Here is a 111,278-nt window from a genome sequence, read left to right on the forward strand (position 1 = left end):
GCACGATGGCCACGATCGGCAAGTCGTCGGCGGTCGCGGAGATCACGCACGCGCCGAAGCTCACCGGCTTCCTCGCCTGGATCATCTGGGTGGCGCTGCACATCGCGACGCTGCTCGGCAACCGCAACCGGTTCGCGACGCTCATCAACCTGTCGAGCAAGTACCTGTTCTCCGGCAGCCACAACGCGATCGTGGGCGAGACGCCGTACGTCGTGTCCAAGCACAAGCTCGAGATCACGCCGCTGGAGAAGCAGAAGGCCGAGCGTCGTGTCCTCGAACGCAAGGCCGCCGCGCACGAGCAGGAGCGCGAGCACCAGTCCTGACCAGGACGGGTCGGCTCACAGGGCGCCCAGCACCTCGCGGGCCTCGACGAGCGACGGTCCGTACCAGGTGAGCAGCCGGCCCGACACGAGCCGTGTCGGCACCGACGTGAACGCCTCCGGCCCGTCGTCGGGGCCGAAGACGTAGGGCTCGTCGGGCAGCAGCACGAGGTCGACGGCGGACGTGTCGAGGTCCGCGACGTCCACGTGGGGGTAGCGCTCGTGCGGGTCGCCCGCGGCACCCGTCGTCACCTCCCACCCGAGCCGGCGCAGCAGGTCGGCCGTGAACGTGCGCGGACCGACGACCATCCACGGGTCGCGCCAGATCGGGACGGCCACCCGTCCGCGTGGTGCCGGGGCGGGCGCCGACCAGAGCCGCCGCGCGTCCGCCAGCCAGGCGGGCTCGCCCCAGCCGAGCGCGTCGGTGAAGAGCCGTCCGAGGGAGGCGAAGGCGTCGTCGACGGTCTCGATCCGCGTCACCCACACGGGGACGCCGGCGTCGCGCAGTCGCTGCACGTCGAGCTCGCGGTTCTCCTCCTGGTTCGCGACCACGAGGTCGGGCCGGGCGGCCTCGACGGCGGCGCGGTCGGGGTTCTTGGTGCCGCGCACGCGCACGACCTCGAGGTCGTGCGGGTGCGTGCACCAGTCGGTCGCCCCGACGACGGCGCCGGGTCTCGCGGCGGCCAGTCCCTCGGTGATCGAGGGGACCAGGCTGACCACGCGTCGCGCCTCGGTCGGCACGGCGACGTCGTGGCCGAGGTCGTCGAGGGTCACGCCCCGTCCGACCGCGCCTCCCGGCGGGCCTGCGCCCGCTGGCGCGCCTCCGCCATCGCACTGCGCCGCTCCGCGCCGTCACGGCCCGACGCGGCTGCGATCCCGAGGCCGGCCACGACCAGCACGACCACGACGGCCACCATGATGAAACCCCACGCCAGCACCGGCACTCCTCTCGTCTATCTCCTTCGTACCCGACGAGCGCGGCCGGCGCCTCCCGAGCGGGTCAGCGTCGGACGCCCAGCCCCCCGCTGAGCGGCAGCTCCCAGGCCGGCCGGTCGTCCGCGATCGCCGCGTCGAGCAGGTCGGTGACGTCGTCGGGGAAGGGCACCGGCCGGCGCGTGCCGAAGTCGACGTGCACGGTGACCGCCTCCATCACGCACGACAGCTCGCGCCGCGTGTGGTTGGTGAGCAGTGCGGCCACGTGCAGCACCTTGTCGCTGCGGTCGACGACCACGACGCTCACGCCGATGCGGTCGCCCTCGACCGACTCGCCCAGGTAGCGCAGGTGCTGCTCGGCGGTGAACGTCGTCAGGCCCCGCTCGGTGATGTACGCGTCGGCCATGCCGAGGTCGCGCTGGTGGCGGGCCCAGATCGCCGCGCCGCCGAACGTGAAGTAGTGCGCGATGTTCATGTGCCGGTTCTCGTCGAGGTGCTCCGGGCCGACCACGTGCTCGTGGACGACGGGGAGGCTCGCGGCCTGCTCGTACGTGGGGAGGGTCGTCACGCCCCGACGCTACCGCCGCGGATCGGTGGGGTCGGCGCGGTGCCCACCGTCGTGGGACGCCCGGCCTCCCTCGGGAGCGTCGGGGTCGAGCCGGTCCGCCTCGGCCAGGCGGTCGTCGGCGTGGCCCTGCGCCTCGGCGGCCTCGTTCTCCAGGTCGACGGCGTGCCGCTCGAGGCGGTCGGCCTCCAGCCGCGCCTCGTCCGCGTCGGCGCGGGCGACGGCAGCGCCCGCCTCGGTACGTCCGGCGGCGACGTGCGCCTCGGCAGCCTCCTCGCGCAGCGTCACGGCCCGGTCACGGTCGCGGACGCGGCGTGCCTCGCTCGACCTGCGAGCCGCGGCGAGGGCGACGGCGAGCACGACCAGTGCGACGACGACGGCGATGACGATCCAGACCCAGGTGTCCATGTGCTCTCCTCATGTCCGCGCTGCGCCGGCGGCGCCGTCCGTCGCGGACCTCGACGTTCTCCGTACCCCGTTCGGGCGCTCTCGTGCACCGGGACGCTCCTGGACGCACCGCACCCCACGGTCGCGGGGAACCGTGGGGTGCAGGGTGGGACCGGTCGGTGCTGCGTCAGCGACCGAGACCGGCCTTGTCGACCTTGCGGTGGAAGTGCATGCCGGCCAGGCCGCCGAGCGCAGCGCCCACGAGGGCCGTGGCGACGACGCCGACGAGGGCGACGACGCCCTGCAGGGTCAGGTCGGACAGGCTGTCCGGGATGCGCGGGAACGCGTTCAGGTTGTCGAACACGTTGTACTGCGAGCCGGCGACGGCGCCGAGGATCGCGATGACGATGGCCGCGACGACGGCCCAGCCGAAGACCGCGAGGCCCTGGCGGATGCCGTCGAAGCGGGCCATGCGGCCGGCGACGTAGCCGCCGCTGTAGTACGACACGAACACGACGACGAGGAGCAGGATGACGCCGGCCCAGCCGATCTCGCCGGCGGAGATCCCCTGGTCTTGGGCCGCGTTCGCGAGGTCGGTGGTGTCGGACGCCAGGCCGATGCCGGCACCGGCTGCGGCGACGAGCGCGGCGAGCAGCACGCTCATGCCGGTCGCGGTGATCCAGCCGAAGAAGGCGCAGACGATCTTGACGCCGCCGAAGCGCTCCTTCTCGCGGTCGACGACGTCGCGCCGGTCGAGCGTCGGGTCGGTGCGGTCGCCCACCGGCTCGCGGTGGGCGGCAGGGGCGTCGCGGTGGGCCGGGGTGGCCTCGGGGCGGGGGTCGTGGGTGGTCATGGTGGGGCTCCTGTCGCTGAGCTCGATCGATCGGCGATCGGGTCTTGACTTTCACGGTAGGACGTGGTCGTGATACCGGCGACTCGAGCGAGTCGTCGGCGCCGCCACCGGTCCGCACTCAGACGTTGCGCCGGTACTGCCCCCCGACCTCGAAGAACGCCTCCGTCACCTGCTGCAGCGAGCACACGCGCGCGGCGTCCATGAGGACCGCGAACACGTTCTGGCCCGACGTCGCCGCGTCCTTCAGCCGGGCGATCGCCTCCTCCGCATCCGAGCGGTGCGCCTGCTGGAACGCGTGCACCCGGTCGAGCTGCGACTGCTTCTCCGACTCCGTCGCACGCGCCAGCTCGACCACGTGCTCCTGACCCTCGGCATCGGGTCGGCGGAACGTGTTGACACCGATGATCGGCAGCGACCCGTCGTGCTTGCGGTGCTCGTAGAGCATCGACTCGTCCTGGATGCGGCCGCGCTGGTAGCCGGTCTCCATCGCGCCCAGCACACCGCCGCGCTCGTTGATCGCGTCGAACTCGGCCAGCACGGCAGCCTCGACGAGATCGGTGAGCTCGTCGATGACGTAGGAGCCCTGCAGCGGGTTCTCGTTCATCGCGAGGCCCCACTCGCGGTTGATGATCAGCTGGATGGCGAGCGCCCGGCGCACCGACTCGGTCGTCGGCGTCGTGACGGCCTCGTCGTAGGCGTTGGTGTGCAGGCTGTTCGCGTTGTCGTAGATCGCGATGAGCGCCTGCAGGGTCGTGCGGATGTCGTTGAAGTCCATCTCCTGCGCGTGCAGGGAGCGACCCGACGTCTGCACGTGGTACTTCAGCTTCTGGCTGCGGTCGTTCGCGCCGTACTTCTCCCTCATCGCCACCGCCCAGATGCGGCGCGCGACACGGCCGAGCACCGAGTACTCCGGGTCCATGCCGTTGGAGAAGAAGAACGACAGGTTCGGGGCGAAGTCGTCGACGTCCATGCCGCGCGCGAGGTAGGACTCGACGTAGGTGAAGCCGTTCGCGAGGGTGAACGCGAGCTGGCTGATGGGGTTCGCCCCGGCCTCGGCGATGTGGTAGCCGGAGATCGAGACGGAGTAGAAGTTCCGCACGCCCTCGTCGATGAAGTACTGCTGGATGTCGCCCATCATGCGCAGGCTGAACTCCGTCGAGAACAGGCACGTGTTCTGGCCCTGGTCCTCCTTGAGGATGTCGGCCTGCACCGTGCCGCGCACGTTCTTCAGGGCGTACGAGCGCAGCTCGGCGTGCTCGGTCTCGTCGGGCTCGCGTCCCTCGCGCTCGCGGAAGGCGTCGACCTGCTGGTCGATGACGGTGTTGAGGAAGAAGGCGAGCACGGTGGGGGCCGGACCGTTGATGGTCATCGAGACCGACGTGCTCGGCGAGACGAGGTCGAAGCCGTCGTAGAGCGCCTTCATGTCGTCGAGCGTCGCGACCGAGACCCCCGAGGTGCCGACCTTGCCGTACACGTCGGGGCGAGGATCGGGGTCGCGGCCGTAGAGCGTCACGGAGTCGAAGGCGGTGGACAGCCGGGTGGCCTCACCGTCCTCGCTGAGCAGCTTGAACCGTCGGTTGGTGCGGAACGGGTCGCCCTCGCCGGCGAACATGCGGGCGGGGTCCTCGCCGTCCCGCTTGAACGGGAAGACGCCGGCCGTGTACGGGAAGAACCCGGGCAGGTTCTCCCGACGCCAGAAGCGCACCAGGTCGCCGTGGCCGGTGAACCGGGGGAGCGAGACGCGCGGGATCTTGTTCCCCGACAGGGACTCGCGGGTCAGCTGCGTGACGATCTCGCGGTCGCGGACCCGCACCACCTGCTCGTCGCCGGAGTAGGACTCCACGACGGCGGGCCAACCGGCGATCTGGTCGGCGACGTCGTGCGGCACGTGCCTGCGGGCCGACTCGAGCAGCGTCGTGACGGCGCCGGCGTCGAGGCCGGCGTCGGCGAGCTCGGCGGCGGTGGTCTCGAGCCGCTGTGCACGGTCGGCGGCGTCGGCGAGTCGCTCGGTCTCGGCGTGGTACCCGCGGACCGTCTCGGTGATCTCGGACAGGTAGCGGGCGCGGTCGGCCGGCACGACGGCCTGGATGCCCGACGAGCAGCGCACGGCGACCGGTGCGAGCGTGCCCTCGGCGACCGGCAGGCCGCGTTCGGCGAGGTGGTCGCGCAGGTGCTGGTAGAGCGCCGTGACGCCGTCGTCGTTGAACGTGGCGGCCGACGTGCCGAAGATCGGCATGTCCTCCGGCTTCTTCCCGAACGCCTCGCGGTTGCGCACCAGCTGGCGGCCGACGTCGCGGTAGGCGTCCTTCGCCCCGCGGCGCTCGAACTTGTTGATCGCGACGACGTCGGCGAAGTCGAGCATGTCGATCTTCTCCAGCTGCGAGGCCGCACCGAACTCCGGCGTCATGACGTACATGGCTGTGTCGACGTGCGGCACGATCGCGGCGTCGCCCTGTCCGATGCCGGGCGTCTCGACGACCACGAGGTCGAACCCGGCCGCCTTCAGCACGGCGACGACGTCGTCGAGGCAGTCGGGCAGCTCGTGGGAGCCGCGGGTGGCGAGCGAGCGGAAGTAGGTGCAGTCCGCCCCTCGCACGGCACTGCCGAGGGAGTTCATGCGGATGCGGTCGCCGAGCAGGGCACCGCCCCCGCGACGTCGGGTGGGGTCGACGGCGACGACGGCCACCCGCAGCTTGTCCTGCTGGTCGACGCGGAACCGGCGCACGAGCTCGTCGGTGAGCGACGACTTGCCCGAGCCGCCGGTGCCGGTGATGCCGAGCACGGGCGACCGGTGGCCGGCCGCGGCCTCGCGCACCCGCTCGAGGTCGGCTCCGGCGAGGCGGCCCGTCTCGGCGAACGTGATGGCACGGGCGACGGCGGCGCGCTCGCCGGCGAGGACGGCGTCGACGTCGAGGGCGCCGAGCGAGGTGAGGTCGATGTCGCACGCCTCGACGACGGAGCTGATCATGCCCGCGAGGCCCATGCGCTGGCCGTCCTCGGGAGAGAAGATCGTGACGCCGGAGGCGCGCAGCCGGGCGATCTCCTCGGGCACGATGACGCCGCCCCCGCCGCCGACGACCTGCACGTGACCGGCGCCTTGCTCGCGCAGCGACTCCACGAGGTACTCGAAGTACTCGACGTGCCCGCCCTGGTAGGACGAGACGGCCACGCCCTGGACGTCCTCCTCGATGGCCGCGTCGACGACCTCCTGGACCGAGCGGTTGTGGCCGAGGTGGATCACCTCCGCCCCCTGGCTCTGGAAGATCCTCCGCATGATGTTGATCGACGCGTCGTGCCCGTCGAAGAGCGCCGACGCGGTGACGAGTCGGACGGGGTGCGTGGGCACGTGCAGCGCGGTCATGCGAACTCCTAGGAAGTCAGATGCTCGGACATCCTACTAATGGGACGTGCTGCGCACCACCCCGTCGTCGAGGTCGGCCCGGTGCGCGCCGCTGCGCCTATGATCAGCCCATGCCGCAGGAGCCCCGACTCGCGTTCGACCCGCTCGAGCGGGCGGGAGAGCTGTGGGAGGAGCGCATCGGCGACGCCACGGCGATGCGGCTCGCGACGTCGATCATGCGGGTGCACCAGCTCGTCATCAGTCGTCTCGACGCGGCACTGAAGCCGCACGGGATCACGTTCGCGCGTTTCGAGGTGCTGCGCCTCATCTCCTTCAGTCGTGCCGGCCGGCTGCCGTTGAGCAAGATCGGCGAGCGGCTGATGGTGCACCCGACGTCGGTGACGAACGCGATCGACCGGCTGGAGGCGCAGGGCCTGGTGGTCCGCGAGCCCGACCCGACCGACCGCCGCCGGACCTTCGCGTCGCTGACGCCCGACGGTGAGCGGGTGGTCGAGGACGCCACCGCCGCGCTCATGGACGTGCAGTTCGGGGTCGCGCAGCTCGACGCCGACGACCAGCAGGCGGCGTACGCGCTGCTGCGGGGTCTGCGTCAGGTCGACTTCGGCGCGTGAGCGAGGGAGGGACGCGGGAGCCGAGGTTGGTCGCGCCGATCGTGCTGCTCGTCGTCTGGGCGCGCTCCCAACCCTCTGCAGGGTGAGCCCGGCACCTCGTCTCATCGGGGTCGGTACTGGATGTGGTCGGGGTGGGTGTGGTGGATCTCGACGAACTGGATGGTGCGGGGTCGTCGGGTCCAGGCGCGGGTGAACGCGGTCTCGGCGGGCAGGGTGCGGGTGGGTAGGTGCCAGTGGGCGTTGCCGTCCTGGTCGTGGCTGACCGTCAACGCTCCGCGGGTCTTGAGGCCGTGGTGGGGTGGGCACCGGTGGTGCAGGTTCCCCGCTGCGGTGGGTCCGCGCTGCTGGCCGGGTTGTCGTCCGTCGGGTGGTGGGTCGGGGTCGTGGGGGATCTGGTGGTCGACGTCGCAGCCGGTGGCGGGTCGGGTGCAGCCGGGAACGTCGCAGGTCCCGTCGATGAGGTTCAACGCCCTGCGTAGGGGCTGGGTGGGGAAGCGGCCCAGCTCGGTCACGTCGAGGATCCCGCCGTTCTCGTCGGTCAACAACCGCGAGAACAACGTGCCTTCGGCGGTGGCGAGCTCGGCGAGCAGGGCGGGGTCGAGGACGTGCTGCCCGTCGGCAGAGACGCCCGGCTCGCTGGAGAGGCCGAGCAGGGTGGCCAGGGAGACGGTGATGCCGACGTGGAAGCGGCCACGCCCTGACGTGCCGACCGGCGTGCGGCCAGGCGTGTCCGTCTCGCCCTTGCGCAGGAGGGTGTCGACGAGCGCGTCAGCACGAGCGTGGGCCAGGGTCCGCTCATCGTCTGGTGTCTGGCGGCGGGAGGCCTTCGCGGCCAGGGTCAGGTCCCGGTCGATGAGGAGGGCGTCGGTGGTGGGGATGAGGGCCTGCAGCAGGCTCATCCCGTCATCCAGGGCCGTGATGGTGACGTTGCGGTCCTGCTGGGCGGCCTGGCGGCGCTCGATCGCGTGGTCCGGCTCGACCCGGATGAGGAACCGGCGCAGCCATCCCTTCAGCTGGCCGAGGGTGTGGGTGGTGGCGTAGGCGAGGACGGTCTCGTCCAACCGGGTCACGTTCTCCGGCGCATGCAGCTTCCATGCGGTGGAGGCGATCTCGCGGGCCTTGGCCCGGTCGACCTCGCCCCGCAGGTGGCCAGCCCACACGGTGGGCAGGTCCACCACCAGGGTGCGGGTGGCCGAGACCAGGTTCGCCACGAACCCCTGCGCGACGTGCAGCTCGAGGGCGGCCTCCAGGATCGCGACCTGCCGGGCGTCCTCGACCTGACGGGCACTCAACCCTTGGGTGAGGGCGTCGGTGCGGCGGGTCTCCACGAACCGCAGCACCGCCCGCGCCTGCTCCGCCTCACCCGCCCACACCCGCGCCGACGCGGTCGCCGCGTCAGCCAGGAGGGTGTCGGTGGGGTTCATGTCTCCAACCTAGGCACCCCCTCCGACACCCCCCTCCGGCCCGGAAAACTCCTGTGGACAGTGGGGTTTCTGCTGGTTCGCGCTGGGCTGTTGCCGGGTGGTCTCGATACGTCAGGACGAGCTCGCTGGCGCTCGCCGTCCTGACTACTCGACCAGCGGTGGGCGTCGCTGGTCGAGTAGCGCGGAGCCGTGAGGGACGAGCGTGCTCCGGGCGTATCGAGACCACTCCAAGCTGTCGCTGCGGGGTGGCTCGCGCGGGGCTGTTGCCGGGTGGTCTCGATACGTCAGGACGAGCTCGCTGGCGCTCGCCGTCCTGACTACTCGACCAGCGGTGGGCGTCGCTGGTCGAGTAGTCGGGCCTGGCGAGGTACGAGCCTGGAGCCGACGTATCGAGACCACTCCAAGCTGTCGCTGGGGGTCGGTCCGCGCTGAGCTGTTGCCGGGTGGTCTCGATACGTCCGACCGGGCTCCTTCGTCGCCGGTCGGTCTACTCGACCAGCGGAACGATTCGCTGGTCGAGTAGTCGGGCCTGGCGAGGTACGAGCCTGGGGCCGTCGTATCGAGACCACTCCAAGCTGTCGCTGGGGGCTGGCTCGCGCGGGGCTGTTGCCGGGTGGTCTCGATACGTCAGGACGAGCTCGCTGGCGCTCGCCGTTCTGACTACTCGACCAGCGGTGGGCGTCGCTGGTCGAATAGTCGGGCCTGGCGAGGTACGAGCCTGGAGCCGACGTATCGAGACCACTCCAAGCTGTCGCTGCGGGGTGGCTCGCGCGGGGCTGTTGCCGGGTGGTCTCGATACGTCAGGACGAGCTCGCTGGCGCTCGCCGTCCTGACTACTCGACCAGCGGTGGGCGTCGCTGGTCGAGTAGTCGCCTCCGCCGAGGGACGAGACGTGTGGCGACGTATCGAGACCACTCCAAGCTGTCGCTGCGGGGTGGCTCGCGCGGGGCTGTTGCCGAGTGGTCTCGATACGACCGACCGGGCTCCTTCGTCGCCGGTCGGTCTACTCGACCAGCGGGACTCGCTTGCGGGCCCTCCTGCTCCAGGGGCGGGACCTCGCGTGGGGGCCGCGGCGGGAGGGGTGGCCTAGGGTGAGGCGCACTGTCGATCGAGGGGGAAGATCGTGGAAGTCGTCCACACCGCCATCGCCATCGTGCTCGTGGTCGGGCTGATCATCTGGGCGAAGGTCGACCCGGTGATCTCGCTCGTGATCGCCTGCCTCTACCTCGGGCTCGCCGCCGGCGTGGGGTTCGAGGGCACGGTCACCGCCATCACCGGCGGGTTCGGGGAGATCATGACGAAGGTCGGGCTCCTCATCGGGTTCGGCGTGCTCATCGGCGCCCTCCTGCACTCGCTGGGCACGTTCCGCAAGCTCGTGCGGGCGCTGCTGTCGGTCGTGGGGGCGAAACGTCTGCCCTACGCGCTCACCGGCGCCATGTCGACGGTGTTCCCGTCGATCTACGTCGACGTGCAGGTCGTGCTCGCCGCGCCGATCGCGCGGTCGTCGGCGCGCCACGTCGGGCCCCGCGGGCTCGCGCACCTGGCCGGTGCGATCGGCACAGGCATCTTCGCGGGCTACGTGTTCGTCGTGCCCGGCCTGGCCGCCGTCACCATCGCGGGGATCCTCGAGATCCCGCTCGGCACCTACATGATCGCGGGCATCGTCCTCGGGCCCGCGACGGCGCTGCTCACGACGTTCCTGTTCGGCCGCCTGCTCCGTCTCGGCTGGTGGAAGCCCGAGACCGACGAGGCGCAGGACGAGCCGCTCGACGGCGACGGCGTGGAGCAGAACACGGCCGGCACCGGCCCCGGCGAGGGCGCGAGCCGCAGCGACGTCGACGTGCCGCTGCCGGTGGCCCTCCTGCCGATCCTCGTGCCCCTGCTGATGATCGCCGGTGGCGCGTTCGCCGACCTCGCCGACGTGACGAACGGCTTCGTCGCGTTCCTCGGCAACCCGAACGTCGCGCTCTTCGTGGGCCTGCTCGGCGCCTACCTGCTCGCGCGCGCCGCGACCGGCGTGGAGCGCACCGACAAGGCGCTCAAGACCGGGTTCCACACGACGGGCGAGATCCTGCTCATCACCGGCATCGGCGGCTCGCTCGGCGCGGTCATCGAGGCGACGGGCCTCGACCAGACGCTCGCGTCGCTGTTCTCGGCCAGCGAGGGTGCTGCCGTGGTCACCAGCATCCTGCTGGCGTGGTTCATCGCCGCGGTGCTGCACCTCGCGATCGGCTCGGTGTCCGTGGCGGCCATCGCCGCGGCCGGCATCATCAGCCCGGTGCTGGGCTCCATCGACGTCGCACCGCTCGCGATCGGCCTGGCCGTCGCGTCGGGGTCGATGTTCGCGCTCACCGTGAACTCGAACTTCTTCTGGATGTTCAAGTCGCTGCTCGGTCTGACGACGAAGGGCGCGCTGAAGACGATGACCCTGGTCACCAGCATGGCCTCGCTGGTGTCGTTGCCGATGGTGCTCGCCGTCGCGTTCCTGGCCTGACGTCAGGGCTCGACGCGGTAGCGACCCTCGAGCGCCATCTCGATCGTCTGGATCCTCGGCAGGTCGAGGCACCGGCTGACCACGCCGAGCACGACCCGGTCGGGCCGCACCTCGACCTCGACGTCGTAGCCCGACGGCACCGCGGCGCGCACGGCGTCGGCCAGGCCCGACGGTGGCGTCGACGCGAGGTCGAGCGTGGCGTCGACGCGGTGCACGACCGCGTCGCTGCCCCGACCCGGGCAGCGCTGGGTGTCGGCCCGGCCCGACAGGGTGTCGTCGGGGGCCAGGGTGACGCGGTCGCCGACGGCGAGGAGCGCCGACCGGGCCGCCTCGTCCGCGCGGTCGCGCCACCGCGCGGCACCGTCGACGTCGACGGACTGCGCGCACCCCGCCGTCAGCAGGGCGAGCGCGGCCACGGTCGTGCCGAGGTGTCGGGGCGTCACTGCTTCAGGAGCATCGCGGCGCCGAGGGTCTCCTCGGGCACGCCCAGTCCCTCGACGAGCGTGAGCAGGTGCGGGCGCAGCCCGGCGAGCTGCTCGTTGAGCAGCTGCGTGACGGCCTTGGCGCGCTGGTCGGAGATGCGGTTGTGGGCCATGAACCACGCGAGGTCGTCCTCGATGACGCTCAGCGCGTATACGGTGCACACCTGTCGCAGGAGGTCTGCGGCCTCCTCGTCCTCGCAGCGGGCGATGCCGGCGGTGAACGCCTCGAGCACGACGCGGTCGACGTGCGCGCGACCGCAGCGGATGAGGTGGTCCTGCGCGTCGTTGAAGATGCGGAACGCCTCCTCGCCCTTGGCCTTCGCGGCCCGCTGGAGGCGTCGGGCGGCCGTCTCGATGAGGTGCTGCTCGCGGTCCTCGAACAGGCTCAGCTGCGTGCCGCGGTCGAGCAGGTCGTGCGCGTCGCCGCCGGCGGGTGCCGCGTCGATGAGGCGCTGGATGAGCTGGCTGGCGGCGGTCCGCTCGCGGACCGTGTCGGCGACCGTCTCGGCGACGAACCGGACCATGCCGAACGGGTCGAGCCCGCCGACCTCCTTGGCGTAGGAGGTGAGCAGCTCCTTGCTGAGCAGCTGCAGCATGACGTGGTTGTCGCCCTCGAAGGTCGTGAACACGTCGATGTCGCCGCGCAGGACCGTGAGCCGGTTCTCGGCGAGGTAGCCCGCGCCACCGCACATCTCGCGCGACTCGTTGATCGCGCGGGACGCGTGCCAGGTCATGATCGCCTTCAGCCCGGCGGCGCGGCCCTCCAGCTCGCGCTGCTGCTGCGCGTCGGGCTCGGTGGCGCGCTGCAGCCGGTCCATGCGCGAGACCTGCTGGTTCTGGGCGAACCGGTACGCGTAGGAGCGGGCCAGCAGCGGCAGCAGACGACGCTGGTGCAGGCGGTAGTCGGCGAGCAGCACCTCCGGCTCGCCCTCCTGGCCGAACTGGCGACGCTGCAGCGCGTAGCGGCCGGCGATGCTGAGCGCGACCTCGGCCGCCGCGAGCGCCGAGCCGCCGACGCTGATCCGTCCGCGCACGAGCGTGCCGAGCATGCTGAAGAAGCGTCGGTTCACGTCGTCGATGGGCGAGGAGTAGGTGCCGTCCTCGCCCACGTCGCCGTACTTGTTGAGCAGGTTGACGCGGGGGATGCGCACCTGGTGGAACGCCAGACGCCCGTTGTCGACGCCGCCCAGGCCGCCCTTGTGCCGGTCGTCGCCGACCTCGACGCCCTCGAGCACCTGGCCCTGGTCGTCGCGGATCGGCACCAGGAAGCAGTGCACGCCGTGGTTCTCGCCGCGCGTGACGAGCTGCGCGTACACCGCGGCCACGGTGGCGTGCGCGGCGGCGTTGCCGATGTAGTCCTTCGTCGCCGACGGCGTGGGGGAGTCGACGACGAACTCCTGCGTCTCGGCGTCGTACGTGGCGGTCGTCTCGAGGTGCTGGACGTTGCTGCCGTGGCCGATCTCGGTCATCGCGTAGCAGCCGACCAGGTCGAGCTCGATGAGCCGGGGGATGAGGTCGCGGTGCCGCTCGGTGCCGAGGTTCTCGACCGCGCCGCCGAAGAGTCCCCACTGCACGCCGGCCTTGACCATGAGGGACAGGTCGAACTGGGCGAGCATCTCGATGCCGGTGACCGCCATGCCGGGGTCGCCGCCCCCGCCGTGCTCGGTGCGGAAGCCGGCCGCGGGCACGCCGGTCGGCACGAGGCCGTGCAGCTGGCGCAGGGTGCGCTCGCGGGCGGCGTCGATGTCGAGGTCGAGGTCGTAGGCCAGCTCCATCGCCGCGAGCTCCGTGCGCGACTGCTCGCGCACGTGCCGCCACTTTCCGTCGAGGGCGATGCGGACTTCGTCGGACAGCGTCATGGGGCGAACGCTACTCGCGCTCGGGGGTCCCCGCAGTGCTGTGAGCGAGCCGTCCGCGGTCAGGCCGGGGCGACGAAGATCGCGGCTGCGGCGACGTGCCCCAGGTCGCGCTGCGTGCCGTCGAGCTCGACGGCCAGGGTGCCCGCGAAGTCGTGGCGCTCGACGAGCCGCAGCGTCACGCCGAGCGTCATGCCGAGGTCGACGAGGTGGCGCAGCAGGGCGGGGTCCTCGTCGGAGACCCGCACGACCCGCAACCGTGCAGGCGCCTCGACGTCGACGAGGGGACGCGCGTCGAGGGCGGGCAGGCGGCCGTCCGCGGTCGGGATGGGGTCGCCGTGCGGGTCGAACTCGGGGTGCCCGAGGCGGGCGGAGAGACGCTCGACGAAGTCGTCGCTGACGGCGTGCTCGAGCACCTCGGCCTCGTCGTGCACCTCGTCCCACGCGTAGCCCAGGTAGTCGACGAGGAAGGTCTCGACGAGGCGGTGGCGTCGGACCATCGCGAGCGCGGCCGCGCGGCCGGCGTCGGTGAGGGTGGCGGTGCCGTAGCGCTCGTGGTCGACCAGCCCCGCGGCGGCGAGCTTCTTGAGCGCCTCGGACACGGTGGACGGGGAGACGCCGAAGCGCTCGGCGAGCGCCCGCGACGTGACGGGCGAGTCGTCCCACTCCTGGGTGGTCCAGATGACCTTCAGGTAGTCCTGCATCGAGGACGACAGGGCGGAGGCGGGCACCGCTCCAGGGTAGGGGAGGGCGGACGCGTCCCGGGGCGCTCACGACGTCCCGCACGAGTTCGGCCCACCGAACTTGTGTGTTCTGCCTCGGGTGGTAGCGTGTCGGGCATGACGAACATCGCGCACTCCGGCTCCTCGCGGCCGGCCGCTCCCCGGCTCGACGCCGTGCAGCTGCGGCTCCTGCGCTCCGGCCTGGTGCGCACCGTGCTGTTCGTCGGCGGCTTCGTCGCCGTCGTCGCGGTGGGCGGCCAGGTCGGCTGACCCGCCCCTGGCGGTGCGCATAGGGTCGTGGTGCACCCCGACCCGGAGGACCCCATGACCGGATGGACCACGCCCGACCTCTGCGACGACCACCACCCCGACCGCGTGTCGGTCGTGCAGCCCGGGCTCCTGCGCGGCTTCGGTGGACGGGAGGCCTTCGCCGGCCCCGTCGAGACGGTCTCCTGCTTCGAGGACAACTCGCGCGTCAAGGAGCTGGGCGAGCAGCCCGGTGAGGGACGGGTCCTCGTCGTCGACGGCGGCGGCTCGCTGCGCCGCGCCCTCCTCGGCGACCTCATCGCCGCCCGCTACGTCGAGAACGGCTGGGCCGGGCTCGTCATCCACGGGGCCGTGCGCGACGTGGAGGTCCTGCGCGACCTCGACCTCGGTGTCCAGGCCCTCGCGCCCACGCCCGTGCGCACCGAGCGCCGCGGCCTCGGCGACGTCGGCGTCGAGCTGGCCTTCGGTGGCGTCACGGTGCGGCCCGGGCAGTGGGTCTACGCCGACGCCACCGGCGTGCTCGTGGCCGAGGGCCGCCTCGACGCGGTGTGAGCGCGGTGTGAGCACCGTGCCGTCGGGCGGGCAGGACTGGAGACGCGGTCGTCCGGTCGACACCGCCCCTCCGACGCGGCCGCCCCGGTACGACCACCCCCCGGGCAAGACGGGCCGGACGTGGCGTCTGGGTGATGTCGTCGACGGGGCGTTCTTCGTCGTCGGCGCCCTGCTCGCCGTCTGGCTCGGCTGGGAGCTCGCCCCGACCGACGGGTGGCGCGGCCTGCTCAGCTGGGACGGCGCAGCCTGGTTCGTCCTGTTCTGGGTGCTCCTCGCCTACGTCGGCCTGCCGCGGCTCCAGCAGGTGCTGAGCCGGGTCTACGTGCCCGACTACTTCATCGGGCGGACCCTGACGACCGTGGGCGTGCTCGGCGACCCGGTGAACCTGGCGCTCGACGGGACCGAGGCCGACGTGCACGCGGCCATGGTCGAGGCCGGCTGGACGCGTGCCGACGAGGTGACGCTGCGCTCGTCGTGGGGCATCGTCGTGTCCGCGCTGCTGCGCCGCTCCTACCCGGCGGCGCCGGTGTCGCCGCTGCTCCTGTTCGGCCGCCCCCAGGCCTTCGCGTACGAGCGCGAGGTCGACGGCAACGCCGCGCGACGTCACCACGTGCGGTTCTGGCCGGTGCCGGAGGGCTGGGTGCTGCCCGGCGGCTTCCGGGTCGACTGGCTCGCCGCCGCCACGTACGACCGTGCCGTCGGTCTGTCGTTGTTCACGCTGCAGGTGACCCACAAGGTCGACGCGGACGTCGACGTCGAGCGCGACTTCGTCGTCGACTCGGTCCGCTACGCGGTGCCGTCGGCGAGGCTGCGGGTGGTGGAGGACTTCTCGACCGCGTTCACGGCCCGCAACGGTGGCGGCGACGTGGTGCGCAGCGACGGCACGCTCGCGGTGCTCGACCTGACCGGCCTGGGTGCGCCGGGCCGTCCGGACGCTCCGCACGCGGCCTCGACCTGGGAGCACCACCTGCCGCCGCCGTCGCTGCTGCTCAGCGGCGTCTTCCTCGTGGCGAAGGCGGTCCTCGCCGTCGCGGGGGCGGTGGCCGTGTCCGGGGCCGACCTGCTCATCTCCTCGGCGTCGGTGGCGGAGGTGGCACGCCTGAGCGGCGCGACGGTCCTGGGTGCCGTCCTGTGGGGGCTCGTGGTGGCGCGCCGGTCGCTCGCCCGCGTGCTCCTGATGGTGGTGTGCACGGCCGAGGCGGTCGTGCAGCTCGCGCTGCTGTCGGGCGGTCCCCGCCCCAGCCTGGTCGTGCTGGGCTCCGCCGGGCTCTCCGTGCTGGTGGTGGTGTCCGTGAGCTCTTCGGAGGTGCGCCGGTGGGTCGCTCGACGACGGACGGACGCCTGAGATCCCGGTCTCAGGCCTCGCTGCGCGACGGGAGCGGGTGGTACCGTCCGCCTGTCAGTCGACACACCACTCCACGTGCCCGACTGCGGGGAAGCCGGTCGAAGTCCGGCGCTGACCCGCAACCGTAGCCCCCGCCGCCCGCCGTCGGGGGGAGCCGGAACACCGCACCGGGCACCCGACCGAATCACGCTGTCGTGGTCGCAGCGGGTCTCCCTTCCAGGGGCGTCCCCTGCTCTTTTTGCAGCGGGTGAGGACCCCCATGAAGCACACCCTCCGTCGCGGCGCCGTCGCGACCGCCGTCGTCGCCCTCGGCGCCGGACTCCTGGGCGCCGCCCCGGCCGCGCAGGCCGCCCCGAACTCCTACGCCTACTCCGCGGCGCGGTGGCTGGACGACCAGCTGACCGACGGCGTCGTGCGCAACGAGCAGTACGACGTCGACGACCTCGGCCTGACCATCGACGTCCTCCCTCGCGCTGCACGACCTCGACACCCGCGCCGCCACGCAGCAGCGCATCGTCGAGGCGCTGGCGTCGAAGGTCGACGAGTACACGACCGGCGGCTCGTTCGCCCCCGACGACCGCTACGCCGGCGCCACGGGCAAGCTCGCCAGCGCCGTCCAGGAGGCGGGCCAGGACGCGACGAGCTTCGGCGGGGTCGACCTGGTCCAGCGCGCCGAGGAGCGTGTGGTCGCCGAGGGGGCGGCAGCCGGCCGGGCCCGCGACCTCTCCTCGTACGGGGACTACTCGAACACCATCGGCCAGGCGTGGGTCGTGAGGGCACTGTCGACGGCGTCGTCGAGCCGCGCGGCGTCGACGGTCGAGTACCTCCTGAAGCAGCAGTGCGCCGACGGTGGCTTCCGGGTGAGCATGGCCGACGAGCAGTGCGGGACGCCTGGTGCCGAGCAGGGCCCGACCGTCGACGCCACCGCGTTCGCCCTCCAGGCGCTGGAGGTCGCGCGCGAGCACGGGGTCACCGGTCTCGACGACGACGTCGACGAGGCCACCGGCTGGCTGCTGCGGACGCAGGCCGCCGACGGCTCCTTCAGCGACGGCGGCACCCCCAACACGAACAGCACGGGCCTGGCGGCCGCGACCCTGAAGAGCGTCGGCCAGGTCGGTCGCGCCGGCGCCGCCGCGTCGTGGATCGTGAGCAAGCAGGTCACCGACGCCAAGGCCGAGGACACCGCGCTGGGCAACGAGATCGGCGCGATCGCCTACGACGACGCAGCCCTGCAGACCGGGCTCGAGAAGGGCATCCCGGTCGAGGCGCGTGACCAGTGGGTCCGCGCGACGGCGCAGGCCGCCGTCGGTGTCGACGCCCAGCTGCCGCCCGCGACGTTCACGGTGGCCGCCCCCACGAGCTACGTGGCGGGCGGAAGCACCGTGGCCGTGCGAGCCACGGGCCTCGCCTCGGGCGAGAAGGCCCGGGTGGTCCTGGCGGGCGGAGGCGCCGTGAGCGTCTTCGCGAACGCGGACGGCCTGGCGACGGCCTCGGTGAAGGCGCCGACGCGGACGGGCACCGTGCGCGCGACGGTCACCGGCTCGCGCAGCAACCGGGTCGGCTCGACGTCGGTGCGCGTGCTCGCCGCGTCGGCCCGCTTCCCGGCGAGCGTCGGCGCGACGTCGGTGAAGGTCGACGGCAAGGTCCGGGTGAACGCCCGTGGCCTCGCGGCCGGCGAGCCGGTGCGCGTGTACTACCGCAGCCGCTACGTGGCGACCGGCAAGGCGTCGAGCACGGGACGCTTCACGACGGTCATCGGCGTGGGCCCCGCGACCGGGCGCAAGACGGTGTTCGTCCGCGGTCTCACGGACACCCGCCAGGGCACCGCCACCCTCACGGTGGTCCGATGACCCGACGGCTCCTGCCCGCGCTGGTAGCCACCCTGCTCGGGGTGGCGTCCGGCGCGGTCGTCGTGCAGGCGCCGGCCCAGGCTGCGGCCTGCGCGCAGGGCGACGGGGTGACCGTCGTCGTCGACCCCCACCAGCTCGGCGGCGGCGTGAGCACCACGTGCGTCCCGGGCTCGGGCAGCAAGGCGTCCGCCGCGTTCACCGCGGCCGGTGTCTCGATGCAGCGAGCCGCTCGCGAGCGTGGCTTCGTGTGCCGGGTCAACGCGCTGCCGGCCGACGCCGGCTGCGTGCAGGCGTCGCCCGCCGACGCGTACTGGTCGCTCTGGGTGTCCACGGGCAACGGGTCGTGGAGCTATGCACAGATCGGCGTCGACGGGCTCGACGTCCCGCGTGGCGGCTGGGTCGCGTGGAGCTGGCAGGGCCAGGCGAGCCGCGCGCAGCCGGGCGTCACCCCGGCGGGCGCGGCGGCTGCCCAGCCGTCGGCGCGCCCCACCAGCAGCGCTGGAGGGTCGCGTGGTCCGAGCAGCTCCGAGGGCCGGGGCGGCTCCGGCGCGTCCGGTGACGGCGGCGCGTCGGCGGGCGCCCCGTCGTCCGGTCGGGGGACCGGCTCGTCGAAGGACGCGGGGCGGGAGTCCCGCGACGGTGCGGGGGGCGACGACGACGAGGACGAGAAGCGTGCACGCGACGACGAGCGCGCGCGACGGACCGCTTCGTCGGCGACGCCGTCGGCAAGTGACGCCACGAGCGCCGGGAGCGGCGACGAGACCCGAGCCACGTCGTCCGACGCCGGCTCGGGCGCACCCGTCGGGACGCTCGTGGCCGTCGCGGTCGTCCTGGCCCTGCTGGGCGCGGGCGGCGTCGTCGCCTGGCGGCGGAGGGACGACCGCTCCTGACCTCCCCGGCACGCGACCTGCACCCCGGAGCCTGGTGGCTCTGGGCGCTCGGTCTTGCCGCGGCGGCCTCCTTCACGCTCAACCCGTTCGTGCTGGCCGTCGTCGGTGCGGTCGTGTCGGTCGTCGTCGTGGCGCGTCGCGGTGACGCGCCGTGGGCGCTGTCGTACCGCTTCTACGTCTACTTCGCCCTGTTCGTCGTCGTGCTGCGGGTGCTCTACCGGATCGTGCTCGGCGGCGGCGCCGTCGAGGGCGAGACCGTCCTGCTCCACCTGCCCGAGATCCCGCTCCCCGACGTCGCGCGCGGCATCCAGCTGCTCGGCGACGTGACGGCGGTGTCGCTGCTCGGCGCCCTCTACGACGGCATGCGGCTCGCCGCGATCATCCTGTGCGTCGGTGCCGCCAACTCCTTGGCCAACCCCCGACGGCTGCTCGCCGCGGTGCCGCCCGCGTTCTACGAGGTCGGCACCGCCGTGGTGGTCTCGCTGTCGGTCTTCCCCCAGCTCGCGGAGAGCGTGCAGCGCGTCCGTCGGGCGCGCCGGCTGCGGGGTGACGCGAGCCGGGGCGTCCGGTCGCTGCGGCGGGTGGTCGTGCCGGTGCTGGAGGACGCGCTCGAACGGTCCATGACCCTCGCCGCCGGCATGGACGCGCGCGGCTACGGCCGTACCGGCGGTGCGACACCGGCGCAGCGGCTCGTCACGGGCGGGCTGATGCTCGGTGGGCTCGGCGCCCTCTGCGTCGGTGCCTACGCCTACCTCGACGGCACCGCGCCCCGCGTCCTCGCCGGGCCGGTCCTCGTCGTGGGGGTGCTGCTCGCCGCCGCGGCGCTACGCTCCGCCGGGCGACGGGTGCGCCGGACCCGCTACCGCCCCGACCGCTGGCGTCCGGCGGAGGTCCTGACGGTGCTGTGCGGCGTCGTCGTGGCGGTGGGGGTCGACCGGGCGTTCGACCTCGACCCCTACGTCGTCGTGCCCGACCTGGGATCATGGCCGACGGTCAGCCTTCCGGTGCTGCTCGTCGTGCTGGTCGGCGTGCTGCCCGCCTTCCTGACGCCACCGCCGGCGACCGACGTCGCCGGCCCGACGGGCCGGGACACGACCGACGACCCGACCGACCACGACGAGGGGGAGGTGCCCCGTGCTCGAGCTGCGTGACGTGACGTTCTCCTACGAGGACGCGGGGCCGACCCTGAAGGACGTCGACCTGCTGCTGCCCGACGGCGAGCTGCACCTGGTGTGCGGTCGCACCGGGTCGGGCAAGTCGACGCTGCTCGGCCTGTTCAACGGGCTGGTCCCGCACTTCAGCGGCGGTCTGCTCGAGGGCGACGTGCTCGTCGACGGCGCCTCGATCGTCGGCACGCCGCCGCGCGAGCTCGCCCACCTCGTGGGGTACGTGCCGCAGGACCCGGCGGCGGGCTTCGTGAGCGACGTGGTCGAGGACGAGCTGGCGTACGGCATGGAGCAGCTCGGCCTCGACCCGCAGACCATGCGTCGGCGTGTCGAGGAGACGCTCGACCTGCTCGGCATCGCCGACCTGCGCCGCCGGTCGCTGCGGACGCTGTCGGGAGGCCAGCAGCAGCGGGTCGCGATCGGTGCCGTGCTCACGATGCACCCGCGGATGCTCGTGCTCGACGAGCCGACGTCGGCGCTAGACCCCACCGCGGCCGAGGACGTCCTGGCGACGGTGGCCCGACTCGTGGCCGACGTCGGGCTCGGCGTGGTCGTCGCGGAGCACCGGATGGAGCGCGTGGTGCCGTTCGCGGACCGGCTCGTCGTGGTCGAGCACGGTCACGTCCGCTCGGGCGAGCCGGCCGACGTGCTGCGCGACAGCCCCGTCGCCCCGCCCCTGGTGGAGCTCGGCCGGCTCGCCGGCTGGGACCCGCTGCCGCTCACGGTGCGCGACGCGCGGCGGCGGTCCGCCCCGCTGCGCGAGCGGATCGGTCCCGCACCCGTGCGGGGCCCACGGCGTCCCGTGGGGGCACCGGTGCTGCGAGCCGACGGCGTGTGCGTCGACTACCGCCGCCACCGCGCGGTCGACGCCGTCGACCTGACCGTGAGGGCCGGCGAGGTCGTGGCGCTCATGGGACGCAACGGCTCCGGCAAGTCGTCGCTGCTGTGGGCGCTGCAAGGCGGGGTCAGGCGCGCCGCCGGCCGGGTCGCGGTGGGGTCGGAGGCGCTCGACCCCGCCGGACTCGCCCCGGCGGCGGCCCGGGCCCAGGTCGGTCTCGTGCCCCAGACCGCGTCGGACCTGCTCTACCTGGAGAGCGTCGACGAGGAGTGCGCCGCGGCCGATGCACACACCGACGCGGCCGGCGGGCGGTGCCGCGCGCTGCTCGACCGGCTGGCCCCCGGGATCGACGGCGACCAGCACCCGCGCGACCTGAGCGAGGGACAGCGGCTGTCGCTCGTCCTGGCGATCGTGCTCACCGCGGCTCCGCGGCTGCTGCTGCTCGACGAGCCGACCCGCGGGCTCGACTACTCGGCCAAGACCCAGCTCGCCGACATCCTGCACGCGCAGGCGGCCGAGGGACGGGGTGTGGTGGTGTCGACCCACGACGTCGAGTTCGTCGCGCTCGTCGCGGACGCCGTCGTGGTGATGGCCGAGGGTGAGGTCGTGTCGGCCGGCGACGTCGGCAAGGTGCTGGCGGAGTCGCCGGCGTTCGCGCCCCAGACGGCCAAGGTGCTCGGGCCCGGCTGGCTCACGGTCGCCGACGTCGCGGGGGCGTCGTCGTGACGTCGCGCCTCACGCCACGCTCGGCGCTCGTGCTCGGGGTCGCGTCGGTCGCGGGGCTCGTCATGTTCCTGTGGCCGCTGTTCGTGCAGCCCGCGGCGGGGGCGACCCGCGTCGACCAGCCGTTCATCTTCATGGCGCTGCTGCCGATCGTCGTGCTGGTCGTCGTCGCCGAGCTCACCGAGGGCGGCATGGACGCCAAGGATCTGGCCATGCTGGGCGTGCTGACCGCGGTCAACGCGGCGCTGCGACCGCTCGGTGCGGGGACGGCCGGGATCGAGACCGTCTTCTTCGTGCTCGTCCTCGCCGGCCGGGTCTTTGGCCCCGGGTTCGGCTACGTGCTCGGGTGCACGTCGTTGTTCGCCTCGGCGCTGCTGACGTCGGGGGTGGGGCCCTGGCTGCCGTTCCAGATGATGTGCGCGGCCTGGATCGGGCTGGGCGCGGGGCTGCTCCCGCGACGGGTGACGGGCCGCGCGGAGGTCGTGATGCTCGTCGTCTACGCGGTGGTCGTCGCCTACGCCTTCGGCATGCTGATGAACCTGTCGTCCTGGCCGTTCCAGCTGGGCATCGCCGTCCCCGGCTCCGACCGGACGCTGCAGCTGGTGCCGGGCGACCCGGTGGGGGAGAACCTGCACCGCTTCCTGCTCTACAACCTGCTCACGTCGACGTGGGGCTGGGACACCGGGCGGGCGATCACCAACGCCCTGCTCGTGGGGATCCTCGGACCTCCCGTGCTGACGACGCTGCGCCGTGCGGCCCGCCGTGCCCGCTACGGACAGCCGGCCGTCGAGGTCGCCCAGGGGTGAGGGAGCGCCGGTCGGCGAGGATGGTGGGCATGCGTCCGTCGTCCCGTCCCGTCCTGGTGCTCGCCGTGCTGCTGGGCGGCCTCCTCGCACCCGCCACCGCCGCCACCGCCTCCGACTCCGGCTCGACCGCCGCCTGCACCGCCGAGGACGTCGTGGTCGTCGTCGAGCCGGCCTCGCTCGGTGGTGAGCCCGACGTGCGCTGCGCGACCGGCCTCGACACGGACGCCGTCGCGCAGGACGCACTGGTCGCGGCGGGGCACGACCTGGTGGAGACCAGCGGGTCGACGCCGTTCGTGTGCCGGGTCGACGGCCGGCCCGGACCCGACGAGGAGCGGTGTGGCGCGTCGCTGTCCGGGTCGGGGTACTGGGCCTTCCTGGTCGCCGACGAGGGCGGCGACTGGACGTTCGCGCAGACCGGGCTGCGCGAGCAGCGGGTGCAGCCGGGGCAGTTCGTCGCCCTGCGCTACCAGCTGCTGGCCGACGGCGAGGACGTGCCGGTGCAGACCCGGCCGACCGTCGAGACGCGGGAGCGGACACCGCGCGCGACGCAGGTCGAGGAGCACGACGCGCTGCGTCCTTCGGGCGCCGAGACTGCGGTGACGGTCGCGCTGGCCCTCGTCCTGCTCGCCGTCGTGGCCGGCATCGTCGTCGTCGCCCGGCGGCGCCGGCCGTGACCGGGCGCCACCGTCGGGTCGGCACACTGGTGCCATGACGGCGACGCGCCAGGGCGACCACACGGTCCGGTTCGACTGGGGACCCACCGGCGGGCTCGCCGTGGGCGAGGGCGCCGACGTCGCGGTCGTCGTCGACGTCCTGTCCTTCACCACCGCCCTCGGCGTGGCCGTCGAGCGCGGTGCCGTGGTGGTGCCGTACCCGGCGGGTCGACCGGACGCCGCAGCGGTGGCCGCCCAGACGGGCGCCGTGCTGGCCGGTGGGCGCTCGAGTGCCGCGGCCGACGAGCCCACGCTGTCGCCCGCCCGTCTGCTGGAGGTCGACCTGCCGCCCAGGCTCGTGCTGCCGTCGCCCAACGGGTCGGCCGTCGCGCACGCCCTGGCGTCGGCGGCGACGACCGTGGTCGGGGCGAGCCTGCGCAACGCCGCCGCCGTCGCCTCCTGGATCGCGCGGGAGCACGACGCCGACGACACGGTCGTGGCGGTGGTTGCCGCCGGCGAGCGGTGGCCCGACGGGACGCTGCGACCGGCGGTCGAGGACCTCTGGGGTGCCGGCGCGGTGCTCGCCGCGCTCGAGGACTTCGACTGGCCCGGTCTGTCGCCCGAGGCCGCCCTGGCCGCCGACGCCTACCGGCTCGTGCGGGAGCGCGAGTCGTCCCACCTGCACGCCTGCGCGAGCGGGCTCGAGCTCGTGGCGGCGGGGTGGGAGGCCGATGTCGCCGTCGCCGCGCAGGTGGGGTCGAGCGGCGTCGTCCCGGTGCTCAGCGACCGCGGATTCGTCCCAGCGCCATAAAGTCGAAAAAAGGTGTTGGACGATATTCCTGACTTTGGTCCATAATGCCTCCGCCCGGTGTCACGACTTTCGCTGCGAACGCGATAATCTCCACCTATGGCAAAAAAGACCGTGGAAAAGTTCTACTCCGACCTGAGCGGTGACGAGATCGACACGCCGTCGCCCACCGTCGCCTTCACCTTCGACGGGGTCGGCTACGAGGTCGACCTCACCGAGGCCGAGCGGCAGGCGTTCGCCGACGCCGTCGCGCCCTACGTCGCCGTCGGTCGCCGCGCAGGTCGCGCCTCCGGCCGCAGCAGCTCCTCGCGCCGCTCGTCCTCCTCGTCGTCCGCGTCGTCGGTCGACGCCAAGGCCGTGCGCGAGTGGGCGCAGGAGCAGGGCCTCGACGTCCCCGCCCGCGGACGCGTCCCCTCCTCGCTCATCGAGGCCTACCAGTCCGCGCACTGACCCCTGTCACGACCACGCGGCCGGGTCGGGCTCCTCGAGGAGTCCGACCCGGCCGCGTCGCGTCGGGGCCGCAGGATCAGAACGACACGCGGTTCTCCGCGGCCGCCAGGGGGTCGTAGGTCGGCTCCAGCAGCATCTCGTGCAGGTGTCGCCGGCGGACGCCCATGTTGCCGCCGTCGTAGACCGGGAAGCAGAGCACGTCCTGCATGATCCCCGCGATCGGCGTCATCGTCGTGTAGGAGTCGACCCCGACGAGGCGCATCGCGTCGTAGACGACCTGCACCGACAGCTCGGAGTTGTAGATCTTGCTCATGTTCGACAGCTCGCGGTCCGCGCCGTCCGTCGCGTCGAAGTGGTGCGCCGCCTTCCATGCCAGGTAGCGGCCGGCCTCGATGCGGGTCTTGATGTCGACGAGCATGTAGCCCGCGTTCTGGTACTCGATGACGGGGTGCGGGCCGGACCGCTTCTCGGTCCGCGTGAACTCGTACGCGAAGTCGAAGGCCGCCCGCATCTTGCCGACGCACGCGGCGGCGATGCTCGAGCAGGTCCAGGAGAACGCGCCCTTGGTGAGGTCCATGCCGTCGCCGGGCTGGCCGATCATGTTGTCCAGCGGGACGCGCACGTCGTCCAGGTGCACCTGGGGCGAGTTCGCCGCGAGGTGGCCGACCGTGTCGATCATGCCCGTGATCTTCACGCCCGGATTGCCCTTCTCGACCATGATGATCGCGAGCGACTCCAGCGGTGGCTTCGTCGGGTCGACCCGACAGACCACGGCGATCAGGTCGGCCCCGTCGTCGTCCCAGCCCGACGCGTTCGTGGTGTAGGCCTTCCGGCCGTTGATGACCCACTCGTCGCCGTCGCGCTCGGCGAAGGTCTGCACGCCGACCGACGCGTCGGGGCTGTCGAAGTTGGCGCCGCCGGCGGCCTCGGTGAACGCGATCGCGGCGAGCCTCGGCTCCGAGCCCGCGAACGGCCGCAGGAACCGCTCCTTCTGCTCGTCGGTCCCGGCCTTGATGACGGGGTACAGGCCCAGCCCCGTCCCGAGGAGCGCGGTGGGCACGTTGATCTCGACCCGCGCGAGCTCCTCGCACGCGAGCGCGAACTGCAGGTTGGAGAAGCGGTGCCCACCCTGCTCCGCGGGCACGAGGCCGGCCAGGAAGCCGGCGTCGACCATCTTCTCGTAGTACGGCTTGATCGCGCGGAACCGCTCGAGGGGGTCGGCGATGTCGGCGATGGTGCCGGCGACGCCGCTCAGGACGTCGTCGGCGAAGGCGCGGGCCTGGAGTCGCAGCCCCTGCTGCTCCTCGCTCAAGGTGAAGTCAAGTGCCATGCTCGGCTCCTCTGTCGTGCGTCGGCGCTTCCGACGGCTGGTGCTCCAGCATCGGTCGGCGGCACAGGCGCTGGCTCGCACGAGGGTGCGAGGTTGGTGGGACAGCGGTGCACGGCTGTCCGGGACGTCGGGCTAGGACGCCTCGGCACCCAGCCGGTACTCCGACGGCAGGCATCCGCGGTGGGCCCGGAAGACCCGGTTGAGGTGGGAGAGGTCGTAGAAGCCCCACCGGGTGGCGATCTCCGTGACGGTGCGGCTGCTGCTCGCGAGGTCGCGGGCGCAGGCCTCGACCCGCAGACGCATCACCGTCTGGGCGAACGTGCACCCCGTGCCCTCGTAGAGGGCGTGCAGCTTGCGCACCGAGATCGCGAAGCGTCGGGCGACGACGGCCGGAGCCAGGTCGTCGCCGTGCAGGTGCGCGGCGACGTACCGGTTGATCGAGGCCCGCAGCGCGGCGTCGCAGCTCTCGCGGCGTGCGTCCCCGACCAGGTCGCCCGGTCCTGACGCGGCGGCGAGCGTCGTGGTGAACGCGGTCTCCGCCGCCTCGGCGGCGACGCCGTCGAGCGCGCCGATGTTCTGCCAGATCGACGCCATGGTCGACGCCACGAGGTTCGCCATCCCGCTCGTCCTCGAGTCGTGCGCGACAGCCGTGAAGCCCTCGTCCGAGGCCAGCATGGGCACGAGGTCTGCCCGCGGCACGCGGAAGGACAGCACCCGCCACTCCCCGTCGCGGGGGTCCTCGACGAAGTCGAGGTGGTACTCGCTCGTCGTGTCGAAGAGCGCGAACCCGCCTGCGGGGACGACGCACGTCCGGTCGTCCTGGCGCCCGATGCACGAGCCCTTCAGCTGCAGGTTGACGAAGACCTCCTCCGACGCGGTCCGTCGCACCTCGGCGCGGCCGTGGGAGATCAGCTGGGTCCGTGAGGACACCTCCGCGCAGTTGGTGCCCGTGAGTCGGCTCGAACGCACCCAGCTCTCGATGCCGCTGCGTGTGCCGGCGTCGGCCGCGTGGTGCGGGCCGCGCTCGGCTGCGAGCGGCGCGAACGCCTCGCAGATCACCTCGCGCCAGTAGGCGAACTGCTCACCGACCGGCCGGTCCGCGGTGGTCCACGAGCGCATCGTCCGTGACGTCTCGCGACCGCTCGGCAGCGTCCGTCCTGGTGCTTGCGGTTGCACGCCCATCGCTGCGTCCTCTCCGATGTCCCCGAGCGTCCTCTCGACGCTAGGACGCGCGTGTTGTGCCGGTGAGGCGCTCGCGGCACCGTCGCGTGTCGAAGTCCTCACGCGCGCGGTCGTGCGGCGGTGAGGTCGCTCGTCGCGTGCGCGAGGGACGTGTCCCAGCCTCTCCTCGAATCCGGTGGCACAGACGCCGGGGGAGGAGTGGACCCGGTCGGTCGCTGGCGCTCCCTCCCCCTCGAATCCGCTAGCCCAGACCAGAGGTCAAGACCCCTCGGCATGGCAGGGGAACGGAAGAACCCCTCGACATAGATGCCGAGGGGTTCTTGACCTCTGCGGAGGATAGGGGATTCGAACCCCTGAGAGCTTTCACTCAACCCGCTTTCCAAGCGAGCGCACTAGGCCACTATGCGAATCCTCCGCGGACGAGCGTACCGGTCGCATCCCGCGTGGAACGCACCGGGGCAGCCCCCGTATGCTGGGCCCAGCCCCTCGCGTGGCGCTATCTCACCCAACTCCCCCAGGGCCGGAAGGCAGCAAGGGTCAGTGGGCTCTGGCGGGTACGCGAGGGGTCCTTCACGTCCCGGCGGCCACCGGGACGCGGAACCGCAGCGCCGCGACTGCCGTCCCCACGCCCGCGGCGCAGGAGAAGGCTCCCACCACCCACATCGACACGTGCTGCGTCGTGCCGATGGCCCACGGCTCCACGCGGGCCACGGCGATGACAGTGACCACCGTGTGTGCGGTGCCGAGGAGGACCGGCCACCACGTCCAGACGGGCTGTCGCCAGGTGCCGACGGAGCTGGCGGGCGCGTCGGCCAGGCGACCCATGACGAGAATGCCCCACGCGCCCACGATGGCGCACGAGGCCGGCAGCAGGGAGAAGTTCAGCTTCCCCACGGCGTCGAAGGAATCCACCCGCAGGGCCGACACGAGCATCGCCACGGCAAGGGCTGAGGCGAACGCGGCGCGCAGCGTTCGTCGTCGATCCTCGTAGCTCGCCCGTGCCAGTCCCTTCTCGCTGCGGAACAACCAGGCGACCAGGAACCACAAGCTCAGGACGACGGCGAAGCCGGCTGTCACCTCGGGGTGAGTGTCCAAGAATTCGAACCGGGCGGCTGCCATGCCCGGATCATCGCAGCCGCAGCGGTCCGTCGACCTCCCGCCACCCACGCACGACGCCCCCGACCGCTGTGCGGTCGGGGGCGTCGGGAGTGGGTGCGGATCAGCCGATCGGGTCGACGACGCCGTGGTCGGTCACCGTCGACGCGAGGCGCGCCAGGTGCTCCGAGCCGTCGCCGAGCGTGTGGTCGATCGCGGTGAGCCGGCTGGTGTAGTGGCCCACCGAGTACTCGGCCGTCATGCCGATGCCGCCGTGCAGCTGGATCGCCTCCTGGCCGATGTGCCGCCCGGCGCGCGAGACCTGCAGCTTCGCGCGCGACGCCGCCTCGACGGCCCGCTCGGGCTCGTCCTGCAGCACCAGCGTCGCCCACGTGACCGTGCTGCGGACCAGCTCCGCCGACACGTACAGGTCGGCCGCCCGGAAGGTCAGCGCCTGGAACGTGTTCAGCGTGACGCCGAACTGCTTGCGCGTCTTGAGGTACTCGGTCGTGATCCGCAGGGCGACGTCGATCGCGCCGACCGCCTCGTGACCGAGTGCGACCTGGCCGCGCGCGACCGCCAGGGCCACCGCGTCGGCCGCGTCGGCCGACGGGTCGCCGAGCGGCGTGGCCGCGGCGCCGTCGAACGCCACGCGCGCCGCGCGACCGCCGTCGTGCGTGCGGTAGCCCGTGCGCTCCACGCCGTCCGCGGACGGGTCGACGAGGAACACGCCGACACCGGCGTCGGTGCGGGCCGTGACGACCAGCAGGTCGGCGCGAGCGCCGTGCAGCACCGGCTCCTTGACGCCGGACAACGTCCAGGCGTCACCGGACTGCGTCGCGACGACCGCGTCGGCGATGTCGTGGTGGGCGAAGGAGAGCACGAGCGCGCCCTCCGCGACCCGGCCGATGACGTCGGCACGCTGCTCGGGCGAGCCGAGGTCGGCGACCAGGCCACCAGCCAGGATCGTCTCGAGGTACGGCTCGGGCGCGAGCACGCGCCCGATCTCCTCGGCGACGATCGAGACCTCCACCGGTCCGGCGCCGAAGCCCCCGTCCTCCTCGGCGAACGGCAGGCCCAGTGCGCCGACCTCGGCCAGCTGGCGCCACACGTCCTCGGAGAAGCCGGGGTCGGTCTTGGTGATCTCGCGACGGGTCTCCGTCGAGTCGTAGCTCTTGCTCAGCAGGCCGCGGACGGCGTCGCGCAGCGCGGTCTGCTCGGAGTCGAGGGTGAAGTCCATGGCTGCCTCACAGTCCCAGGATGGTCTTGGCGATGATCTGACGCTGCACCTCGTTGGAGCCGCCGTAGATCGACGCCTTCCGGTAGTTGAGGTACTGCGGGGTGCTGACGCGGGCCCAGTCCGGCACGCCGGAGCCGTCGCCGGCGCCCGACGCGAGCGAGAGCGGGCCGGCCAGGTCGACGTACAGCTCGGTCACGGCCTGCTGCAGCTCGGTGCCACGTAGCTTCAGCACCGACGAGGCCGGGTGCGGCTTCCCGTCGGCCGAGTGCGCGACGACGCGCAGTGCCGTCAGCTCGAGCGCGAGCAGCTCGTTCTCGAGCCCGGCGACGCGGGTGGCGAGCACCGGGTCGCCGGCGATGCGGTCGCCGGCGAGCTCCTTCGCGGCGGCGAGCCAGCGCTTCGTCGACCCGACCGGGGCCACGCCGACGCGCTCGTTGCCGAGCAGGAACTTCGCGTAGTCCCAGCCGCGGTTCTCCTCGCCGACGAGGTTCTCGGCCGGGACGCGGACGTCCTCGAAGAAGACCTCGTTGACCTCGTGGCCGCCGTCGATGAGCTCGATGGGGCGCACCGTCAGACCGGGGGAGGTCATGTCGATCAGCAGGAAGGAGATGCCCTGCTGCCTCTTCGGCGCCTCGGGGTCGGTGCGCACGAGCGTGAAGATCCAGTCGCCGTACTGGCCGAGCGTGGTCCACGTCTTCTGGCCGTTGACGACGTACTCGTCGCCGTCGCGGCGGGCGACGGTGCGCAGCGACGCGAGGTCGGAGCCGGCGTCGGGCTCCGAGAAGCCCTGCGACCACCAGATGTCGAGGTTCGCGGTCGCCGGGAGGAAGCGCTCCTTGACCTCCTGCGAGCCGAACGCGGCGATGACCGGGCCGACCATGGAGGCGTTGAACGCGAGCGGCGCGGGCACGCTGGCGAGCTGCATCTCCTCGTGCCAGATGTGGCGCTGCAGCGGGGTCCAGTCCTTGCCGCCCCACTCGACGGGCCAGTTCGGCACGGCGAGCCCGGCAGCGTTCAGGATCTGCTGCGTCTCGACGATCTGGTCCTTCGTCAGCTCACGGCGGGCCGCGACGGTGTCGCGGATGGACTGCGGGACCTGGGTGGTGAAGAACGTGCGCATCTCCTCGCGGAACGCGGCGTCCTCCTCGGACAGGCGAAGCTTCATGGCAACTCTCCGGTCAGTAAGCGCTTGCTTAGTCAGCACGATACGCCCTGCCCCGTCAGCCTGCCAGGGCCCCACGACGTCGGCCCGGTGAACGGGTCGGGGTCAGCCGCGGCGACCGCGTCCGGTGCGGGCGCGGAGGGGGCCGACCAGACGGGGACCGGCCAGGCGACGCTCCAGCCGGCGGGCCTCGTGGCCGAGCGGCTGCGCGACGTACTGCCCGAGCAGCACGCCGGACGCGAGGGCGATGGCGATGCCCGCTGCCGTGATCATCGGCAGCAGCCCGCTGATGTCCTCGCCCGCGAGGAGCGAGAGCGCCCGGTAGATCGACAGACCGGGCAGCAGCGGGACGATGCAGGAGACCACCACCACGAGCGGTGGTACGCGGAAGTTGCGCGCCATGTAGTAGCCGAGGAAGCCGATCGTGAACGCGGCGGCGCCCGCGGCGCCCGGCCGGCCGACGTCGGACTGGGTCACCAGCAGGAAGGCCCCGGACGTCAGCGCCGCCAGCAGGGCGATCGGCGTCACGATGCGCTTCGGGGAGTAGGCGGACACCGCGAACGCGCCGGCGGTGACGCCCGCGCCCAGCATCACGCCCGGCAGCTGCCCCAGGCCGGAGGCGCCCGGGTCGATGCTCAGGTCGAGCCCGAGCCACTCGCCCACGTGCAGGCCCGCGGAGACGCCGACGATGATGCCGACGGTCGCGATCATCACCTCCATCAGGCGGGCGTTGGCGGTGATGGTGAACCCGGTCAGGGCGTCCTGGATCGCACCGATGAAGCCCAGACCGGCCAGCAGCATGACGATCGCCGCCGTGACCACGACCGACGGGTCGACGGGAGCCGGCGACGCGGCGACGGCCACCGCGATGAGCGTGCCGACGAGTGCGCCGGCGACCTGGGAGTAGAAGAACGGCAGCCGCAGCCGCTCGATCCGGCGCTGCACGACCTCGATGACCGATCCCGCGACCGCGGCCACCGCGAGCACGATCCAGGTGCCGCCCAGCAGCAGCGCGATCCCGGCGCCGGTCACGCCCCAGCTGGCGGTGATCGCCCAGCGGGGGCGCGGGTGACCGGTCGAGGCGATCCTCAGCACCGACGAGGCCGCCTCGTCACGGTCGATCTCGCCGGCGAGGAGCGCCCGGACCAGCAGGTCGACCGCCGTGAGGTCGGCGTAGTCGACCTCACGGTGCGTCACGTGCCGCCGCATGACGATGGGCGTGTCGTCGACGCTCTCCTGGTGGCTGAGGGTCAGCGACGTGAACGTGACGTCGACGAGCGTGTGCCGCAGCCCGAGGTGGTGCGTCACCGACGCCATGGTGGCGGTCACGTCGGCCGCGCCGGCCCCGTTCGACAGCAGCAGCTCCCCGATCCTCAGGGCGAGGTCGAGCGTGCGCTGCACGTCCTTGGTGTCGCTCACGGGCACCATGGTGACGGGTGGGCCCCGGCGCCTGCGGGGCGGCCACGGCGTCGGCTGCCGTACCCTTCGGCTCTCGGTACTCTCAGGGTCGAGGAGGTCACACCATGTCGGACATCGTGGACGACGGACTGGACGGGCGGCTCGCGGCGATCGCGCAGCAGCTCGCCGCCGAGGACACCCCGGAGAGCACCGCCGAGCGGCTCACGACCCTGGCGCTGGAGCTCGTGCGCGGAGCCTCCGACGCGGGCGTCTCGCTCGTGCGCGGGCGCGGCCGCGTCGAGACCGTGGCGCCCACGAGCGACCTCGTCGCGTGGGCCGACGACCTGCAGCACGAGCTGTCCGAGGGTCCCTGCGTCGACGCCCTGCACGCCGACGAGGTCGACGTCCCCGACCTGGCCGCCGACCCGCGCTGGCCGTCGTGGCGCCCGAACGTGGTGGGCAAGGGCGTGCGCTCGATGTTCTGCGTGCAGCTGGCGCTGGCCGACCGCGAGCTGGGCGCCCTCAACCTCTACGCGACCGAGCCCGAGGCCTTCGACGAGGCCGACCGGATCGCCGCCCGCCACCTGGCGAGCCACGCCGCCATCGCCATCGCCTCGGCCCGCGAGCGCAGCACCCTGCGGGAGGCGCTCGCGACCCGCACCGTCATCGGTCAGGCCGAGGGCATCCTCATGGAGCGCTTCGGCGTCGACGCCGACCAGGCGTTCGGCGTGCTCGTCCGCTACTCCCAGCACCGCAACCAGAAGCTGGCGGTCGTCGCGAGCGAGGTCGTGCGCACGCGCACGCTGCCCGACGACGTCTGAGCGCTCACGGACGCGCGAGGTCACGTCGACTCAGGGCCGTCCCGATCGTCCGGGGCCTGCTCGGGGAGCTCCCCGTTCTCCACGAGGTGACGTGCGACGTCGCGGAGCTTGAGGTTCAGGTGCTGCGAGTGCCGCACGAGGACGCCGAACGCGCGCTCCACCGACAGGTCGTATCTCTCCACGAGCATCCCGATCCCGATGCCGATGAGACGACGGGCAGCCACGGCACGGTGCAGGCCGTCGCGGTCGAGCGCGACCGAGAGGGCCGACGACGCCACCGTCGCGACCTCGCCGAACGCGGCGACCTCGGCGTCGGAGAACGCGTCGGTGCGGTCGGCGTGCACGGCCAGCACGCCCGGTGGTCGGTGCATCGTCCGCACGGGTGCGACCAGGACGGAGCACACCCCCAGCCCGACCAGCGTGGTCGACCAGGTCGGCCAGCGGGCGTCGAGGGACGTGTCGCGGACGACGACGATGTTCTCGGCGAGGTCGTCGGGGCCGGGGCCGCCGGCGATCCCCAGGGCGACCGACGCCAACGTCGTCGAGGTGGCGACCAGGTCGTCGACGTCGTGCGGCGTCGCCAGCACGAGCCCGCCGTGCGGCGTGCCGGCCGCGGTCGTGGCGAGCGTCACGACGTGGCGCGCCAGCGCGGGCGTGGTGGGAGGTCCGTCACGGAGCGGGTCCGGCGGAACGGGGGAGTGGGTCAGGGCGACCACCTCCAGGCGTGCGAGGTCGTCGGCTGCTGCTCAACCGAGGGACAGCGAACCACATGGGTCCGGTGCGTCCCTCGACCGGGTCACTCCTCGTCGATCAGGCCCTCCTGCCGAGCCTCCTCCACCAGGCGGCGCACGTTCTCCGTCCGGCCGCAGTCGGCGTCGATCTGCTGGTTGCGCTCCGTCGCGAACGCCTCGCCGAGCCGGGCGAGGACCTCGGGGCCGAGCTCCTCGCGCGCCGGGTTGAGGATCGTCAGCTCCTCCTCGGTGAGGTGGTGGCTGATGAGGCGGGTCAGCTCCTCGACGGCGTCGTCGAACTTCTGGGTGTCGGTCGAGGCGCACTCGAGGACGGCCAGGAGCGCCTCGTTGCCCTCGGCGTGCTCGTGCTCGCCGTGGTCGGCCTCGTGGGCGTCCACCGCGCGCCGCTTCTTCAGCTGTGGGTACACGTGCCGCTCCTCCGCCTCGGCGTGCGCGACGTGCAGGGCCGCGAAGGCCTGGCGGACGGCATCGCGGTCCGACGCGGTGCTGCGCAGCTGGCGCAGCAGGTCCTCGAAGCGACGGTGGTCGTCGAGGATCAGGTCGACGACGTCGCCCGAGACGGGCCGGCCCAGGTCGATGGTGGTGTCGATGCTCATGCGGCGAGCGTAGGCACGGGGGAGACCCTGCGCACGTCGGCGCATGGCCGGCGCCGCGCCGGGTACGGCGTGCACATGACCCGTCTCCTGGAGACCGCGCGCGACCGTCCCGGCGTCGTCGTGCTGAGCGTCGACGACGACCGGGACCGCCAGCAGCTGCTCGCCCTCGAGGACGCGCCCGACCGCGACGCCGTGCTCTGCCTGGTGCCCGCCGACGTTGACCCGCCGGCGGACACGCAGGCAGCGTGGCACCGGCTGGCCCGGCGGCGGTTCGTGCTGGTCCTGCGGCACGACGGCGTGTGGTGCCGTGCGCGACGTCAGGACGTGCCGGACGGCCTCGGCGCGGTGTCGACGGTGGCCCGGTGGGTCGCCCGGCGCACGGAGCCCGGGCTACGGATCATGCTGCTCGAGCCCAACGTCGTCGAACACGGCGTGGACGAGCCGGCACCCGACGTCCTCGGCCGGTCCGAGATGCATGGCTTCCGGATCCGGGGGAACGTCGAGGTCACGACCTTGACCGAAGGAGTCCGCATGACCCTCGCGCCCGATGCACCCCTGCCCGACCCCGACGTCGAGCCGGTCGAGCCGACCGACCCCGACGACGTGCCCGAGGTCCCCCTCGAGCCGACCCCCGCCCCCGACGAGACAGGTATCCGATGAGCGACGGCTTCCCCGCCCAGCAGCAGGACCCGCCCGGCAGCACGGCGGCGATGGACCCCCGGCCCGACCACGGCGAGGAGTCCTACGTCGGTCACGGCAGGCTCGAGGGCAAGGTCGCCCTGGTGACCGGTGGTGACTCCGGCATCGGCCGCGCCGTCGCGATCGCCTACGCGCGCGAGGGCGCCGACGTCGCCTTCACGTACCAGCCCGAGGAGGCCGACGACGCGGCCGAGACCACGCGGTGGGTCGAGGACGCCGGGCGTCGCGCGCTCGCCGTCGAGGTCGACCTGCGTGATCGTGCGGCGTGCGACGACGTCGTGGCCCGCACGGTCGACGAGCTGGGTGGCCTGGACGTGCTCGTGAACAACGCGGGCTACCAGATGGCGCGGGAGGAGGGCATCGAGGCGATCACCGACGAGAACCTCGACCGGGTCCTCAAGACCAACCTGTACGCCACGTTCTGGCTCACGCGGGCGGCCGTGCCGCACCTGCGCGAACGTCGCGGGAGCGTCGTGAACAACACGTCGATCCAGGCGTACGAGCCGTCGACGTCGCTGCTGGACTACGCCTCGACGAAGGCCGCGCTCAACAACCTCACGGTCAACCTCGCCGCCGAGCTCGGCGGCGACGGCATCCGCGTGAACGCCGTGGCGCCCGGCCCGATCTGGACGCCGCTGCAGCCCGCCACCCAGCCTCCGGAGAAGCTCGAGCAGTTCGGCTCCGACACCCCGCTCGGTCGCGCCGGGCAGCCCGCCGAGGTCGCGCCGGCCTTCGTGTTCCTGGCCTCCGAGCGCGACGCGAGCTACGTCTCTGGCACCGTGCTCGGGGTGACCGGCGGCAAGCCGGTCTTCTGAGCCGCCACCCACCGAGGAGGACACCATGCCCGCAGGCAAGGACGCGCGCGACGAGCCGTCGCTGAAGAACCCCGAGATGTACGAGGCGCTGCGCGACGACGGCGCCTCGAAGGAGAAGGCGGCGCGGATCTCCAACGCCGCCGCGCGCGACGGCAAGAAGACCGTCGGCAAGCGCGGTGGGGAGTCCGGGTCGTACGAGGACTGGACGGTCGAGGAGCTGAAGGACCGGGCCAAGGAGCTCGGCGTCGAGGGCTACTCCGACCTGCGCAAGGACGACCTCATCGAGAAGCTCCGGAACCACTGACCGCGCCCCCGATCCACGTCGTCCCCCCGGGCGGTAGGCCTGCCACCTCACCCTGCGGGGCGGTGGCTCAGACACCCCTCGATGGTCTCGAAGGGTGCTCCACCTACCGCCGTGGCGGATGGGGTGGCTCACCTACCGCCCGGAGGAGGGCGTGGGCTGGGAGGATGGCGTCATGAGCGACGCCGTCCCGGACCCGTCCGCGCCCGAGCCGGCGCAGCCGGGCATCGGCGACCTCACGGCCGGGGCGCTGGTGTTCGGCTCGTCCGCGGCGGTGCTCGTGGTCGAGATCGTGGCGCTGCGGCTCCTCGCTCCCTACCTGGGGCTGACGCTGGAGACGTCGACGACCGTCATCGGTCTCGCCCTCGCGGCGATCGCGGCAGGCTCGTGGGCCGGCGGGCGCGCCGCCGACCGCATCGACCCCCGCAGCGCCGTCGCCCCGCTCCTCGGCGTGTCGGGCGTCGTGGTGGCCCTGACGCCGTTCGCCGTCCGCGCGTCTGCCGAGCCGGGCTCGTCGGCACTGCTGTTCCTGGTCGCGGCCGCGACGATCGTCGTGCCGGGCGCGCTGCTGTCGGCGGTCACGCCGATGGTCACGAAGCTGCTCCTGCACGACCTCGACGAGACCGGGACCGTCGTGGGCCGACTCTCGGGCATCGGCACCGTCGGCGCCATCGTCGGCACCGTCCTCACCGGGTTCGTGCTCATCTCCCACGTGCGGGTGAGCGCCATCCTGGTCGGCCTCGGCGTGCTCCTCGGCGTCGCCGCCGCGGCGTTCGAGCTGCGTCGACGCGGCCCGGCGGTCGGGCTGCTCGCCGTCGGCGGCGCCCTGCTGGCCGGGGGCACCGCAGGGCTCGTGCCGAGCGGCTGCGAGGTCGAGACCACCTACCACTGCGCGACCGTCGAGGCCGCCGGCAGCAGCACCGGCGGCCGGCTCCTCGTGCTCGACGGGCTGCGGCACTCCTTCGTCGACCTCGACGACCCCACGTACCTCGAGTTCTCCTACACGCGCGCCTACGCGGCGGCGATCGACACGATGTTCCCGGGCGACGGTCCGCTGAGGGCCCACCACCTGGGCGCGGGCGGCGTGACGATGCCGCGCTGGCTCGCCGCGACCAGGCCCGGCAGCACGAGCGCCGTCTCCGAGATCGACGGCGGCGTGGTCCAGCTCGACCGCGACGACCTCGGGCTGCGGACCAGCCGGGCCCTGCAGGTGCGGGTGGAGGACGGCCGGCTCGGCATGCGCGACGTCGACGCGGGCAGCCTCGACCTCGTCGTGGGTGACGCGTTCGGCGGGGTCAGCGTGCCGTGGCACCTGACGACGCTCGAGATGCTCGACGAGGTGCACCGTGCCCTGGACGGCGACGGCGTGTACGTGCTCAACCTCATCGACCACGGCCGGCTGCGGCTCGCCCGCGCCGAGGCGCGCACGCTGCAGGAGCGGTGGTCGCACGTCGCCGTGCTCGGTGCGCCGGCCCCCGACTCCTCCGGGCCGACGTCGACCGGCAGCCCCGCCTCGACGGACGAGGTCGAGGGCGGCAACCTCGTGATGGTCGCGTCGCAGCGTCCGCTCGACGTCGACGCCCTGCGCGCCCAGCTCGACGAGCGGCAGGTGGGCTGGACCGTCCTCTCCGGCTCCGCCCTCGACCGCTGGGTCGGCGACGCACCGGTGCTCACCGACGACTACGCGCCGGTCGACCAGCTGCTCACGACTCGCGCGGGCGCCTGATCCGGCGCCCGCGGCGTCGGGCCCGGGACCAGGTGCCGACGATCGCGGCGCGCAGCGCCCCCGGTCGGAAGGCGTCGCCGCGTCGGACGGGGTCCTGGGGTCGGTGTGGTCGGCGGTGGTCGCTCATCGGTGCCTCCTGCGGTCTCACCCGCGGCGTACCCGACGCGCCTGCGCGCATGCGGACGACCCCGGGCTGTCGGCTCAACCCGGGGACGTCCTGGTGCCAGGCTGTACCCGGCGGGCCGGTCCCGCAGGCCGAGAGGAGCCGTCGTGGCCCTCAGGCGGCGGCTTCGCCCACCTCGCGTCGCAGCCGCGTCAGCAGGTTCGACAGCCGTCTCGACACCTGCATCTGGCTGATGCCGAGCCGGGTCGCGATCTCGCGCTGCGGCAGCTCGTCGACGAACCGCCAGGCGAGCAGACGTCGGTCGTCCTCGCTCAGGTTGTCCCGGAGGGAGCGGACGGTCAGCCAGGCCTCGACGCGGGCGTAGCCGGCGTCGTCGTGCGCACCCGCGCCGAGCTCGTCGTCGATCCGGTCGCTGGTGAAGCAGCTGCTCGCCGCCATCGCCTCGCGGACGTCGGCGAGCGGCACGCCGAGGCGGGCGGCGAGGGTCTCGGGCGCGACAGGTCCGGCGCCCGTCTCCCGCGCGATCTGCGCCTGCAGGTCCTGCAGCCGCCGGGGCGGACGCACGCTCCAGGCGAAGTCGCGGAAGTAGCGCTTGATCTCGCCGCGGATCGTGCTCGCGGCGAACGGCGCGAACGCGCCGACGCCGGCGTCGAAGCGTTCGGCGGCCTTCACGAGGGCGAGGCGAGCGACCTGGAGCAGGTCGTCGTCCTCCACGCCGCGGCCGCGGTAGCCGCGGGCCAGTCGCGCGGCGAGGTCGAGGTGCTCGGTGACGAGCGGGGTGCAGTCAGCCATGTCGGTCCCCCCAGAGGACGGTGACGTGATGGCTGCTGCTGAACCGCCCCCACTGTCGCCCCGTGCCGCGCGGGCCGCAACTCGGCGTGGTTCGCCCGGCGGCGTGTGGGGTACGCGGAGGACGTGGACACGACAGCCCCGACCCCCGACCACGCCGCCTCCGCGGCGACGGAACCGAGCACCCGGACCGTCTCGTTCGGACCGCTGGAGATCCAGGTCGACGGGACCGTCCTCGAGCCCCGGCCGTGGACGTACGCCCAGTCGACGTGGGCCGCCGAGCTCCTCGAGAGCCTGCCGCCCGGCGACGTGCTCGAGCTGTGCGCCGGCGCGGGCCAGATCGGCCTGGGCGCCGTGCACGGCACCGGGCGGCGGCTCGTCATGGTCGACGCGGAGCCCCGGGCCTGTGCGCTCGCCCGGGTCAACGCCGATCAGGTCGACGAGGACGTCGAGGTCCGGGAGGGCCGCTTCGACGCCGTGCTCGACCCTGGGGAGCGGTTCGCGCTCGTCGTGGCGGACCCTCCGTGGGTGCCGAGCCAGCGCGTCGGGGAGTTCCCGGACGACCCGGTGTGGGCGATCGACGGCGGCATCGACGGTCTCGAGGTCGCCCGACGTTGCGTGCGGACGGCGTCGCGGCACCTGGCGGCGGACGGCCGCGTGCTGCTGCAGCTGGGCAGCGTCGAGCAGGTCGAGGTGCTCGACCACACGTGCGAGACGTCCGGCCTGGAGGTCCTGGCCGTCCGGGAGGCCGGCGAGGCCGGCTCGCGGGGGGTCCTGGCGCTGCTGGGACCGGAGGCCTGGACGGGTCCGCGTCCGCAGGAGGGTTGACGTAGGACCGTTCCCGTGGTGCCGTGGGAGGGAGGTTGAGCCAGCAGCCGCACTCGCACGACGAGAGGCAGCACCATGGACTCGACCGATCCTGACGCCCGGACCTGCGAGACGCTCGACGAGGCGGCCCACGCCTCGCCGCTGGAGCGGTTGCGGCTCCAGAACGGCGTCGTCACCGAGTACACGCCGATGGCCCGACGTCTGGCACGGCGCTACCGCGACCGCGGCGTGGAGGCCGACGACCTCGAGCAGGTGGCCCGGCTCGGGCTGGTCAAGGCGGTGCGCCGCTTCGACCCCGCCCACCGGTCGTTCGCGGCCTACGCCGTGCCCACCGTCCTGGGCGAGCTGCGGCGCCACTTCCGCGACAAGGCGTGGGCCGTCCGTCCCACGCGCTCCACGCAGGAGCTGCAGAGCGCGGTCAACGCGGCGCGGGACGCCCTGCGCACGGAGCAGCAGCACACGCCGACCGACGACGAGGTGGCCGAGCGGCTGCACGTCAGCCGCGCCGAGGTCCGTGAGGCCGACGCCGCGCACGACGCGTTCGCGCCGCAGTCGCTCGACCGTCCGTCGGCCGTCGACGGCCTGCCGGGGCACGAGCACGTGGGCGCCGAGGACCCTCACCTCGACGCCGTCGAGCGGCTGCAGAGCGTCGTCCCGGCGGTGCGGTCGCTCCCGGTGGAGGACCGTCGGCTGCTGGAGCTGCGGTTCGTCGACGACCTGACGCAGCGCGAGATCGGCGAGCGGCTCGGCATCAGCCAGATGCAGGTGTCGCGGCGGCTCTCGCGGGCGATCGACCAGGTCCGCGACCGCATGGGCGACCTCGACGGCTGAGACGCATGGCGCGTCCCTGTCGGGGAACGCCCTGCCCATGAGCACATCGCAGCACGACCCCGACCGGGCCGAGACCCAGGACGACACCGACACCGACACCGACACCGACGACCGTCGACCCGACGAGAAGCCCTTCGGCGACGACGCGCAGGATCGCCAGGGCGACGACGCCGCCAGCGGCGGCTCCTGACGCGTCATGGCGCGGGGGCCGGGTACGTGGAGCACATGAGCACCTTCGGCAGCACGCCCCACTCCGGCCCCGGCACCCACGGGAACGCGCCGGTCGACCCCGCGACGTCCCCCGAGACCGAGCCCGACACCGACGAGCCCCCCACCGAGCCGTCGCTGGACGCGTCGGAGCTGGAGGACGACGAGGACGACGACTGAGCGCCGGCCCGAGGGCGGCGCCGGGGCCGTCCGTGGGCCCGGTCGAGGTGTGGACCTGCCGGTTCGCCGGTAGAACCGGACCATGAGCACCTTCGGCGGCACCCCGCAGTCCGGTCCCGGCGCGAGCGAGACGCGTCAGGTCGACCCCCGCACCTACCCCGGCACCGAGCCCGAGGCCGACGCCACGCAGGCGGAGCCGTCGCTCGACGCGTCCGAGCTGGACGACGAGGAGCAGGGCGGCAGCGACGAGGAGTCGTCCGCGTCCTGACGCGGGGCCCCCTGCGGCCCAGGTCGGATGGTGCTCAGTGCACCAGTGCCCGCGCGGCGGCCCGGTGGTGCGCCTCGGCGAGCCGGCTGTCCTGCTCGGCGGCCTGCTCGGCCAGCATCTCCAGCTCCTCGCGGTCGAGCGCCGCGTGCACGTCGACCACCGCGAGCAGCGCCTGCCATCCCGCGCGCTTGCCGCTGACGGCCACCCGCATCGCCTCCAGCTCGACGAGGTCGGTGAGCGGGGTGCGCTCCGTCCACGACCCGTTGGGCTTGAGCCGGGCGGCGCGTTCGCCCGCCCGCGCCGCGAGCGTCATCAGGTAGGCCTCGCCGACGCCCAGGTCGTCGGCCATGCGGCGCAGGCGCCGACGCTCGTCGAGCAGCTCCTCCTGGATGTCGCGGACGAGGGTGGCCGCGTCGGGGTCGAGCAGCCCGGCCGCGCTGCGACCGAACAGGTCGATGCCGGCGGCCGACCCTGCCAGGTGCGTGTGGACGTGGTGGGCGATCGGGGATCCTCCAGGTACGAGCATGCCCCCGTGGTACCCGGTCCGCCCGGCTCGACGCAACGTCGGGGCGTGCCGTGCGTCGCGTCCGGGTCGGGGCGTCGGACTCCTGTCGTCGGGTACGTCCCGCGTGACCCATCCCGACCCGAGGAGGACCCGTGAGAGCAGTGACGTGGCAGGGACGCCGTGACGTGCAGGTGATGGACGTGCCGGACCCCCGCATCGAGGACCCGACCGACGTGGTGCTGAAGGTGAGCAGCACGGGGCTCTGCGGCTCCGACCTGCACCTCTACGAGGTGATGGGACCGTTCATGCACGCGGGTGACGTGCTCGGCCACGAGACGATGGGCGAGGTCGTCGAGGTCGGGTCGGGGGTCTCGCGGCTCTCGGTCGGCGACCGCGTCGTCGTGCCGTTCCAGATCTCCTGCGGCGACTGCTTCATGTGCCGTCGGGGGCTGCAGACGCAGTGCGAGACGACGCAGGTCCGCTCCTCCGGCATGGGCGCGGCGCTGTTCGGCTACAGCGAGCTGTACGGCAGCGTGCCGGGCGGGCAGGCGGAGTACCTGCGCGTGCCGCACGCCGACTACGGCGCGATCACGGTCGCTCCCGACCTGCCCGACGAGCGCTACGTCTACCTCTCCGACGTCATGCCGACGGCGTGGCAGGCGGTGCGCTACGCCGACGTCCACGAGGGCGACACGCTCGTCGTCGTGGGGCTGGGGCCGATCGGCGACATGGCCTCGCGCCTCGCGCTGCACCACGGCGTCCGCGTGATCGGCGTCGACCTCGTGCCCGAGCGTCTCGAGCGCGCCCGTGCCCGCGGGGTGGAGGTGCTGCACGTGGAGCAGGACGACGTCGCGGCCGCGGTGCTCGAGGCGACGTCAGGACGCGGTGCGGACGGCGTCGTCGACGCGGTGGGCATGGAGGCGCACGGCTCGCCCGGCCCGTCGGCGCTGCAGAAGGCGGCCGGGCTGCTGCCCGACGGTCTCGCGAAGCAGGTCATGACGTCGGCGAGCGTCGACCGGCTCGCGGCGCTGCACCTCGCCACGCAGCTCGTGCGACGGGGCGGGACGGTCTCGCTGTCCGGCGTGTACACCGGCACGCACGACCCGATGCCGATGCAGCAGCTGTTCGACCGGCAGGTGACCCTGCGCATGGGACAGGCGAACGTGAAGCGCTGGGTCGACGACCTGCTCCCGCTGGCCGAGCGCTCGGACGACCCGCTCGGCCTGGAGGACTTCGCGACGCACCGTCCGTCGCTCGAGGACGCCCCCGAGGCCTACAGCGCCTTCCAGAAGAAGCAGGACGGGACGGTCAAGGTCGTCTTCAAGCCCTGACCACCCCCGATGTGGAACGTCATCGCCCCTTTCGAGCGCTGGAACGGGCGATGACGTTCCGCATCGCGGGGAGGTCTCAGGCGAGGCGCTTGTGGGTGCCGTCGCACCAGGGGCGACGCGCCGACGCCTCGCAACGGCAGAGCGCGACGACCGGGCGGCGCGCCTGCGTGGTCTCGCCGTCGGCGTCGACGACGAAGCCGACGCCGCGCACGAGCGCCGGGCCCTGCGCGGCGAGCTCGCGCAGGGCCTCGCGGGGCGACGGCCCGGTGCGGTCGCTGCTCATGCCGGCACCGCCGCCGGCACGAGGCGCTCGGCGCACCGGTCCTCGAGGTCCACGCACACGAACGCCCCGAAGAGCACCTCGCGCTCCAGCGCGGGGTCGCCCTCGGTCGCGAGGTCGCAGATCCGACGGGCCAGGTGCTCGTGCACCGCGTCCGCCTCGACGTGCTCGTCGTAGTACCGCCACACCGGCTCCGCGAACCCGAGCCGCTGCAGCCCGCGCACCATGTCGGCGCTGGGCAGCGCGCTGGTCGCCTCGAAGGCCGCCAGGTGGCCGAGCGCGGCGTGGATGAGACGACGGTTGAGGCACAGCAGCGAGATCGCGTTGTTGAGCGTGAGCGTCTCCTCGTCGGCGTCGTCCACGTACGCGCCGTAGGTGGGGTCGAGCCCGGCGGCCTCGAGGGCCTGGGCGAACAGGTGCTGGTGGACCAGGTCCGGTTCGCCGTCGCCGAGCTCGTCGTACTGGAGCTCGGTCAGGGCGGCCTTCGCGGCGGGACGCAGCCGCGGCAGCAGGAAGCACTGCGGGTCCGCCTCCTTCAGGTGGTACACGCTGCGCTGCACCAGGATCCGCTCCACGTCCTCGACGGTGGCCCGCTCCCGCACGAACCGGGCGACGCCGGGCGTCTGCGTGTCGGCCGAGACGAGCTCCTCGACGGTGCCCGGGACGGTCGCCTCCGCGAACCGTCGCCGCAGCCACGCCTCGAGGTCGCGCGACAGCCGGTTCCGCAGCCGCAGGACGTCGGGCGACCACTCCAGGTCGGGGTCGACACCGTCGAACCCGCGGTAGGCCAGCTCGTGCAGCGTCCAGAGCGCGAGCGCGTGGTCGCGCGACGTCGGGTCGGGCGTGTCGGGCAGCTCGAGCAGGGGCGTGCCGGACTCCAGGTGGTCGTGCACGGCCCGGCTCACCGGGCCGCACGGCGTGGGGATCCTCATGACCGACACGTACCCCGGGTACGGGCCGGCGACACGTGCGTGCGGGGGAGGGACGGTTCGGTCGAGCAGGAACGGGTACGGGAGGAGTGGGTGACGCGGTCCCGGTGCCCGCCTCGCGCAGTGTGGGTGCCGGGCCGCGCCGCCCCAGGTGCCACCCCTGTCGCGCGACCGGCGGCCGTGCGGATCGGTGCCCGTCGGCCCGCGGGACGCGGTCGCGTGTCCTAGGCTCTCCTCGGCGAGATGCCGGGGGAGCACGAGGAGGCACGATGACCGACTGGCGGCCCGACGTCCTGGGCGACGGCTACGAGCAGCTCACGTACGCGCTGGGCGACGACCCGGACGGGCAGGGCGAGGTGTTCGCCACGCTCGTGCGACGCACCTGGACCGAGGCGGAGCCGGCGCGCCGGGCCGTCCTCTACGTGCACGGCTTCAGCGACTACTTCTTCCAGACCGCGATGGCCGACTTCTTCGCCGACCGCGGGTTCGCCTTCTACGCGCTCGACCTGCGCAAGTGCGGCCGGTCGCGGCGCGAGGGCCAGACGGCCCACCACGTCACCGACCTCGCGCACTACGACGTCGAGCTCGACCGCGCGCTGGCCACGGTCCGGGCGGAGGTGCCCGACGGTCCGGTGCTGCTGTCGGCACACTCCACCGGCGGCCTGGTGCTCCCGCTGTGGCTCGACCGCCTCAACCGGGGTCCGGGCGGCTCGAAGGGCGCCGGGATCAGCGGGCTCGTGCTGAACAGCCCGTGGTTCGACCTGCAGGGCAAGCCCTGGATGCGCGAGGTCGGCACGCTCGTCATCCGCGGGATCGGCCGGGTCAAGCCGTTCGACGTCATGAAGCTGCCGTTCACCGATGCCTACGGCAGCAGCCTGCACGTCGGTGCCCACGGGGAGTGGGACTACGACGTCGCGCTGAAGCCGCTCAACGGGTTCGAGGTCACCTTCGGCTGGCTCGGTGCCGTGCGCGCCGGCCAGGCGCGTCTGCACCGCGGGCTCGACGTCGGCGTGCCGTCGCTCGTGCTGCGCTCGGACAAGAGCCGCTTCGCGCGGTCGTGGTCGGAGGAGGTCGACCGTGCCGACGCCGTGCTCGACGTCAAGCAGATCGCCCGCTGGGCCGGCTGCCTCGGCGACGCGGTCACGTCGCTGCCCGTCGCGGACGCCCGGCACGACGTGTTCCTGTCGCTGAAGGAGCCGCGTGAGGCCGCCTACGAGGCGGTCGACACCTGGTTGCGCACGACCTCGCTGGTCTGACCGGCGCAGCGTGGCGCGGTGGGGTACACCTGGACCGTGACCGCCATGCCGATGTTCCCGCTCGGGACCGTCCTGCTCCCGGGAGGCCTGCTGCCCCTGCGGTTGTTCGAGCCGCGCTACCTGGCGCTGCTCGCCGACGTCCTCGCCGACGACGAGCCCGAGATCGGGTTCGTGCTGATCGAGCGCGGGGTCGAGACCGGCGGCGGCGACTCCCGGTTCTCGACCGCGACGGTGGGCCGCGTGGTGCAGGTCGAGCCGCGGCAGCAGGAGATGGGTCTGGTGGCCGTGGGCGGACGGCGGGTCGAGGTCGAGGGCTGGCTGCCCGAGGACCCGTACCCGCGGGCCAAGGTGCGTGAGCTGCCGCCGCTGGAGCTCGACGTCGACCTGGTCGCGGTCGCCGAGGTGCACGAGCGCGCCACGACCGCGGCGGTGCGGCTGGGTGCGATGCCTCCCGAGCCGCCGCCCCACGACCTCGAGGCCGCCTGCTGGCACCTCGCGGACGGCTGCCCGGTGGGCCCCTACGACCGGCTCGGCCTGCTGCGGGCGACGTCGGCGAGCGCCCTCCTGGCGGCGGTCGAAGACGCCTACGAGCAGGCCGTCGTGCTGCACGAGGCCTTCGGCTCCGGTGGCTGACCGCACGCCGTGACCGGTGTCGGGCGGCGCGGCTAGGCTCGGGGCCGTGGATGCCCCTCTCGCCCTCTACCGCCGGTACCGTCCCGAGACGTTCGCCGAGGTGATCGGGCAGGAGCACGTCACCGACCCCCTCCGCCACGCGCTGGCCGCCAACCGGGTCAACCACGCCTACCTGTTCTCCGGCCCGCGCGGCTGCGGCAAGACCACGAGCGCCCGCATCCTGGCCCGCGCGCTGAACTGCGAGCAGGCGCCGGTCTCCGACCCGTGCGGGGAGTGCCAGAGCTGCCGCGACCTCGCGAGAGGCGGCCCGGGCAGCGTCGACGTCATCGAGATCGACGCCGCGAGCCACGGCGGCGTCGACGACGCCCGCGACCTGCGCGAGCGCGCGTTCTTCGCGCCCATCAGCAGCCGGTACAAGGTCTACATCATCGACGAGGCGCACATGGTGAGCCCGCAGGGCTTCAACGCGCTGCTCAAGCTCGTCGAGGAGCCGCCGCCGCACCTGAAGTTCATCTTCGCCACCACCGAGCCCGACAAGGTGATCGGCACCATCCGGTCCCGCACGCACCACTACCCGTTCCGGCTCGTGCCGCCGAAGGCGCTCGGGGACTACCTGAACCAGCTGTGCGAGGCCGAGGGCGTGCGCCTCGAGCCGGCCGCGCTCCCCCTCGTGGTCCGCGCCGGTGCCGGCTCGGTGCGCGACACCCTCAGCGTCCTCGACCAGCTGCTGGGCGGGGCCGGGCCGGAGGGCGTCACCTACGACCTCGCCGTGCAGCTGCTGGGGTACACGCCCGACTCGCTGCTCGACGAGGCCGTCGCGGCGTTCGGTGCGTCCGACGGCGCCACGGTGTTCGGCGTCGTCGACAAGATCATCGAGTCGGGGCAGGACCCACGGCGCTTCGCCGAGGACCTGCTGCAGCGGCTGCGTGACCTGGTCGTGCTGCGGGCCGTGCCCGACGCTCTCGTCACCGGTCTGCTCGACGTGCCGGGCGACCGGGCCGAGCGGCTGCAGAGTCAGGCCACGTCGTTCGGTCCGGCCGACCTGACGCGCATGGCCGACATCGTCAACGCGGCGCTCACGGAGTTCCGCGGTGCGACCGCGCCGCGCCTGCTGCTCGAGCTGATGTGCGCGCGCATCCTGGTGCCGGCCTCCGACGCGTCGGGTGTGGTCGCCCGCGTCGACCGGCTCGAGAAGCGACTCTCGATGGGCGGCGTGCCGGCCGACCAGGTGCCGGTCGACACCCGTCCCGCTCCGGCGCCCAGCGTCGAGGCGGCGGCCCCAGCACCCCAGACGCCCGCACGCCAGACGCCCGCACCCCAGACGCCAGCGGCCCAGTCGTCTGCGGCCCAGCCGTCCAGCCCGCGCGAGGCGGCGCTGCGGCAGGCCGGGGCTGCGGCGTTGCCGCCCGCCGCGCAGCCCGACGACGTCGTCGAGCCGCCGGACCTGCCGCCGTGGGACGTCGAGGAGCCGGTCGGGCGGTCCACGCCGCCGGAGGACGTCAGGCCTGCCCCGTCGGCGCCCGAGCCTCGGCCGCAGCAGCCGCAGACCCCGCAGCAGCCCCAGCCCCCGCAGCAGCCCCAGACCCCACAGCCCCAGGAGCAGCCGCAGCAGGCGGCTCCCGCGGCCGGCGGCATGGGGGTGGCCGACGTGCGCCGGCTCTGGCCCGAGGTGCTCGAGGTCATCAAGGGGCTGCGCCGCTTCACCTGGATCATGCTGAGCCAGAACGCGCAGGTGCAGGCGCTCGACGGCCGGACGCTGACGATCGCGCTGGTCAATGCTGGTGCGCGTGACTCGTTCGTGGCGAGCGGGTCGGCCGAGTACGTGCAGCAGGCGCTGCAGCAGGTCATCGGCGTGCAGTGGCGGATCGAGGCGATCGTCGACCCGTCGGTCGACCCGCGCGCCGCCAGCGCGCCGCAGCCGTCGGCGCCCGCGGCCCAGCCGGCCGCCCCGGCGCCGTCGTCTCAGGGTCGTGGCGTGGGTGCACCCGAGGCGGTCCGGCAGGCGATGCGCGAGCCGGGCTCGGTGGCACCGCCGGAGGACCCCGACCTCGCGGCGCACCCCGACGACCCGGTCGTCGACCAGGGCGCCGACCCCGAGCAGCTCCTCTCGCGCGAGCTGGGTGCGCGGGTGATCGATGAGATCGACCACGGCTGATCCCGGCGGGGGTGCCGGGCCCCGGGCGGCGGACGGTGCAGCCGGGGGTGCCGGGCCCCGGGCGGCGGACGGTGCAGCCGGGGGTGCCGGGCCCCGGGCGGCGGACGGTTCGGCCTGGGGTGCCGGGCCCCGGGCGGCGGACGGTACGGCCTGGGGTGCCGGTGCGGCCGTGACGGCGCACCGGCGGCGCCTCGGGCTCGACGAGGGTCCGCTGGAGGTGCTGCGACGCTTCCGCGACCGCGACCGTCCGGTGGCGCTGGTCGGTGCGTGGCACCAGGGCGACGCGCTGGTGGCCTGCGACCCCGTGCGGGTGCTCGACCCCGACGTCGACGACCCGTTCGACCTGCCGGTGCCCGAGGTGGCGCCCCGGGCGTCGGCCGACGGGGCGGCCGGCTTCGGGGGTGGCTGGATCGGTCTGTGGGGGTACCGCCTCGGCGGGCGGTTGGAGCGGGTGCCGCCGGCCCGTGCCCGACCCGTCGAGCAGCCTGACGCGCGGCTGGCGTTCTACGCGTGGGTGCTGCGACGCAGCCGGGGCACGTGGTGGCTGGAGTGGTTGGGCGACGTCGACGTCGCGCCGGTGCTGGCGGCGCTCGAGGGTCCCGCGCCGGAGCCGGTGGCGCACCACGTCGGCCCGCTGCGGCTGGTGCCGTCGCCCGAGGAGCACGTGGCGGCGGTCGCTCGCGCCGTCGAGCACGTGCACGCGGGCGACCTCTTCCAGGTGAACCTCTGCGCGCGTCTGGAGGGCCAGGTCGAGGGCCACCCGGTCGACGTCTTCTGCGCGGGCGCCCAGCGCCTCCGCCCGGCCTACGGCGCGTTCGTGGGCGGCCCGGCCGGCAGTGGCGAGGGCGTCGCCTCGTTCTCGCCGGAGCTCTTCCTGCGCCGCACGGGCCACGAGGTGCTGACGTCGCCGATCAAGGGCACGGCGCCGCTCGGCGTCGGGCCGCAGGACGACGCCGCGGCGGCCGAGACGCTCGCGGCCTCGGCGAAGGACCGTGCCGAGAACGTGATGATCGTCGACCTGATGCGCAACGACCTCGGCCGGGTGTGCGCACCGGGCAGCGTGCGGGTGCCCGCCCTCGTCCGGCCGGAGCGGCACGCCGTGTGGCAGCTGGTCTCCGACGTCGTGGGCCACCTCGCGCCCGACGTCGACGACGCCGACCTGTGGCGGGCCACGTTCCCCCCGGGGTCGGTCACCGGTGCGCCGAAGGTGCGAGCGATGGAGGTGGCGGCTGCACTCGAGGCGACCGGGCGGGAGGCGTACACGGGCGCGATCGGCCACGTGAGCCCGCTCGCCGGTCTCGAGGCCAACGTCGTCATCCGCACCGTGGAGATGGCGCAGGGGCGGGCGTGGCTCGGCGTGGGCGGCGGCATCGTGGCCGACTCCGACCCGCACGCCGAGCTGGCCGAGGTGTTCGTGAAGGCGCGTCCGGTGGTCGAGGCCGTCGGGGGCAGCCTCGTCGACGACGTGCCGCGTCCCGCACCCGCGGTCTCGGCGCCGCACCGGTCGTCGCGCGACTGGTCCGCCGACGTGGGTCGCGGCGTGTTCACCACCCTGCTCGTCGACGACGGGCGAGCCGTCGACGTCGCGTCGCACCTGGCCCGTCTCGACGCCAGCGTCCGCGCCGTCTACGGCAGCAGCGTCCGGGAGGGGCTCGCCGACGCGGTGGCGCGGCGCGCGGCGAGCCTGCCGCCCGGTCGGCACCGTCTGCGGGTCGAGGCGGTGCCCCTCGAGCCGCAGGGCGCCACCGACGACCACGCCGTGCCGGTGTGGGTCCGGCTCGTCGACGCCCCGCTCGTGCCGGCGCCCGCGTCGTGGCGGCTCGTGCCGCGCGAGGTCCCCGGGGGATGGGGCAGCCACAAGTGGGTCGACCGCGGCCCGCTCGACCCTCCGGACGGGGCCGACGAGCTGCTGCTGGTCGACGTCGACGGCTCGGTGCTGGAGGGTGGCCGCACCTCGGTGTTCTGCGTGCTCGACGACGGCGTGCACACCCCGCCGCTCGACGGCCGGGTGCTGCCCGGCACCCAGCGCGCCCGGGTGGTCGACGCCCTCCTGCGCGCCGGGGTGCCGCTGCGCCAGCGTCGGCTCATGCGCTCCGACCTCGCGGCGGCGTCGGAGGTCTTCGTCACGAACGCGCTGCGCGGCGTCGTGCCGGTGCACGAGGTCGAGGGTGTCGGCACCTGGACCGCCCCTGGCCCTCTCGCCACCCTCCTCGCCTCCTCGCTCGCCTCCCCCCACCCCCCTGACCGTGACGTTTCCGGGCCCGAAAGAGGGTTCTCGCCCCGCAAACGTCACGGTCAGCGGGGGAGGGGGCGGGCGGCGCGGGTGCTGTTCGTCGACAACTACGACTCGTTCGTGTTCAACCTCGTGCAGTACGTGCGCGAGCTCGGCGCCGACGCCGACGTCGTCCGCAACGACGAGGTCGACGTCGAGCAGCTCCTCGCCGCACGGGCCGCGGACGACCTGACCCACGTGGTGCTGTCGCCGGGGCCCGGCGCACCGGCCGACGCGGGCATCAGCGTCGACGTCGTCCGCCGGCTCGGCCCCACCACGCCGCTGCTCGGCGTGTGCCTCGGGCACCAGGCGATCGCCGAGGCCTACGGGGCGCGCGTGGTGCGCGCGCCGCAGGTGGTGCACGGCAAGCCGTCGCTCGTCCACCACGACGGGCTCGGCCTGCACGCCGGGCTGCCCACGCCCCTCGTCGTCGCCCGGTACCACTCGCTGGTGGCCGAGGAGGCCAGCCTGCCGGCAGATCTCGTCGTCACGAGCCGCACCGCGTCGGGCGTGGTGATGGGGCTGCGGCACGCCACCGATCCCGTCGAGGGCGTGCAGTGGCACCCCGAGTCGATCCTGACGAGCCACGGCCACGACCTGCTCGCCACGTTCCTCGCAGGCACGGTCCGCCCGGAGGACCGTCCGGGGAGGTAGGTGGCACGCGTTTCCCAGCCGGGGGGTAGGGAGCGCGCGGGAAGCGCGGCCGTATCCGCGCGCCGTCTACCGCCACCCGGGGAAGCGCGCGCCACCTACCTCCCACGGCCCGGGGCCGACCCGTCGGGGAAGCCGAGCGGCCGGCCGCACCCGCCCGTGGCAGCATCGGGACCATGGACCTGACCCTCACCGACGAGCAGGCCGGATTCCGTGCCCTGGCCCGCGACTTCCTCGACCGGGAGGTCGTGCCGCACCGTGCCGCGTGGGACCGCGCGGAGTCCGTCGACCTCGCGATCATCCCAAAGCTGGGCGAGATCGGGTTCTTCGGGCTGACCATCCCCGAGGAGTACGGCGGGGTCGGCGGCGACTACCTCACCTACGTCCTCGCGGCGGAGGAGCTGGGCCGCGCCGACTCAGCGATCCGCGGCATCGTCTCGGTCTCCTCCGGGCTGTTCGGCACGTCGGTCCTGCGGCACGGCACCGAGGAGCAGAAGCAGCGCTGGCTGCCCGACATCGCGACAGGCCGGATCCTCGGCTGCTTCGGTCTCACCGAGCCCGGCCACGGCTCCGACGCCGGCAACCTGCGCACCCGCGCCCGCCGCGACGGCGACGACTGGGTGATCGACGGCTCCAAGGTCTTCATCACCAACGGCACCTGGGCCGACGTCGCGCTCGTCTTCGCCCGCACCAGCGACGACGGCCCGCGCGGCGTCTCGGCGTTCCTCGTGCCGACCGACACGCCCGGCTTCGAGGCCACGGAGATCAAGGGCAAGCTCGGCCTGCGCGGCCAGGCCACCGCGGCGCTGTCGTTCGACGGCGTCCGCGTGCCCGCCGACGCGCTGCTCGGCGAGGTGGGCCAGGGCTTCAAGATCGCGATGCAGACGCTCGACAAGGGCCGCGTCACGATCGCGGCGAGCTGCGTCGGCATCGTCCAGGGCTGCCTCGAGGAGACCGTCGCGTACACCGGCCAGCGGGAGCAGTTCGGCCAGCCGATCGCGTCGTACCAGCTCGTGCAGGAGATGATCGCCGACATGAGCGTCGACGCCGACGCGGCGCGGCTGCTCACCTGGCGGGCCGCCGACCTCATGCAGCGCGGCGAGCCGTACGGCACGGCGGCGTCGAAGGCGAAGCTGTTCGCGTCGGAGGCGGCGGTGCGGGCGGCGAACCTCGCCGTGCAGGCGTTCGGCGGGTACGGCTTCATCGACGAGTACCCGGTGCAGAAGTACCTGCGCGACGCCCGCGTGATGACGCTCTACGAGGGCACCAGCCAGGTGCAGAAGCTGCTGGTCGGGCGGGCCGAGACGGGGATCAACGCGTTCGTCTGACGCGGTCGCGACCGCGCGCCGGACGCCGTCGTCGCGCCGTCGGGCCTAGACTTGCTCCTTGTGTACGACGGAGTGATCCAGGACCTCATCGACGAGCTCGGGCAGCTGCCCGGGGTCGGTCCGAAGAGCGCCCAGCGGATCGCCTTCCACCTGCTCGACGCCGACCCCGCCGACGTGCGTCGTCTGGCGCAGGTCCTCGTGGAGGTCAAGGACAAGGTGCACTTCTGCGCCGTGTGCGGCAACGTCACGGTCGACGTCGAGTGCCGCATCTGCTCCGACCCGCGCCGCGACGCCACCGTGCTGTGCGTCGTGGAGGAGAGCAAGGACGTCGTCGCGATCGAGCGGACCCGTGAGTTCCGTGGCCGCTACCACGTGCTCGGCGGGGCGATCAGCCCGATCGCTGGCGTGGGGCCCGACCAGCTGCGCATCCGCGAGCTGCTCGGACGGCTGCAGGACGGCACCGTCACCGAGGTGATCATCGCCACCGACCCGAACCTCGAGGGCGAGGCGACCGCCACCTACCTCATCCGGATGCTCAGCACCCTGGGCCTGCGGGTCAGCAAGCTGGCGAGCGGGCTGCCCGTCGGTGGCGACCTCGAGTACGCCGACGAGCTGACGCTCGGCCGCGCGTTCGAGGGCCGCACCGCCATCGCCGGCTGACGCGGGGTCAGCCCCGACCGGCCAGCAGCTCCTCCTGGTCGGCCGCCACGGCGCGCACGACCCGCACCCACAACACGCTGGCCACGACCCAGGCGACGGTCGAGACGGCGGCGAAGGCCGGGAGGTCGCCGACCCCGGTCGAGTCGACATCCGTCGGCACGAGGAGGGACTCCACCCCGGTCGCGACGTTCGCGACGATGAACGCGCCCCACCACCAGCCGACGCGGGACCCGGAGGACGGGTGGTGCGACCGGACGCGCAGGACGTCGCGCACCACCTGGAAGGGGAACCAGAGGCTCACCACCGGCACGAGCCACCCGCCCCAGACCCAGCCGCGGCTGCGCGCGTGCGGAGACGTCGGCGAGAGCACGTCGACGTTCACGCGCGCCCGCCAGAGCCACAGGCAGGTGACGACGAAGGCGCCGAGCAGCACGAGGTAGCCGACGAGGTCGACGACCTCGTACGGCGTGAAGAACTCCTCGGGCGACCGGCCGGCCGCGGCGCCCGACGTCCACTGGTCCTCGGCGTCGCGTGCCAGCCAGTACCGGGGGAGCATGAGGGCGGCGTAGAGCGCGGCGAGGCCCATCGTCAGGGTCGTGAGGACGCCCAGCGGCTCGGGAGTGCCGAGCGACGCGCTCGCGGCCGCAGGCACCGGGGAGGCCGGCGCGCCGGACGACGGCTCGGGCGCGCGGCCCCAGCCCTCGGGGACGTCGTCCTCGGACGGGAAACGAGGGTAGGGCGTCGGGTCGGACATCGGTCTCCTGGCGGTCGTCGCGGAGCCCCTGACGCTAGTGCACCAGCGAGGTCCGGGGTACCAGAACCTGACGAACCACTGACGGACGACTGACGTGTTGCTGAGAACCGCTCCCGGTTCTTTCTGCCGTCGTCGCGGTGCCCTAGCGTGTCGGTCGTGAACGTGCTGACGGTGGTGCGGCGGGGTGCCCTTCACGGCCTCCGTCGTCGTGCTGATCCTGCTGCTCGGCGCCGCCACGGGGACCCTGTGGTCCCCGCTGGAGGACAAGAGCTGGTACCCCGACGTCGCGTTCGGCCCTCCGTCGCTGCTCGACGGGCGCTGGTGGACGGTTGTCACCGGCTCGCTCTACGCGCTCAAGCCGCTGCAGTACGTCGCGATCCTCACGTTCTTCGTCCTGCCGGTCAGCCTCTGCGAGTGGCGGCTCGGCACGCGACGCACGGCCGCCGTGGTCGTCGTCTTCCAGGCGATCGGCGTGATCGGCGGTGGCTACCTGATGGTGGCGCTGTCGTCCTGGACCGACTGGGGCTGGGCGCAGCGCACGGCGCAGGACCTCGACGTCGGCTTCAGCGCGGGCGCGCTCGCGGCAGCCATGGTCGTCTCGGCCGACCTGCGCCGACCCTGGCGCGGGCGGGTCCGGCTCGGCGTCCTCGGCTACGTGCTCACGTCGCTGACCTTCCTCGGCTACCTCTACGACGTCGAGCACCTCGTGGCCGTGCTGCTCGGCCTCTGGGTGGGCCCCTGGATCGTCGGCCGCCGTCCGTCGCGGACGGTGGCGGAGTGGCTGCGACCCGGCTTCACGCGCCGCGACCTGCGGATGCTCACCGGCGGCTCGTTCCTCTGGGGCGCGATCATCGCCGTCATCGGCCAGGTCGCCGACCGCGACGGGCCCTTCGGTCCCATCGGCGGCGACCCCGAGTCGTGGTGGTGGGTCCTCGCGGTGGTGGCGGTCGACCTGCTCATCGCGTGGGGCCTCGTGCGCGGTCGCCGCACGTGGTGGATGCTCGCCCTCGTCCTGACCTCCATCAGCTGGCTGCTCGGCGCCGCGACGGCCGCCGTCATCGTCTCCGGCGGCACCTCGAACTCCGGCCTCGTCTGGATCTCCCTGCTGTTCGACACCGCCCAGCTGGCGGCGCTCCTGCTCGGGCGCAGCGCGTTCCGCAACCCCGGCCGTCGCGGCCTGCGCCGGGTGGGCCCCGACCGGGTCGGCGCGCTGCCCACCGACGCCGACCGCGAGCGCGCCCGCGAGGTGCTCCGGCGGCACGGCTCGTCGAACCGCCTGGCGTGGATGACCACCTGGCCGGAGAACCGCTGGTGGTTCACCGACGACGCCGTGGTCGCCTACCAGCAGTCGATGGGGGTCACCATCGGCCTGTGCGACCCGGTGGGCCCCGACCCGCTGCACGTCGCCGAGCGGTTCATCGGCGCCGCGCGCGACGCCGGCACGCTCCCGTGCCTGTTCAGCTGCAGCAGCACCGTGGCGCGCTGGGCGCAGGACCAGGGCTGGATCGCCGTCCAGGTCGCCGAGGAGGCGATCGTCGACCTGCCCGAGCTCGAGTTCGTCGGCAAGAAGTGGCAGGACGTCCGCTCGGCGTTCAACCAGGCGGGCAAGCACGACGTCGAGACCCGGATGATGCGGCTGGCGGACGCGCCGCGCGGCATCCGCACCCAGCTGCGGGCCATCTCCGACGAGTGGGTGCGCGACAAGGGCCTGCCGGAGATGGGCTTCACGCTCGGCGGTCTGGAGGAGGCCGAGGACCCCGACGTGTGGATCAACGTCGCGGTCGACGCCGACATGACGGTGCACGGCGTCACGAGCTGGATGCCGATCCCCGGCCCCGACGGGCAGGTCCGCGGCTGGACGCTCGACCTCATGCGTCGTCTCCCCGGCGGCTTCCGCTACACGATGGAGCTGCTCATCGCGTCGGCCTGCCGGGAGTTCAAGGAGCAGGGCTACGAGGTCGTCTCGCTCTCGGGCGCGCCGCTCGCGCACGCCGGCGCAGGCGACAGCGTCGTCGACCGCTCCGTCATCGACGATGTGCTCACGCGTGCCGGCGACGTGCTCGAGCCGTACTACGGGTTCCAGTCGCTGCAGGCCTTCAAGGCGAAGTTCCAGCCGCGGTACGAGCCGCTGTTCCTCGTCGTCGCCGACGAGGCCGCGCTGCCGCGGGTGGGCATCGCGGTCGGGCGGGCCTACCTCGCGGACGCGACGCTCGGGCAGCTGCTGGCGCTCACGCGCGGGCACTGAGCGGTACGTGCCTGGGGGAGAACGCCGGTAGACTCACCGAGTGGAGCTGGAGCTGCGGCACCTTCGGGTCGTGTGTGCCATCGCTGACGCCGGGAGCGTCACGAAGGCCGCTGCCGAGCTGGGCGTCGCCCAGCCGGCGCTGACGGCCCAGCTGAGCCGGATCGAGCGCGCCCTCGGCGGCCCCCTGTTCGACCGCGACCACCGGGGCGTGCGGCCCACGTCGCTCGGCGAGCTGGTCATCGCGCGGGCCCGCATGCTGCTGCCCGCCATGACCGGCCTGCTCGACGACGCGACCCGGCTGGCCGACCCGGCACGCGGCGCGAGCATCCCCGACCACCTGTCCATCGGGTCGTCGTCGCCGGCCGTCCTGGCCCCGTTGATCCAGCGCCTCGAGCAGCGTCATCCCGACCTGCGGGTCTCGACGACCGCCTCGTGGTCGGCCGACGAGCTCGCGCGGGCCCTGGCGGACGGCCGGCTCGACTACGCCGTCATCGGCATCTGCGGCGGCGACACCGCCCCCGACGACCGCGCCATCACCTGGCGCACCTTCTCCGTCGACCCCGTCTTCGTGATGCTGCCCGAGGACCACGGCGCAGCCGACGCGGCCGAGGTACCCCTCGGCGCCCTGGCCGGGGAGGCGTGGGCGGCCACGCCGGGCGACGGCTGCTTCCAGGAGTGCTTCGCGGCGGCCTGCGCCCGCGAGGGCTTCGCGCCGCGCAGCCTCTACGTGGCCGACGCGGCGAGCTGCATCGAGCTGGTCTCCTCGGGTACGGCCGTGGCGCTCTGCCAGCCCACGCGGGTGCTGCCCGGCCTCGTCACCAAGCCGGTCGCCGACGCCCCGCTGCGCTGGCGCCATCTCGTGGGCTGGCGCACCGACTCCGTGGGCGCCGACTTCGCCGACGAGCTGCTCCTGACGGTGCGCATGGCGCACAACGACCTGGTGTCGCGCAGCCCCGTCTACGCCGCCTGGCTGGAGCAGAACCCGGGCTTCGGAGAGCAGCACGACCCAGGCATCACGCCCGCGGTATGACTCTTCCGGTATGACCCTCCAGGCCTGATCCGCCAGTAGGTTTCTGCACAACCCCTCGGGGGGGCTGCGGAGGCAGGACCGCCTCCGGACGACAGCGTGGGGCGTGGCGGCGAGCCGTCCGTTCCGCAGGAACGGCGGCCCGGGTGATCCCCGGTCCGCCACGACACAGGAGATCAGACCGTGAACACTCCCAAGCGAACCCTCTTCGGCTCGCTGGCCGCTGCCGCCGTGCTCGCCACGGCCTTCGGCTCGCAGGCCATCGCCGCTCCGTCCCAGGACGACGGCGCCGCCAGCTCCAAGGTCGGCATGCTCGGCGCGATGCAGCGCGACCTCGGCCTGACCAAGACCGAGGCCACCGACCGTCTCGCCTCCGAGGCGAAGGCCGCCAAGGCCGACAAGACGCTCGAGAAGAGCCTCGGTGCCGACTACGCCGGCTCCTGGTACGACGCGAAGGCCGGCACGCTCGTCGTCGCCGTCACCGACGCCTCCCAGGCCGGCACCGTGAAGGCGCAGGGCGCCCAGGTGCGCACCGTCGAGCGCTCGGCCGCCGAGCTCGACGGCTACATGAAGGACCTCAACGCGAAGCAGGCCTCCGCGCCCAGCACGGTCGCCGGCTGGTACGTCGACCCGGCCGCCAACAAGGTCGTCATCCCCGCGGGCGACACCGCCGCCGCCGCGTCGTTCGCCAAGAAGGCCGGTGTCCCGACCTCGGCGATCGAGGTCGAGCGCTCGGCCGAGCAGCCGAAGCCGCTCTACCAGGGTGGCGACGCCTACTACATCAGCAACGCGCGCTGCTCGATCGGCTTCGCGGTCAACGGCGGCTTCGTGACGGCCGGCCACTGCGGCTCGCAGGGTGCCGCGACGCAGAACCCCAGCGGCACGTTCGCCGGCTCCAGCTTCCCCGGCAACGACTACGCGTGGGTGCGCTCCTCGGCCACCATCACGGGCACGGTGAACAACTACAGCGGCGGCAGCGTCGCCGTCCGTGGCTCGCAGGACGCGGCCGTCGGCTCGTCGATCTGCCGGTCCGGCTCGACCACCGGCTGGCACTGCGGCACCATCCAGGCCCGCAACTCCACGGTGAACTACTCGCAGGGCTCGGTGTACGGCCTCATCCGCACCAGCGTGTGCGCGGAGCCGGGCGACTCGGGCGGATCGGCCATCACCGGCAACCAGGCGCAGGGCGTCACCTCCGGTGGCTCCGGCAACTGCTCCTCGGGCGGCACGACCTACTTCCAGCCGGTCAACGAGATCCTCAGCGCCTACGGCCTGACGCTCAAGACCTCCTGATCGAGGACACCGCGCGCGGCGCGGGCCCGGTGCCGGTCTCTCGGGACGGTGCCGGGTCCGTGCCGCGTCGGCGTGCGCGGCAGGATCTCGCGGTCCCAGGACAGGAACGACGGTGGAGGGCCGCGCGGACCGACCTATAGGATGTCGACGTTGCCCGGTCAGCGTCGCCCTGGCACGGTCCCACCAAACCCCCGCACCGCAAGGACATCCGTCGTGGGCATTGTCGTCCAGAAGTACGGTGGCTCCTCCGTCGCCGACGCCACGAGCGTCAAGAGGGTCGCCCAGCGCATCGTCGCCACCAAGAAGGCCGGTCACGACGTCGTCGTGGTCGTCTCGGCCATGGGCGACACGACCGACGAGCTGATCGACCTCGCGAACGAGGTCTCCCCGCTGCCGCCCGCGCGCGAGCTCGACATGCTGCTGACCGCCGGCGAGCGCATCTCCATGGCGGTCCTCGCCATGGCCATCGGCAACCTCGGCCAGGAGGCCCGCTCGTTCACCGGCTCCCAGGCCGGGGTCATCACCGACGCCGAGCACGGCAAGGCCAAGATCATCGACGTCACGCCCGGCCGGATCGAGAAGGCGATCGCCGAGGGTGCGATCGCCATCGTCGCCGGCTTCCAGGGCGTCTCGCAGACGACGAAGGACATCACGACGCTCGGGCGCGGTGGCTCCGACACGACGGCCGTCGCGCTCGCCGCCGCGCTGCACGCCGACGTGTGCGAGATCTACTCCGACGTCGACGGCATCTTCACCGCCGACCCGCGGATCGTCCCCGACGCGCGCCAGATCCCGCAGATCTCCTACGAGGAGACGCTGGAGATGGCGGCGAACGGCGCCAAGATCCTGCACCTGCGCTGCGTCGAGTACGCGCGCCGCAACGACATGCCCATCCACGTCCGCTCGTCGTTCTCCGACAAGCCCGGCACGTGGGTCCTCAAGGCCGAGGACGTCACGAAGGACCCCACCATGGAACAAGCCATCATCTCCGGCGTCGCCCACGACCGCTCCGAGGCGAAGATCACCGTCGTCGGCGTCCCCGACCAGGTCGGGTACGCCGCCGCGATCCTCAAGGCGCTCGGCGACGCGCAGATCAACATCGACATGATCGTGCAGAACGTCTCGGCTGCCGCGACCGCGCTCACCGACATCTCGTTCACGCTGCCGCGCGCCGACGGCCAGACCGCCATGACCGCGCTGGCGCGGCTCAAGGACCAGGTCGGGTTCGAGCGGCTCCAGTACGACGACAGCGTCGGCAAGGTGTCGATCATCGGCGCCGGCATGCGCTCGGCCCCCGGCATCACGGCCCGGTTCTTCCAGGCCCTGGCCGACGCGAACGTCAACATCGCCATGATCTCCACCTCCGAGATCCGGATCTCCGTCGTCGTCGCCGAGAGCCAGGTCGAGAACGCGGTCCGCGCCGCGCACTCGGCCTTCGACCTCGGCACCGACGAGGTCGAGGCGGTCGTGTACGGAGGGACCGGACGATGAGTGACGCACGCCGGACGGCCAACATCGGCATCGTGGGCGCCACCGGCCAGGTGGGCGTCGCCATGCGCCAGATCCTCGAGGAGCGCAGCTTCCCGGCCGACCAGGTGCGCTTCTTCGCCTCGGCACGCTCGGCCGGCACCGTCCTGCCGTTCGCGGGCCGCGAGATCACGGTCGAGGACGCCGCGACCGCCGACCCCACCGGGCTCGACATCGCGCTCTTCTCCGCCGGCGCCACCACCTCGCGCGCGCACGCGCAGCGCTTCGCCGACGCCGGCGTGACCGTCGTCGACAACAGCTCCGCGTTCCGCAAGGACCCCGCCATCCCGCTCGTCGTCAGCGAGGTGAACCCGCACGCCATCCCCGCCGGCGACGGACCGGGCGGTCGCGGCATCATCGCCAACCCCAACTGCACCACCATGGCCGCCATGCCGGTGCTCAAGCCGCTGCACGACGAGGCCGGGCTCGTCCGGCTCGTCGTCAGCAGCTACCAGGCCGTCTCCGGCTCCGGCGTCGCCGGCGTGCGTGAGCTGCACGGCCAGGCGCAGGCCGTCGTCGAGAAGGCCGACGCGCTCGCCTACGACGGCCGCGCCGTCGCCTTCCCCGACCCCGACGTCTACGTCGCTCCCATCGCGTTCAACGTGCTGCCCATGGCGGGCAGCGTCGTCGACGACGGCAGCAACGAGACCGACGAGGAGCAGAAGCTGCGCAACGAGTCGCGCAAGATCCTCGAGGTCCCCGATCTGCGCGTCGCCGGCACCTGCGTGCGCGTGCCCGTCTTCACCGGTCACTCGCTCAGCATCCACGCCGAGTTCGACCGCGACCTCACGCCCGAGCGCGCCACCGAGATCCTCGCCGGTGCGCCCGGCGTGCAGCTCGTCGACGTGCCCACGCCGCTCCAGGCCGCCGGCACCGACCCGAGCCTCGTCGGACGCATCCGCGCCGACCAGTCGGCCCCCGAGGGCAAGGGACTCGTGCTCTTCGTCAGCGGCGACAACCTGCGCAAGGGCGCCGCGCTCAACACGGTGCAGATCGCCGAGCTCCTCCTCGGCTGAGGTGGGCGCGAAGGCTGGCGTCACGGTCCGGCCGCGGCGCGACGACGACGCCGAGCGGCTCGTCGAGCTCCTGGCGCGGACCCATGCCCTCGACGCCTACCCCGTGCGTGGGTCGCTGGTCGGCTGGTCGTTCCTCACCGGCGACGTCGAGCGCGCCTGGGTGGCGGAGGTGGACGGTCGGGTCGAGGGCCACGTGTGCGTCCTCACCGGCCCCGACGGGCCGGTCCTGTCGCGGCTGTTCGTGAACCCGGACGCGCGCGGGACCGGCGTCGGGTCCGCCCTCCTCGACGCGGTCGACGCGTGGGCCGACGAGCGAGGCCTCGCGCTCAGGCTCGTCGTCCTCGACCAGGACGCCGCCGCCCGCCGGCTGTACGAGCAGCGTGGCTGGCAGCACGTCGGGAGCGAACCGGCGGCCTGGCTCGGTGGCGACGGCCCGTGGCCGCTCGCCCACGACTACCGCCGGCCTGCCCGCTGACGCACGAGACCCCCGCACCCGAGGGTGCGGGGGTCTCGGGACCGGTCGGTCAGCGGAACGACTGCACGCTGAAGCGCGAGCGCTCCGGGGTCTCGCTCGGGGGCTCCTCGGTGTTGCTGAGGTCAGCCTTGTCGAACGCGCGGGCCGTGCCCTTCGTGGTCAGGAAGAAGACACCGTAGGTCTGGTTCTCCTCGCAGCCCTGGAAGGCGTAGACCGAGTACTCCGTCGCCGGGACGTAGCCGCGCTCGTAGAGGCTGTCGACGAAGGTGATCGTCTCCTGGTCGTTCTCCTTCACAGCGTCGGCGCGCAGCTGCTTCAGCGTGCCGCCGAAGAGACCCAGCGGCTCGCCGAGCTTCTTCGCGACGGTGCCGATGGTGTCGCCCGTGGCGGGCGCGTCGCCGAGGACGACCGACTCGAAGCCGGCCGGCGTGGCGCACTTCGTGGTGTAGACGGGCTTGACGGTCAGCGTCTGGCGCAGGCTCTTCTGGCGCGTCGGGCCGAGCTTGCCCTTGCTGTCGCGCACGCGGTACTTGACCACGGTCGAGACGTTGTAGGTCACGCTGAGCGCGGTGCGCTTGAGCGTGGCCGACTTCTGGTTGCGGACGACGGCCTTGCCGTCGAGGCTGACGTTCAGGAGCGAGGAGGAGACGCGCACGTTCTTCGACACCGACACCGACGGCTTGATGGTGGCGGTGGTGCCGATCTCGCCCGGGGCGGGGTTGGCGATCTTCTTCACGGAGACGACGGTCGCGGCCTGGGCCGGGGCGACGAGGCTGAGGGTCGAGCCGACGCCGAGGGCGGCAGCCAGCAGGAGCGGGGTGAGCTTGCGCAAGGGGATGTCCGTTCACGAGTGCGGTCGGGAGTGACCGCAGGCGGCTACAGCCTAGGGGCGGTTCCGCAACCCGAGACACATTTCGGAAAAGATTGCCGGTTCTTCGGACGTCAGCGTCGCAGCGCGGCGCGGATCGCCTCGGCCAGCTGCGGGGCGGACGTGCCGAAGTGCCGGGCGCCGACCGTGAACCCCGGGGCGACGTCGGAGCCGACCTGCACCGTGTTCCGGGCGGAGGGCGTGCCCTGACCCACCGCCACCTGGGCGCGCGTCACCTGGCACGTGAGCTGCTCGCGGCCGCGGGTCAGCGTGACCTCGCCGCCGGCGATCCGCAGGTCCTGCCGGTTGCGGCCACGGACGACGACGAACCAGGCCCACACCGCCCCGGCCCACAGCACGAGGAAGAACAGGGGTGTCGGCCGGCGGCTCGTGCCGCCGTCGAGCACGGCGGGGCTCGACAGCGCCCCGGTCATCGTCGTGGCCGCGAGGGTGACCAGCACGGCCGCCGCGAGGGCGAGCCGCTGGATCAGCGGGCTGCCATGGACCGTCGTCGTGCCGCCGTCGCGGGTGACCGCCGGTGGTCGCGGCGCCGGTCGCAGGAGCGGGAGGGGCAGCAGGAAGAGCAGACCGCAGAGCAGGAGGGTGGCGCCGAGCAGCCGGACGCCGGGGTCGGGGTCGCTGAGCGCCATCGCCGTACCCACCGGCAGGAGGAACCCGGCGAGCAGCAGGCAGGAGACGAGACCGCGGGTCACGAGCTCACCGCTCCCGGGCGATCGCGGCCACGTCGTCCAGCGCCGCGGGGTCCTCGAGGGCGCCGCGGGTGGCGGCCTGGTCGGCGGGCACGCCCCGCAGGATCTTCTTCACCGGCACCTCGAGCTTCTTGCCCGACAGCGTGCGCGGCAGGGCGCGCACCACGTGCAGCTCGTCGGGCACGTGACGCGGCGAGAGCCGCTCGCGCAGCTCGCGCGCGACCGTACGTCGGAGCTCGTCGACGTCGGTGCCGTCGGGGTCGGCGAGCGTGACGAAGAGGAGCAGCGTGCCGGCGCCGTCGCCGCGGTCGTCGTCGGCGGTGTCCTCGAGGTGCACCACGAGGCTGTCGGCCACCTCCGGAAGGCTCTCGACGACGGTGTAGAACTCGCTCGTTCCGAGGCGCACGCCGCCGCGGTTGAGGGTGGCGTCGCTGCGCCCGGTGATGGTGCACGTGCCGCGCTCGGTGATCGTGATCCAGTCGCCATGGCGCCACACGCCGGGGATGTCCTCGAAGTAGGCGGGCGCGGTACCGCGAACCGTCGGTGTCGCCCCAGAAGCCGACGGGCATCGACGGGAGAGGAGCGGTGATCACCAGCTCGCCCAGGGAGCCGACGACCGGCCGCGCGTGCTCGTCGTAAGCCTCGACGGCGGCGCCGAGGCTGCGGCACGAGATCTCGCCGGCGTAGACCGGGACGGTGGGAGAGGCGCCGACGAACGCCGAGCAGACGTCGGTCCCGCCGGAGACGGACTGCAGGTGGACGTGCTCGCCGACGGCGTCGTACACCCACCGGAATCCCTCGGCCGGCAGCGGTGCGCCGGTCGAGCCGACCGCTCGAAGTGTCGACGTGTCGACAATGTCGCGGGGTCGCAGCCCCTGCTTGCGGCACTGCAGGAGGTAGGGCGCGGAGGTGCCGAAGTAGGTCACCCCGAGCTCGGCGGCGTCGCGCCAGAGACGGTCGAGGCCCGGGTGCGCGGGGTTGCCGTCCCAGAGCAGGACGGTGGAGCCCGTCAGCAGGCCGGACACCAGCAGGTTCCACATCATCCAGCCGGTCGTGGAGAACCAGAGGAAGACGTCGTCGGGGCCGAGGTCGTGCTGCAGGCCGAGCGCCTTGAGGTGCTCCACCGTGATGCCGCCGTGGCCGTGGACGATCGGCTTGGGCAGTCCGGTCGTGCCCGAGGAGTAGAGCACGTAGAGCGGCGCGTCGAAGGGCAGGCGCTCGAACGCGAGCTCGCCGGGCTCGGCGAGGAGCGCGTCCCAGGTGGTCGCGGCGGTGGGCGCGGGCGCGTCGGGGTCGAGGTAGGGCAGCCAGACGAGCGTGCGCACGCTGGGCAGCGCCTCGACGATCCGCTCGACCTCGGCCCGGCGCTCGACGGTCTTGGCGCCGTAGCGGTAGCCGTCGACGGCGAGCACGAGCACGGGCTCCGTCTGCTGCCAGCGGTCGACGACGCTCTGCACGCCGAACTCCGGTGCGCAGGAGCTGAAGACCGCGCCCAGGCTGGCCGCGGCGAGGAGCAGCACCAGCGTCTCGGGCACGTTGGGCGCGTAGGCGGCGACCCGGTCGCCCCGACCGACGCCGGCCCGGACGAGCCCGGCCCGCGCCCGCGCGACCTGGTCGCGCAGCTGGGCGGCGGTCAGCCGGACGTCGTCGCGCGACTGCGAGCGCCCGACGACGACCACGTCGTCGTCGGCGCGACCGGGCAGCCGCAGCGCTGCCTCGGCGTAGTTGAGCCGGACGTCGGGGAACCACACGGCCCCGGGCATCGAGGCGTCGGCGAGCGCCGGGGTCGGCGACCCGTCGCCCGGGACGTCGAAGAACCGCCAGACGGCCTGCCAGAACGCGTCGGGCTCCTCGACCGACCAGCGCCAGAGGGCGTCGTAGTCGTGCGGGTCGACCCCCACCGACGTGGCGAACGCCGCGATGCGCGGGGTGGCGGCGGGGTCGGGGCTCCAGAGCACCTCGGGGGTCTCGGGCATGGCGGCGCGGCCTCCTGGACGGCGGACGGGTCGGGTCAGCGGTGGGCGTCGTCGGGCGGCACGTCGGTGGCCGCCCAGACGAGCAGCCGCTGCACGAGCGGCACGGTGACGACCATGAGGCCCGGGACGATCAGCCACGCCCAGGGCCCGTCGACCGGCTCGAGGAACGCGAGCATGACCACGATCGCCACGAGCAGCACCGACAGCGCCAGCACGGGGCGTGCCTGCTGCACGCCGAACGCCCGCAGCAGGCGGGCGCCCAGCTCGCCGGCGACGCCGACGACGACCAGGACGGCGAGCAGGCCCCAGAACGCCCCGCCTGCCGACGTGCCGCGGACGGCGCTGAACAGCTCGAGGCACAGCCAGCCGCCGGCGGTCACCAGCAGACCGGCCACCAGCCCGGTGACGACGGACGCGCCGAGCGGCGGGACGGTGGGGACGCGGTAGTCGCGGACGGCCCAGACGGCGTCCTCGCCGCGGTCGCGGACGGCGAAGCCGAGCCGACGGGCGCGCTCACCGGTGCTGTGGACGGCGTCGCCCACCCGGTCGCGGGCGCGGGCGAGCCCCGCGCCGACGTCGACCGTGGTGCGAGGGCCACGCGGTGCCGCCGGGGTCGGGGCAGCGGGGGCGTCGGCCGGGGCGGCCGCCTTCGCGTCCTTGCCCTTCAGGCGCGACATGGCGGTCGCGCGGGGCGGTGCCGGGCGGGTCTCGCGCGGTGTCGGCGCCGACGGCGCGACAGGCCGCACGACCGTCTTCTTGACGACCTTCTTGACCACGCGCGGCTGGCTGCTGCTGCGCGCCTCGTCCGCCGGGGTCGTGCCCTCCTCGACCATGGCGCCAGTGTGTCACAGGACACCTCTGCCGCGGTCCGACGTCCGCCGTCGACGGCCCCTCGACGGCCCGTGGCGCCGACGCGCACTTTCGGCGGACCTGTGCCAAGGTCGAGCCATTCCATGCCTCACGGCCCCGGTAGCCCCAGATGCCGACCGTGGTGCGCTGCCCCGCGCACGTCCGTAATCCCACCCTCCCTAGGACAGGTATGTCTGCGATCCTCTTCGGTTCCATCAGCACGCTCGTCGACAGCTCCGAGCTGCAGCGTCGGGCCTTCAACACCGCCTTCTCCCAGCACGGCCTCGACTGGTCGTGGGACCAGGAGGAGTACGCCGCGCTCCTCACCGGCAACGGCGGGCAGGACCGCGTCGCCGCCTACGCCGAGAAGCGTGGCGACGACGTCGACGCCGCGGCCGTGCACGCCACCAAGTCGGAGGTGTTCCGGACCCTGCTCGCGCAGGAGGCGCCGGAGCCCCGCGCCGGCGTCGTCGAGACGATCCGCGCGGCGAAGGAGGCCGGGCACCGGCTGGGCTTCGTCACCACCACCTCGGCCGACAACGTCGCCGCGGTCCTGAAGGTGCCCGGTCTCTCGGCCGCCGACTTCGACGTGGTCGTCGACGCCGACGACGTCGACGAGCCCAAGCCTGCCGCCGAGGCGTACCGGCACGCGCTGGCCGCCCTGGGCGAGCACGCGTCGGACGCGGTCGCCGTCGAGGACAACACCGGAGGGGTCACGTCGGCGCGGGCCGCGGGCCTGCCCGTCGTCGCGTTCCCGAACACGAACACTGCCGACCACGACTGGTCCGAGGCGACCGAGCGCGTCGACGCGCTCGAGCTGGACGACCTGCTGCGGAACGTCGGACGTTGAGGACGGGGAGGACACGATGAGCACCGAGCCCGCCACCCTGACCGCCAGCCCCACCTCCTTCGAGGTGCACGCCACCCAGCGGATCGACTACACGCTGACCTACGTCGACGGGGTGTTCGACCCCGCCCGGCCCGAGCTGGCCGACCACTACCGCGAGTGGGGACGCGCCCTCATGGTCGTCGACGCGGAGGTCCACGCCCTGTACGGCGACGACGCCGCGGCCTACTTCGCCCACCACGACATCGAGCTGACTGTCCACCCCATCGCGATCGGTGAGAAGAACAAGAAGTGGTCGACGGTCGAGGGCATCGTCGACGCGTTCGCCGACTTCGGGCTGCTCCGCAAGGAGCCGGTCCTCGTCGTCGGCGGCGGCCTGACCACCGACGTGGCCGGGTTCGCGTGCGCCGCGTTCCGCCGGTCTACGCCCTACATCCGCATCCCCACGACGCTGATCGGGCTGATCGACGCGAGCGTGTCGATCAAGGTGGCCGTGAACCACGGCAAGCACAAGAACCGGCTCGGGGCGTACCACGCGTCGAGCGACGTGCTGCTCGACTTCTCCTTCCTGCGCACGCTGCCGGAGGCGGAGGTGCGCAACGGCATGGCCGAGCTGGTGAAGATCACGACGGTCGCCGACGCCGCCACCTTCGACCTGCTGGAGCAGCACGCCGAGGAGCTCCTCGAGACCCGGTTCGGGCACCTCGGGGGCACGCCGGAGCTGCGTCAGGTGGCCGACCGGATCACCTACGAGTCGATCAAGGTCATGCTGGAGCTCGAGACGCCGAACCTGCTCGAGCTCGACCTCGACCGCGTCATCGCGTTCGGGCACACGTGGAGCCCGACGCTCGAGCTCGCCCCGGCCGACCCGTACTACCACGGTCACGCCATCGCGATCGACATGGCGTTCTCGGCCACGGTCGCGGAGGCGCGCGGGCACGTCAGCGCGGCGGACCGCGACCGGGTGCACGGGCTCTTCAGCGCGCTCGGCCTGTCGCTCGACAGCGACGACCTGACGCCCGACCTGGTGCGCCGCGCGACCGCGTCGATCCTGCAGACGCGCGACGGGCTGCTGCGTGCGGCGGTCCCGTCGCCGATCGGCACGTGCGCGTTCCTCAACGACCTCGCCGACGACGAGGTCGACGCGCTGCTGGCCACGCACAAGATGCTCGTCGCGGCGTACCCGCGCGAGGGTCGCGGCGTCGACGCGCACGTCTCGGCCGCGGCCGTGCCCGTGCCGGCATGACCTCGACGGTCCACCGACCGGCAGGGGGTGACGGGTCGCAGGCGCTGCGGCCCGTCACGCCCGTCGGCATCGCCGCGCAGGAGGTCGCGCTCGTCCTCGACGGGCTCGACGCGGGCGTCCCGGTCGACGACGAGGTCCTGGACCGGCTCCGCCGGGCGCACACGCTGCTGGCCGGTCTGGACCCGTACGTCGCGGCCAGCACCTCGCCCGAGTCGGCGCAGCTCGCCGAGCTCGCGCGCGCGACGGCCGGGCACCGGTGGGGCGAGCACCCGCCGGGTGCTGCCCAGCTGGAGCCGGAGATGGTCAGCGGGCACGTCGAGGCGGCGCTGCTGCAGCTGCTGGTGCGGCTCAGCGGCGCGCGTCGTGTGCTGGAGATCGGCACGTTCACCGGCTACGCGGCGCTCGCGGTGGCCGAGGCGCTGCCGGCCGACGGCGTCGTGGTCACGTGCGAGGCGGACCCGCGTGCCGCGGCCGTGGCCCGTGAGGCGTTCGGCCGCTCCGACGACGGAGGTCGGGTCGAGCTGCTCGAGGGACCGGCGCTGGCGTCGCTGGAACGGCTCGAGGAGCCGTTCGACCTCGTGTTCATCGACGCCGACAAGGAGGGCTACACGGCCTACCTCGACCTGCTCCTCGAGCGCGGGCTGCTGGCCGACGGTGCTCTGGTGGCCGTCGACAACACGCTGATGCAGGGCGTCGCGTACGGTGCCCCGCCCCGGTCGGAGCGCGAGGAGGAGCAGGGTCGGGTGATCGCTGCGTTCAACGAGCGGGTGGCGTCCGACCCGTCGCTCGTGCAGGTCGTCCTGCCCGTGCGCGACGGACTCACCCTGCTGCAGCGGAGGGTCGATGGCTGAGGTGCGGGCGGCGGCGAAGTCACTCGGCGCGCTCGGGCTGCTGTCGCTGGCAGCGCCCGTGGCGGCTGCGGCTACGACCGGAGCGGCGCTCCTCGGACGTGCGCGGCAGCAGGACGAGCGGCGAGCCGTCCGGTCCGGTCCGCCGCTGACCGTCATGGTCAGCGGGGGGAAGATGACGAAGGCCCTCACGCTGTGCCGTGCCTTCCACGCCGCGGGGCACCGCGTGGTGCTGGTGGAGGCCGAGAAGTACCGCTGGACGGGGCACCGAGCGTCGCGCAGCGTCGACGTGTTCCGCACGATCCCGGGGCCGGACGACCCCGACTACGCGCAGGCGCTCCTGCGGGTCGTCGAGGAGGAGGGAGTCGACGTCTACGTGCCGGTCTGCGCGCCGGCGACCGCCATCGCGGACGCGCGTGCGAAGGCCGTGCTCGAGACCCGCTGCCGCGTCCTGCACCTCGAGCCCGACGAGGTCGTGATGCTCGACGACAAGGCGGCGTTCGCGCGCCGAGCGGCCGCCCTGGGCCTGAGCGTCCCGGAGACGCACGAGGTGCACGACGTCGAGGACGTCATGGCCTTCGACTTCGCGAGCCGCCCGCGGCCGTTCATCCTCAAGAGCATCGCCTACGACCCGGTGCACCGGCTCGACCTGACGCCGTTCCCGTTCGGGCCCACGGGGCAGGACCGCGAGGCGATGCGCCGGCACGTGGCCGCGCTGCCGATCTCGCCGTCAAACCCGTGGATCCTGCAGGAGCTCGTGGAGGGCGAGGAGCTTTGCACGCACGGCACCGTCGTCGAGGGGCAGCTGCGGGTGCACCTCTGCTGCCCGTCGTCGGCGTTCCAGGTGAACTACGCGATGGTCGAGCGGCCGCGCGTACGGGAGTGGGTGGAACGGTTCGTCGGCGAGCTCGGACTGACCGGCCAGGTCTCGTTCGACTTCATCGAGGCCGCCGACGGCACGCCCTACGCCATCGAGTGCAACCCGCGCACCCACTCGGCGATCACGATGCTCGACGGCCACCCCGGCCTCGCCGACGCGTACCTCGGGCCCGACCACGAGGGAGAGCCGTTGCAGCCGCTCCCCGGGAGCCGGCCCACGTACTGGCTGTACCACGAGCTCTGGCGGCTGCTGGTGCGCGAGCGTCCGCGACGGAGCACGCTGCGCGTCGTGCTCGAGGGTCGCGACGCGATCTGGTCGGTGCGCGACCCGTGGCCGTTCCTGCTCGAGCACCACCGCCAGGTCCCGGTGCTGCTGGCGCGCAGCCTGGTGCGGGGTCGCAACTGGATCCGCATCGACTTCAACATCGGCAAGCTCGTGGAGGCCGCCGGTGACTGAGCGACGCATGGTGCTGCACCTCGTCGGGTCGCCCACCGACGACTTCTTCGCCGATCTCTCGCGGCTGTACGCCGGCGGCTGCCTCGAGGCGCTCGCCGACGTGCCTGGCTTCGACCACGTGGTGGTGTGGGTCGGGCCCGACGGTCGGTGGCGCTTCCCCGCGGACCTCGGCCGTGAGGCGATCGAGGCGGCGGAGCCGGTGGAGCTGGCGGAGGCGGTCGGCCTGGTCCGGGGGATCGCTCCCGACGTGGCGCTGCCGCAGCTGTTCTGCATCGCCGGCATGACGACCTACCGTGCGTTGCTCGACGTGTTGGGCGTGCCGTTCGTCGGGAACTCCGCCGACGTGATGGCGCTCGCGGCGCACAAGGAGCGCACGAGGGCGGTGGTGGCGGCCGCCGGTGTCGACGTGCCGCCGGGCCGGGTCGTGCGTGGCCACCCGGACGTCGACGAGCGCCTCCTCGACGACGCGGTGGAGGCGGTCGGCCTGCCGGTAGTGGTGAAGCCGGTCGACGCCGACAACTCCACCGGCGTCGCCCTCGTCCGCGACCGCGCCGACCTGCGGTCCGCCGTCGTCGAGGCAGCGCGCGAGACGTCCGTCGGCGACGTGCTCCTGGAGCGCTTCGTGCCGCTGGGTCGGGAGGTCCGCTGCGCGGTGCTGGAGACGGACGACGGCCTGCGCGCACTCCCGTTGGAGGAGTACGCGGTCGATGCGCAGCACAAGCCGATCCGCGACCGCGCCGACAAGCTCGCCGGGTCGGGCGACGACCTCGCGCTCGTGGCCAAGACCCACGACCACGCCTGGATGGTGGCCGACGACGACCAGGTCGTCCCCGCGGTGCACGAGGCGGCCCGGACGGCGTTCCATGCGCTCGGCTGCCGCGACTACGGCCTGTTCGACTTCCGCGTGGACTCCGAGGGCCGCCCGTGGTGCCTCGAGGCCGGCCTCTACTGCTCGTTCGCCCCGTCGAGCGTCGTGGTGATGATGGCGGCCGCCGGGGGCACACCGCTGCCCGAGCTGTTCGTGTCCGCGGTCGAGCGGACCCTCACCCGCCGGTGAGGCTGTTCAGCGTGCTGTGATCGGCACGGCTACCGTCCTGCCCCCGACCGCGGGGTAACGCAGGACGAGGCCCGCCTGCGTGCTTTCGACCCCCCACTCCGGCGCTACCCCCTGCGCAGCGTCCGCGTCGGGTGCCTGGACGTCAAGAGGGGCCAGCACCGGACCGTCCCCGACGAGGACGGTCACGCCGACAAATCCGTCGTCGGCGGCCTGCAGCTCGTACAGTCGCAGCACCACGGCGGGACCTCCGTTGGGCACGTCGAGTCGTTGGTACCGAGGTTCGAAAGCGCTGTCCAGGCCGCACACCGCCCAGGTCCCGAGCCACCCGAGTACGCACAGACCTGTCGCCGACCAGCACAGGAGTGCCACCACGTCCCCGCTCCGGTCTGCGAGTCGCATCAGCGCGACGATCGCGGTCCAGAGGGCCAGCGCGACGGCAGCGGCAACCAGCATGATCCGTGCCCGTCCGGAGTCGAGAGGCCCGATCATCAGGACGCCGCCCTCGGGAACGACGACACCGAGAACCGCCCAGAGCGCGCCCGCCAGCACGGCCAGCCCGCCGAGCAGGACCTCGGGAAGCCGTGGCCACCGCGCCCTCGACCTCACGCCCGTCCCCTCACGTCATCGCTTGTGTCGCGAGTCTCGCAGGTGCGCCGCGACCAGCTCAACGCGTGTGCCGTCTCCCGGGACGACAGGACGGTCGTCGTCCCCTCGCTGGGTCGGCAGCGCGACCTCCGCCTCGCCGCCGCCGAAGGCCGGGTAGCGCAGGACGGGGCCCGCCTGGGTCTGCGCGACGGTGAGGCCCTCTCGGCACAGGGCGAACGTGTCGGCCGGTGGCGCAGCGTGGGGGATGGGGCGGAACGTCGAGCCGACGCCCGAGAGGACGGCGACGTAGGTGACGTCGTTCGCGATCAGCGGGCCCTCAGCGAGCGGGACGACGACAGCGGGACAGCTGCCGGGGAGGGCCACCCGCTCGTAGCTCGGTTCGAACACGCTGACGACCATGCACATCGCGCAGGTCGCGAGCCGGCTGGTGGCGGCTGCGACGACCCCGAGTCCGCAGGCGACCGCAGCCGCGCCGCCCCGGCGCCGAGCCTGGCGCAGCAGCACCAGCACGATGGCTGCTGCAGCGGCGGTCGCGGCTGCCCCGACGAGGAAGATCCTCAACCGTCCCGAGTCGACCGGACCGAGCATCACCACGCCGCGCGTCGGCGTGGCCACGCCGACGACGATCCAGGCCAGCGCGGCGACGGCCGCGAGACCGGTCAGCACGAGCGCGGCGCGCTGGTCGCGCCACAGCGACCCGACCATGCGACCTCCCGCGGACACGACGACGCGGCCAGTCTGCCCGACGCCCACGGTGCGAGGTGCTCGTTCGCGGGGATCGACCCCTGCAAGCACCGGAACGCCCTCGAGTGCGCGAAGCCCCCTTGGCGCGGTCCTCGGTGAGACCGGGGCGACGCTGTGCTCGTTGTCGGCTGTGACGACGGTGTCGACCACCGGAGGGGCGGTCGGCCTTGACCCGGACGGCGACCTGCTCCAGGTTGGACCATCATGACCATGCTGAGCTCGCTGAGTCCGCTGCCGCACTCGTGGCGTGTGTGTCGGTACGAAGAACAGCTGCGGGGACACAAGGGCTGGGAGTCGTGGATCGACAAGGCCGATGTCGGAGACAGGTTCAACGGGATCGTCCTGTCCGACGAGGAGTATCTCCGCGTCGAGAACACCTACATCGCTGCGGTCGTACGTTTCGCCGTGGCGACCTCGGCCACGTTCTTCCGGGTTTCCTGGCTGCACCACCAGGATGCGAACTTTGCACTGACTCCTGGCCAGATCGTCGTCCGCTCGGACGTGGGACCCATCGTCCGGGGCAATCTGCGAGGTGAGCTCGACTGCTGTCTCGACGCTGTCAACGATCGGCTGCACATCGAGTTCGGGTACGACCTGTACATGTACGTCGCGGCCGACGATCCGTGCGAGAGAGCAGTCGCCGGTGCCGAAGAGGACGGCCTCTGGCTCACGCCCAACTTTCCTCTCCGGCGGTGGGACGACGACGATACGTGACCGGCACACGTGCGGCGACGAGTCCATGAACAAGCGGAACCGGATAGGCGAAAAGCACGACGAGTCGGCGGGAAGTGATCTCGAATGAGTGGGCGGAAGCGCCTGAAGCTGGTTGAAGGCACGGTCTTCGCTGTGCCCCTGGGCGACGGCCGGACTGCGATCGGTCAGATTGCCACTATGAAGAGTAAAAAGATCCTCTACATCGTGCTCTTCGAGCAGATGGTGCCCGATGACGAGGTGGAGATGGCCTGGCAGTCGGCGATTCAGAGCCCGATCGTGATCGCGGGCTCTTCGTTGGATGCGCGCCTTTATCACGGCTTCTGGACGATTCTTGGAGTTGCGGACGTTCCGGATCCGCTCCACTTGCCAGCGAGCAAGGTCGCGATCGGCATGCCCCCCACGGTCTACGTGACGGACTATCGCGAAACTCGTCGACGTCTGGCCACTTCTGACGAAGCCGAGACGCTGCCCAACATCACCACGGTGTCGCCCATGCGGCTAGAGAAGGCGTTCAAGGCGCTTCACGGCCTCGAGCCGTGGCTCGAGGTGTACGACCCGCTGTTGCCAGCGAACATCGTCACGGAGCCCATGGTGTTTGGCGAGGAAGGTGTCGATCAGTCGTAGAGTCTGGTGATCGTCCCGTGCTCCCAGGAGAAGTAGGATCGCGGTGACGCGAAGTCGGCGGGCGGGTCGCTGATAATCACGGTCCAGGCCTGGGCGCGCTGCGCAGCGAGGCGGGGAAGTTCATGAGGTTCCTGTAGTGGAGTACTTCACGCACGAGGGAATCCTCTACGAGTTGTTGATCATCTCCCTTGCTAGCGAGGACGGGTACGGAGTCGAGCTGACAGACATGTCGGCGACCGGTGGTCTGCTCGCGGAAGTGCGCGTGGCGAACGGCACGATCACTCCTCTGCGTCAGGCTCCGATGCCCGCCGCCGTGTACGCCCGGTGGACGGCAGCCGTGATCGAGCTGGCCGAGCTGCCGCCGCTCGACGATGAGGTCGAAGACTGAACCCCGGTCCCGCGCCGCGCCTGGGCAGGGACGCGTCATCGCCAGGGACCTTGACGGGTACACCCGATCAGGTGCGTTGAAGAGTGCAGAGCGGGTCACACACCTGGAGACGAGAGTCATCCGCCCGGGGTCGGTCGGCCTTGACCCGGACGGCGACGTCCTCCAGGGTGGACCATCGTGACCTTGCTGAGCCCGCTGCCGTACTCCTGGCGTGTGAGCAGGTACGAAGAACAGCTGCGGGGCCCGGGGTGGGAGTCGTGGGTCGAAGTGCCCGACATCGGAAGAAGGTTCAACGGGATCGTCCTGTCCGAGCAGGAGTACCTGCGTGTCGAGAACACCTATCTCGCCGCGGCGGTGCGTTTCGCCGTCGCGACCTCGGCCTCCTTGTTCCGGGTTGCCTACTTGGGGCGCCAGGATGCCAACTTTGCGCTCACTCCTGGCCAGCTCGTTGTCCGGTCCGATCTGGGAGCCATCGTGCGGGGCAGCCTGCGAAGTGAGCTCGACTGCGCTCTCGAAGCTGACAACGGTCGGATGCAGATCAGCTTCGGGTACGACCTGTACATGTACGTCGCGTCCGACACTCCGTGCGAGGCAGCCGTTGCCGGGGCGGAAGAGGACGGCCTCTGGCTGAATCCAGGCGTACCTCTCGCTCTGTGGGAGGAAGACGACGCTTGACCAGCGCACGCACGTCGACGAGCTCACTCGTGCGACGAACATGAGCTCGGATGTTGCGGCAGCTCGGGGGTCGGAGGGAGGTGACCCGCGGTGACGGCGCATGTTCACGTGTACGTGAGTCTCGAGCGTGACGACGACGGGTACCCACCGTTCGAGGTCGAAGAGCTTGACGCGGTGCGCGAGAGCCCAGGCCGGTGCCGCATCCTGGGTGCTCCGGTGTTCGCGTACGGACTGGCGCCCGGTGACGTCGTCAACGTGGTGAAGGTGATGGGTGAGGGCGACCAGCTGTGGGTCACTGAAGTCCTCGAGCCGTCAGACAACTGGCTGGCGCGGGTCTCGACCCATGGCGAATGCACTGACGAGGACGCAGTCGGCGTGTTCCGCTCACTGGGTTGTGATGCCCACGCGACCCAACACAGTCTGGTCACGGTCGTCGTTCCAGCGTCTGTGAAGCCGGAGCTGGTGTTGCAGACGTTGCGCGACGGACAGGATCGTGACGATCACTGGTACTTCGATCTCGGCGTGGGGCCGTCGAACGCGGGGTGATGTGCGCCGTCGACCATCCACGCGGGCATGGGAACGGAACTACCGGTCGGCTGGCTGCTCCTCGGCGAACCGATCAGCGAGTCGAAGGCCCGACGGCGAAGGACGATCGCGACGGGACGGCGGCCTTGACGCGAACGGCGATCTCCTCCAGGTTGGAAAGTGATGACCTTAATGAGCCCGCTTTCGCACTCGTGGCGTGTGTGTCGGTACGAAGAACAGCTGCGGGGACAAAAGGGCTGGGAGTCGTGGATCGGCATGTCTGATATCGGAGAACGGTTCAACGGAATCGTTCTATCCAATCAGGAGTACGTCCGCGTCGAGAACACCTACATCGCTGCGGTCGTGCGTTTCGCCGTGGTGACCTCGGCCTCTTTGTTCCGCGTTGCCTTCCTCGGGAGCCAGGGTGCCGACTATGCGCTGTCTCCTGGCCAGCTTGTCGTCCGGTCGGACGTGGGACCCATCGTCCGGGGCAACCTGCGAGGTGAGCTCGACTGCGCTCTCGAGGCTGTCAACGGTCGGCTGCAGATCGCCTTCGGCTACGACCTGTACATGTACGTCGGGGCCGACATCCCTTGCGAGAGAGCGGTTGCCAGTGCCGAGGAGGACGGACTGTGGCTCGAGCCAGGCGTTCCTCTGAGGTCGTGGGAGGACGACGACGCATGACCGGCGTACGTGCGACGACGACTCAACGCGCGGACCCAGCGGCGCGAACGGAGGGCGACGGCTCGAGGCCCGCGTCGAGCCCGACGGGCGGATGCCCCGACAGACGAAGAACCTCGAACCTCACGAGGAGGTCCGAGGTTCTCACGTCGAACTGATGGTCGGGGTGACAGGATTTGAACCTGCGGCCTCGTCGTCCCGAACGACGCGCGCTACCAAGCTGCGCCACACCCCGGCCGTCATCCTCAGCGGGAGGACGACCTCGACGAGTCTACCCCAGTCAGGGTGAGCAGGGTGGCCTCGGGTCGGCACGCGAACCGCACGGGGGCGAAGGGCGACGTGCCGAGGCCGCCGGACACGTGCAGCCAGGAGGGTTCGGAGTCGACCGCCTGGTGCGTGCTGAGACCCTTCACCCGTCTGCGGTCGAGGTCGCAGTTGGTCGCGAGGGCGCCGTAGAACGGGACGCAGAGCTGGCCCCCATGGGTGTGGCCGGCCAGCACGAGCGGGTAGCCCTGGCTCGACGCGCGGTCGAGCACGCGCAGGTACGGCGCGTGCGCCACCGCCACCGCCAGCTCGGCGTCGGGGCCGAGCTCCGCTGCCGGCGGGATCGCGTCGAGGTCGTCGAGCTCGAGGTGCGGGTCGTCCACCCCCGCGAACGCCAACGGACGCCCGCCGACGTCGAGGTGGCCCGTGGTGTTGTTCAGGTCGAGCCAGCCGGACCCGACGAGCCCCGAGCGCAGCTCCTCGAACGGCAGCGTCGGCTCCCGGTTCCACGAACCGCCCGCCTGGGTGCCCGTGCCGCCGACGAGGTAGCGCAGCGGGTTCTTCGGCACCGGCGCGAAGTAGTCGTTCGAGCCGAACACGAACACGCCGGGGCGCTCGAGCAGCTCGCCGTAGGACTCGAGCAGTGGCGGCACCGCGTCGTGGTGGGCCAGGTGGTCGCCGGTGCTGACGACCAGGTCGGGCTCGAGGTCGGCCAGACCGCGCAGCCAGTCGCGCTTGCGTCCCTGGTTCGGGACCAGGTGCGCGTCGGACAGGTGGAGGACCGTCAGCGGGTCGGCGCCCGGCGCCAGCACCGGCACCGACACGTGCCGCAGCGCGAACCAGCGCGCCTCCAGCCAGCCGTACCCCACGCCGGCTGCGCCCGCACCGACCAGCCCCAGCGGTACCGCCACCGTCGCCCTCATGCGACCAGCGTAGGTCGGGGCGGGCAGGCCCGGCGAGTGCGGTGAGAGGATGACGCCATGGCAGCGCTCAAGGACCGACTCCGTACCGACCTCACCGCCGCGATGAAGGCCCGCGACTCCCTACGCGCCGGCACGCTGCGCATGGTGCTCACGGCCGTCACCAACGCCGAGGTGGCGGGGAAGCAGGCGCGCGAGCTGAGCGACGACGACGTCCTCGGTGTGCTCACCACCGAGGCCAAGAAGCGTCGCGAGGCCGCCGAGGCGTTCGACGCCGGCCAGCGTCCGGAGCTGGCGCAGAAGGAGCGCGACGAGGCCGCCGTCCTCGCCGAGTACCTGCCCGAGCAGCTCACCGCCGAGGAGGTCCGCGACCTCGTGACGGCCACCATCGACCAGCTCGGCGTGGCCGGCGACGGCATGAAGGCGATGGGCCGCGTCATGGGCGCGCTGCAGCCGCAGGTCAAGGGTCGCGCCGACGGTGGCGTCGTGGCGGCCGAGGTGAAGAAGGCGCTCGGCGCCTGAGTCCTCATCTGTCGCGCCGGCCGTCCTCAGCGGCTGGGTCTGGTCACCGTCGAAGGGTGCTCGGCGTGGGTGTTCGTCGGGTCGGGCGCGTCGGTGGACCCGACGACCGTGACCAGGGACGGGTGGCCGGAGCTCGTGTTGGTCGGGTCGCTCATGCGAACGTCGGCGCCTCTCGGTAGTGCGGGTAACGGGCCTGGAGGTCGATCGCCAGCTGGATCAGCGAGCTCTCGCTGAACGGTGCACCGACGACCTGGATGCCGACCGGCAGACCGCTGGCGGCGGAGGTCCCGCCCGGCACGGTCACGGTGGGGTACCCGAGGTAGTTGAACATGAAGGTCAGCAGGCGGTTGTTCTGCGGGTTGGTCAGGGGGCTCTGGGTGGCCAGGGCGCCGCGCTCCACCGGGTCCGCCGTCGAGACGAGGAGCGCCACGGCGTCGAGGTCGTGCTCGGCGAGGAAGGTCTTCCAGGTGGCCTGGTACGCGGCGCGATCACGCATGAGCGACAGGTAGTCGGTCGCCCTCATGTCCTGGGCCTGCACCGCGGCGAGGATCTGGGCCGCAGGTCCGCCGTACTCGGCGACCCGGCTGGGGAACCACTGGCTGTGGTAGGTCAGGGTGTCGACGTAGTTGCCCAGCTTGACCTCGAGCGACTCCGAGAACAGCGGGATGGAGACCTCGACGAGCGTGGCGCCGAGCGCGCGGAGCTCGCGGTAGGTGCGAACGAGCACCTGTGCCGGTCCGGCGTCCGGGGTCCCGACGTTGGTGGGGACCCCGATGCGCGTCCCGGCCAACGGCTTGCTCCGACGGCGCGGCAGGGTCGGGTAGCTCGACGACGGACGCCCCGACACCTCGGTCGAGGGGTCCGCGGGATCGGCTCCGGCCATGGCGGACAGCATGATCGAGCAGTCGGCGACGCTGCGGGCCATGGGTCCGCACGTGTCGAGCGACCAGCTCATCGGGATCACGCCGTAGCTGCTGAGCAGACCGAACGTCGGCTTGATCGAGCTGACCCCGCAGAACGCTGCCGGGATCCGCAGCGAGCCCAGGGTGTCCGACCCGAGCGCGGCCGGCGTCATGCGGGCGGCCAGGGCCGCGGCCGAACCTCCCGAGGACCCGCCGGTTGTCCGTGACATGTCCCAGGGGTTGCCGCTCTGCGGCGTGACGCCGAGGATGGCGAACTCGTCGGTGTGCGTGTGCCCCAGCAGGACCATGCCCTGGCGCGCGAGACGTCGCCAGACCGTCGCGTTGCCCGAGGCGATGTTGCCGGCGATCGCGTCCACGCCGGTCGCCTCGTCACCGCCGAGGATCTTCGAGGACGCGGTCACCGGGAGCCCCTTGACGGCGTACAGGTCCTTCAGGCCGATCGGCACACCGGTGAGAGCAGGGAGGGTGCGCCGCTGCCGCCGGGCTCGCGCGAGCCGGGTGTCGGCCGCTGCGGCCGCCTTCCGGGCGAGGTCCGGATAGATCCGGATCCAGGCGTTGACGTCGGACGCGGACCCCGCGAAGGAGATCTCGCCGTTGCGTCGGGCGATCCTGTCCTGGCACGCCTTGACCAGCTCGGTGCTCGACAGCTTCCCCGCCCGCAGCAGCGACGCAGCCTCGAGCAGCCCGAGGTCGGCAGGGCTGCTGTGCCGGGCGTAGATCGGACCCGGAGCCGGCAGGCCAGGGGCGCTGCTGGCGACCGCCTGGGACGCGGCAGGGGAGACGAGACCGGCAGCGCCGGCCGTGGCGCCAGCGGCGAGGAACGTGCGTCGTCTGATCGTGCTCACGCAGGCATTGCACCGGCGGTCACGACTCGAAGCGTGTCCCGGCCGTTGCGGACGTGTGAACTCGCTGGGTGAGGCTCGTCGCACGGCCGTCGGCGCGTGCTCGTCCGGTCAGGCCACCGAGGCCCGACCGGACGAGGCGCTGCGTCTGCTCAGCGACCGGGGCGGTCGCCCCCGTTGCCGCCGCCGCGGGCCTGGTCGCCGCCGCCACGGTTGCCGCCGCGCGGCTGGGCATCGCGGGGCTGGTCGCCACCACGCTGGGCACCGCCCGTCGCGGCCGCCGGCGGGGCGGCTGCGGGCTGGCGCTGCGGCGGGGTGTCGAAGTTCCGCGCCGGCAGGTAGGTCTGGATGACGCCCATGGCGTCCTTCCACATCGGGCCCGACAACGACGAACCGCCGGCCTGCGAGAAGTTGACGGGCACGCCGTTCAGCGTCACGCCCACCAGGCTGGCCGGGTTGTCGGCGCTGTTGACGCCGGAGATCATCGCCGCAGCCGAGAGCGTGGGCGTGTAGCCGACGTACCAGACGGACTGGCTGCTGTTCGTCGTACCGGTCTTGGCGGCCGAGTCGATGTTCAGCGCGGTGCCGTTCTGGAAGCCGAACCCGCCCGGCTGCTGGAGGCCGCGCAGGATGTCGTTGACCTGGGCCGCGACCTCGCGGCTCATGACGCGCTTGCAGCTCTCGGGGTACTTCTTGAGCACCTCGCCGTTCGCGCTGAGGATCTCATCGACGGGGCGCGGCGTGCAGTAGGTGCCACCCGACGCCGCCGTGGCGTAGGCGGCTGCCATCTGCAACGTCGAGACGGGAGAGACCCCCAGCGTGAAGGACGGGAACTGCCAGTCCTTCGCGTTGCTGATCCCCATCGACTCCGCCGTCCTGATCGTGTCGCAGAGTCCGGTGTCCGCCTCGAGCTGGGCGAAGTAGGTGTTGATTGAACGGCGGAGCCCCGTGTACATGTTGAACGTGCCCTGGCCGGTCGAGTTCTTCAGCGAGTACGACCCCGCGTTGAGCCCCTCGCAGGTGAAGTAGCGTCCGGCGGGGACCGTGATCGTCTGCGGCGAGTTGTAGGTCTTCCCGACAGGGATCCCCTTCTTCAGGGCAGCGACGGTCGTGAAGAACTTGAACGTCGAGCCGCCCTGGAACCCGCTGGACTGGCCGAACTCGGTCGGCACCGAAAAGTTCAGGAACGTCTGTCCGCGCTTCTCGTCGCGACCCATGGGTCGCGACTGCGCGACGCCGCGGACGTTGCCCGTGCCGGGCTCGACCAGCGCCATCGAGCCGACCGCGCGGTCACGCGCGCCGACCCGCTTGGTGACGGCCGCGTTGATGGCCTTCTGCATGCGCACGTCGATGGTCGACTTGATGGTCAGGCCGCCCTTCTCGAGCAGGGTGCGGCGCTCGTCGACGGTCTTGCCGAGCGCCTCGTCCTCGAGGAGGTACTGACGGATGTAGTCGCAGGAGAACGCGGCGACGGACTCGACGCAGCCGTTCGGGAAGCGCGTGAGCTTGAGGTCGAGCGGGGAGGCGATCAGCTTGTCGGCCTCGGCCTGGCTGATCTTGCCCTGCGTCGCCATGACCTGGATGACCGTGTTGCGGCGCTGGAGCGCCCGCTCGGGGTAGATGCGCGGGTTGAACTGCTCGGGGTTCTTCACCAGGCCGGCCAGCGTGGCGGCCTGCTTGACCGACAGCTTCTCCGGCGGGACCGAGAAGTAGTGGTAGGCGGCGGCGTTGATGCCGTACGCGCTGTCGCCGAAGTAGGCGATGTTGAGGTAGCGCTCCAGGATGTCCTTCTTGGAGTGCTCCTCCTCGTACTTGATGGCGAGCTTGAGCTCACGCACCTTGCGGGCCGTCGACTTCTCCGTGGCGGCCTTGATCTGCTCGCGCGTGGTGGCCTGCTGCACCAGCGACAGCTTCACCAGCTGCTGCGTGATGGTCGAGCCACCCTGGGTCTGGCCGTCGGAGGCGTTGTTGACGAGGGCGCGCAGCGTGCCCTTGAGGTCGAGTGCCCCGTGCTCGTAGAAGCGGTTGTCCTCGATCGAGACGATCGCCTCCTGCATCGTCTTGGCGATGCTGTCGAGGGGGACGTCCTGGCGGTTCTCCTCGTAGAAGTAGGCCAGGAGGCTGCCGTCGGCCGCGTACAGCCGCGTGGTCTGCGGGTTCGGCGCGTCGTCGAGCTCGAGCGGCAGGTCGACGACGTCGCGCGTGACGTCGTTGGCCGTGGCCGCGAAGAAGGCGGTGCCGGGGATGACCACGGCTGCGGAGAGCACGCCGGCGGCCACGGCCAGCACGATCATCGTGCCGATCAGCGAGGCGCGGCTGGACGTGCGCGGCGGTGTCTGGGCGATCCGCCGGACGTTGTCGGTGAGGTCGTCCCAAGGCATACGCCCCAGGATACGGGCCGATCCTGAGGATCGACGGAGGCGCGGAGCGGTGCCTGCGCCGGTGCGGCATCCCGGGACGGCCCAGGACCATAGTCCCTTCGGGCCATGTGAAGTTGGGCACTGTGGAGTCTGCCGCCGGATCAGCCGGATCCTTAGCGTTCTCTTTGTTAGAGAAACCTTGTCGGCCTCGGGGCCGGCTCTCGGGAGGTTGATCACCATGGGGTGGAACGAGAACTGGGCGGGTCAAGCCGCCTGCCGTGGCAAGTCCGACGCGCTGTTCGTCAAGGGCGCCGAGCAGAACCGCGCCAAGCAGGTCTGCGGATCGTGCAACGTCCGGGCCGAGTGCCTGGCCGAGGCGCTGGACAACCGCATCGAGTGGGGCGTCTGGGGCGGCATGACCGAGCGCGAGCGTCGCGCCCTGCTGCGTCGTCGCCCGAACGTGGCGGCCTGGCGCAGCGTCCTGCAGACCGCCTGACGTCCTCGGCGCCGGACGCGGTCAGCGTCCGGCGATCAGGTCGCCGATGCGGCGCAGTCCGTCGAGGTCGTGGACGTCGGTCGGCAGTGCCGCGACGGGCACGGTCGGCACGGTCGGGTGGCTGCCGGTGAACCGGCGCTGCACCTTCTCCTCGCGCGCGGCGACGCGCTCGCGGTCGGCGTGCACGTCGAGCAGCTCGGCGACCGACTCCTCGTCGGCGGCCCGCAGCCGGGTCGCGCCGCTCTCGGCGTCGGCGGCGGTGAGTCCGCCGGCGGCGCGCTCGTGCACACGGTTGACGACGAGCCCGGCCAGGGGCATGTCCTCCGCGGCGAGCCGCTCGACAAAGTAGGCGGCCTCGCGCATGGCGTCGGCCTCCGGCGCTGCGACCACCAGGAAGGCGGTGCCGTCGGCCTGCAGGAGCGAGTAGGTGGCCTCGGCGCGCTGGCGGAACCCGCCGAAGAGCGTGTCGAAGGCGGCCACGAACGTCTGCACGTCGGACAGCACCTGGGCGCCGAGCACCTTGTTGAGGGCGCTGGTGACGATGCCGAACCCGGCGCTCAGCAGCCGTGCCGGACCCTTCGCGGGCGCGAGCAGCAGCTTGATGAAGCGGCCGTCGAGCAGGCTCGACAGCCGCTCGGGCGCGTCGAGGAAGTCGAGCGCCGACCGCGAGGGCGGTGTGTCGACGACGATCAGGTCCCAGTCGGGGACGTCGGGGTCCTCGCTCGCGGCGGCGTGCAGCTGCCCGAGCTTCTCCATCGCCATGTACTCCTGCGTCCCGGCAAAGGAGCTCGACAGGGCGACGTAGAACGGGTTCTGCAGGATCTGCTGCGCCTTCTCGGGCGTCGCGTGCGCCTCGACGACCTCGTCGAAGGTGCGCTTCATGTCGAGCATCATCGCGTCGAGCGACCCACCGGCCGTCGTGTCGACGTCGGCCACCGGACGCGGCACGTTGTCGAGCTCGGTCAGGCCCATCGACTGCGCGAGACGTCGCGCGGGGTCGATGGTGAGGACGCAGACCCGCCGGCCCTGCTCGGCCGCGCGCAGCGCGAGCGCGGCGGACGTCGTGGTCTTGCCGACACCGCCCGAGCCGCAGCAGACGATGATCTGGGTGCCGCGGTCGGCCAGCAGCGCGTCGACGTCGACCCGTCCGGCCTCCGACCCGGGCAGGCCGCGCGCGGGCGTGCGCGAACGACGGCCGGTGGCGGCGGTGGCGGGACGCTTGCTCATCGCGCGGTCTCCTGGGTCGAGGTGCCGATGGTGTCGCGCAGCACGCGCGCCAGCTCGAACAGCGCCCCCTGGTCGACGCCGTCGCCCAGCAGCGGGAGCTCGACGACCGGACGGCCGCAGTCGCCGATCACCTCGCGCTGCTGCTCCTGCAGCACCTGGCGCTCGACGTGGGCACGGGCCTGGGCGAGCAGGGGGCCGGCAGCGTCGGGGGACAGCGAGACCGACCGCAGCGCCGCGGCCACCGCCGACTCGTCGAGGCTGCCCGCGTCGAGGGCGTCGCGGGTCGGGGCCGTCACGAGCTCGGGTCGCACGAGGTTGAGCAGCACGCGACCGACGGGCAGCTCGGCCGCCTTCAGCTCCGCGATGCCGTCGAGGGTCTCCTGCACGGGCATCTCCTCGAGCACGGTGACCAGGTGCACCTGCGTGCTGGGGGCGCGCATGAGCTGCATGATCGACTCGGCCTGCCGCTTGATCGGGCCGACCTTCGCGAGCCCGGCGACCTCGTGGTTGACGTTGAGGAACCGGGTGATGCGGCCCGTCGGCGGGGCGTCCATGACGATCGCGTCGTAGCGGTCGGCGCCGGTGCGGCGGGCCACCTCGTAGACCTTGCCGGTGAGCAGCACGTCGCGCACGCCCGGGGCGATGGTCGTGGCGAAGTCGATGATGCCGAACTTGTCGAGCGCCTTCCCGGCCCGACCGAGCCGGTAGAACATCTGCAGGTACTCCAGCAGCGCGGCCTCGGGGTCGATGGCCAGCGCGTGCACGGCACCGCCGTCGAGGCCGGTGGCGATGCGGCGCTCCTCGTAGGGCAGCGGCGCGACGTCGAAGAGCTGCGCGATGCCCTGACGACCCTCGACCTCGCACAGCAGCACCCTTCGGCCGCGGGCGGCGAGCGAGGTGGCCAGCGCGGCGGCCACCGTGGTCTTGCCGGTGCCTCCCTTGCCGGTCACGACGTGCAGCGGGGTCCAGAGGGTCACACGTCGAGGGTATCGACGCGTCGCGGAGGTGCGAGCCGAACGACGGTGAGGAGGCCCACGCCCCGCCGGGCGGTCAGCTGGCCCGGCGCCGTGTGGCGGACGAGCCGCGTTCGGGGGGTTGGGTGCGCTGCGCCGCGGGCCGTGGGCGACCTCCCGACGTGCGCGTCGCCGCCGGGCGGGGCCGTGCGGTGGTGCTGCGCTGGGCAGGAGCCGGACGGCGGGCAGGTGCGGTGCGCTTCGTGCTCGTCGACCGCGGTCGGGCGGTCGAGGCGGTCGCCGTGCGGCGCGGCGCCCGGGCCGGAGGCTTCCGGGCGGTGGACCGTCCCGACCGCCCGGTCTGCCTCGAGCGTGCGGGGCGCGGCCGCGCCAGGAACCACCACGACGTCGACCACGACGAGCAGGACGTACGCGGCAGCCGCGACCGCCAGGAACCAGGTGACCGGGTTGCCCAGCAGGAAGTCGCGGGTCGTCCCGGTGGGGGTCAGCGGAGGCAGCTCGGTGCGCTCGTCGCCCGTCATGGAGACGACCTGCAGGAGGAACGGCAGCACCTTCGTCACCCCGACGAGCACGGCCGAGACCACGAGGGCACGACCGATCCGTGTCGGGGGGAAGATCGACATGGGGCGAGCCTTCCACGACCGTGCCCCTCCTGTCCCGCGAACCGCGAGGATGTGACCACCCTCGCCGACACCCGTACGGACCGCCCGCCGCTACAGTCGGTCCATGACGCAGTGGGAGTACCTGACCGCACCGGTGCTGGTGCACGCGACCAAGCAGATCCTCGACAACTTCGGCCGCGACGGCTGGGAGCTCGTGCAGATCGTGCCGGGCATGAACCCCGAGAACCTCGTGGCCTACTTCAAGCGGCCGGTCCAGTCGTGAGCGAGGGCACCGTCGAGCGGCGTCTGGCCGACCTCGGCCTGACGCTGCCCGAGGTGGCGGCACCGCTCGCGTCGTACGTGCCCGCGGTGCGCTCCGGTGCCCACGTGTTCACGGCCGGCCAGCTGCCGTTGTCGTCGGGCGAGCTCGTCGCGACCGGCAAGGTCGGCGGCGAGGTGTCCGCCGAGGAGGCCCAGGCTGCCGCGCGCCAGTGCGCCCTGAACGCGCTCGCGGCGGTCAAGTCCGTCGTCGGCTCGCTCGACGCCGTGCGCCAGGTCGTCAAGGTCACCGTCTTCGTGGCCAGCACCCCCGACTTCACCGGTCAGCCCGTGGTCGCGAACGGGGCCAGCGAGCTGCTCGGCGACGTGTTCGGCGACGCCGGACGGCACGCCCGCAGCGCCGTGGGCGTGCCCGTCCTGCCGATCGACGCACCCGTCGAGGTCGAGCTCGTCGTCGAGGTCGACTGACCGTGCGGGTGCCGATCCCGGACGTGTTCCGCGACCGCGTCGCCACGTGGGACGGCACCCCGGCGCCGACGCGCGCCGCGGCGACCATCGCCCTCGTGCGACCCGGCGTCGGCGGGCCCGAGACCTACCTGCTGCGTCGTCAGCAGACGATGGCGTTCGCGCCCGGCATGTACGTCTTCCCCGGCGGAGGTCTGCAGGAGTCCGACCGCGAGGTGGTCGGCTGGGTCGGCCCGTCGTCGAGCCAGTGGGGCGAGCGGCTCGGCTGCGACCCCGACACCGCGCGCGCCCTCGTCGTCGCGGCGGTGCGGGAGACGTTCGAGGAGTCCGGGATCCTGTTCGCGGGCGCCGACGAGCACTCCGTCGTCGCCGACACCTCCTCGCCCGAGCTTCAGAAGGCCCGGCTCGACCTCGACGCCGGCGAGCTGAGCTTCGGCGACTTCCTGGGCGCGCGCGACCTGGTGCTGCGCTCGGACCTCCTCGGCGCGTGGTCGCACTGGATCACCCCGGCGTTCGAGCCGCGCCGCTACGACACGCGCTTCTTCGTCGCCGCCGTGCCGCGGGGGCAGAGCGTCGGCACGCTGCCCGGCGAGGCGGACCGTGCGACATGGGCGTCGATCGCGTCGGTGCTCGAGGCGGTCAAGGCGGGCGAGGCGGCCATGCTGCCGCCCACCTGGATCACCTGCCGCGAGCTGGCGCAGGCCGACCCGGCCACGCTGGTCGACGACGCGCGGGCCCGGGAGGTCCGCCCGATCGAGCCCCGGCTGGTCAAGGTCGACGGCGAGTGGTTCCTGGACAACCCGATCGAGGAGGAGACCCATGGCTGAGCCGGTCGAGGTCACCGAGCGCGCCAGCGTGGTGCGCGCGGACAACCCGGGCATCATGACGCTCGAGGGGACCAACACGTGGATCCTGCGTGAGCCCGGTGCGCGTCGGTCGGTCGTGGTCGACCCCGGCCCCGACGATCCCGCCCACCTCGACGCGGTGCTGGCGGCGGCGGGCGACGTCGGGCTGGTGCTGTACACGCACCACCCACGGCGACCACACCGACGCCTTCGACACGATGCGCGAGCGCACGGGTGCCCCGGCCCGGGCGGTGACCGACCGGTTCTGCGCCGACGCGATGCCGCTGACCGACGGCGAGGAGCTCGAGGTCGACGGGCTGCGGCTCGTGGTGCTGCTGACGCCGGGCCACACGCGCGACTCGGCCTGCCTGCGCCTGGCCGACGAGGCCACCGTGCTCACCGGCGACACCGTGCTCGGTCGCGGCACGACGGTGGTGGCGCACCCCGACGGGCAGCTGGGCCCCTACCTCGACTCCCTGGCGCAGCTGCGCCAGCTCGTGGAGGAGGGCTGCGCCGACCGCATCCTCCCCGGCCACGGTCCCGTCGTCGACGACCCGGGCGCGGTGCTCGACCACTACCTCGACCACCGCGAGGAGCGTCTCGACCAGGTGCGAGCCGCGGTCGCGGCGGGCCACGACACCCCCCGCGCCGTCGTCGAGCACGTCTACGCCGACGTCGACCCGATCCTCTGGGACGCCGCCGAGCTCAGCGTCCGCGCCCAGCTCGAGTACCTGCAGCAGTCCTAGTCCCTACGTCTCGGACACTTCCGGGGCGGTTGAGGCGCCTTCGGTGCCCCGGAACTGTCCGAAAATCCGTGGGTGGAGCGGCACGTCGGATGCGAGGGTGAGGTCGTGGACGAACCGATGGAGATCCGCGTCATGTGGGACTACGGCGCGGGCGAGTGCCTCTGGGGCGACGAGGGCGGGACCGACGGCGAGGAGTTCGGCCTGAGCGACGGCCTGCGCCGCGACCTCCAGGCCTTCGGGGACCGGTGCGAGGCCAACGTCCCGCCCCAGGTGTACGACGACCGCTGGGACGGCGTCTTCCTCATGCAGAGGTGGGTGCGCTGGAAGTACGCCATCTCCGACCTGCGGACTGGGGCCGCCCGGCAGCGACGGCGCGAGTTCGAGGAGCTCCGCCTGGTAGGCGAGGACCTCGCCCGACGCGTGCAGGACGAGGTCGGCCCGAGCGTACGTCGTCCGGTACCAGCACTGACCGGCAGGACCCGACCGCCCGGAGGAGGGGTGGGCGGTAGGTGAGCCACGGCTCGTGGACGCGAACGGTAGGAGGGCGGCGGATCAGGAGCGGAACGACGCAGGTCACCTACCAACCGCACCGTCGAACCGCGCGGTTCCGCAGGTCACCTACCGCCTCGACGCCCCGACACGTCGTCGTGCCGCCCACGTACGCCGACGGGGCGCCTCCCGGGTGGGAGGCGCCCCGTCGGGGGGTGGTGCGGGTCAGCGGCGCGACTTCGCGGCGCGGGCGCGCTCGGAGACGTTGAGGATGACCTTGCGGATGCGCACGTGCGAGGGGGTCACCTCGACGCACTCGTCCTCGCGGCAGAACTCCAGGCACTGCTCGAGCGACAGCTTCTTCGGGGGGATGACCTTCTCGAAGTTGTCCGACGTCGCCGAGCGGATGTTGGTCTGCTTCTTCTCCTTGGTGATGTTGACGTCCATGTCGTCGTCACGGGAGTTCTCGCCGACGATCATGCCCTCGTAGACCTCGGTCGCAGGCTCGACGAACAGCACGCCGCGCTCCTGCAGGTTGGTCATCGCGAACGACGTGACCGCGCCGGCGCGGTCGGCGACCAGCGAGCCCGACGGGCGGGTCGAGATGTCGCCGAACCACGGCTCGTAGCCCTCGGAGATGTGGTGGGCGATGCCCGTGCCGCGGGTGTCGGTGAGGAACTCGGTGCGGAAGCCGATGAGGCCGCGCGCCGGCACCAGGAACTCCATGCGGACCCAGCCGGTGCCGTGGTTGATCATCTGCTCCATGCGACCCTTGCGGACCGCGAGCAGCTGCGTGATCGTGCCGAGGTACTCCTCGGGCGCGTCGATGGTGAGGCGCTCGACCGGCTCGTGCAGCTTGCCGTCGATCTCCTTCGTGACCACCTGCGGCTTGCCGACCGTGAGCTCGTAGCCCTCGCGACGCATCTGCTCGACGAGGATCGCCAGGGCCAGCTCACCGCGACCCTGGACCTCCCAGGCGTCGGGACGGTCGGTCGGGAGCACCCGGATCGAGACGTTGCCGATGAGCTCGGAGTCGAGACGGTCCTTGACGAGGCGGGCGGTGACCTTCGTGCCCTTCTCGCGGCCGGCGAGCGGCGACGTGTTCGTGCCGATCGTCATCGAGATGGCCGGCTCGTCGACGTGGATGAGCGGCAGCGCGACCGGGTTCTCCGGGTCGGCCAGCGTCTCGCCGATGTTGATGTCGGCGATGCCCGCGATGGCGACGATGTCGCCGGGGCCGGCCGACTCGCCGGGCTTGCGCTCGAGCGCCTCCGTGACGAGCAGCTCGGTGATCTTGACCCGCTCGGTCGAGCCGTCACGCTTCATCCACGCGACCTGCTGACCCTTCTTCAGAGTGCCCTCCTTGACGCGGACGAGCGCCAGGCGACCGAGGAACGGCGAGGAGTCGAGGTTCGTGACGTGCGCCTGCAGCGGCGCGCCCTCGGTGTACTCGGGGGCGGGCACGGCGTCGAGGATCGTCTGGAACAGCGGGACCAGGTTGTCGTTGTCGGGCAGGCCGCCGTCGGCGGGCTGCTCGAGGGACGCGCGGCCGGCCTTCGCCGACGCGTACACGACGGGGAAGTCGAGGGCGTCGTCGCCGGCGTCGTCGGGCAGGAGGTCGAGGAACAGGTCGTAGGTCTCGTCGACGACCTCGGCGATGCGCGAGTCGGGACGGTCGACCTTGTTGACGACCAGGATGACCGGCATCTTCGCGGCGAGCGCCTTGCGGAGCACGAAGCGTGTCTGCGGGAGCGGGCCCTCGGACGCGTCGACGAGGAGCACGACGGCGTCGACCATGGACAGGCCGCGCTCGACCTCGCCACCGAAGTCGGCGTGGCCGGGGGTGTCGATGATGTTGATGACGACACCGCCCTCGGGGGCGCCGGGGCCCTCGTAGCGGACGGCGGTGTTCTTCGCGAGGATGGTGATGCCCTTCTCGCGCTCGAGGTCGCCGGAGTCCATGACTCGGTCGGTGACCTCCTGGTGCTCGGCGTAGGCGCCCTGCTGCTGGAGCATGGCGTCGACGAGCGTGGTCTTGCCGTGGTCGACGTGGGCGACGATCGCGACGTTGCGCAGATCGTGACGGCGGGTGGACATGCGGAACTTCCTCGCGCTGGATGATCAGGAGCGCTCGGACCGAGCGCGACGGGCCTGGCACGGAGTGCGGCCTCGAGAAGTCTAGTCGTGCCGTGGCCGTGCTCCTGCCACCTGGACGGTCCGCAGCCTCGAAAATAGATGCAGGTCACAATCATCGCGTTGCTGCAATGGTTGCGTGTGCGTTAGCATCGACCGGTGACCACCGACCGGAACGACGTGTACGAGCGCCTCGAGCTGTTCGTCCAGCGCCTCATGAGCTGCGTGCACGCGGAGGGGCTCGATCAGCTGGTCGAGCTCGACCTCTCCATGTCGCAGGCGCGCGCGATGTTCACCGTCGCGCTCGCCGACCGTCCCCTCGCGATCAACGAGATCGCGACGTCCATCGGCCTGTCGGTCGCGGCCGCGGGCCGCACCGTCGACCAGCTGGTGAGGCTCGGCTGCCTGGAGCGGCACGAGAGCCCCGACGACCGTCGCGTCAAGCTCGTCGCCCTGACGAAGCGCGGCTTCGACGCCGTCGACCAGCAGATGGAGCACAAGCGGCGCGCCCTACGGGTCGTCGCCGAGCAGCTCCAGCCCGACCACGCCGAGGACCTGCACCGGGTCCTCGGCCAGATCCTCGAGAGCGACGCTCTGCGAGTACCGGAGAAGGAAGACCATGTCTGACCAGACCACCGTCGATGCCTCGACGTCCGTACCGGACGACGACCGCATCACGCCCGAGATCCTGAAGGTCGCCGGTGTCGTCGTGCTCGGCGCCATCATGTCGATCCTCGACATCACCGTCGTCAACGTCGCGCTGCCGACGTTCCAGAAGGCCTTCGACGTCACCGAGCTGTCCACGGTCGCGTGGTCGGTCACCGGCTACACGCTCGCGCTCGCGGCCGTCATCCCGCTGACCGGCTGGGCCGCCGACCGCTTCGGCACCAAGCGGCTCTACATGACCGCGATCGCGCTGTTCACGATCGGCTCGGTCCTCTGCGCCTCCGCCTGGAGCATCGAGTCGCTCGTCGCGTTCCGCGTGCTGCAAGGCCTCGGCGGCGGCATGCTGATGCCGCTCGGCATGACGATCATGACCCGGGCTGCGGGCCCGCACCGCATGGGACGCCTCATGGCGATCCTCGGCATCCCGATGCTGCTCGGCCCGATCATGGGCCCGATCCTCGGCGGCTGGCTCATCGAGATCGCCTCGTGGCACTGGATCTTCCTCATCAACCTGCCGCTCGGCATCGCCGCGTTCGTCTACGCGCTGGTGATCCTGCCGAAGGACCACGCCGAGCCCAGCGAGTCCTTCGACGTCGTCGGCATGCTGCTGATGTCGCCCGGCCTCGCGCTCTTCCTGTTCGGTGTCTCCTCCATCCCGGAGACCGGCACCGTCGAGTCGACCCGCGTGCTGCTGCCCTCGATCGTGGGCGCGCTGCTCATCGTCGGCTTCGTGTTCTGGGCCTTCAAGCCCAAGCACCCGCTGCTCGACCTGCGCCTGTTCAAGGACCGCAACCTCGCCGTCGCGACCATCACGATGTTCCTGTTCGTCGGCGCGTTCTTCGGCGCCCTGCTGCTCGTCCCCACCTACTTCCAGCAGGTGCGTGGCGAGAGCGTCCTGAAGGCCGGCCTGCTCGTCGCCCCGCAGGGCATCGGCGCCATGCTGACCATGCCGATCGCCGGCACGCTCGTCGACCGCATGCCGGTCGGTCGCATCGTCCCGTTCGGCTTCGTCGGCATCATCGTCGGCGTCACCGGCCTGGCGTTCAGCACCGACCCGAGCACGCCGGTCTGGCACATCATGGCCTGGCTGTTCATCATGGGCCTCGGCATGGGCGGCACGATGATGCCGATCTTCACGTCGGCGCTGAAGACGCTCAAGGCCCACGACGTGGCCCGCGGCTCGACGCTGATCAACGTGGTGCAGCAGGTGGCCAGCTCCATCGGTGTCGCGATCATGACGGTGCTGCTCACCAACGGCATCAAGAACTCGGCCGCCGCCAGCGCCGCCCAGGAGATCGGGACGGCCCAGGCCGCCGGTCAGCAGCCGCCGGCCGACGCCGCCGAGACCGCGCAGCGCCTCGGTGACAGCTTCCTGCCGACGGTCCTGCAGGACACGGCCGACGCCTTCCACCACACCTACCTGGTGGCGCTCGCGCTGATCGTCGTCGCCCTCGTGCCCGTGGCGTTCATGCCCCGCAAGCGCGAGGCGTCGCACCTGCTCGACGACGAGGGCCGTCCGCCCGTCGTCGTGCACTGAGCACCACGTCTGACGTCTGACGTACGAGGGCCCCGCACCGCTCGGTGCGGGGCCCTCGTACGTCGTGCCCTGGGAGGTCGGTCAGGAGGTGCGGTGCACCTTGTGCTGCGACGCCTGCGCGATCGGCTTGACGACCACGAGGTCGACGTTGACGTGCTGCGGTCGGGTGGCGACCCAGGTGACCACGTCGGCGACGTCGTCGGCCGTGAGCGGCTCGTCGACACCCCGGTAGACGGCGTCGGCGCGCTCGGTGTCGCCGTCGAAGCGGGTCAGCGCGAACTCCTCGGTGCGCACCATGCCGGGCGCGACCTCGCACACCCGTACGGGACGGCCGAGGAGCTCGAGGCGCAGCGTCTCGGTCATGACGGCCACGCCGTGCTTGGCGGCCGTGTACCCGCCGCCGCCCTCGTAGGCGATGCGGCCGGCCGTCGAGCCGATGTTGAGCACCGTGCCTGCGCCGCTCGCCTCGAGCGCGGGCAGCAGCGCGCGGGTGACCTGCAGCGTCCCGATGACGTTCGTCTCGTACATGGAGCGCCAGTCGTCCGGGTTCGCCTCGGCGACCGGGTCGAGCCCGATCGCCCCGCCGGCGTTGTTGACGAGCAGGCTCACGGCCGGCCCGGCGGCCTCGGCCAGCGCCGCCACCTGCTCGGCGTCGGTGACGTCGCAGGGCACGGCCAGGCCGTCGATCTCGGCGGCCAGCGCCTGGATCCGCTCGACCCGGCGCGCCGCGCACACCACGCGGTAGCCGGCGCGGGCCAGCTGGCGGGCCGACGCGGCGCCGATGCCGCTGCTGGCTCCGGTGACGACGGCGACGGGACGGACGGTGCTGGGGCTCGGCTCGACCATGCGCCCATCGTCGCACCCGCTCGGACGCCCGGCGCGGCACCCGTCGGCGGAGGGGGAGCGCTGCGCCGCTGGGCGGCCCGGGCCAAGATGGTGCGGTGACCTTCCTCCCGCTGCCGCGCCGCGTGGCCATGCTCTCGGCGCACACGTCGCCGCTGGAGCAGCCCGGCAGCGGCGACGCCGGCGGGATGAACGTGTACGTGCTCGAGCTGTCGCGGCGGCTGGCGGCCCGCGGGGTCGAGGTCGAGGTGTTCACGCGGGCCACGTCGCGGCACCTGCCGCCGGCGGTCGAGGCGTCGCCCGGTGTCGTCGTGCGGCACGTGACCGCCGGGCCGTTCGAGGGGCTCACCAAGGACGACCTGCCGAGCCAGCTCTGCGGGTTCGTGCGCGACGTGCTGCGCGCCGAGGTCGAGCAGGGGCCCCACCACTTCGACCTCGTGCACAGCCACTACTGGCTCTCCGGGCAGGTCGGCACCGTCGCAGCCGAGCGGTGGTCCGTCCCGCTCGTGCACACCATGCACACGATGGCGAAGGTCAAGAACGCCCACCTCGCCGACGGCGACCGCGCCGAGCCGATCGGTCGCGTCGTCGGGGAGGAGGAGATCGTGCGCATCGCCGACCGGCTCGTCGCGAACACGGAGGAGGAGCGACGCGAGCTGCTCGACCTCTACGCCGCCGACCCGTCGCGGGTCGACGTCGTGCACCCCGGCGTCGACCTCGAACGCTTCCGCCCCGGGAGCCGCGACGAGGCGCGCCGGGCCCTCGACCTGCGCGCCGACGCTGCCGTGCTGCTCTTCGCCGGTCGCATCCAGCCGCTCAAGGCACCCGACGTGGTGCTCAGGGCCGCGGCCGACCTCCTCGCCCGGGACCCCGCGCTGCGCGAGCGGTTGCAGGTCGTCGTGGTCGGAGGGGCGTCCGGCAGTGGTCTCGACCGGCCCACGTCGCTCGCCGACCTCGCCGCCGAGCTGGGCATCACGGACGTCGTGCGGCTCGAGCCCGCAGTGACGCAGGACGTGCTCGCCACCTGGTACGCCGCGGCCGACGTCGTGTGCGTGCCGTCGCACAACGAGTCGTTCGGGCTCGTCGCCATCGAGGCGCAGGCCTGCGGGACACCCGTCGTGGCTGCCCGCGTCGGAGGGCTCTCGACCGCCGTCGCCGACGGCGTCAGCGGAGTCCTCGTCGACGGCCACGACCCGCACGACTACGCCGACGCGCTGCACCCGCTGCTGACCGACCGCGCGCTGCGCGACGAGCTGGGTGCGAAGGCCGTCGCCCACGCGTCGGGCTTCGGCTGGGACGCCACGGTCGACCGGGTGCTCGAGGTGTACGCGCGGGCCGTCGCGGCCCGCGCCGGACGGAAGGACGGGTGAGCCCGCGTGAGTGACGACCTGACGACCGACCAGCGACACGCGCTCGAGGTGATCCTCGACGCCGTCGCCCAGGCCGGGCTCGACCACGTGCGCCACGGGCTCACCGTCGTCGAGGTCGACCTGCCGGGCGAGCGGAAGCTGAAGACCACCACCCGCCTCGAGGTCAACCGGCACTCCCTCGGCGTGCACGCGTTTGTCGCCCGCAACCCCGACGAGAACCACGAGGGCGTCTACCGCTGGCTGCTCGAGCGCAACCTCAAGCTCTACGGCGTCGCGTTCGCGATCGACTCCGCCGGCGACATCTACCTCGACGGCCGCCTCCCGCTCGTCTCCGTCACCCACGACGAGGTCGACCGGCTCCTCGGCTCCGTGCTCGCCGCGTCCGACGACTCCTTCAACACCATCCTCGAGCTCGGCTTCGCCTCCTCGATCCGCAAGGAGTGGGAGTGGCGCGAGTCGCGCGGGGAGTCGACGGCGAACCTCGCCGCGTTCGCGCACCTGCGGCCGAAGGGCTGAGGTTCTGCCTGGCGCTGTGGCGCTGGTGTTGCCCTGCTGGTGCGTTGGCTGCGGTCGTCGTGACCTTGCTGGTGCGCTGCCTGCGGTCGTCGTGACCTTGCTGGTGCGCTGCCGCAGGGGGCTTGTGCTTGCTGGTGCGCTGGCTCGGCTTTCGCCGGGTCCGGTCCCCGAAAGGGCCTCGACCGGCAGCGGGCCTGGGGGCGGCTCCGGGTCTCGGGGTCTGGTCTGGGCTCGCTCCTGACGCAGGCTTCTTCCTCTGCGTGTTCTGAGGGCGAGGTTCTGCGTTGGCGCGTCCTATCGGTGGATCTGCAACCGCAGGAGCGCTCCTGCGGTTGCAGATCCACCGATGGCGAGCGCGGGGCGGCAGGGATTCTCCCTTCGCGTGGAACGGTCCACGAGAAGGGAGAATCTCGCGTCACCCCAACGCAAAGGGCACCCACGATTCTTCATTCGAGCGTTCGAAGCCGAACGCTTCTGCGTTCACGACGGGATCCCGTCGCCAACGCAGAACCGTCGGACCCTCCCGCACACGAACGCAGCGTCCTGCGTCCCCCGGGGACGTCACGGGTGGGAGATCGCCTCGCGGACCTTCGTCGTGAGGGCGGTGAACTCGGGGAGCGCGCGCAGGTCGGCGGGAGGCACCTGGTGGCCGTCGGTGGAGAAGCGGGCCGGCTCGTCGAGGACGATGCGACCGGGGCGCGGGCTCATCACCAGCACCCGGGAGCCCAGGAAGACGGCCTCGTCGACGCCGTGCGTGATGAACAGGATCGTCTTGCCCGTCTCGCGCCAGATGGTCAGCAGCTCCTCCTGCAGACGCTCGCGGGTGAGGGCGTCGAGCGCCCCGAACGGCTCGTCCATCAGCACGATCTCGGGGTCGTTCGTCAGCACCCGCGCGATCTGGGCGCGCTGCTGCATACCGCCGGACAGCTCGTACGGCCGCAGCCCCGCGACGTCGGCCAGCCCGACGAGCTCGAGGTAGCGCTCGGCCGTGCGGTACCGCTCCGCCTTCGCGACGCCGCGCACCTTCGGGCCCAGGGCCACGTTGTCGCGGACGTCGAGCCAGGGGTAGAGCGTGGGCTGCTGGAAGACGACGCCCCGCTCGCGGCCCGGTCCGCGGACCGTCCTCCCGCCGACCTCGACGGTGCCCCGCGTCGGCTCCACGAAGCCGGCCAGGATCCGCAGCAGCGTCGTCTTCCCGCACCCCGACGGTCCGGCCAGCGTCACCAGCTCGCCCGGCTCGATCGTCAGGTCGATGCCGTCGAGGGCGCGCACGACCCCGTCGCGGGCCCGGAACTCCTGCTCCAGGCCCGCGACGGTGACCGCGAGGTCGTGACGCTCACTCACCCGCGGCGGCCTTCGCCGGTCCGGGGTCGACGCCGTCGGCGTACGTCGACTCGGGCGCGACCTTGGCGATGCCGTCCTGCGTGAGCAGGAACTTCGCCGTCGAGAAGAGGTCCTGCCCGAGCTTCCCGCCGAGCCAGTCGGCGCCCGCCTGCTGCTTCGCGTCGAGGAAGGTGAAGCCGGCGAACTGCTTCTCGGCCTCCGCCGCGCTCACGCCGATCTCCACGGCCGCGCTCTGGGCGGCCTTCGCCGGGTCGTCCTTGATCTGCTTGACCGCGTAGTCCTGCGCCTTCGCCCAGACGGCCAGCACCTTCGGGTTGTCCTCGACGAACGTGCGGTCGGCGATGGCGAGGTCGAACGTCGGCTTCCCGGCCTTGGCGGTGTCCTCGCTGGTGAGCACGACCTTGCCGCCGTCCTTCACGAGGGTGCTCAGCGTCGGGTCCCAGATCCAGGCGGCGTCGATGTCGCCGCGTGACCACGCCGGCGCGATCTGCTCCGGCTCGGTGTTGACGATCTTGTAGTCCGACGGGTCCTCGCCGGCGTCGGCGATGGCCTGCAGCAGGGAGAAGTGCGCGGTCGAGCCGAACGGGGTGGCGATCGTCTTGCCCTTCAGGCCCTCGATGTCGGTGGCCTCGCCGTCGCGCACGACCAGCGACTCCGCGGAGCCGATGACGTCGTGGATCCAGATGACCGACACGGGCAGGTCGAGCGGCGCCGACAGCGCCTTCGTGCTGGGCGAGGAGCCGGCGAGCCCGATGTCGAGGCTCTTGCCGCCGAACGCCTGCACGACGTCGCCGCCGGACGCGAAGTTGCTCCACTCGATCGTGGCGTTCGGCAGGCAGTTCTCGAGGATCTTCTGGTCCTTCACGACGACGTCGCCGTTGGGGATCTTCTGGTAGCCGATGCGCACCGTCGTGTCGACGGACTCGTCGGCCTGGAACGGGCACGCGTCGGCCGAGGCCTGCTCGGTGTCGCCGCCGACGCCGCAGGCGCTGAGCGCGAGGGCGGCGGTGGCTGCGACGGCGGCCGCGAGGGCACGCGTGCGGGTCAGGTGGGGGAGGGTCATGTCAGGCCTTTCCTCGCCAGGGGACGAGCTTCTTCTCGAGGGTGCGGATGATCAGGTCGAGGACGATCGCGGTCAGGCCGATGACGATGATGCAGGCCACCGAGAGCGCGAGCTTGTTCTGCGTCCCCGACAGGTACGCCAGGCCCCCGATGCCTGGCAGTCCGTTGACGAGCTCGGCGGCCACGACGGTGGTCCACGCGAACCCGACGGCGACCCGCAGGCCGCTGAGGATGTCGGGCAGCGTCGCGGGCAGGACGACCGTGGTGATCGTCTGGCGGCGCGACGCCCCGAGGGAGCGGACGGCGTTCAGCTGGTCCTCGCGGATCCCGCGCACCCCGTTGAGGGTGGCGAGCGCGATGGGCGGGAACGCCGCCAGGAAGAGCAGCGCGACCTTCGACGTGTCGCCGATGCCGAACCAGGCCACGAGGAACCCGAGGTAGGCGAGCGGCGGCAGGGAGCGCAGGAAGTCGACGTAGGGGCCGACGACGCGCTCGAACCATCCGACCGTGCCCATCGCGAGCCCGAGCGGCACGGCGACGATGATCGCCAGCGCGAGCCCGCCGCCGATGCGCTGCAGGCTCACCACGAGGTGCTCCCACAGGTAGTAGCCCTCCTCGCCCCGCACGACCCGGTCGACGCCGCCGCCGACCGCGTGGTTCGTGTTCGCGCGCAGGAACGCGTCCCACACCTCCAACGGGCTAGGCGCGAGGTACGCGGGCTGGACGATGCCGGACGCGGACACCGCGCTCCAGGCCGCCAGCACCACGACGAGCGTCACGACGGGCGGGAGCCAGCGCGACGGGGCGGGGGGACGGATCACGAGGTGTGACCGTAGGGGAGCCGCGACGCGCGTGGAGCCGGTCCCAGCATGCGGATGGCGTGCAGGCCGGCGTCCCGGCGCGCGGTAGCGGCGAGCGGCCTCGCGACGGTCCCGTAGCGTGGGGCGGGTGAAGGCGACCGTGTTCTGCGACGTGACCGACCCGTGGTCCTACGTGGGTGCGACCCGCTTCGAGCGTGCGGCGGGCATGTTCACGATCCTCGTCGGCGAGCCCGTCGAGGTCGCGTTCCGTGCCCGCCTGCTCGACCCCGACGCACCCAGCTCGGGGCGTCCGCTGCGCGAGGTGCAGGCCGAGCGGCTCGGCGGCGAGGAGAAGGTCGACCTCGTCGACGCCCAGGTGACGGCGGCTGCGCGGATCAGCGGCATCGAGCTGAACCTCGTCGAGGCGGTGGAGGCGAACAGCCTCGACGCGTGGCGCCTGCTGACGTGGGCCGACGAGGCCGCGCCGGGCGCGCAGCGCGAGCTCATCCACCAGCTCTGGCGGGCCCACCTCCTCGAGGGCGCCGACGTCGCCGACCCGCTCGTGCTCGCCAGCCGCGCGGCGCTCGTCGGCCTCGACCTCGAGACCGCCGACGCCCTGCTCGCCAGCGAGGAGTACGCCGACGCCGTGCGCACCCAGGACGAGACCGCCCGGTCGTTGGGCATCACCCAGCTCCCCTACGTCGTCGTCGAGCACCGCTGGACCCTCGCCGGCCCGCAGTCGCAGGACGACTACGTCCAGGCGCTCCACCAGATCCACCAGGAGTGGCGCTCCGACTCGCCGTCCTGACGGTTTACCACGGTCCCGTGGTAAACCTCGTCCGCCCGAGGGAAGTTTGCCGCGGGAGGACGATCTTTACCACGGGACCGTGGTAAACCGCTGGGCGTGGCGGCGGGCGCGGGCCGCGCGACCACTAGGCTGGCGGCATGACCTACACGCTCGTCCTCCTGCGTCACGGCCACAGCGAGTGGAACGCGAAGAACCTGTTCACCGGATGGGTCGACGTCGACCTGAACGAGCAGGGCGTCGAGGAGGCGGGCCGCGGTGCCAGGCTGCTCGCCGAGGCCGGGATCGCGCCCGACGTGTCGCACACGTCGCTGCTGCGCCGCGCGATCCGCACGTCGCAGATCGTGCTCGACGGCATCGACCGGCACTGGATCCCCGTCAAGCGGTCGTGGCGCCTCAACGAGCGTCACTACGGCGCGCTGCAGGGCAAGGACAAGAAGGCCACGCTGGAGGAGTTCGGCGAGGAGCAGTTCATGACCTGGCGCCGCTCCTACAGCACGCCCCCGCCGGCCCTGGCCGACGACGCGGAGTTCTCGCAGGCCGGCGACCCGCGCTACGCGTCGCTGCCCGACGAGCTGCTGCCGCGCACCGAGTGCCTGGCCGACGTGCTCGACCGGATGCTGCCCTACTGGTACGACAGCATCGTCCCCGACCTGCTCGACGGCCGCACGGTCCTGGTGACCGCCCACGGCAACTCCCTGCGCGCGCTCGTCAAGCACCTCGACGGCCTGGGCGAGGACGAGGTCGTCGGCCTCAACATCCCGACCGGCATCCCGCTCGTCTACGAGCTCGACGCCGACCTCAAGCCCGTCACGAAGGGCGGCCAGTACCTCGACCCCGACGCCGCCGCCGACGCCATCGCCGCGGTCGCGAACCAGGGTCGCTGACCCCTTCTCCCGCGTTCTGACGACTTTGGGTCGATCTGTCGCCGAAAGATCGACCTGAAGTCGTCAAAACGCTGGACATATGGACACGACATATCGATATTCGATATGGTCCGCGTCGTGCACAGCAATCGTGTCGTGGCGCGCGTCCAGTGGTGGGTCTGCATCGTCGTCTCCTTCGTCGCGTTGCTGACGGCGTTGGCGGCAGCGAGCTCCGCGCTGGCGGGGGACACGGTCGAGGTGACCGACGCGGTCGCGGGGACGACGACGTCGTACCCCGTCATCACGCTCAAGGTCTCGGGGGGCGGACTCCCCGAGCCGACGGCCCCGTTGATCACGCAGGACGTCAGGTCCGTGGAGGTCGCCGGCGAGGGCGACCTGGCCGGCGCGACCCGACTGGACCAGGCGTCACGGGTCCTCCGCGCCCTCCCACTCGTCGTGGCCTGCTTGCTCGTGCTGGTCCTCATGCGTCGATGGCTCCGCCGCACTCTCTGGCGTCGAGGACTCGACGTCTGGTTCGCGGCGCTCTCCGTGGCGCTGGCCCTCGGCGGCGGTCTCGCGCCGGTGCTGCAGGCGATGTCCCAAGAGGCGTTCATCGAGCGGCTCGACCTTCCGACCCGCGCCACGAAGACGGTGCTGGAGCCAGGTGCCGTGGCTCCCTTGGTCTACCTCGAGCCGTCGGCCGCCCCCGACCTGCTCATGCTCGCCGCCGCGGTCGTCGTCGGTGCCGGCGCGGTGGCGGTCCGGACGGCGTCGACCCTGCGGCGTGACGTCGACGGTCTCGTCTGATGCCCCCGGAGCTCGAGCACCGCGTCACGTGCGCGCTCGACGACCTGCTCGCCGCCCGCGGCCTGACGCTCACCCAGCTGAGTGCGCTCGTCGGGGTCAGCGTGGTGAACCTGTCCGTGCTCAAGAACGACCGTGCCAAGGCGATCAGGTTCTCGACGTTGACGGCCATCTGCGACGTGCTCGACTGCCAGGTCGGGGACCTCCTCACGGTGCGACCGCCTGAGCCGTAGGTGTGGTCGCTCAGCGACCACCCGCCCGCTCCAGCTCGTCGAGGAGCCCCGCGACGGTGCGCGCTGCGCGCACCCAGACGCGGTCGAGCAGCAGCGCGAAGACGACGGAGAGGGCCAGGAGCACGGACCCGGTCCAGACCAGCACCGGGACGGGTCCCAGCAGGCCCAGGGCCACGACGAGCACCAGCATCGTCACCACCACGGCCCAGAGCGCAGCCTGGACGGGCCGGCCCCGGCGCAGCAGGGTCTCCCGTTGGCGGACCGCGGGCAGCCAGCGCTCCCGGTCGAGACCGACGGGCGCGTGACCCGTGCGCATCGCCCGTCGGAACAACCGCCTCTGCTCACGCTCGATGGTCATGCGGTCACGCTAGCGCGCGGACCGCGGCCGGTCCGGGCCCTCGGCGGGGCCGCCGGACTCGAGAGCCGCGCGCAGACGAGCGGTGCGGCGGGCGCGTGACGCTCTCCCGCCGAAGAACAACCAGGGGACGATGACGAAGACTGCGGTGAGGAGCACGACCGCTGCGCTCGTGGCTGCGGCGAAGCGCAGGTCTCCGGAGTCCACGGAGAAGAGGACGGTCCGGACGCCGACGAGCACGAGGAAGACGACCCCGATGAGCGCGAGTCGCCTGCGTCGTCGCTCGTCGAAGTCCGGCGGCGGCCACACGTCCACCTCTCGGCGCCATGCGTCGCGATCAATGTCGGCGGGGACGACGCCCTTCACCCATGCTGTGCGAAACCGCCTGACCTCGCGCGCGCTGCCCAGGCGATCCCGCTGCGCGCGATAGTCGGGCATCGACCTGCGAACGAGCAGGAACAGGAGAGCCACGACGCCGATCGTGAGAAGGCCGCCGACCATCTCGTCCCGCCTCTCGGTCGAAGGTGCTCGACCGTACCGCCCGCCGCCGTCGAGACGTCAGGCGTCGAGCTTGTAGCCCAGCCCGCGCACGGTGGTGAGGGTGATCGGGTTGCCGGGGTCGGGCTCGATCTTTGCGCGCAGCCGCTTCACGTGGACGTCGAGCGTCTTCGTGTCGCCCACGTAGTCGGCACCCCACACGCGGTCGATGAGCTGGCCGCGGGTCAGCACCCGGCCCGGGTTGCGCAGGAAGAACTCGAGCAGCTCGAACTCCTTCAGCGGCAGTTTGACCGTGTCGCCGTCGACCGACACCAGGTGCCGCTCGACGTCCATGCGCACGCGGCCGGCCTCGAGGACGCCGTCCTCGTCGACCTCCTCGACCGCGCCGCGGCGCAGCACCGCGCGGATGCGGGCCACCAGCTCGCGCGGCGAGTAGGGCTTGGTCACGTAGTCGTCGGCGCCGAGCTCGAGGCCCACCACCTTGTCGACCTCGGTGTCCTTCGCGCTGACCATGATGATCGGCACGCTCGACGTCTGGCGCAGCTGACGGCACACCTCGGTGCCCGGCAGCCCGGGCAGCATGAGGTCGAGCAGCACGATGTCGGCACCGCCGCGCTCGAACTCGGTCAACGCGTCAGGGCCGGTCTCGGCGATCGCGACGTCGAAGCCCTCTTTGCGCAGGACGTACGACAGCGCCTCGCTGTAGCTGGTCTCGTCCTCGACGACCAACACTCGTGTCACAGGATCTCCTCATCGAGGTCGTGCTGGAAGCGGGGGAGCACCAGCGTGAAGGTGGAGCCAGCGCCGGGCTCGCTCCACACGTCGACGGTGCCGCCGTTGCTGGCGGCCACGTGCTTGACGATGGACAGGCCGAGCCCCGTGCCGCCCGTGGCGCGGGCGCGGGCAGGGTCGACCCGGTAGAACCGTTCGAAGATCCGCTCGAGCTCAGGGCCGGCGATGCCGATGCCGTTGTCCGCGACGCTGATGCGCACGTCGTCGCCGGCGAGCGCGGCCGTGACGACGACGCGCGAGCCCTCCGGGCTGTACGTCACGGCGTTCTCGACCAGGTTGCTCACGGCCGCGTGCAGCTGGGCGCGGTCGCCGTGCACGAGCAGGTCGGGCTCGACCGTGCGCGAGATCTCGATGCGCTTGCGCTCGGACTCCGTGGCCGAGTGCTCGCAGGCCTCTGCGACCAGCTCGTCGACCTTGACCGTCGTGGCGTCGTCGCTGGCGACGTCGTTCTGCAGCCGGGACAGGTCGATGATCTGCTGCACGAGCCGGGTGAGGCGCTCGCTCTCGGTCTGCATGCGCGACGCGAACCGCACGACCGACTCAGGGTCGTCCTTCGCCTCGGCGACGGCCTCGGCGAGCAGGTTCAGCGCACCGACCGGCGTCTTCAGCTCGTGGCTGACGTTGGCGACGAAGTCGCGGCGGATGTTCTCGACGCGCTGCTGGTCGGTCCGGTCGAGGGCCAGCACGATCACCAGGCGCGACGTCAGGGGCGCGACGCGCACCGACACGTGCGCAGGGAGACCGCGGCGGCGCTGCAGCGTCAGGTTCGACTCGCGCACCTGGCCGTCGCGTCGCACCTGCTGGACCATCGCGCGGATCTCGTCGGGCTCGATCCGCCGGTCGCGCACGATCCCGAGGGCCACCGCCTGGGCCGAGGCCTCGAGGACGGTGTTGGAGGAGTCGAGCAGGACGGTGGTCGACGACAGCACCGAGAGCACCGCCTGGGCCCCCGGCGGCACGAGCGGCGCGGGCTCCTCGGGTGCCGCGTTCTGGCGCCGTTCACTGAACAGCCAGACGAACGTCACCGTGGCGCCGACGGCCGCGCCGACGGCGCCGGCGATCAGGTAGGCCGCGTCGATGTCCACACGGCGATGCTAGGCCCACCGTTCACCCAGCTCCGAGCGCGAACCCCCTCTGACGTGCGGCTTTCCGCGGCTGTTCACGGTTCGTTCACCGGGGGTCGCTCATCGTTCACCGGTTTCTTCTAGGGTCGGGGGCATGCGTGATGCGTACTACGAGCAGCTCGACACCATCGTCGACGACCTGGTCCAGCTGACCGGGACCGTCCGCAAGGCCGTCGCCGCCTCCACCGCCGCCCTCCTCAACGCCGACGCCCCGCTCGCCGAGCAGGTGATCGACGGTGACAAGCAGATCGACGAGACGACGGAGGAGATCGAGGAGCGCGCGCTGCTGCTGCTCGCCACCCAGCAGCCGGTCGCCACCGACCTGCGCCAGCTCGTCGCCACGCTGCGCATGCTCACCGACCTGCAGCGCATGGGCGACCTCTCGGTGCACGTGGCCAAGGTCGCGCGCCTGCGCATGCCCGACGTCGCCGTCCCGGTCTCCATCCAGCCGACGATCATGGCCATGGCGTCCGTCGCCGACCAGATGATCCACGCGGCGTCGCGGATCGTCGCCAACCGCGACGTCGACGCGGCCGGCCGCCTCGAGGACACCGACGACGAGATGGACCGGCTGCGCAAGGACCTCTTCCGCGCGCTGCTCGGCGGCACCTGGGAGCACGGCATCGAGCCGGCGATCGACCTGGCACTCCTCGGCCGCTACTACGAGCGCATCGGTGACCACGCGGTCTCCATGGCGCGTCGCGTCGTCTACCTGGTGACCGGCGAGATCGCCCCCGGCGCCTGAGCCGCGCCTCGTCGCACGACGAAGGGCCGTCCGCGATCCGCGAGGATCGGGACGGCCCTTCGTGCGTCGGTGGCACCCGGCGACGTCGCCGCCCGGTGCGCCGAGGTCAGCTGCCGGCCGTGGGGCTGGCGCTCGCGCTCGGCGTCGGCGTGGCCGACGACTCCGGGCTCACCGGCTTCTCGGCGACGTCGGAGTAGGTCGACGTGCGGGCGACGATCGGCGCCTCGACCTCGACCTCGTCGCCGCTGGAGAACGTGAGCGTCAGGCGGGCGTAGCGGCCCAGCTCGACCGACGAGCCGTCGATGTCGGCGACCTCGCCCTGGCGACCCAGCGTGTACAGCTGGCGGGGCTGCAGCTCGACGGGCAGGGCCGGCTCGGCCGTGACCGAGCCGGAGCCCTCGAGGGGGCGCACGGTGACCGACTCGAGCGTCTGCTCCTCGTCGGTGGTGTTCAGGAGGCCGACGGACAGCGCGTACGTGTCGTCGGTGTTGGCCACCAGGAGCGCGTTGTACAGGCGCACGTCGCCCGTGCGCACGTTCGCGCCGATGCCGGGCTGGTACTGCTGGTTCGTCTGGGTGCTGCCACCGGTGCCGCAGGCGGTGAGCCCGAGGGCGGCGGTGAGCATCAGGGTGGCGGCCGTGAGACGGCGCGTGCGAACGGTGGACACCGGGCACCTGCTTCTACGTCGAGGAGGGTCGTCGTGCGGAGCATATCGGAGGGCGTGGCGGCGGCGCGGCGCGGGCCGGGCCCGTGGAGGGGGGCGGAACCTACCGTCCGACCCCGAGGAACGGCTGAAAAGGCCGTCCGTGGCGCGTGTTAAACTGGTCACCTACGAAAGGTGCCGCGTTTATGACTTTCACTGTCGGCGAGACGGTTGTGTACCCGAACCACGGGGCCGCAGTCATCGAAGACATCGAGAAGCGGACGATCAAGGGGGAGGAGCGCGACTACCTGGTCCTGCGCATCGTCGCCCAGAACGACCTGGTCGTCCGTGTGCCCGCCTGCAACGTCGACCTGGTCGGCGTGCGTGACGTCGTCGACGCCGACGGCCTCGAGCGCGTGTTCAGCGTCCTGCGCGCCGAGCACGTCGAGGAGCCGACCAACTGGTCGCGTCGCTACAAGGCGAACCTCGAGAAGCTGCACTCCGGTGACGTGCTCAAGGTGGCCGAGGTCGTGCGCGACCTGTGGCGCCGCGACCACGAGCGTGGCCTGTCCGCGGGCGAGAAGCGGATGCTGGCCAAGGCGCGCCAGATCCTGGTCTCCGAGCTCGCGCTCGCGGAGAAGACCAACGAGGACAAGGCCGAGCTGCGGCTCGACGAGGTCCTCGCCTCCTGACCCGAGGCTCGGTCCGACGGCCCCCGCCCCTCCGGGCGGGGGCCGTCGTCGTTCCTGGGGCCTGTCGATCCCGTGCCGTGCGTGCGGCGTGGAGGTCAGCGTCGCGCGACGAGCGCGGTGGCCACGGCCGCCACGCCCTCGCCGCGGCCCGTCAGGCCGAGACCGTCCGTGGTCGTCGCGGAGATGCTGACCGGAGCGCCGACGACCGACGTCAGCAGCTCCTGTGCCTCGTCGCGACGTGGGCCGAGGCGTGGCGCGTTGCCGATCACCTGCACCGCCACGTTGAGCACGGCGAAGCCCGCCTCGTCGAGCAGGCGGACGGTCTCGGTCAGGAACGTCGTGCCGGAGGCGCCGGCGAGGCGCGGGTCGGCGGTGCCGAAGCGCGACCCGATGTCGCCGAGGCCGACCGCCGACAGCAGCGCGTCGACCATCGCGTGGCACGCGGCGTCGCCGTCGGAGTGGCCCTCGAGGCCGGCGTCCTCACCCGGCCACTCCAGACCGGCGAGCCACATCGGCCGTCCGCGCACGAGGCGGTGGACGTCGGTGCCGATGCCGGTGCGCAGGTCGGGCCAGGTCATGGCTGCATCCTGCCCGACTACCAGCGCGGGCTGTCCTTCGGCAGGGCCTTGCTGCCCGGCCGGATGACGTAGACGATGCCGCCGCTGCCGCCGAGCCACGCGCGCTCGAACTGCGCGCGGTCGTAGGCGCGGCGCACGGCGGAGTTCGTCGCACCGGCGGGGTCGTTGGCGATGACGCGACCGTCGCGCGTGAACCCGCTGATGACCATCAGGTGCCCCGGCGTCGAGGAGATCGGTGCGCCGCTCAGCTCGCCCCGGCCGAAGGCGACCGACGCGACGAGCGGGATGCCCGCCTTGATGAACTGCTCGGCCTCGCGCAGGTTGTACAGGCGCGTCACGAACGTGTCCAGGCCGTAGGTGCTCGCGTACGCGGCGCTCATCGGCCAGTTGCCGGTGCCCTCGTAGCGGTAGTCGTAGGAGTACCGGGCGGCGTGGTCGACCTGGCGGTCGGACCCCTGGGCCCAGCTCAGCTCGCGCGACGTCGGCCCGGAGCCGAAGTAGCGCAGGATCATCGACACCGACGTCGGCGAGCACCACGCCTCGCCGCCGCCGCCCCACTCGGGGTGGTGCCCGCGGTGCGTCATCTGCGAGTAGGTCGGCACCGACAGCGTCGTCGTGCGGGTCATCGTCGTGCGGCTCGTGGCGATGCGGCGGGTCGTGTACGACGACGCGGCGCCGCCGACGGACTCGACGCGGGGCGTCGCGCGCGACGTCGGACGGCGCAGCAGCTCGACCTGCACCTGCCACTGGCTGAACGTGCCCGAGCCGTTCGCGCGCACGGTGTCGGTGTCGAGCCGGGCGAGGTCGTCGGTCTGCGACGGGCCCGACGTGCGGTAGACGCCGCTCTCGCCCTTCGCCCAGATGGCGACGGTGTCCCAGCTGCCGACCTTCGACCCCTGGCGCACGCGGGCCTTGACCCGCAGCCAGGTGTCGTCGGGCGTGCGGGCGCTCCACGACGGCACGAGGGCGCGCGCGGAGTAGCCCGTCGACGACCACGGCGACGTCCAGGTGCCGTAGGCCCACGTCGCGGTGCGGCCCTTGTACGGGTCGCGGTACGTCTGGCGGCGCTTCGGCGAGTCGAGCACGAGAGCGGAGCCGGAGACCCGGACGCCGTCGAACGAGCCCTTCTGGAGCTGGGCGGCGCTGACCCAGCGCACGGTGCTCGCCGACTGCGACGCGGCCTGCGCGGGCGCGGTCGGGACGAGCAGCGATGCGAGCAGGACGGCGGCGACGGCGGGGACGATGCGGCGTGGTGCATGCCGACGGGGAAGAGGCATTCTTCGAGGGTAGGTGACGTCAGGGGCTTGTGGGGCGGTTGGGACGAATCGGTCTGGTCGGGACCGGGGTCGCGGACCGTTAGGATTCCGGGGTGAGCCTGCGCCTGTACGACACCGCCACCCGGCAGCAGCGCGACCTCGACCCGGTCGTGCCCGGCAAGGTCGGCATCTACCACTGCGGGCTCACCGTCCAGGGACCGCCGCACGTCGGGCACATCCGCAAGGAGGTCGTCTTCGACGTCCTGCGACGCTGGCTCGAGCGCGCCGGCTACGAGGTCACCATCGTCGCGAACGTCACCGACATCGACGACAAGATCCTCGCCAAGGGTCGCGAGCAGGGCCGGCCGTGGTTCGCGGTGGCCTACGAGAACGAGCGCGCCCTGCACGCCGCGTACGAGGTGCTCGGCTGCCGGCCGCCCACGTACGAGCCGCGTGCGACGGGCGTCGTGCCCGAGATGATCGAGCTCATGGAGACGCTGATCGAGCGCGGTCACGCCTACCCGGCGGAGAACGGCTCGGGCGACGTCTACTTCGACGTCCGGTCGTGGCCCGCGTACGGCGAGCTCAGCAACCAGCAGGTCGACGACATGCAGGCCGCGCCCGACGCGCCAGCCGACGGCAAGCGCGACCCGCGCGACTTCGCCCTGTGGAAGGGCCACAAGGAGGGCGACCCGGAGTCGGCGTCGTGGCCGACGCCGTGGGGTCGGGGCCGTCCCGGCTGGCACCTGGAGTGCTCGGCGATGGCCGCGAAGTACCTCGGCACCGAGTTCGACATCCACGGCGGCGGGCTCGACCTGCGCTTCCCGCACCACGAGAACGAGATCGCCCAGTCGCGCGCGGCAGGTCAGCCGTTCGCGCGGCTCTGGATGCACAACGCGATGCTCAACCTGAGCGGCGCGAAGATGTCGAAGAGCGTCGGCAACACGCTGATGGTCAGCGAGGTGGTCAAGCGGGTGCCGGCCATCGCGCTGCGCTACTACCTCGTGGCCGCGCACTACCGCTCGATCATCGAGTTCACCGAGGAGTCGCTGCAGGAGGCCGCGGTCGCGTTCGAGCGCGTCGAGGGCTTCGTGCGACGCGCCGACGAGACCGTGCGCGCGGCGGGCGGCGACGTCGCGCCGGGAGACGTCGGCGCAGCCTTCGCGGCCGCCATGGACGACGACCTCGGCGTGCCGGCGGCGGTCGCCGTGCTGCAGGGCGAGGTGACGCGCGGCAACACGCTGCTGGCCTCGGGTGACTCACCGGAGCTGCGCGAGGTGCTCGCCACCGTGCGTGCGCAGCTCGACGTGCTCGGGCTCGACCCGCTCTCCGAGCACTGGGCGGCGACGTCGACGTCGGCCGCCGACGAGGCGCTCGCGCCGCTCGTGGAGGCGCTGCTCGCGCAGCGCCAGGAGGCGCGCGCCGCGAAGGACTTCACCACCGCGGACCGCGTCCGTGACCAGCTGGCCGCCGCCGGCATCGACATCGAGGACACGGCGCAAGGTCCGCGCTGGTCCGTGAAGGGACACTAGAAGCATGGCGGGCAACAGCCAGCGCCGCGGCGCGATCAAGAAGACCGGCAAGGGCAACCCCACGGCCGGGTCCGGCGGACGTCGCCGCAAGGGTCTCGAGGGCAAGGGCCCGACGCCCCGCGCGGAGGAGCGCCCCAACCACAAGGCGTACAAGATGGCGCGCGCCGCCGACAAGCGCGAGGCCGCACGGCCCAAGCGCAAGGGCGGCGACGGCGGACCCGAGTGGGTGGCCGGACGCAACAGCGTCGTCGAGCTGCTGCGCGCCAACGTGCCCGTCGCCGGGCTGTACATCGCCGAGGGTGCGGAGCGCGACGAGCGCATCCGTGAGATCTTCCGGCTCTCCGCCGAGCAGCACGTGTCGCTGCTGGAGATCGGGCGGGTCGAGATGGACAAGCTCACCGGTGGCGCCGTGCACCAGGGCGTCGCGGCCAAGCTCGACGCCTACGACTACGCCCACCCCGACGACCTGCTCGCGCGGGCCGAGGAGGAGGGCGTGCCGCCGCTCGTCGTCATGCTCGACGGCGTGACCGACCCGCGGAACCTCGGCGCGGTCGTGCGCTCGGCGTCGGGCTTCGGCGCGCACGGCGTGGTGATCCCCGAGCGTCGGTCGGCGCAGATGACCGCGTCGGCGTGGAAGACGTCGGCCGGCGCCGCCGCGCGCGTGCCGGTCGCACGGACCACCAACCTGACCCGTCAGCTGAAGGCCTACCAGGAGGCGGGCCTCATGGTCGTCGGCCTGGCCGCCGACGGCGACGTCGCCCTGCCCGACCTCGACCTCGCCGACGGACCGCTCGTCGTCGTCATCGGCAGCGAGGGCAAGGGCATCTCCCGCCTCGTCGGCGAGACCTGCGACCAGATCGTCTCCATCCCCATGGCCTCCAGCCTGGAGTCGCTCAACGCCGGCGTCGCGGCGGGCATCGCGCTGTACCAGATCGCGCAGCGTCGGGTCTGAGAGTCGCGGGCTCGCCCGAGCCCGCTGGCTCCCGAAGGCCGATCTGACGACTTCCGAGCGGTTTTTCCGCAGAGAACCGACGAGAAGTCGTCAGAACGCGCGTGTTGGACAGTTGCGGGGCGATTTGTGCGGCCGAGTCACCCGGAACTGTCCACATCGGGCGGTGCGGGCCGGGGGCTCGGGTGGGGCGCTGGTGCTGTTGCGGCTGGGCCTGGACGCTTGCTGGGTCTCGATACAGCGGGACGCCTGCGGCGTGCACCACTCGACCCGCCTGAACCGTTCCCTCGCTGCGCTCGGTCAGGTTCAGGCGTCGTACCCCTGCGGGTTCTGCGACTGCCAGGTCCAGGTGTCGCGGCACATGTCGTCGACGGTGCGCGAGGTGCGCCACCCGAGCTCCTGCTCGGCCTTCGTCGGGTCGGCCCAGAACGCCGGGAGGTCGCCGGGGCGACGGTCGACGACCTCGTACGGGATCTCCCGACCGCTGGCACGCTCGAACGCCTGGATCATCTCCAGCACCGACGTGCCCTGACCGCTGCCGAGGTTCCACACGTGCACGCCGGCGTCGCCGTCGACGATCGCGTCGAGCGCGACCACGTGACCCTCCGCGACGTCCTGCACGTGGATGTAGTCACGCTCCGCGGTGCCGTCGGCCGTCGGGTAGTCGCCGCCGAAGACCGACAGCCGCTCGCGGCGGCCCACCGCGACCTGCGCGATGAACGGCACGAGGTTGTTCGGGATGCCCTGGGGGTCCTCGCCGATCCGCCCCGACGGGTGCGCGCCGACCGGGTTGAAGTATCGCAGCAGCGCCACCCGCCAGGCCGGGTCCGCTGCGGCGACGTCGGTGAGGATGCGCTCCGTCATGACCTTCGTCTGACCGTAGGTGCTGGAGGAGTCGAGCGGCTCGTAGTCCTCGACGTACGGCACGGGCGCCTTCGCGCCGTACACCGTGGCGGAGGAGGAGAAGACGATCGTGCGGCAGTCGTGGCGACGCATCGCGTCCATGAGCGTGAACGTCGAGCCCATGTTGTTCGCGTAGTACTCGAGCGGCTTCTGCGTGCTCTCGCCGACCGCCTTCAGCGCCGCGAAGTGGATGACCGCGTCGAACCCGCGCGCCAGGACCGCGTCGGTCGCGTCGGCGTCGGTGAGATCGACCTCGTGCAGCGGCACGTCACGGCCGGCCAGCTCGCCCACCCGGCGCACCGCCTCGGCCTTGCCGTTGACGAGGTTGTCGACCACCTCGACGTCGTGGCCCTGCTCGAGGAGGGTGAGGACGGTGTGGGAGCCGATGTAGCCGGCGCCGCCGGTGACGAGGACACGCATGGGCCCACGCTACCGAGCGGGTCGTTCGGGCCGACCCAGCACGGCCGCCGACGCCACCAGGAGCGTCGCGAGACCCAGCCCCGCCGCCAGGTGCCAGCGCAGCAGCAGGGCTCCGACGACGGCGCCG

General features: G+C 72.4%; 117 protein-coding genes, 2 tRNA genes, 1 other RNA gene, 1 pseudogene and 1 riboswitch (2 of these 122 cut by a window edge). Of the genes and pseudogenes, 68 read left to right on the forward strand and 53 right to left on the reverse strand.

Annotated elements, in window-relative coordinates; translation table 11 throughout:
* A protein-coding gene (locus tag QE370_RS06565; protein ID WP_253026544.1) for an NAD(P)/FAD-dependent oxidoreductase crosses the window boundary here: on the forward strand, positions 1–323 show its end. It extends 1,057 nt beyond the left edge of the window; 323 of the gene's 1,380 nt are visible here — the last part of the coding sequence; the start codon falls outside the window, past its left edge; the stop codon is at positions 321–323.
* Positions 324–338: 15 nt separating this feature from the next.
* On the opposite strand, the gene QE370_RS06570 is transcribed toward QE370_RS06565, so the two are convergent.
* The 6 genes from QE370_RS06570 to icmF form a co-directional block, all read right to left on the reverse strand.
* The gene (locus QE370_RS06570; protein ID WP_309633856.1) at positions 339–1,094 is read right to left on the reverse strand and encodes a helical backbone metal receptor; all 756 of its coding nucleotides are present in this window, start codon (positions 1,092–1,094) and stop codon (positions 339–341) included.
* Positions 1,091–1,258 carry a hypothetical protein gene (locus tag QE370_RS06575; RefSeq protein WP_158509157.1) on the reverse strand — a complete coding sequence of 56 codons (168 nt, stop codon included), beginning with the start codon at positions 1,256–1,258 and terminating at the stop codon, positions 1,091–1,093. The genes QE370_RS06570 and QE370_RS06575 overlap by 4 nt, the downstream gene beginning before the upstream one ends.
* A 62-nt stretch (positions 1,259–1,320) precedes the next feature.
* Entirely contained in the window at positions 1,321–1,821 is a 501-nt protein-coding gene (locus QE370_RS06580; protein ID WP_309633857.1) for a thioesterase family protein, read from the reverse strand.
* 9 nt (positions 1,822–1,830) lie between these two features.
* Positions 1,831–2,226: a hypothetical protein gene (locus QE370_RS06585; RefSeq protein ID WP_309633858.1), complete on the reverse strand. Its 396-nt coding sequence runs from the start codon at positions 2,224–2,226 to the stop codon at positions 1,831–1,833.
* Between the two features lie 166 nt (positions 2,227–2,392).
* Positions 2,393–3,058 carry a hypothetical protein gene (locus tag QE370_RS06590; protein ID WP_309633859.1) on the reverse strand — a complete coding sequence of 222 codons (666 nt, stop codon included), beginning with the start codon at positions 3,056–3,058 and terminating at the stop codon, positions 2,393–2,395.
* 118 nt (positions 3,059–3,176) lie between these two features.
* Entirely contained in the window at positions 3,177–6,419 is a 3,243-nt protein-coding gene (icmF, locus tag QE370_RS06595) for a fused isobutyryl-CoA mutase/GTPase IcmF (protein ID WP_309633860.1), read from the reverse strand.
* Between the two features lie 110 nt (positions 6,420–6,529).
* Between icmF and QE370_RS06600 the strand changes: the two genes are divergently transcribed.
* On the forward strand, positions 6,530–7,030 hold the full coding sequence (locus QE370_RS06600) for a MarR family winged helix-turn-helix transcriptional regulator (protein ID WP_067853609.1): 501 nt from the start codon (positions 6,530–6,532) through the stop codon (positions 7,028–7,030).
* Between the two features lie 101 nt (positions 7,031–7,131).
* Here QE370_RS06600 and QE370_RS06605 read toward each other — a convergent pair whose 3' ends face one another.
* Positions 7,132–8,454: a DUF222 domain-containing protein gene (locus QE370_RS06605; protein ID WP_309633861.1), complete on the reverse strand. Its 1,323-nt coding sequence runs from the start codon at positions 8,452–8,454 to the stop codon at positions 7,132–7,134.
* A 1,123-nt stretch (positions 8,455–9,577) separates the two neighbouring features.
* Between QE370_RS06605 and QE370_RS06610 the strand changes: the two genes are divergently transcribed.
* Complete coding sequence (locus tag QE370_RS06610; protein WP_309633862.1) at positions 9,578–10,948, forward strand: SLC13 family permease; 1,371 nt, start codon at positions 9,578–9,580, stop codon at positions 10,946–10,948.
* A gap of 2 nt (positions 10,949–10,950) precedes the next feature.
* Here QE370_RS06610 and QE370_RS06615 read toward each other — a convergent pair whose 3' ends face one another.
* From QE370_RS06615 to QE370_RS06625, 3 genes are read right to left on the reverse strand one after another with little or no spacing between them, the layout of a single operon-like run.
* On the reverse strand, positions 10,951–11,391 hold the full coding sequence (locus QE370_RS06615; protein WP_309633863.1) for a hypothetical protein: 441 nt from the start codon (positions 11,389–11,391) through the stop codon (positions 10,951–10,953).
* Complete coding sequence (locus QE370_RS06620) at positions 11,388–13,289, reverse strand: acyl-CoA dehydrogenase (RefSeq protein WP_309633864.1); 1,902 nt, start codon at positions 13,287–13,289, stop codon at positions 11,388–11,390. Before QE370_RS06620 ends, QE370_RS06615 begins: the two co-directional genes overlap by 4 nt.
* 59 nt (positions 13,290–13,348) lie before the next feature.
* A complete protein-coding gene (locus tag QE370_RS06625; RefSeq protein WP_286689470.1) occupies positions 13,349–14,017 on the reverse strand; it encodes a metal-dependent transcriptional regulator in 669 nt (222 codons plus the stop codon).
* A 108-nt stretch (positions 14,018–14,125) separates the two neighbouring features.
* Between QE370_RS06625 and QE370_RS06630 the strand changes: the two genes are divergently transcribed.
* The 11 genes from QE370_RS06630 (at position 14,126) to QE370_RS06680 (ending at position 24,356) form a co-directional block, all read left to right on the forward strand.
* A complete protein-coding gene (locus QE370_RS06630; protein WP_309633865.1) occupies positions 14,126–14,278 on the forward strand; it encodes a hypothetical protein in 153 nt (50 codons plus the stop codon).
* A gap of 54 nt (positions 14,279–14,332) precedes the next feature.
* Positions 14,333–14,827 (forward strand): ribonuclease E activity regulator RraA, encoded by a 495-nt coding sequence (gene rraA / locus QE370_RS06635; protein ID WP_286689472.1) that lies wholly within the window; start codon positions 14,333–14,335, stop codon positions 14,825–14,827.
* 7 nt (positions 14,828–14,834) lie between these two features.
* On the forward strand, positions 14,835–16,172 hold the full coding sequence (locus QE370_RS06640; protein WP_309633866.1) for an LssY C-terminal domain-containing protein: 1,338 nt from the start codon (positions 14,835–14,837) through the stop codon (positions 16,170–16,172).
* A gap of 88 nt (positions 16,173–16,260) precedes the next feature.
* A riboswitch (cobalamin riboswitch) is annotated at positions 16,261–16,336 on the forward strand.
* A 519-nt stretch (positions 16,337–16,855) separates the two neighbouring features.
* Positions 16,856–18,022, forward strand: a complete 1,167-nt coding sequence (locus QE370_RS06645; RefSeq protein ID WP_309633867.1) for a terpene cyclase/mutase family protein — start codon at positions 16,856–16,858, stop codon at positions 18,020–18,022.
* Positions 18,019–18,912 carry a hypothetical protein gene (locus QE370_RS06650; protein ID WP_309633868.1) on the forward strand — a complete coding sequence of 298 codons (894 nt, stop codon included), beginning with the start codon at positions 18,019–18,021 and terminating at the stop codon, positions 18,910–18,912. Before QE370_RS06645 ends, QE370_RS06650 begins: the two co-directional genes overlap by 4 nt.
* Positions 18,909–20,063, forward strand: coding sequence for a CbiQ family ECF transporter T component (locus QE370_RS06655; RefSeq protein WP_309635243.1), 1,155 nt, complete (start codon positions 18,909–18,911; stop codon positions 20,061–20,063). The genes QE370_RS06650 and QE370_RS06655 overlap by 4 nt, the downstream gene beginning before the upstream one ends.
* Positions 20,047–21,642, forward strand: a complete 1,596-nt coding sequence (locus QE370_RS06660) for an ATP-binding cassette domain-containing protein (protein ID WP_309633869.1) — start codon at positions 20,047–20,049, stop codon at positions 21,640–21,642. The genes QE370_RS06655 and QE370_RS06660 overlap by 17 nt, the downstream gene beginning before the upstream one ends.
* Positions 21,639–22,445, forward strand: coding sequence for an ECF transporter S component (locus tag QE370_RS06665; protein ID WP_309633870.1), 807 nt, complete (start codon positions 21,639–21,641; stop codon positions 22,443–22,445). The genes QE370_RS06660 and QE370_RS06665 overlap by 4 nt, the downstream gene beginning before the upstream one ends.
* A 29-nt stretch (positions 22,446–22,474) precedes the next feature.
* Positions 22,475–23,119, forward strand: a complete 645-nt coding sequence (locus QE370_RS06670) for a hypothetical protein (protein WP_309633871.1) — start codon at positions 22,475–22,477, stop codon at positions 23,117–23,119.
* A gap of 34 nt (positions 23,120–23,153) precedes the next feature.
* Positions 23,154–23,909, forward strand: coding sequence for a 2-phosphosulfolactate phosphatase (locus tag QE370_RS06675; protein WP_309633872.1), 756 nt, complete (start codon positions 23,154–23,156; stop codon positions 23,907–23,909).
* Positions 23,910–24,005: 96 nt separating this feature from the next.
* Entirely contained in the window at positions 24,006–24,356 is a 351-nt protein-coding gene (locus QE370_RS06680) for an Lsr2 family protein (RefSeq protein ID WP_253027127.1), read from the forward strand.
* Positions 24,357–24,432: 76 nt separating this feature from the next.
* Here QE370_RS06680 and QE370_RS06685 read toward each other — a convergent pair whose 3' ends face one another.
* The 3 genes from QE370_RS06685 to QE370_RS06695 all read right to left on the reverse strand — a co-directional run bounded on the left by QE370_RS06685 (position 24,433) and on the right by QE370_RS06695 (position 27,283).
* Positions 24,433–25,686 carry an acyl-CoA dehydrogenase family protein gene (locus QE370_RS06685; protein WP_309633873.1) on the reverse strand — a complete coding sequence of 418 codons (1,254 nt, stop codon included), beginning with the start codon at positions 25,684–25,686 and terminating at the stop codon, positions 24,433–24,435.
* A gap of 132 nt (positions 25,687–25,818) precedes the next feature.
* A complete protein-coding gene (locus QE370_RS06690; RefSeq protein WP_253027125.1) occupies positions 25,819–26,868 on the reverse strand; it encodes an AraC family transcriptional regulator in 1,050 nt (349 codons plus the stop codon).
* A 330-nt stretch (positions 26,869–27,198) separates the two neighbouring features.
* Positions 27,199–27,283 (reverse strand) — tRNA-Ser (locus tag QE370_RS06695).
* 65 nt (positions 27,284–27,348) lie between these two features.
* On the opposite strand from QE370_RS06695, the gene ffs reads away from it, so the two are divergent.
* An RNA gene (gene ffs / locus QE370_RS06700) (signal recognition particle sRNA small type) lies at positions 27,349–27,439 on the forward strand.
* On the opposite strand, the gene QE370_RS06705 is transcribed toward ffs, so the two are convergent.
* The 4 genes from QE370_RS06705 to QE370_RS06720 form a co-directional block, all read right to left on the reverse strand.
* On the reverse strand, positions 27,439–27,987 hold the full coding sequence (locus tag QE370_RS06705) for a hypothetical protein (protein WP_309633874.1): 549 nt from the start codon (positions 27,985–27,987) through the stop codon (positions 27,439–27,441). The two genes, ffs and QE370_RS06705, sit on opposite strands and share 1 nt — an antisense overlap.
* A 100-nt stretch (positions 27,988–28,087) precedes the next feature.
* The gene (locus QE370_RS06710) at positions 28,088–29,203 is read right to left on the reverse strand and encodes an acyl-CoA dehydrogenase family protein (RefSeq protein WP_309633875.1); all 1,116 of its coding nucleotides are present in this window, start codon (positions 29,201–29,203) and stop codon (positions 28,088–28,090) included.
* Positions 29,204–29,210: 7 nt separating this feature from the next.
* Positions 29,211–30,368, reverse strand: a complete 1,158-nt coding sequence (locus QE370_RS06715; RefSeq protein WP_309633876.1) for an acyl-CoA dehydrogenase family protein — start codon at positions 30,366–30,368, stop codon at positions 29,211–29,213.
* Between the two features lie 102 nt (positions 30,369–30,470).
* Positions 30,471–31,793 (reverse strand): threonine/serine exporter ThrE family protein, encoded by a 1,323-nt coding sequence (locus QE370_RS06720; protein WP_253025705.1) that lies wholly within the window; start codon positions 31,791–31,793, stop codon positions 30,471–30,473.
* Between the two features lie 95 nt (positions 31,794–31,888).
* Between QE370_RS06720 and QE370_RS06725 the strand changes: the two genes are divergently transcribed.
* Positions 31,889–32,584 carry a GAF and ANTAR domain-containing protein gene (locus QE370_RS06725; RefSeq protein WP_309633877.1) on the forward strand — a complete coding sequence of 232 codons (696 nt, stop codon included), beginning with the start codon at positions 31,889–31,891 and terminating at the stop codon, positions 32,582–32,584.
* Between the two features lie 20 nt (positions 32,585–32,604).
* Here QE370_RS06725 and QE370_RS06730 read toward each other — a convergent pair whose 3' ends face one another.
* Together QE370_RS06730 and QE370_RS06735 are read right to left on the reverse strand one after the other, a co-directional pair.
* The gene (locus QE370_RS06730) at positions 32,605–33,300 is read right to left on the reverse strand and encodes a GAF and ANTAR domain-containing protein (protein WP_396127808.1); all 696 of its coding nucleotides are present in this window, start codon (positions 33,298–33,300) and stop codon (positions 32,605–32,607) included.
* Between the two features lie 80 nt (positions 33,301–33,380).
* On the reverse strand, positions 33,381–33,932 hold the full coding sequence (locus QE370_RS06735) for a hemerythrin domain-containing protein (RefSeq protein ID WP_253025711.1): 552 nt from the start codon (positions 33,930–33,932) through the stop codon (positions 33,381–33,383).
* A 75-nt stretch (positions 33,933–34,007) separates the two neighbouring features.
* Here QE370_RS06735 and QE370_RS06740 point away from each other — a divergent pair, with 75 nt between their 5' ends.
* From QE370_RS06740 to QE370_RS06755, 4 genes are all read left to right on the forward strand, one after another.
* Complete coding sequence (locus tag QE370_RS06740) at positions 34,008–34,592, forward strand: hypothetical protein (protein ID WP_309633879.1); 585 nt, start codon at positions 34,008–34,010, stop codon at positions 34,590–34,592.
* On the forward strand, positions 34,589–35,446 hold the full coding sequence (locus tag QE370_RS06745) for a glucose 1-dehydrogenase (protein WP_067853690.1): 858 nt from the start codon (positions 34,589–34,591) through the stop codon (positions 35,444–35,446). The genes QE370_RS06740 and QE370_RS06745 overlap by 4 nt, the downstream gene beginning before the upstream one ends.
* A 25-nt stretch (positions 35,447–35,471) precedes the next feature.
* Positions 35,472–35,750: a Rho termination factor N-terminal domain-containing protein gene (locus tag QE370_RS06750; RefSeq protein ID WP_286689488.1), complete on the forward strand. Its 279-nt coding sequence runs from the start codon at positions 35,472–35,474 to the stop codon at positions 35,748–35,750.
* Between the two features lie 172 nt (positions 35,751–35,922).
* Positions 35,923–37,473: a fused MFS/spermidine synthase gene (locus QE370_RS06755; RefSeq protein WP_309633880.1), complete on the forward strand. Its 1,551-nt coding sequence runs from the start codon at positions 35,923–35,925 to the stop codon at positions 37,471–37,473.
* 277 nt (positions 37,474–37,750) lie between these two features.
* On the opposite strand, the gene QE370_RS06760 is transcribed toward QE370_RS06755, so the two are convergent.
* A complete protein-coding gene (locus tag QE370_RS06760; RefSeq protein WP_253025718.1) occupies positions 37,751–38,389 on the reverse strand; it encodes a sigma-70 family RNA polymerase sigma factor in 639 nt (212 codons plus the stop codon).
* A 123-nt stretch (positions 38,390–38,512) separates the two neighbouring features.
* Between QE370_RS06760 and QE370_RS06765 the strand changes: the two genes are divergently transcribed.
* The 5 genes from QE370_RS06765 (at position 38,513) to QE370_RS06785 (ending at position 40,700) form a co-directional block, all read left to right on the forward strand.
* The gene (locus QE370_RS06765) at positions 38,513–39,214 is read left to right on the forward strand and encodes a class I SAM-dependent methyltransferase (protein ID WP_309633881.1); all 702 of its coding nucleotides are present in this window, start codon (positions 38,513–38,515) and stop codon (positions 39,212–39,214) included.
* A 75-nt stretch (positions 39,215–39,289) separates the two neighbouring features.
* Positions 39,290–40,045, forward strand: a complete 756-nt coding sequence (locus QE370_RS06770) for a sigma-70 family RNA polymerase sigma factor (protein ID WP_309633882.1) — start codon at positions 39,290–39,292, stop codon at positions 40,043–40,045.
* A 37-nt stretch (positions 40,046–40,082) separates the two neighbouring features.
* A complete protein-coding gene (locus QE370_RS06775) occupies positions 40,083–40,235 on the forward strand; it encodes a hypothetical protein (protein ID WP_309633883.1) in 153 nt (50 codons plus the stop codon).
* A 35-nt stretch (positions 40,236–40,270) separates the two neighbouring features.
* Positions 40,271–40,432: a hypothetical protein gene (locus QE370_RS06780; RefSeq protein WP_253025722.1), complete on the forward strand. Its 162-nt coding sequence runs from the start codon at positions 40,271–40,273 to the stop codon at positions 40,430–40,432.
* Between the two features lie 82 nt (positions 40,433–40,514).
* Positions 40,515–40,700, forward strand: a complete 186-nt coding sequence (locus tag QE370_RS06785; RefSeq protein ID WP_253025723.1) for a hypothetical protein — start codon at positions 40,515–40,517, stop codon at positions 40,698–40,700.
* A 34-nt stretch (positions 40,701–40,734) separates the two neighbouring features.
* On the opposite strand, the gene QE370_RS06790 is transcribed toward QE370_RS06785, so the two are convergent.
* Positions 40,735–41,226, reverse strand: coding sequence for a hypothetical protein (locus QE370_RS06790; RefSeq protein ID WP_309633884.1), 492 nt, complete (start codon positions 41,224–41,226; stop codon positions 40,735–40,737).
* A 131-nt stretch (positions 41,227–41,357) separates the two neighbouring features.
* On the opposite strand from QE370_RS06790, the gene QE370_RS06795 reads away from it, so the two are divergent.
* The gene (locus QE370_RS06795; protein ID WP_309633885.1) at positions 41,358–42,536 is read left to right on the forward strand and encodes an alcohol dehydrogenase catalytic domain-containing protein; all 1,179 of its coding nucleotides are present in this window, start codon (positions 41,358–41,360) and stop codon (positions 42,534–42,536) included.
* A gap of 76 nt (positions 42,537–42,612) precedes the next feature.
* Here QE370_RS06795 and QE370_RS06800 read toward each other — a convergent pair whose 3' ends face one another.
* Together QE370_RS06800 and QE370_RS06805 are read right to left on the reverse strand one after the other, a co-directional pair.
* Positions 42,613–42,819, reverse strand: coding sequence for a CDGSH iron-sulfur domain-containing protein (locus QE370_RS06800; protein ID WP_253025729.1), 207 nt, complete (start codon positions 42,817–42,819; stop codon positions 42,613–42,615).
* Positions 42,816–43,748, reverse strand: a complete 933-nt coding sequence (locus tag QE370_RS06805; protein ID WP_309633886.1) for an iron-containing redox enzyme family protein — start codon at positions 43,746–43,748, stop codon at positions 42,816–42,818. Before QE370_RS06805 ends, QE370_RS06800 begins: the two co-directional genes overlap by 4 nt.
* A 266-nt stretch (positions 43,749–44,014) precedes the next feature.
* Between QE370_RS06805 and QE370_RS06810 the strand changes: the two genes are divergently transcribed.
* From QE370_RS06810 to recR, 6 genes are all read left to right on the forward strand, one after another.
* Positions 44,015–45,001, forward strand: a complete 987-nt coding sequence (locus QE370_RS06810) for an alpha/beta hydrolase (RefSeq protein WP_253025733.1) — start codon at positions 44,015–44,017, stop codon at positions 44,999–45,001.
* Between the two features lie 45 nt (positions 45,002–45,046).
* Positions 45,047–45,634 (forward strand): LON peptidase substrate-binding domain-containing protein, encoded by a 588-nt coding sequence (locus QE370_RS06815; protein WP_253025744.1) that lies wholly within the window; start codon positions 45,047–45,049, stop codon positions 45,632–45,634.
* A 46-nt stretch (positions 45,635–45,680) separates the two neighbouring features.
* Entirely contained in the window at positions 45,681–47,789 is a 2,109-nt protein-coding gene (locus tag QE370_RS06820; RefSeq protein WP_309633887.1) for a DNA polymerase III subunit gamma and tau, read from the forward strand.
* Positions 47,790–47,958: 169 nt separating this feature from the next.
* Positions 47,959–50,715, forward strand: coding sequence for a chorismate-binding protein (locus QE370_RS06825; protein ID WP_309633888.1), 2,757 nt, complete (start codon positions 47,959–47,961; stop codon positions 50,713–50,715).
* A gap of 173 nt (positions 50,716–50,888) precedes the next feature.
* The gene (locus QE370_RS06830) at positions 50,889–52,040 is read left to right on the forward strand and encodes an acyl-CoA dehydrogenase family protein (RefSeq protein WP_253025996.1); all 1,152 of its coding nucleotides are present in this window, start codon (positions 50,889–50,891) and stop codon (positions 52,038–52,040) included.
* A 60-nt stretch (positions 52,041–52,100) separates the two neighbouring features.
* On the forward strand, positions 52,101–52,700 hold the full coding sequence (gene recR / locus QE370_RS06835) for a recombination mediator RecR (RefSeq protein WP_067853732.1): 600 nt from the start codon (positions 52,101–52,103) through the stop codon (positions 52,698–52,700).
* Positions 52,701–52,707: 7 nt separating this feature from the next.
* Here recR and QE370_RS06840 read toward each other — a convergent pair whose 3' ends face one another.
* Entirely contained in the window at positions 52,708–53,454 is a 747-nt protein-coding gene (locus QE370_RS06840; RefSeq protein ID WP_253025998.1) for a DUF4328 domain-containing protein, read from the reverse strand.
* Positions 53,455–53,638: 184 nt separating this feature from the next.
* Here QE370_RS06840 and QE370_RS06845 point away from each other — a divergent pair, with 184 nt between their 5' ends.
* From QE370_RS06845 to QE370_RS06870, 6 genes are all read left to right on the forward strand, one after another.
* Entirely contained in the window at positions 53,639–55,699 is a 2,061-nt protein-coding gene (locus QE370_RS06845; RefSeq protein ID WP_309633889.1) for a DUF2156 domain-containing protein, read from the forward strand.
* A 40-nt stretch (positions 55,700–55,739) separates the two neighbouring features.
* Entirely contained in the window at positions 55,740–56,729 is a 990-nt protein-coding gene (locus QE370_RS06850; RefSeq protein WP_309633890.1) for a LysR family transcriptional regulator, read from the forward strand.
* Positions 56,730–56,909: 180 nt separating this feature from the next.
* On the forward strand, positions 56,910–58,019 hold the full coding sequence (locus QE370_RS06855) for a S1 family peptidase (RefSeq protein ID WP_253026004.1): 1,110 nt from the start codon (positions 56,910–56,912) through the stop codon (positions 58,017–58,019).
* 213 nt (positions 58,020–58,232) lie between these two features.
* On the forward strand, positions 58,233–59,510 hold the full coding sequence (locus QE370_RS06860) for an aspartate kinase (RefSeq protein WP_067853748.1): 1,278 nt from the start codon (positions 58,233–58,235) through the stop codon (positions 59,508–59,510).
* Positions 59,507–60,562 (forward strand): aspartate-semialdehyde dehydrogenase, encoded by a 1,056-nt coding sequence (locus tag QE370_RS06865; protein ID WP_309633891.1) that lies wholly within the window; start codon positions 59,507–59,509, stop codon positions 60,560–60,562. The genes QE370_RS06860 and QE370_RS06865 overlap by 4 nt, the downstream gene beginning before the upstream one ends.
* 1 nt (position 60,563) lies before the next feature.
* Positions 60,564–61,037, forward strand: a complete 474-nt coding sequence (locus QE370_RS06870) for a GNAT family N-acetyltransferase (RefSeq protein WP_309633892.1) — start codon at positions 60,564–60,566, stop codon at positions 61,035–61,037.
* A 49-nt stretch (positions 61,038–61,086) separates the two neighbouring features.
* Here QE370_RS06870 and QE370_RS06875 read toward each other — a convergent pair whose 3' ends face one another.
* The 5 genes and pseudogenes from QE370_RS06875 to QE370_RS06895 form a co-directional block, all read right to left on the reverse strand.
* The gene (locus tag QE370_RS06875) at positions 61,087–61,869 is read right to left on the reverse strand and encodes a hypothetical protein (RefSeq protein ID WP_253026010.1); all 783 of its coding nucleotides are present in this window, start codon (positions 61,867–61,869) and stop codon (positions 61,087–61,089) included.
* 110 nt (positions 61,870–61,979) lie between these two features.
* Positions 61,980–62,618, reverse strand: coding sequence for a hypothetical protein (locus tag QE370_RS06880; protein ID WP_309633893.1), 639 nt, complete (start codon positions 62,616–62,618; stop codon positions 61,980–61,982).
* Positions 62,619–62,622: 4 nt separating this feature from the next.
* Positions 62,623–63,111, reverse strand: a complete 489-nt coding sequence (locus QE370_RS06885) for an AMP-binding enzyme (RefSeq protein ID WP_309635244.1) — start codon at positions 63,109–63,111, stop codon at positions 62,623–62,625.
* 79 nt (positions 63,112–63,190) lie between these two features.
* Positions 63,191–64,591: pseudogene (locus tag QE370_RS06890) on the reverse strand (acetoacetate--CoA ligase); the annotation flags it as partial.
* Positions 64,592–64,626: 35 nt separating this feature from the next.
* Positions 64,627–65,424 carry a hypothetical protein gene (locus tag QE370_RS06895; protein WP_309633894.1) on the reverse strand — a complete coding sequence of 266 codons (798 nt, stop codon included), beginning with the start codon at positions 65,422–65,424 and terminating at the stop codon, positions 64,627–64,629.
* 206 nt (positions 65,425–65,630) lie between these two features.
* On the opposite strand from QE370_RS06895, the gene QE370_RS06900 reads away from it, so the two are divergent.
* Genes QE370_RS06900 through QE370_RS06920 form a run of 5 tightly spaced genes read left to right on the forward strand, consistent with a single transcriptional unit; the run spans position 65,631 to position 70,774 of the window.
* A complete protein-coding gene (locus tag QE370_RS06900; RefSeq protein ID WP_309633895.1) occupies positions 65,631–66,290 on the forward strand; it encodes an HAD-IA family hydrolase in 660 nt (219 codons plus the stop codon).
* A gap of 16 nt (positions 66,291–66,306) precedes the next feature.
* Entirely contained in the window at positions 66,307–67,533 is a 1,227-nt protein-coding gene (locus QE370_RS06905) for a sedoheptulose 7-phosphate cyclase (protein ID WP_309633896.1), read from the forward strand.
* Positions 67,530–68,384, forward strand: coding sequence for a class I SAM-dependent methyltransferase (locus tag QE370_RS06910; protein WP_309633897.1), 855 nt, complete (start codon positions 67,530–67,532; stop codon positions 68,382–68,384). The genes QE370_RS06905 and QE370_RS06910 overlap by 4 nt, the downstream gene beginning before the upstream one ends.
* Positions 68,377–69,717 carry a hypothetical protein gene (locus tag QE370_RS06915; protein ID WP_309633898.1) on the forward strand — a complete coding sequence of 447 codons (1,341 nt, stop codon included), beginning with the start codon at positions 68,377–68,379 and terminating at the stop codon, positions 69,715–69,717. The genes QE370_RS06910 and QE370_RS06915 overlap by 8 nt, the downstream gene beginning before the upstream one ends.
* On the forward strand, positions 69,710–70,774 hold the full coding sequence (locus QE370_RS06920) for a hypothetical protein (protein ID WP_309633899.1): 1,065 nt from the start codon (positions 69,710–69,712) through the stop codon (positions 70,772–70,774). The genes QE370_RS06915 and QE370_RS06920 overlap by 8 nt, the downstream gene beginning before the upstream one ends.
* A 6-nt stretch (positions 70,775–70,780) precedes the next feature.
* On the opposite strand, the gene QE370_RS06925 is transcribed toward QE370_RS06920, so the two are convergent.
* Complete coding sequence (locus tag QE370_RS06925) at positions 70,781–71,380, reverse strand: hypothetical protein (protein ID WP_309633900.1); 600 nt, start codon at positions 71,378–71,380, stop codon at positions 70,781–70,783.
* A gap of 15 nt (positions 71,381–71,395) precedes the next feature.
* The gene (locus QE370_RS06930; protein ID WP_309633901.1) at positions 71,396–72,103 is read right to left on the reverse strand and encodes a hypothetical protein; all 708 of its coding nucleotides are present in this window, start codon (positions 72,101–72,103) and stop codon (positions 71,396–71,398) included.
* A gap of 225 nt (positions 72,104–72,328) precedes the next feature.
* Between QE370_RS06930 and QE370_RS06935 the strand changes: the two genes are divergently transcribed.
* The 6 genes from QE370_RS06935 (at position 72,329) to QE370_RS06960 (ending at position 75,734) form a co-directional block, all read left to right on the forward strand.
* Positions 72,329–72,838 (forward strand): hypothetical protein, encoded by a 510-nt coding sequence (locus tag QE370_RS06935; RefSeq protein WP_253026930.1) that lies wholly within the window; start codon positions 72,329–72,331, stop codon positions 72,836–72,838.
* Between the two features lie 132 nt (positions 72,839–72,970).
* Positions 72,971–73,462 carry a hypothetical protein gene (locus tag QE370_RS06940; RefSeq protein WP_309633902.1) on the forward strand — a complete coding sequence of 164 codons (492 nt, stop codon included), beginning with the start codon at positions 72,971–72,973 and terminating at the stop codon, positions 73,460–73,462.
* 136 nt (positions 73,463–73,598) lie between these two features.
* A complete protein-coding gene (locus QE370_RS06945; RefSeq protein WP_253026934.1) occupies positions 73,599–73,850 on the forward strand; it encodes a hypothetical protein in 252 nt (83 codons plus the stop codon).
* A gap of 177 nt (positions 73,851–74,027) precedes the next feature.
* Positions 74,028–74,525 carry a hypothetical protein gene (locus tag QE370_RS06950; protein ID WP_253026936.1) on the forward strand — a complete coding sequence of 166 codons (498 nt, stop codon included), beginning with the start codon at positions 74,028–74,030 and terminating at the stop codon, positions 74,523–74,525.
* 114 nt (positions 74,526–74,639) lie between these two features.
* Complete coding sequence (locus QE370_RS06955; protein WP_253026937.1) at positions 74,640–75,071, forward strand: DUF4265 domain-containing protein; 432 nt, start codon at positions 74,640–74,642, stop codon at positions 75,069–75,071.
* Positions 75,072–75,233: 162 nt separating this feature from the next.
* Positions 75,234–75,734: a hypothetical protein gene (locus tag QE370_RS06960; RefSeq protein ID WP_253026938.1), complete on the forward strand. Its 501-nt coding sequence runs from the start codon at positions 75,234–75,236 to the stop codon at positions 75,732–75,734.
* A gap of 155 nt (positions 75,735–75,889) precedes the next feature.
* Here QE370_RS06960 and QE370_RS06965 read toward each other — a convergent pair.
* Together QE370_RS06965 and QE370_RS06970 are read right to left on the reverse strand one after the other, a co-directional pair.
* Positions 75,890–75,966: transfer RNA gene (locus QE370_RS06965), tRNA-Pro, on the reverse strand.
* Between the two features lie 10 nt (positions 75,967–75,976).
* Complete coding sequence (locus tag QE370_RS06970; RefSeq protein WP_253026939.1) at positions 75,977–76,918, reverse strand: metallophosphoesterase; 942 nt, start codon at positions 76,916–76,918, stop codon at positions 75,977–75,979.
* Between the two features lie 57 nt (positions 76,919–76,975).
* On the opposite strand from QE370_RS06970, the gene QE370_RS06975 reads away from it, so the two are divergent.
* A complete protein-coding gene (locus QE370_RS06975) occupies positions 76,976–77,437 on the forward strand; it encodes a GatB/YqeY domain-containing protein (RefSeq protein ID WP_309633903.1) in 462 nt (153 codons plus the stop codon).
* 26 nt (positions 77,438–77,463) lie between these two features.
* Here the strand turns inward: QE370_RS06975 and QE370_RS06980 are convergent, their stop codons facing one another.
* The 3 genes from QE370_RS06980 to QE370_RS06990 all read right to left on the reverse strand — a co-directional run bounded on the left by QE370_RS06980 (position 77,464) and on the right by QE370_RS06990 (position 81,583).
* A complete protein-coding gene (locus QE370_RS06980) occupies positions 77,464–77,592 on the reverse strand; it encodes a hypothetical protein (RefSeq protein ID WP_309633904.1) in 129 nt (42 codons plus the stop codon).
* Positions 77,589–79,205 (reverse strand): amidase, encoded by a 1,617-nt coding sequence (locus QE370_RS06985; protein ID WP_309633905.1) that lies wholly within the window; start codon positions 79,203–79,205, stop codon positions 77,589–77,591. Before QE370_RS06985 ends, QE370_RS06980 begins: the two co-directional genes overlap by 4 nt.
* 149 nt (positions 79,206–79,354) lie before the next feature.
* On the reverse strand, positions 79,355–81,583 hold the full coding sequence (locus tag QE370_RS06990) for a transglycosylase domain-containing protein (RefSeq protein WP_309633906.1): 2,229 nt from the start codon (positions 81,581–81,583) through the stop codon (positions 79,355–79,357).
* A 217-nt stretch (positions 81,584–81,800) separates the two neighbouring features.
* Here QE370_RS06990 and QE370_RS06995 point away from each other — a divergent pair, with 217 nt between their 5' ends.
* Positions 81,801–82,058 (forward strand): WhiB family transcriptional regulator, encoded by a 258-nt coding sequence (locus tag QE370_RS06995; protein WP_067853809.1) that lies wholly within the window; start codon positions 81,801–81,803, stop codon positions 82,056–82,058.
* A 21-nt stretch (positions 82,059–82,079) separates the two neighbouring features.
* Here QE370_RS06995 and QE370_RS07000 read toward each other — a convergent pair whose 3' ends face one another.
* The 3 genes from QE370_RS07000 to QE370_RS07010 are packed head-to-tail and all read right to left on the reverse strand — an operon-like array spanning position 82,080 to position 84,882.
* Positions 82,080–83,285: an ArsA family ATPase gene (locus tag QE370_RS07000; protein ID WP_253027236.1), complete on the reverse strand. Its 1,206-nt coding sequence runs from the start codon at positions 83,283–83,285 to the stop codon at positions 82,080–82,082.
* Positions 83,282–84,262 (reverse strand): ArsA-related P-loop ATPase, encoded by a 981-nt coding sequence (locus QE370_RS07005; protein WP_309633907.1) that lies wholly within the window; start codon positions 84,260–84,262, stop codon positions 83,282–83,284. Before QE370_RS07005 ends, QE370_RS07000 begins: the two co-directional genes overlap by 4 nt.
* Entirely contained in the window at positions 84,259–84,882 is a 624-nt protein-coding gene (locus tag QE370_RS07010) for a hypothetical protein (RefSeq protein WP_309633908.1), read from the reverse strand. Before QE370_RS07010 ends, QE370_RS07005 begins: the two co-directional genes overlap by 4 nt.
* Before the next feature lie 103 nt (positions 84,883–84,985).
* Here QE370_RS07010 and QE370_RS07015 point away from each other — a divergent pair, with 103 nt between their 5' ends.
* The 5 genes from QE370_RS07015 (at position 84,986) to QE370_RS07035 (ending at position 87,709) form a co-directional block, all read left to right on the forward strand.
* Positions 84,986–85,144, forward strand: coding sequence for a DUF4177 domain-containing protein (locus QE370_RS07015; protein ID WP_144433633.1), 159 nt, complete (start codon positions 84,986–84,988; stop codon positions 85,142–85,144).
* Positions 85,141–85,608 (forward strand): RidA family protein, encoded by a 468-nt coding sequence (locus tag QE370_RS07020; RefSeq protein ID WP_309633909.1) that lies wholly within the window; start codon positions 85,141–85,143, stop codon positions 85,606–85,608. The genes QE370_RS07015 and QE370_RS07020 overlap by 4 nt, the downstream gene beginning before the upstream one ends.
* A gap of 8 nt (positions 85,609–85,616) precedes the next feature.
* Positions 85,617–86,432, forward strand: a complete 816-nt coding sequence (locus QE370_RS07025; protein WP_286690171.1) for an NUDIX hydrolase — start codon at positions 85,617–85,619, stop codon at positions 86,430–86,432.
* A gap of 89 nt (positions 86,433–86,521) precedes the next feature.
* Positions 86,522–87,196, forward strand: coding sequence for an MBL fold metallo-hydrolase (locus QE370_RS07030; protein ID WP_309633910.1), 675 nt, complete (start codon positions 86,522–86,524; stop codon positions 87,194–87,196).
* Between the two features lie 105 nt (positions 87,197–87,301).
* Entirely contained in the window at positions 87,302–87,709 is a 408-nt protein-coding gene (locus QE370_RS07035; protein ID WP_309633911.1) for a hypothetical protein, read from the forward strand.
* Positions 87,710–87,910: 201 nt separating this feature from the next.
* Here the strand turns inward: QE370_RS07035 and typA are convergent, their stop codons facing one another.
* Positions 87,911–89,782: a translational GTPase TypA gene (gene typA, locus QE370_RS07040; protein ID WP_309633912.1), complete on the reverse strand. Its 1,872-nt coding sequence runs from the start codon at positions 89,780–89,782 to the stop codon at positions 87,911–87,913.
* A 195-nt stretch (positions 89,783–89,977) separates the two neighbouring features.
* On the opposite strand from typA, the gene QE370_RS07045 reads away from it, so the two are divergent.
* On the forward strand, positions 89,978–90,445 hold the full coding sequence (locus QE370_RS07045; RefSeq protein ID WP_253023892.1) for a MarR family winged helix-turn-helix transcriptional regulator: 468 nt from the start codon (positions 89,978–89,980) through the stop codon (positions 90,443–90,445).
* The gene (locus QE370_RS07050; protein ID WP_253023890.1) at positions 90,438–92,021 is read left to right on the forward strand and encodes a DHA2 family efflux MFS transporter permease subunit; all 1,584 of its coding nucleotides are present in this window, start codon (positions 90,438–90,440) and stop codon (positions 92,019–92,021) included. The genes QE370_RS07045 and QE370_RS07050 overlap by 8 nt, the downstream gene beginning before the upstream one ends.
* A gap of 81 nt (positions 92,022–92,102) precedes the next feature.
* Here QE370_RS07050 and QE370_RS07055 read toward each other — a convergent pair whose 3' ends face one another.
* On the reverse strand, positions 92,103–92,867 hold the full coding sequence (locus QE370_RS07055; RefSeq protein ID WP_309633913.1) for an SDR family NAD(P)-dependent oxidoreductase: 765 nt from the start codon (positions 92,865–92,867) through the stop codon (positions 92,103–92,105).
* Positions 92,868–92,977: 110 nt separating this feature from the next.
* Here QE370_RS07055 and mshA point away from each other — a divergent pair, with 110 nt between their 5' ends.
* Positions 92,978–94,234 carry a D-inositol-3-phosphate glycosyltransferase gene (mshA, locus tag QE370_RS07060; RefSeq protein WP_309635245.1) on the forward strand — a complete coding sequence of 419 codons (1,257 nt, stop codon included), beginning with the start codon at positions 92,978–92,980 and terminating at the stop codon, positions 94,232–94,234.
* A gap of 6 nt (positions 94,235–94,240) precedes the next feature.
* Entirely contained in the window at positions 94,241–94,750 is a 510-nt protein-coding gene (locus QE370_RS07065) for a YbjN domain-containing protein (protein WP_202967696.1), read from the forward strand.
* A gap of 561 nt (positions 94,751–95,311) precedes the next feature.
* Here QE370_RS07065 and QE370_RS07070 read toward each other — a convergent pair.
* The 3 genes from QE370_RS07070 to QE370_RS07080 are packed head-to-tail and all read right to left on the reverse strand — an operon-like array spanning position 95,312 to position 97,977.
* Positions 95,312–96,094, reverse strand: a complete 783-nt coding sequence (locus QE370_RS07070; protein ID WP_309633914.1) for an ABC transporter ATP-binding protein — start codon at positions 96,092–96,094, stop codon at positions 95,312–95,314.
* Entirely contained in the window at positions 96,087–97,157 is a 1,071-nt protein-coding gene (locus QE370_RS07075; RefSeq protein WP_309633915.1) for an ABC transporter substrate-binding protein, read from the reverse strand. Before QE370_RS07075 ends, QE370_RS07070 begins: the two co-directional genes overlap by 8 nt.
* A 1-nt stretch (position 97,158) precedes the next feature.
* Positions 97,159–97,977 carry an ABC transporter permease gene (locus tag QE370_RS07080; protein ID WP_309633916.1) on the reverse strand — a complete coding sequence of 273 codons (819 nt, stop codon included), beginning with the start codon at positions 97,975–97,977 and terminating at the stop codon, positions 97,159–97,161.
* Positions 97,978–98,104: 127 nt separating this feature from the next.
* Between QE370_RS07080 and QE370_RS07085 the strand changes: the two genes are divergently transcribed.
* The 4 genes from QE370_RS07085 (at position 98,105) to QE370_RS07100 (ending at position 100,664) form a co-directional block, all read left to right on the forward strand.
* Positions 98,105–98,764, forward strand: coding sequence for a DsbA family oxidoreductase (locus QE370_RS07085; protein ID WP_309633917.1), 660 nt, complete (start codon positions 98,105–98,107; stop codon positions 98,762–98,764).
* 137 nt (positions 98,765–98,901) lie between these two features.
* Entirely contained in the window at positions 98,902–99,648 is a 747-nt protein-coding gene (locus QE370_RS07090) for a phosphoglyceromutase (protein ID WP_067853856.1), read from the forward strand.
* 117 nt (positions 99,649–99,765) lie between these two features.
* Positions 99,766–100,434: a hypothetical protein gene (locus tag QE370_RS07095; protein WP_309633918.1), complete on the forward strand. Its 669-nt coding sequence runs from the start codon at positions 99,766–99,768 to the stop codon at positions 100,432–100,434.
* Positions 100,434–100,664 (forward strand): helix-turn-helix transcriptional regulator, encoded by a 231-nt coding sequence (locus tag QE370_RS07100; RefSeq protein WP_309633919.1) that lies wholly within the window; start codon positions 100,434–100,436, stop codon positions 100,662–100,664. Before QE370_RS07095 ends, QE370_RS07100 begins: the two co-directional genes overlap by 1 nt.
* 10 nt (positions 100,665–100,674) lie before the next feature.
* Here the strand turns inward: QE370_RS07100 and QE370_RS07105 are convergent, their stop codons facing one another.
* From QE370_RS07105 to QE370_RS07120, 4 genes are all read right to left on the reverse strand, one after another.
* The gene (locus QE370_RS07105; RefSeq protein ID WP_253025479.1) at positions 100,675–101,022 is read right to left on the reverse strand and encodes a hypothetical protein; all 348 of its coding nucleotides are present in this window, start codon (positions 101,020–101,022) and stop codon (positions 100,675–100,677) included.
* Between the two features lie 9 nt (positions 101,023–101,031).
* Positions 101,032–101,328 (reverse strand): hypothetical protein, encoded by a 297-nt coding sequence (locus QE370_RS07110; RefSeq protein WP_253025478.1) that lies wholly within the window; start codon positions 101,326–101,328, stop codon positions 101,032–101,034.
* 249 nt (positions 101,329–101,577) lie between these two features.
* Positions 101,578–102,258, reverse strand: a complete 681-nt coding sequence (locus tag QE370_RS07115) for a response regulator transcription factor (protein ID WP_067853862.1) — start codon at positions 102,256–102,258, stop codon at positions 101,578–101,580.
* On the reverse strand, positions 102,255–103,394 hold the full coding sequence (locus QE370_RS07120; protein ID WP_253025477.1) for a cell wall metabolism sensor histidine kinase WalK: 1,140 nt from the start codon (positions 103,392–103,394) through the stop codon (positions 102,255–102,257). Before QE370_RS07120 ends, QE370_RS07115 begins: the two co-directional genes overlap by 4 nt.
* Positions 103,395–103,527: 133 nt before the next feature.
* Here QE370_RS07120 and phoU point away from each other — a divergent pair, with 133 nt between their 5' ends.
* The gene (phoU, locus tag QE370_RS07125) at positions 103,528–104,178 is read left to right on the forward strand and encodes a phosphate signaling complex protein PhoU (RefSeq protein WP_253025476.1); all 651 of its coding nucleotides are present in this window, start codon (positions 103,528–103,530) and stop codon (positions 104,176–104,178) included.
* A 106-nt stretch (positions 104,179–104,284) separates the two neighbouring features.
* Here phoU and QE370_RS07130 read toward each other — a convergent pair whose 3' ends face one another.
* Positions 104,285–104,845 carry a hypothetical protein gene (locus QE370_RS07130; RefSeq protein WP_309633920.1) on the reverse strand — a complete coding sequence of 187 codons (561 nt, stop codon included), beginning with the start codon at positions 104,843–104,845 and terminating at the stop codon, positions 104,285–104,287.
* Between the two features lie 182 nt (positions 104,846–105,027).
* On the opposite strand from QE370_RS07130, the gene QE370_RS07135 reads away from it, so the two are divergent.
* Positions 105,028–105,513 carry a CarD family transcriptional regulator gene (locus tag QE370_RS07135; RefSeq protein ID WP_067853874.1) on the forward strand — a complete coding sequence of 162 codons (486 nt, stop codon included), beginning with the start codon at positions 105,028–105,030 and terminating at the stop codon, positions 105,511–105,513.
* 95 nt (positions 105,514–105,608) lie between these two features.
* Here the strand turns inward: QE370_RS07135 and ispF are convergent, their stop codons facing one another.
* The gene (gene ispF, locus QE370_RS07140) at positions 105,609–106,091 is read right to left on the reverse strand and encodes a 2-C-methyl-D-erythritol 2,4-cyclodiphosphate synthase (RefSeq protein WP_309633921.1); all 483 of its coding nucleotides are present in this window, start codon (positions 106,089–106,091) and stop codon (positions 105,609–105,611) included.
* 17 nt (positions 106,092–106,108) lie between these two features.
* Complete coding sequence (locus QE370_RS07145; protein WP_309633922.1) at positions 106,109–107,368, reverse strand: C39 family peptidase; 1,260 nt, start codon at positions 107,366–107,368, stop codon at positions 106,109–106,111.
* Positions 107,369–107,460: 92 nt separating this feature from the next.
* Here QE370_RS07145 and cysS point away from each other — a divergent pair, with 92 nt between their 5' ends.
* Positions 107,461–108,879 carry a cysteine--tRNA ligase gene (gene cysS / locus QE370_RS07150; protein WP_309633923.1) on the forward strand — a complete coding sequence of 473 codons (1,419 nt, stop codon included), beginning with the start codon at positions 107,461–107,463 and terminating at the stop codon, positions 108,877–108,879.
* A 4-nt stretch (positions 108,880–108,883) separates the two neighbouring features.
* Positions 108,884–109,831 (forward strand): 23S rRNA (guanosine(2251)-2'-O)-methyltransferase RlmB, encoded by a 948-nt coding sequence (gene rlmB, locus QE370_RS07155; protein ID WP_067853883.1) that lies wholly within the window; start codon positions 108,884–108,886, stop codon positions 109,829–109,831.
* A 303-nt stretch (positions 109,832–110,134) separates the two neighbouring features.
* On the opposite strand, the gene galE is transcribed toward rlmB, so the two are convergent.
* Both galE and QE370_RS07165 read right to left on the reverse strand, forming a co-directional pair.
* Complete coding sequence (gene galE / locus QE370_RS07160) at positions 110,135–111,151, reverse strand: UDP-glucose 4-epimerase GalE (RefSeq protein ID WP_309633924.1); 1,017 nt, start codon at positions 111,149–111,151, stop codon at positions 110,135–110,137.
* Between the two features lie 9 nt (positions 111,152–111,160).
* Positions 111,161–111,278: the 3' portion of a YoaK family protein gene (locus QE370_RS07165; RefSeq protein ID WP_253025470.1), read on the reverse strand. The gene runs 551 nt beyond the window's last position; the window shows 118 of its 669 coding nt (coding positions 552–669); the start codon falls outside the window, past its right edge — the gene reads right to left on this strand; the stop codon is at positions 111,161–111,163.

Source organism: Aeromicrobium sp. SORGH_AS_0981, assembly GCF_031453195.1.
GTDB lineage: Bacteria > Actinomycetota > Actinomycetes > Propionibacteriales > Nocardioidaceae > Aeromicrobium.

Excerpts from the sequence above, each read along its gene's own strand:
- QE370_RS06600 (WP_067853609.1), top strand. The coding sequence starts at position 6,530 with ATGCCGCAGGAGCCCCGACTCGCGTTCGACCCGCTCGAGCGGGCGGGA.
- QE370_RS07000 (WP_253027236.1), bottom strand. The coding sequence starts at position 83,285 with ATGAGCAAGCGTCCCGCCACCGCCGCCACCGGCCGTCGTTCGCGCACG.
- QE370_RS07010 (WP_309633908.1), bottom strand. The coding sequence starts at position 84,882 with ATGTCGATCTTCCCCCCGACACGGATCGGTCGTGCCCTCGTGGTCTCG.
- QE370_RS06895 (WP_309633894.1), bottom strand. The coding sequence starts at position 65,424 with ATGGTCGAGGAGGGCACGACCCCGGCGGACGAGGCGCGCAGCAGCAGC.
- QE370_RS06675 (WP_309633872.1), top strand. The coding sequence starts at position 23,154 with ATGACGGCGACGCGCCAGGGCGACCACACGGTCCGGTTCGACTGGGGA.
- QE370_RS06650 (WP_309633868.1), top strand. The coding sequence starts at position 18,019 with ATGACCCGACGGCTCCTGCCCGCGCTGGTAGCCACCCTGCTCGGGGTG.
- QE370_RS06735 (WP_253025711.1), bottom strand. The coding sequence starts at position 33,932 with ATGAGCATCGACACCACCATCGACCTGGGCCGGCCCGTCTCGGGCGAC.
- QE370_RS07100 (WP_309633919.1), top strand. The coding sequence starts at position 100,434 with ATGCCCCCGGAGCTCGAGCACCGCGTCACGTGCGCGCTCGACGACCTG.
- QE370_RS07090 (WP_067853856.1), top strand. The coding sequence starts at position 98,902 with ATGACCTACACGCTCGTCCTCCTGCGTCACGGCCACAGCGAGTGGAAC.
- QE370_RS06745 (WP_067853690.1), top strand. The coding sequence starts at position 34,589 with ATGAGCGACGGCTTCCCCGCCCAGCAGCAGGACCCGCCCGGCAGCACG.
- QE370_RS07055 (WP_309633913.1), bottom strand. The coding sequence starts at position 92,867 with ATGGTCGAGCCGAGCCCCAGCACCGTCCGTCCCGTCGCCGTCGTCACC.
- QE370_RS07015 (WP_144433633.1), top strand. The coding sequence starts at position 84,986 with ATGACGCAGTGGGAGTACCTGACCGCACCGGTGCTGGTGCACGCGACC.
- QE370_RS06970 (WP_253026939.1), bottom strand. The coding sequence starts at position 76,918 with ATGAGGGCGACGGTGGCGGTACCGCTGGGGCTGGTCGGTGCGGGCGCA.
- QE370_RS06770 (WP_309633882.1), top strand. The coding sequence starts at position 39,290 with ATGGACTCGACCGATCCTGACGCCCGGACCTGCGAGACGCTCGACGAG.
- QE370_RS06760 (WP_253025718.1), bottom strand. The coding sequence starts at position 38,389 with ATGGCTGACTGCACCCCGCTCGTCACCGAGCACCTCGACCTCGCCGCG.
- QE370_RS06775 (WP_309633883.1), top strand. The coding sequence starts at position 40,083 with ATGAGCACATCGCAGCACGACCCCGACCGGGCCGAGACCCAGGACGAC.
- QE370_RS06670 (WP_309633871.1), top strand. The coding sequence starts at position 22,475 with ATGCGTCCGTCGTCCCGTCCCGTCCTGGTGCTCGCCGTGCTGCTGGGC.
- QE370_RS06935 (WP_253026930.1), top strand. The coding sequence starts at position 72,329 with ATGACCATGCTGAGCTCGCTGAGTCCGCTGCCGCACTCGTGGCGTGTG.
- QE370_RS06815 (WP_253025744.1), top strand. The coding sequence starts at position 45,047 with ATGCCGATGTTCCCGCTCGGGACCGTCCTGCTCCCGGGAGGCCTGCTG.
- QE370_RS06830 (WP_253025996.1), top strand. The coding sequence starts at position 50,889 with ATGGACCTGACCCTCACCGACGAGCAGGCCGGATTCCGTGCCCTGGCC.
- QE370_RS06750 (WP_286689488.1), top strand. The coding sequence starts at position 35,472 with ATGCCCGCAGGCAAGGACGCGCGCGACGAGCCGTCGCTGAAGAACCCC.
- QE370_RS06995 (WP_067853809.1), top strand. The coding sequence starts at position 81,801 with ATGGGGTGGAACGAGAACTGGGCGGGTCAAGCCGCCTGCCGTGGCAAG.
- rlmB (WP_067853883.1), top strand. The coding sequence starts at position 108,884 with ATGGCGGGCAACAGCCAGCGCCGCGGCGCGATCAAGAAGACCGGCAAG.
- QE370_RS06620 (WP_309633864.1), bottom strand. The coding sequence starts at position 13,289 with ATGACGCTGTCCGACGAAGTCCGCATCGCCCTCGACGGAAAGTGGCGG.
- QE370_RS07135 (WP_067853874.1), top strand. The coding sequence starts at position 105,028 with ATGACTTTCACTGTCGGCGAGACGGTTGTGTACCCGAACCACGGGGCC.
- QE370_RS07105 (WP_253025479.1), bottom strand. The coding sequence starts at position 101,022 with ATGACCATCGAGCGTGAGCAGAGGCGGTTGTTCCGACGGGCGATGCGC.
- QE370_RS06630 (WP_309633865.1), top strand. The coding sequence starts at position 14,126 with ATGACGAACATCGCGCACTCCGGCTCCTCGCGGCCGGCCGCTCCCCGG.
- QE370_RS07075 (WP_309633915.1), bottom strand. The coding sequence starts at position 97,157 with ATGACCCTCCCCCACCTGACCCGCACGCGTGCCCTCGCGGCCGCCGTC.
- QE370_RS06585 (WP_309633858.1), bottom strand. The coding sequence starts at position 2,226 with ATGGACACCTGGGTCTGGATCGTCATCGCCGTCGTCGTCGCACTGGTC.
- QE370_RS06685 (WP_309633873.1), bottom strand. The coding sequence starts at position 25,686 with ATGGCACTTGACTTCACCTTGAGCGAGGAGCAGCAGGGGCTGCGACTC.
- QE370_RS06755 (WP_309633880.1), top strand. The coding sequence starts at position 35,923 with ATGAGCGACGCCGTCCCGGACCCGTCCGCGCCCGAGCCGGCGCAGCCG.
- QE370_RS06980 (WP_309633904.1), bottom strand. The coding sequence starts at position 77,592 with ATGAGCGACCCGACCAACACGAGCTCCGGCCACCCGTCCCTGGTCACG.
- QE370_RS06810 (WP_253025733.1), top strand. The coding sequence starts at position 44,015 with ATGACCGACTGGCGGCCCGACGTCCTGGGCGACGGCTACGAGCAGCTC.
- galE (WP_309633924.1), bottom strand. The coding sequence starts at position 111,151 with ATGCGTGTCCTCGTCACCGGCGGCGCCGGCTACATCGGCTCCCACACC.
- QE370_RS06790 (WP_309633884.1), bottom strand. The coding sequence starts at position 41,226 with ATGCTCGTACCTGGAGGATCCCCGATCGCCCACCACGTCCACACGCAC.
- ispF (WP_309633921.1), bottom strand. The coding sequence starts at position 106,091 with ATGACCTGGCCCGACCTGCGCACCGGCATCGGCACCGACGTCCACCGC.
- QE370_RS06720 (WP_253025705.1), bottom strand. The coding sequence starts at position 31,793 with ATGGTGCCCGTGAGCGACACCAAGGACGTGCAGCGCACGCTCGACCTC.
- QE370_RS06960 (WP_253026938.1), top strand. The coding sequence starts at position 75,234 with ATGACCTTAATGAGCCCGCTTTCGCACTCGTGGCGTGTGTGTCGGTAC.
- QE370_RS06710 (WP_309633875.1), bottom strand. The coding sequence starts at position 29,203 with ATGGACTTCACCCTCGACTCCGAGCAGACCGCGCTGCGCGACGCCGTC.
- QE370_RS06715 (WP_309633876.1), bottom strand. The coding sequence starts at position 30,368 with ATGAAGCTTCGCCTGTCCGAGGAGGACGCCGCGTTCCGCGAGGAGATG.
- phoU (WP_253025476.1), top strand. The coding sequence starts at position 103,528 with ATGCGTGATGCGTACTACGAGCAGCTCGACACCATCGTCGACGACCTG.
- QE370_RS06905 (WP_309633896.1), top strand. The coding sequence starts at position 66,307 with ATGAGCACCGAGCCCGCCACCCTGACCGCCAGCCCCACCTCCTTCGAG.
- QE370_RS06990 (WP_309633906.1), bottom strand. The coding sequence starts at position 81,583 with ATGCCTTGGGACGACCTCACCGACAACGTCCGGCGGATCGCCCAGACA.
- QE370_RS06725 (WP_309633877.1), top strand. The coding sequence starts at position 31,889 with ATGTCGGACATCGTGGACGACGGACTGGACGGGCGGCTCGCGGCGATC.
- QE370_RS06915 (WP_309633898.1), top strand. The coding sequence starts at position 68,377 with ATGGCTGAGGTGCGGGCGGCGGCGAAGTCACTCGGCGCGCTCGGGCTG.
- QE370_RS06910 (WP_309633897.1), top strand. The coding sequence starts at position 67,530 with ATGACCTCGACGGTCCACCGACCGGCAGGGGGTGACGGGTCGCAGGCG.
- QE370_RS06680 (WP_253027127.1), top strand. The coding sequence starts at position 24,006 with ATGGCAAAAAAGACCGTGGAAAAGTTCTACTCCGACCTGAGCGGTGAC.
- QE370_RS06805 (WP_309633886.1), bottom strand. The coding sequence starts at position 43,748 with ATGAGGATCCCCACGCCGTGCGGCCCGGTGAGCCGGGCCGTGCACGAC.
- typA (WP_309633912.1), bottom strand. The coding sequence starts at position 89,782 with ATGTCCACCCGCCGTCACGATCTGCGCAACGTCGCGATCGTCGCCCAC.
- icmF (WP_309633860.1), bottom strand. The coding sequence starts at position 6,419 with ATGACCGCGCTGCACGTGCCCACGCACCCCGTCCGACTCGTCACCGCG.
- QE370_RS06900 (WP_309633895.1), top strand. The coding sequence starts at position 65,631 with ATGTCTGCGATCCTCTTCGGTTCCATCAGCACGCTCGTCGACAGCTCC.
- rraA (WP_286689472.1), top strand. The coding sequence starts at position 14,333 with ATGACCGGATGGACCACGCCCGACCTCTGCGACGACCACCACCCCGAC.
- QE370_RS07050 (WP_253023890.1), top strand. The coding sequence starts at position 90,438 with ATGTCTGACCAGACCACCGTCGATGCCTCGACGTCCGTACCGGACGAC.
- QE370_RS06865 (WP_309633891.1), top strand. The coding sequence starts at position 59,507 with ATGAGTGACGCACGCCGGACGGCCAACATCGGCATCGTGGGCGCCACC.
- QE370_RS06590 (WP_309633859.1), bottom strand. The coding sequence starts at position 3,058 with ATGACCACCCACGACCCCCGCCCCGAGGCCACCCCGGCCCACCGCGAC.
- QE370_RS06705 (WP_309633874.1), bottom strand. The coding sequence starts at position 27,987 with ATGGCAGCCGCCCGGTTCGAATTCTTGGACACTCACCCCGAGGTGACA.
- QE370_RS06740 (WP_309633879.1), top strand. The coding sequence starts at position 34,008 with ATGACCCGTCTCCTGGAGACCGCGCGCGACCGTCCCGGCGTCGTCGTG.
- QE370_RS06975 (WP_309633903.1), top strand. The coding sequence starts at position 76,976 with ATGGCAGCGCTCAAGGACCGACTCCGTACCGACCTCACCGCCGCGATG.
- QE370_RS07145 (WP_309633922.1), bottom strand. The coding sequence starts at position 107,368 with ATGCCTCTTCCCCGTCGGCATGCACCACGCCGCATCGTCCCCGCCGTC.
- QE370_RS06840 (WP_253025998.1), bottom strand. The coding sequence starts at position 53,454 with ATGTCCGACCCGACGCCCTACCCTCGTTTCCCGTCCGAGGACGACGTC.
- QE370_RS06605 (WP_309633861.1), bottom strand. The coding sequence starts at position 8,454 with ATGAACCCCACCGACACCCTCCTGGCTGACGCGGCGACCGCGTCGGCG.
- QE370_RS06785 (WP_253025723.1), top strand. The coding sequence starts at position 40,515 with ATGAGCACCTTCGGCGGCACCCCGCAGTCCGGTCCCGGCGCGAGCGAG.
- QE370_RS06690 (WP_253027125.1), bottom strand. The coding sequence starts at position 26,868 with ATGGGCGTGCAACCGCAAGCACCAGGACGGACGCTGCCGAGCGGTCGC.
- QE370_RS06780 (WP_253025722.1), top strand. The coding sequence starts at position 40,271 with ATGAGCACCTTCGGCAGCACGCCCCACTCCGGCCCCGGCACCCACGGG.
- QE370_RS06800 (WP_253025729.1), bottom strand. The coding sequence starts at position 42,819 with ATGAGCAGCGACCGCACCGGGCCGTCGCCCCGCGAGGCCCTGCGCGAG.